Here is a 105743-nt window from a genome sequence, read left to right on the forward strand (position 1 = left end):
AAACTTTAAAAATAAAAATCAGATATAGCCGAATCTCTCTTAAATCTTAATCTGTTTCCCACTATTTAAAATTGCACTTCATGACCGAGAAAACACCTGCTTTCCTTTAGCTTCGCAAAAGAAAAGCAGGTAGGAAAGCAACTGCAGCAACCGGTTTCGCATATATACTTTTCGCTGCACGTTTATTTCCAAATTGATTCACTAAATTATAACCCTATGAATAAATTATAAAAAAATTAAACATTTCCAATATATTTTCAAAATTATGCATTTTGAATACAAATTTTGATATGTTTTTTCAAAAAAACAAACACAATTAAACGAACAAATCATTTTGCATAAACTCCAACATTTAGAGAATCCGCAGTGCGGTTTCTTAAATAATGATTTTGTTTTAACTGAAACTCAGGAGAAGAAATTATGAAGACCCTAAATAAGCAGGAAATGGAACAAGTTGCTGGTGGTATGTTGATTCCTAATGATAACTGGCGCTGGCGACTCCCTTGGTGGATACGGTATGTACCATTGGTTTAACACGTAGTATTTAGTCTTAAATCACGTCAGGAGCTATCATGAGAGAAATCAATAAGCAAGAATGCGAGCATGTGTCTGGCGGCCTAGCAATAAGACCCACTGGACCCATGGCTCCCGCCATTTGGATAATAAGGCTGATCTACGGTAAATAAAGCTCTTATTCGTTGGCGCTCATGTTTTGCCTGTCAGATTCTGGTAACCCATCTTGAGACAGGCAAAACATGACAGATTATTAAATTTAAATATTAAATTTAAAAAGGAAATTTTTATGAAATTATTAACAGATAAAGAAATGAACCGTATTGTAGGTGGGCTCGCTCCGATTGCTTGGCCTAAAGATCATCCAATTCACCAAAAGTTTGAAAATGGAAGGGAATTTTTCCAAGCATGGCTTAAATTTCAACAGACTAACCCCTACTGGCAGCCTTTTTACTAAAATAAGGAAATGATGGAATGAAGTTGCAGGTAAAACTATAACCTCTCTACTGGGTTGTAGACTAAACCAAGCAAATAGAAATGATCCCCCTAACTTAAGGAGAAGTTTATGAAACTATTGCCTGAAAAAGAAATGGATTGCGTTACTGGCGGAATTGCTTTTATACCGGAGTTACCCTTTCCGCGGCTTCCCATCCCAGGATTTCCCATTCCAGGATTCCCACGAAAGAGGACACACAAAATTGCTTGAACAAAGCAATAATTGCTACTTGGTTGTGGCCTAAACTGTAAGCAAACCAAAATGGTTTCCCTAATTTAAGGAGAATTTAATGAAACTATTGATTGAAAAAGAAATGAATTGTGTTACTGGTGGATCCACTTTTTCCATACCGTTGCCCCCTCCTATCGAAGATGTGTTGAAACAGGCGTTTCCTGCACATCATTATAGACGTGGAATACACATAATCGATCCAATAATCGAACCTCGAACACCTCCGGTATGCAAATAATCGAACCGATTAAACCTAAAACAGCTTCCATCTAATCACTTGATTAGAAACGATCTGGAACTTAATATTTTGCTTTGTAACATTCAAACTAAAGATAACAACATGCTTTAGAGTGAAAATTTTTGTTCCAGAATAACTCAAGCTATGCAAAGTATTTAAACATAGTTAATAATGCCTGTTTGAAAATTTTTTCAGACAGGCATTATTGATTAAGTTCATCTTGAAATTAAGCGGTTTCTTTATTAATCTTCCTTCCCGATATAAGCCCTTATCCTATCTGCACGCTCTACTTTGTATTACAATCATTGCCGCCTACAAACCCAATCAAAAATAATCTTCCCGCCGCCTGCTTCTACCGAACACCGCTTCTCTAGCTTCTCTGATACACAAGCGGTTGTAGGTAGCGCGCTGCTGATGGTCATCATCAAATATTTTCATGTTCATATCAATCGGCTGAGGCACATATTCGGCAAAATTATTCTTCAAGTTCTCCCAGTGCTCGCGTTGGATATGCACAATGGCAAACATATCGGCTGCGATGCTCACACCCACGCTCAATTGGCTTTTTGATGCCTGCAAGCAAAATCCGGTATCGGCAAAGAAGCAGCAATCAAATTTATCGTTGTAGCGGAACACTTCGATTCTTACCGCATCCGGTTCGGCAAACAAACTGGCAAACAAGCGTTCAAACAAAGATGGCTGCATCACACCATCACTAAGCATGCCGTAAAGATTCGCCAGCCAGCGTGTGTAACCATCCGGAGAAAAAGCGAAGGTGCTCAATATCCGGCTCAAACGCTGCTGCGGCCTCCGCTCAATCAAGGTAACAAATTCGGTGCTAACTTCAGGCAACTGTGCCAACACGGCCTGATGCAAGCTGTGTACAAACAAGATGTTGTGGTTATAAGGATTACGGAAAATACCGAGCAGCTTCAGCGGCAAGATGCGCCATAAAGCTTTCGGCACTTTTTGCCTGCCGCTGCTCACCAACCGCAAAGCATTGCAGGCCTCTTCGTAGCCGCTTTCATGGCGGCTGAACCAGCTTTCCAGATTGTATTGGCTGCCTCCGCTGCCGCCCACGAACGACAATGTATATAAATTGTTTACTTCCAAATTGTTTTCGATATTCACGCTTTCCGCTTTGGCTTTGTAAGGCCTTTGAAACATGGCAAGCGGCAACCTGTAAACATTTTGGTTCTGCGGGTTCACGCTGTGGTTAAACGCATGCTGCCGCTGCTCGGTTTGCGCAATGAAATGATGCCCTTTGGTAACATTGGCCGTGAGCAAGGCATAAGGCTTTTCTTCGCACTCGGGCGGTTCGCAATCACTCAGAATAAACGCTCGTTTCATCATTTCAAACAGCCTGCTGTTAACTTATTTAAGTGTTGATGATAACCATGTTGTTGAAAACAATACAAGAAATAAATAACACAATGCCTGTCTGAAAACTACTTTTCAGACAGGCATTAATACTTTCACTCAATCATCATTCCGTTTTCGGGCTGATTGTTTTATCCAAGCCTTGTGTCAGCCCATTGATGTCACCATCGTTTAAACCTAGCTCTTTCAACAGGTTGTCAACCAAAGGAGCTTGGCTGCGATAGCGCAAAGCACTGTTAACCATTTCGTCGGCCAGATTGCCTTGCGGTGTCGCGCCTTCTATACCTTCTAACGCACTTGTGCTACCGAAACCACCCAAGCCGTTGACTTGAAGAATCTTGATATCGTCTTCACGCTCCTGCTCCAATTTGGCATATTCTTCTTCACGCAGGATTTGCAGACGTGTGCGCTCCGCTTCCAGATTTTTGGTTTTAATCGCCAAATCCGTGTCCTGCTCAATATCGTTGCGCTTTTTGCGGCGCACTTCAATGGTTTCGGTCAGTTTGGTCAGTTTGGTCAAACCTTCGGCGTCGAACGCGTTTTGCGGATTGAAAAATTCAAACGCCGTTTGATCAAGCCGATCAGCGACACGGTTTCCAGCTCCAAGCCGTTTTTAAACAAATCTTCCGACACCACTTGCTACACTTTCTGCACAAAATCGCCGCGTTTTTCGTGCAGCTCTTCCATGGCCACTTGGGAAGCCACCGCGCGCAGCGCATCCACAAATTTACCTTCCACCAAATCTTTAAGCTGCTCGGGCGACATGGTTTTCATGCCCAAAGTCTGCGCCGCTGTGGCTACGCTGTCGGAAGTGGGCTTCACACGCACATAAAACTCCGCCGCCACATCCACGCACATCCGGTCGCGCGTAATCAAAGCCTGCTACGCTGCGCAGCGCACTTCCAGCCGCAAAGTATTCATATTCACCGGAATCACTTCATGGGACACCGGCAACACCAGCGCGCCGCCGTTCCATAATCACCTTTTCCTCGCCGAAACCTGTGCGCACAAACGACACCTTCTTGCTCGCACGCTGATACAACCGCGCCAGAATCAGGCCGAGCACAAACAAAGCAACCAGCACGATACCGGCAATGCTCGCAATTGAAATCCAACCCATAAACTTTCTTTTCTTCTGTTAATGATGACCACACAACAAAATAATTTTCAGACAGGCATATGGATGTTTTACACCTCAACTGACCAACAGTAACAACACGCAAAAACCGTCTACGCAATCCACGAGAGCAAAGTATAAAACCGGATTTGCCCGGCATCCCAATCGCTTGCCCGCCACCTGATTAAAAAACTGCCAACCAACCTTCAATCTTTTCCGCGCCGGCCCATGAGAGCAGCCATTTGAAATACAGACTGACAAAACGTAAAAAGCGATTACTAAAAAATAAGCCATCATATAACCGACCATTTACTGCTTTTCAGACAGGCATGATTGCTGAAACAGCTAATCCACCAAGCTGCCGCTCGGATTGGCAATCGCTTTAAACGTATTCCTCTCCAGCGACACCAGCAACACAGCCTCGCCTTGTTGCAACCGCTGCCGTCGTCCGGCTCGGCCATCGCATAATGCTGCTGGCCGAAGCCGTCTTTCACACGCACTTCCGCCTGGCTGCCACGTTGCGCCTCGCCCAACACCACCACGCCGACGCGGCCGGCCAGGCTTTTTTGTTCGACAGCCGTAGTTTCGTCTTTCGGCATGATTTTATAAAGCCGCCCGCCCACCACCCGTACAACCGGCAGGCTGGCGAACCACGCTGCCGCAGCAACAAAAAAACCGTTGAGATAGAAGCCGGCAAAGTTTTCAGACAGGCCTGCAAGATATAGCCGAGCAAACCGAACACGGCCAGAAACACCACCATCAACAACGGAATCTTGCACACATAAAGCCAGCTTAAAAACCGCATCAGTGCGCCCGCATCCGCGCCGTCCAACCCGATTTCGACATGTGCCGGCTCCGTTAAACTATCGGGCAGCAGGCCGTCGAGCCAATCGCTGATACCGCCGAGCACCAGCGATAAAGTTTCACCACACCCAGCAACACCATCAACATAATGGCAACACCGAAAATCCGGGTTTGCGGCGCATTGATTAAATCCCACATAGTCATTCCTTTGTGCTCTTTAACACACTACCCGTTTGTACAAAATCTTTAATTTTAAAATATCTTTGACAATGCTCTTAAATTTGATTCCAATAAATCCCAAAATGCCCATGCAAAAAATAAGTATGCAACTAAGAAAGGCCTGTTCCTGAAAATATTTTTTAACTTTATCTGACTGCTACATTTTTCTTGTAACAAATTCAAAACTTCTTGCTGTTGTTCAGTCATACAATTTTTCCGAATATCTGTTTCCAACATATCAATGGCCTTTTTGATATGTATTTTCCAACCATCAATAATAAGTTCGTTCCCATATTTTTCCTTTAAGTCATTTAGCATGATAACTCTGTAAAAATAAGCTATCAGCAAGAGAGAAATTAAACCTTGTATAGGATGGCTACTCCCTAAAGACCATGCTGCAATGGTTGCCAACAAAAACCATGGGGCATGATGATTTAAAACCTTGTGATAAAAAGCTATCTGACCGCTCAATCTTTCAATTTTATTAAAATAAAACATTTTGTATTTTTCCCTCAATTAATCAATCAATAAGCATATATAAAACTTATTTCTTCTTTACTTTCAACACAGCCAGCCGCTCTTTGATCCGGTTGCTGCGGCTTAAATCTTCCAGCTCTTTCAGCTTGGCCAGTTGCGCAGCTTCGGTGCTGTTGTAAACCGCATTTTGGCAGCCCATAACCGGGTCAAACGTGTTGCCGCTTTTTCCGGCATCACGCGCAATGCGGTTCAAATCACCGCCTACTGCATCCGCAGAACCTGCCGAACGCTGCTGCGCAGCCCTCCATTCCTACAATTGCTGCTGCATCTCGCGCTTTTTCGCCTGCAAGGCCGCAATAAAGCTTTCCAGCTCCTTTTCTTGTGCAGCGCAATCGGCAATCGTGTTTTCCAAAACCGGCAAACGCGCTTCGATATCCATTTGCTCAGCAATGCCCGCCTCGGCCAAATCATCGCGGCCGCTGTTAACTGCAGCCTGCAAACTTTCGCTCAAAGCTTCGTGGCGGTTGCTTTCATCCACCATTTTCTTAGCGACCAAATGCTTTTGCGACAGTACCTTGCCCAATTCCGCACGCACTTCATCAATCGCCCGTTTGATTTTGCACATGCTTTCATTCATTATCGCTTCGGTGCACCCAATTTTCCACAGCATCCACTAAAGCATGAGAACCACCACCAACCAAACGCCCCGCTCTACATGCCAATGTTTCGCTCATATATTCCTGTTTGTCTGTATTTACACATCTACACATTGCCACATCACCGGCCTGCTGCACAATCTGCGTCAGCTTCAGCGTGTTCTCCAACTCGCCCAACACATTATCGTCATACGCCGCGCCTTTTCCGGTAACCACCAGCTGGAAAATACTGTCCGTCAGGCGGACAATGCGCCACATCACTTCACGTTCATATTTTTCAGCATCGCCAAATCGGCACCCTCGGGCAAATCGGCGGCCAATGTCACGCTCAAATCCGGCAGCTGTTCAAACACCCGCGCCAAAATGTGGGGGTGTACACCGTATTCTTTTTCCGCATGCAGCATATTGTGTTTGGCAGATTGGAAAAACTGCTCCATTGCATTCAGCGCCGAGCCATAGTCATGCATCTGCGTATGCGCTAAACGCGCCTGCTTCAATAATTCGCGGATTTTCTCAGAAGGTGTATTCGCATCTTCCATATTTAAATTTGCCATAAAATCAGCGTCTTCCTGAGAAATTCTCACGCTAACCGGTATTCTGTTGCCTGCATTCATTTCAAATAATTTCTTTGTATTCATTTGAATACAAATATAAAAAATCCGAATTCAAATAGCAAAAAAATATACACTGATTGCACAAAAATTCTGTAAACAAAGAAATGCCTGTCTGAAAACCTTTCAGACAGGCATTGAAAACATCGCTTTTCAGCCATCTTTGATCATTAAGTTCCCTAACCTATTTTGCAAATAATCAAATCACTAACACAAACAAATATCGGCTTCTTGCTTGCCATTTTTCTGATTTTTTTTTACGATAAGTCTAATTTTTTATGGCATAACTTTACAAAACGCTAAAAGTAAGTCGATTTGTTTGCAACCATAAAGATAACTGTTGCCAGAAATTATTTCATAAGCAACTGATTTACCACATATTTCATTGAGGTATTTATCGTGTCTGATTCAAATCCGAAAAAACACCAGAGGGAAACTTTCTCCTCCCGCAAGGCGTTTATGTTTGCCGCCATCGGCTCTGCTGTGGGCTTGGGCAATATTTGGCGCTTTCCTTATATCACTTATGACAACGGCGGGGGCGCCTTTATCATTCCTTACTTGGTCGCCCTGCTTACCGCCGGTATCCCTTTGCTTTTCTTAGATTATGCCATTGGGCATAAATACCGCGGTTCCGCGCCGCTGGCCTACCGCCGCATGAACAAGCATTTTGAAACATTCGGCTGGTGGCAAGTGCTGATTAATGTGATTATCTCGATTTATTACGCCGTAATCATCGGCTGGGCCGCCAGCTATACTTATTTTGCATTTTTTAGCGGCTGGGGTGCTGATCCGTCGGCTTTCTTCTTTAAAGACTATTTGCAAATGGCCGACGGTGCCTCTTTGGGCCTCGATTTTGTCGACAACATCGTCGGACCCTTAATCGGTGTTTGGGTGGTTACTTTGCTGATTCTGGCTTTAGGCGTTCAAAAAGGCGTAGGCAAATCTTCTCAATTTTTCATGCCCTTACTGACCGTGATGTTCCTGATTCTCGTGATCAGCGCACTATTTTTACCCGGCGCAGCCAAAGGCTTGGACGCTTTGTTTACTCCTAACTGGGAAAAACTTACCGAGCCTACCGTGTGGCTTGCGGCTTACGGCCAAATCTTCTTTTCGCTTTCCATCTGCTTCGGCATCATGATTACCTATGCCTCTTATCTGAAAAAGGATACGGATTTAACCGGCACGGGTATGGTTGTGGGTTTTGCTAACAGCAGCTTTGAATTGCTGGCCGGTATCGGCGTGTTTGCCGCGTTGGGCTTTATGGCTACCGCAGCAGGCAAAGAAGTGAGCGAAGTCGCCACTTCCGGCATCGGCTTGGCGTTTATTGCTTTCCCCGCAATTATCGACAAAGCACCGTTCGGTGCTGTTATCGGCGTGTTGTTTTTCGGCTCTTTGGTGTTTGCCGGTTTAACTTCCCTGATTTCCATTTTGGAGGTGATTATTGCAGCCATCCAAGATAAATTGCATATGCACCGTATCACGTCCACCATTATTGTGTGCCTGCCGCTGATGGTAATTTCCACCCTGCTGTTCGGCACCACCACAGGCTTGCCGGTTTTAGACGTGATGGATAAATTTGTAAACAGTTTCGGCATTGTGGCAGTAGGCTTTATTTCTATCCTCTGCATCACGCTGACCAAAAACTTTCACCAGCTCAGCAGCCACATCAACGCCACTTCATCATTGCAACTCGGCTTTTTCTGGCGTTTGTTTGCCGGCATCATCACACCGGTTATCTTGGGCTTTATGCTGTTTACCGAGGCAAAAAAAATCCTGTCTGAAGGCTATGAAGGCTACCCGGCATGGTTTGTCGGCAGCTTGGGCTGGGGCATGGCCATCGGTCTTTTGGTTATCGCGTTTATCCTTTCCCAACTCAGTTGGCCGCATGAAGACAAACCCCACCAAACAGGAGACAAATCATGAGCACCGCTGCAATCGTTATGATGGTTATTTCAATTTTGGTTATTTGGGGCGGATTGATTGTATCTGTTCTGCGTTTGCCTAAAGAGTAACGCATCAAACCTTAAAGAATGCCTGTCTGAAAAGTAGTTTTCAGACAGGCATATGAATAGCAAACTCCGTGAAATCTTATACTTAACAAAAACCTCAGCCCGCTCGGTTTACCCCTCCGCCAGCATCTCCCTCACCGCACTTCTGCGCGTCTCTTCCTGCAAACACGCAGCTTTAAAAGCTTCCGTTTTGCCCAAAAACACAAAACGCTCCCGCGCCCGGGTAATCGCCGTGTAAAGCAAAGCCCGGTTCAATCCGGCGCCGGCCGTTTTCGCCAAGTCATACCCCATAGGCGGCAACAGCCACACTTCTTTATATTCCGAACCCTGGCTTTTATGCACGGTCATCGCAAACGCCGTTTCGCATTCCGGCAAGCGGCTCAAGGCGATCTTGCGAAATTCATCTCCATCCGGGAAATAGGCTGCCAGCGCACCGGTATCAGATGCATCATCACGCAGCACCAAGCCGATGTCGCCATTAAACAAGTCGAGCGTATAATCATTGCGGCTTACCATCAGCATCTGCCCTGCAAACCAATACTCTTCTTGCTTGATAATGCCGATTTTTTTCAGATAGGCCTGATAGGCTTGATTGAAATGCTCCGCATTATTGCGCCATGCGGCCAAAACCATACAGTCCGCCTGATGCCCGAAAGCCGCTTTCACATCATTTTGCGCCACGGCCTGCCAGTAGTTTTGCTGCAAGCGGTATAAAGTTTCAAGCTGCCCGTCAATATTCATATCGTGAATACGGATTTCGTTTGGAAACCGCTCAAACTGAGCCAGCGCATCTTCCACATTTCCTTGCACAACCGCACGCGCTAAGCAGCCGATGCCGCTGTACTCGCCGAACCGGTGGCTGATGGTTAAACGCGCGATATTTGCAGCCAAAGGATCAGGCCTGTCTGAAACGGCAAACGGCTGCTCCGGCAACAAATCAGTAAGCTCCTGCGCGGTGGTTTCTGTTAGCACCGTTTGCCTGGCAAGTGCAGCCAAAACTGCGCCCGCACCCACGGAAGGCAATTGGTTTTCATCACCCAATATAATCACCCTGCATCCGTCAGGCACGGCGGATAAAAGCTGCAACAACAGCGCCGTATCCAGCATCGACGCCTCGTCCACCACAATCATATCCAACGGAAGCGGATTATCGGCATGATAAGCCGGCTGCATATAAGGCGGCTTGAACTTAAGCAAACGGTGCACCGTTTGCCCTTCCAAGTGTTCCAGATGCGCCTTAATCGCCGCTCCGGCATTAAACTGTCCCAACGCGCGGTGCAATGCTTTAGCCATATGCGCCGCAGCCTTGCCCGTCGGCGCCACCAAAGCAATGCGCGGCAATTTGCCCGCGTTCACACACAGCAAAGCCAGCAATTTGGCCACCGTAGTGGTCTTGCCCGTACCCGGCCCGCCGCTGATGACCATAAAATTTTGCAGCAAAGCCAACGCCGCCGCCGCTTTCTGATCCCGACTGCCGGGCTCGGAAAACCAGTCTGCCAAATGGTGCGATGCGTTCAACCAATCCACCGGCTCCGGTTTCACTGCGGCAATACGCAGAATCTGCCGTGCCAAATCCTGCTCAAGCTGCCACATTTTGCCTAAAAAAAGCTTGTTTCCCCTTAAAATCAGCGGGCTGCCGGCATCTCCGCCTACGACGGGCCGGGCCTGTTTCAACGCGGCGATATCATGCTTATCCAGCCAAATAAATGAATGGCCTTCCGCCAAAGCTGCAAAAAGCTTATCGACAAAAGGCGACACCACACCACCCACTTCGGGCGCAACCCGCTCCAGCAAGCTCACGGCCGCTTCGGCAGCAAAACCATCAAGCACCAAAGAATCCATAACCGACACCCACCATCAACACTTCACAGGAACAAATCCCGTATTTTATAACCAAATATCCCGGGCACGCCATTTTCAGACAGGCATCAAGCCTATGTTTTTACATTTTGATTTTTTGTAAATCCTCCATTACAATAAATCGTTTCCCGCCTTAATCCAAAACCACTAAGGCTCTCTTTTTTCCACTCATCAAGGAATGATAACCCATCATGAAAAAATCATTATTGACCGCACTGATTGCCTTCGCGCTGGCCGCCTGCGGCGGACAAAAAGCCGAACAACCAACCAACGGCCAAGCGGCTTCTGCCACATCTGCCGGCAGCAACCTGCCGCAAACTGACACCTTAAACATCTACAACTGGTCAAACTACGTTGACGAAAGCACCGTAGACGACTTCAAAAAACAAAACAACCTGAAGCTCACCTACGACCTTTACGAAAACAATGAAACCTTGGAAACCAAAGTGTTAACCGGCAAATCCGGCTATGATTTAGTGGTGCCGGGCATCGCATTTTTGCCGCGCCAAATCAAAGCGGGTGCCTATCAAAAAGTCAATAAAGATTTAATCCCCAACTATAAAAACATCGACCCCGAGCTTCTGAAAATGCTCGAAACCGCCGACCCGGGCAATGAATACGCCGTGCCCTATTTCTCGGGCGTCAACACACTGGCCATTACCGCAAAAGGCAAAGAAATCTTGGGCGGCCAGCTGCCTGAAAACGGCTGGGATTTATTGTTCAAACCCGAATACACCAACAAGCTGAAACAATGCGGCATTGCCTTGTGGGACACTCCGAGCGAAATGTTCCCCATCGTATTGAACTACTTAGGCAAAGATCCTGCCGGCTCCAACCCTGCCGATATTGACGAAGCCGCCAAAGTTTTGGAAAAAATCCGCCCCGATGTGAAACGTTTCAGCCCCTCTTATATCGACGAGCTGGCGCGCGGCGACTTCTGTATCGCAGCGGGTAACGGCGGCGATTTGAACATGGCGAAGAAACGCGCCGAAGAAGTGGGCAGCACAGTCGGCATCGAAGTGCTCAACCCTAAAGGCATGGGCTTCTGGATTGAATCGTGGCTGATTCCGGCCGATGCCAAAAACATCGTCAACGCCCACAAATATATCGACTGGACGCTGAACCCGGATGTAGCAGCCAAAAACGCTTTGGAAGTAACTTTCGCACCGGCCAGCCTGCCTGCACGTGAAAAACTGCCGAAAGAGCTGGTGGAAACCCGCTCCATCTTCCCGAATGCCGAAGATATGAAAAACGGTTTTGTTATGCCGCAAATGAGCGACAAAGCGAAAAAACAAACCGTTGCTTTGTGGCAGAAGCTCAAAGCGGGCAAATAATCCGCAGCGCTTATCCCGTGCATACAATGCCTGTCTGAAAACTTTTCAGACAGGCATTGCTTTTATTTGCAGCCATAGAATGCTAATATCGTGCAGTTAAAACGCGGCTGTTGCCGCGCAAAATATAGCCGTGAACTTGTACCGCCTGCGCCTCACAGCCCTTGTATAAAAATTTCATTTTCACAGCTATACGCAAAACCTAAATGAATAAAACAACCAAGGAGAATCTTTTCATGAGCAACACCCTGCCCCGCCCCGAAGTTGACGAAAACGGCTTACTGGAATATTCAGTGGTTTATACCGACCGCGCGTTGAACCACATGTCGCAAAAATTCCGCTCCGCGCTCAACCACATATCCGCCACACTCAAAAAAGTTTACCGCGCCCAACACGTTGCCGTGATCCCCGGCAGCGGCACCTCCGGCATGGAAGCCGTAGCCCGCCAGCTTGCGCGCGGTGAAAAATGCCTGATTGTGCGCAACGGCTTTTTCAGCTTCCGCTGGACTCAGATTCTCGAAAAAGGCGGCTTCGCAGCCGATACCAAAGTGCTTACCGCGCGCCAAGAAGATGCCGCCCAAGCCCCGTTTGCCCCTGCACCGATTGACGAAGTGTGCGCAGAAATTGCCACCTACAAGCCCGCAATTGTGTTTGCACCCCATGTTGAAACCGCATCCGGCATCATGCTGCCCGACAATTACATCCGAAAGCTGGCAGAAGCCACCCACGCAGCCGGCGGCCTGCTGGTTATCGACTGCATCGCATCCGGCTGTATCTGGCTGAATATGGAAGCACTCGGCATCGACATCCTGATTTCCGCCCCGCAAAAAGGCTGGAGCGGCTCGCCCGGCTGCGGCTTGGTTATGCTCAACCAAAAAGCTTACGATAAAGTGCAAACCACCGAATCCGACAGTTTCGCATTAGATTTGAAAAAATGGCTGCAAATTATGGAAGCTTTTGAAAACGGCGGCCATGCTTACCACGCCACCCCGCCCACCGACGCGCTGTTCCAACTCTATGAAGTGATGCAGGAAGCCGAAAGCGCCGGCTTTGAAAACCTGCGCGAAAAACAGCTTGAGCTGGGAAAAAAAATCCGTACTCTACTGATAGAAAAAGGCTATCCGAGCGTTGCCGCACCGGGCTTCGAAGCACCCGGCGTGGTAGTGAGCTACACCACCGATCCCGATATCCAAAGCGGCAAAGCCTTTATCGGCCACGGCCTGCAAATCGCATCCGGCGTGCCGCTGCAATGCGGCGAACGCAGCGATTTCCAAACCTTCCGCCTCGGCCTGTTCGGCTTGGACAAGCTGCAAAATGTCGAACGTACAGTTCAAACTTTCGCCGAAGCCTTAAACAAACTTTAAATTTTTCATACACAAGGCCGCCCGAAACTCTGCTTTCGGGCGGCCTTTCAGTCTGATAAAATATGTGCTTGATATATTTTCAGACAGGCATCGCTTCAGATTAAGCTTCGAATGCCTGTCTGAAACCATTAAGGCACACCATCATGAGCAAACCACAAAACGATAAACCTTTCGAGCGTCCCATCCTCACCCCGCCGGGCGGCCACAAAAAAGTGCTGCTGCATTCTTGCTGCGCGCCCTGCTCCGGCGAAGTGATGGAAGCCATGCTCGCTTCTGGTATTGATTTCACTATTTATTTTTACAACCCGAATATCCACCCGAAAAAAGAATACGAAATCCGCAAAAACGAAAACATCGCCTTTGCCGAAAAACACGGCATCCCCTTTATTGACGCGGATTATGACGTAGACAATTGGTTCGAACGCGCCAAAGGCATGGAAATGGATCCGGAACGCGGCCGCCGCTGCACCATGTGTTTCGACATGCGTTTCGAGCGCACCGCACTTTATGCTCACGAACACGGCTTTCCGGTAATTACCAGCTCCCTCGGCATTTCACGCTGGAAAAACATGAACCAAATCAACGACTGCGGCGTACGCGCAGCAGAAAAATACCCCAATCTGGTTTACTGGGAATACAACTGGCGCAAAGGTGGCGGCAGCGCGCGCATGATTGAAATCAGCAAACGCGAACATTTCTACCAGCAAGAATATTGCGGCTGCGCTTATTCACTTCGTGACACAAACCATCACCGTAAATCCCAAGGTCGCGCTCCGATTAAAATCGGTGTGAAATATTACGGTGACGAAGAAACCGGCGAATAAATACAGCTTTCAACCACCCCTTTACAATGCCTGTCTGAAAACTTTTCAGACAGGCATCACATTTAGAAAACTGACATTGTATACACAAGGCGTATCCCGTAATAAATCAACTTATATAAACCATGCTTATGCCACGCCCGCGCTTAAGCCAAAGATGACGATACTGCTCAATTGGTTCAACTATCTATATCACCCTATATCACCTCAAAGCATTCTGCCAATTCCGCCGTTGGCCGCCCGCTTTCATGCTGTTTTCAAAATCCTCTAGCATATCCAGCTCAAATCGGCTGAAACCCGCCCGCTCTCTTGCTTCTAAATTTACATAACCGCGAAAAATAAACATATCGTAACGCGCCAGCAAATTACGGAACAGCGCCATAGGTTCCAAACCCCGCTGCTCGCAAAGCCACACATACCAATGGTTGCCGATCTGTACATGCCCCACTTCATCGCGGTAAATAATATCCAGCACCTCGCAAGTTTCATCATCTCCCCGCTGCGCCACCTTAGCACGGATACCCGGCGTTACATCCAAACCCCGCGCCTCCAAAACCCTCGGCACCAAAGCCATACGCAACAACGGGTCAAAAGCCGTTTTATAAGCCATGTCCCACAAGTGGTTGTGCGCTTTGAAATCTCCGTAATCAAAGCCGTGTGCACGCAGCCGATCGCGCATCAGCACAAAATGATAGGCCTCCTCTTTCGCCACACGCAGCCAGTCGGCGGTGTATTGCGATGGCAAGCTGCGGAAGCGGTAAGCCGCATCCAGCGCAAGGTTGATGGCATTAAATTCAATATGGCATACCGCATGCAGCATGGCAGCATAACCTTCCGGCGTATTCATTTTGCGTTGAGTCACTTCAGACGGCGGCACCAGCTCCGGCTTTGCCGGATGCCCTGCCACACGAAAATCACGCGGCGGCTCGTCAGCCGAAGCGGTTAAACTGCCTACCGCCCAAGCATCGAATGCTTCGTTGGTCAGTTTACATTTTTCGTCGGCATCATTCGCTGAAAGCGCGGAATAAAGAAGAGAATAAATGCTGTTCATTGCCGTATTATAGCGGATTTGCTTATTCTATCCGGCGCTAAAGAGATTATTTGAAACACTGTTGTATTTAGCATAGGTAAAAGGGTTTTAAATTCAAGTTAAAGCAATTTTTATTGCCGCTTGAATTTTCAAGGGTTTTAATTTAAAACGTGTCTTTACAATTAAACAATGCCTGGCTGAAAAGCAGCCAAGCCCTTGTAAATTCTGCTGAATCGCTTAATATGCTTTGCCAAGCAAACAATAAAATTTATCCGAACAGAGAAAGGATACCCCCAATGAAAAAACTCTTTACCGCTGCCACTATTTTTAGCTTAAGTATCGGCGCAGCCCATGCGGGCGCAATTGATGCCTTGAAGCAGTTTAACAATGATTCCGACGGTATCAGCGGCAACTTCACTCAAACCGTGAAAAGCAAAAAGAAAACCCAATCCGCCAGCGGCTCTTTCCAAATCCGCCGCCCGGGTTTATTTCGTTGGGAATACACCAAGCCTTACAAGCAAACCATCGTAGGTGACGGCAAAACCATTTGGCTATATGATATTGATTTAAAACAAGTTACCAAATCCAACCAAAACCAAACCATTGGCGACAGCCCGGCAGCTATCTTATCCAACAAAACCGCGCTTGAGAGCAGCTATGCCTTGAAAGAAGACGGCTCATCCGACGGCATTGATTATGTGCTCGCCACGCCTAAAAAGAATAATGCCGGCTATCAATATATCCGAATTGGTTTTAAAGGCTCCGCTTTGAGCAATATGCAGCTTAAAGACAGCTTCGGCAACCAAACCACTATTCAATTCAGCAACTTAAATAACAAACCCTCTTTTTCAGGCAACACTTTCACCTTCACGCCGCCTAAAGGCGTAGATGTATTAAGCAACTGATTCAGTAAGCAGAATGCCTGTCTGAAAACATTTCAGACAGGCATTTTGGTTTATAATCGCGCTTTTGTTTAATTTGCCGAAGCACGCTTTCCTTTATGAAAACCGTAGAAAAAAATGTACTCGTTCTGCACTCGGCCGAGCAGATGTTCGAGCTGGTCGACCGCGTTGAAGATTATCCGGATTTCCTGCCTTGGTACGGCAAAACCGAAATCATCTCACGCGAAGGCAACGAATTAAAAGCCCGCCTGTTCATGGATTACAAAGGCGTTAAGCAGTCTTTCGCCACCCACAACCACAACATCCCCGGACGCGAAATCCATATGAATTTACTGGAAGGCCCGTTCAAAACGCTAAACGGCACATGGAAATTCATCCCGTTGGGCGATGATGCCTGCAAAATCGAATTTAAGCTGCAATATGATTTTTCAAACCCATTGCTCGCCACCCTTATCAGCCCGGTTTTCCATCATCTGAGCGGGAAACTGGTAGATTCTTTTATCGAAGAAGCTAATCGCCGCCATGGATAAAATCACCGTTGAAATCGTTTACGGCACCGCGCAACAACAGCATCTTCAACGCATGCAGGTTGATTCCGGCACAACTGCACGCCAAGCTGTGCTGCAAAGCGAAATAGCAGAAATCTTTCCCCAAGCTGATTTAACCAATGCGCCCTTGGGCATTTTCGGCAAGGAAGTGAAAGATAATACGGTTTTGCGTGATAAAGACCGTGTAGAAATTTACCGGCCATTGCAGATTGATCCGAAAGAAGCGCGTCGTTTACGCGTTTCCGGCAATCAGGCCGCAAAAAATAGTGGCAAATAAAACCATTAATACAGGATAAAAGATGACCATCAAAATGATTGTCGGCCTGGGCAATCCGGGCAAAGAATACGAACATACCCGTCATAATGCGGGTTTTTGGCTATTAGACGAGTTGGCTTGGGCATGGAAAGTCCAGTTTAAAGAAGAAAAAAAATTCTTCGGTGATGTGGCTCGTGTCAGCCTGCCTGAAAGTGGTGAAGTGTGGCTGCTGAAACCCAATACATTTATGAATCTCTCCGGTAAAGCCGTAGGCGCGCTTGCGCAGTTTTATAAAATCAAACCAGATGAAATTTTAGTCGTACACGACGAATTGGATATCGCCTGCGGCCGCATCCGTTTCAAGCTTGGCGGCGGCAATGGCGGACACAACGGCTTAAAAGACATTCAAGCCAAACTCAGTACAGCCGATTTTTATCGCTTGCGTCTAGGCATCGGCCATCCGGGAGACCGGAATCTTGTTACCGGCTACGTGCTAAACAAACCAAGCAGCGAAGACAAACAATTGATTGATGAAGCGGTTCATAAATCCATCAAAGGGCTGCCTTTGATTATGTCTGGCAATTTGGAAGAAGCCGTACGCTTTCTGCATAGCGGTTAAGCTCGATCGATAGTGTTTCGACTAATTAAAAACACCATGCCTGTCTGAAAAAATTTTCAGACAGGCATGGTGTTTTAAGCAAAACCTTTATTAATCGTCAAACAAACCGTTTAGAGAAGAAGCTTTTTTGTAATAAGGCAATCGGATATGAATGCGAAACACCGTATCGGTTTTCTCGGTTCTCGCCGTAGCATCGTTGTCATACATCAATGCCAACCGTTCTTTCAAATTTTTCAAAGCCATCGAATTGCCCTTGTGCGGCTTAATGTTCAATTCACTTTCTTGCGGCACATAAGGATTTTCAATGGTAATGTAGATCCAACGGTTTTTTAATTCTGTAATCACGGTGATGCAACCGGGACGGTGGGTTGACTCGATACCGTGGAATACCGCATTCTCCAGCAGCGGTTGTAGCAACAAGTGTGGCGTTTCGGCATCGTTCGGCGCATTATGGTGCCACATCACCTGTACCCGTGTAGGCCCCATGCGAATTTGCTCAATCGCCATATATTCTTGTGCCCATTCAATTTCCTGCCCAAGTGTACTGCTCTGACTACCATCACGTAATTGTGCACGGAATAGATTAGCCAAATTCTCCAACAGCGTTTCCGCATCATAAGGGCGCAGACGAATTAAACTGATAGCGGCGTTCAAACTGTTAAATAAAAAATGGGGGCGGATACGTGCAGTTAACGCAGTCAATCTTGCTTCTGCCAATGCCGGTTGCAACGACTGTCTTCTATTGGCTTCGTAGAACATCAATGCAAATACAGTCATATTAAACTGCCAAAAATGCACCCAAAAATTATCGTGAACTTGCAATAGCACATAATTTATCAAAACAAAAATCAGCAGATTAGTAAGATAAGATATAACGACTTCCTGCTCTCTCGGCAACTTGCTGATATAGTCATACATCAGATAGCCTTTAATCAGAATAGCCAGCAATGTCGGTGCCACCCAGTTAGTCAAATCCAAAATCTGATCAAAATAAGGCCTGTCTGAAATGGTAATCAGCGGCAAAAACAAAACGGACACGGCAATAGTCAGGATAATCCGAACCTGCGAGGCCAGATTCCGCATATTGGGCACCGCGAATTTTAACAGAAAGTGACGTATAATATTGGGCATGAGTTTGGCAGTCTGCTTCGTGACGTTTCTTTAATAATTCATCATTATGGAAGTAAAAATGAATAATAGCAAAACTTGGTCAGGTCGTTTTAACGAACCTGTGTCAGAATTGGTAAAAAAATACACCGGTTCAATTGATTTTGATAAAAGGCTCGCCAAATGGGACATCCAAGGCTCCTTAGCCCATGCCGAAATGCTTCGACAGGCAGGCGTTTTGAGCGATGAAGATGTAACCAACATACAACAAGGCATGACTGAAATCCTTAATGAGATAAAAGCCGGTACGATGCCATGGTCGCTTGACCTTGAAGATGTCCATATGAATATTGAGCGACGCCTGACCGATAAAATCGGTGATGCCGGAAAACGCCTACACACCGGACGAAGCCGTAACGACCAAGTTGCAACCGATATCCGCCTTTGGCTTCGCGATGAAATCAGCGAAATCCGTTTACTCATTCAAGCTTTACAATCTGCTTTGTTAGATTTGGCCGAAGCGCATGCCAATACCGTGATGCCGGGGTTTACCCACTTGCAAGTAGCACAGCCGGTAAGTTTCGGTCATCATATGCTGGCTTACGTTGAAATGCTTGGACGTGATGACGAACGTATGGCCGATTGCCGTAAACGGGTCAATCGCATGCCATTAGGTTCTGCTGCCCTAGCAGGGACTACCTACCCTATCAAACGTGAAATTACTGCACAACTCTTAGGCTTTGAACAAATTTGCCAAAATTCACTTGATGCCGTATCTGACCGCGATTTTGCTATTGAATTCACAGCAGCAGCCTCTTTGCTGATGGTTCATTTGAGCCGTTTGAGTGAAGAATTGATTTTATGGATCAGCCCGCGTTTCGGTTTTATTGATATTGCCGACCGTTTCTGTACCGGTTCCTCCATTATGCCGCAGAAGAAGAATCCGGATGTACCTGAGTTGGTAAGAGGGAAATCCGGACGCGTAATCGGCCATCTTACTGCTCTGATTATGCTGATGAAATCGCAACCGCTTGCTTACAATAAAGACAATCAGGAAGACAAAGAACCTTTATTCGACACAGTAGATACTTTGGTTGACACCTTACGAATTTATGCAGATATGGTGCGCGGCATTACAGTTAAACCCGAAAATATGCGTGCCGCAGTGATGCAGGGATTTGCTACTGCCACAGATCTGGCAGATTATCTGGTTAAAAAAGGCATGCCATTCCGCGACAGCCATGAAGTGGTCGCACAAGCAGTGCGTTATGCGGATGAAAAGAATGTTGATTTAAGCGAATTGCCGCTAAACGTGCTACAAAGCTTTTCTGCTCTGATAGCGGAAGATGTGTATGAAGTGCTCACACCTGAAGGTAGCCTGAATACCCGCAACCATTTGGGGGGCACAGCGCCGGAGCAGGTTCTCTTTCAAGTTGCCCGTTGGAGAAAATTACTGGCAAATTAATGCCTGTCTGAAAACATCATAGAAAAACTGCAAGCTTTTAATAAAGCTTGTAGTTTTTTTCAGACAGGCACTCAGCAACTTAACGACGTAACAGCTGATCGGTTGCTCTCTGTGCTCTGACCTTAATATCTTCAGTCATATAAGCTTTCATCTGCGCATAGACCAAAGCAATTACTGCGATATCATCAGTAAAACCCAACGGGCCTAATAAATCAGGAATACTATCGATCGGACTAAAAAAATAGATTAATGCCCCGGCAATAATCAGCTTAGCACGCTTAGGCACGGCTGGTGATTTGTATAGAAAGTATAATGCATAAAGCTGCTTGACCGCAGGCCCGCCAAGTCGGGCGGCAAATCGCGCCAGTTTTCTTAAAAAGCCAGGCTCATCAAGCTGGCGCCGACGAAATGAAGGAATAAAATCTTCCGGCTTTTTAGTATGGTTCATTTACTATCCTCTGTATGGTGTTGAACTTAAAATAATGCCCCTAATAAGTAGCGTTTCAAGCATTGTATTTCAAGTTTAAAATATTAAATTTATTAAAAATTCACAAAGCCTTACATAATTATTTAGGGACTTAGGAGGCAAAATTCAACGTCATATTGTATACTGATTTTTTACTATACTTATCCAACAGAATGCCTGTCTGAAAACTTTTCAGACAGGCATTTTTTAATTTCTAAAAATTATCGGAAAATTACAGCAAGTGAGCCACACCGGCTTTTTCTTCTTCCAATTCTTTAAGGGTAATGTCAATGCGTTCTTGGCTGAAGCTGTCAATGTCGAGACCTTGAACAATTTTGTATTCGCCATTTTCACAAGTTACCGGGAAGCCAAACATAGTGCCTTCAGGAATACCATAAGAACCATCAGAAGGAATACCCATAGTAACCCATTTTCCGTTTGTGCCCAAAACCCAATCACGGATGTGGTCGATAGCGGCGTTCGCAGCAGAAGCTGCGGAAGATAATCCTCGTGCCTCAATGATTGCAGCTCCGCGTTTGCCCACGGTAGGCAAGAACACTTCTGCATTCCAAACTTGATCGTTAATCATATCTTTTACGCTCTCACCATTGATAGTGGCAAAACGATAATCTGCATACATGGTTGGAGAGTGATTACCCCATACACACAGTTTCTCAATATCTTTAACTGATTTGCCGGTTTTCTCAGCAATTTGGCTAGCTGCACGGTTATGATCCAAACGCAACATTGCAGTAAAATTTTTCGCAGGCAGCTCCGGAGCTGATTTCATAGCAATATAAGCGTTGGTATTCGCAGGATTACCCACTACCAAAACTTTTACATCACGGCTGGCAACTTTATTCAATGCAGCGCCTTGAACAGTGAAAATCTCGGCATTGGCCTGCAACAAATCAGCACGTTCCATACCTTTGCTTCTCGGACGCGCACCCACCAAAATAGCGATATCCGCATCTTTAAACGCCACTTCCGGATCGTCAGAAGCCACCATACCTTCCAGCAGCGGGAATGCACAATCTTGCAGCTCCATCATTACACCCTTAACCGCATTTTGTGCTTGCGGCAAATCCAACAGCTGCAAAATTACTGGTTGGTCTTTACCCAACATCTCACCACTGGCAATGCGGAACAACAGGCTGTAACCAATCTGACCAGCAGCACCGGTAATGGCAACACGAACGGCTTTTTTCATTTAAAACTCTCCTGAGTAAATACTGTTTATTTTGAAAGGCACAAAGCTCAGAACCATAAGCTCTGTCATATGTTAATGGTAATTATGTCAATAGATAAAGAAATTTAAGCAGCAATCACAATCCGCCGCAGCTAAAAATAGTTGAGCCGGCATCCAATTTCCATTTCATTTTGACGATAACGAATAGTCATAGGCTGAAAACACACAGCCTATCCGACGGTGTGTATCATACCAATAAATGTAGGCACTTGTAATTTAATTTTTAACAAAATTATTCAAACACCTTCAATCACACCATTTTGCAACCGACTGAAAAAAATAATATTTATGCCGAATAAACACATCCACCAAATCTATCTGCCCAATTGCTTAAATTTTGCTAAAAATATTGTAAATTATTATGCTCATTAAGCTTTTTTTTAATTCAGCAAGATAACAACATTAAGTTTTTAATGCTGTTGGTAAATTTCATAAAATTATTTACCAAAAAAGACTACACAATCTCACTTAAACAGAGTAAATTACGCCTCAACGTAGTTTATTGTAATTTTCCGGTTGCTGTGAAACTGCGTGGTTTTGAGTGTGTTGAGTATTAATTAGATAGAGAGTTAATTTTAAGAGGAATTGAGATGCAGACGAAAAAACGACCTGTGTTTCTGGATTTACAGCAAATCAAGCTGCCAATTCCAGGGATTGTTTCGATTTTGCACCGGATCAGCGGCGTTATTCTGTTTATTATGTTGCCGATTCTACTGGCATTATTAAGCGGTTCATTAAGCAGCGGAGAAACCTTTGAAACTTATAAGGCATTTGCCGATAATTTCTTTGTTAAGCTTATTCTAATCGGCGTATTATGGGCTTTGATGCATCATTTGATCGCAGGCGTTCGCTTCTTATTATTGGATGCCCATAAAGGCTTAGAGCTGCAAACTGCCCGCAAAACGGCTCGAATCGCACTCTATTCAGGCATTGCGTCTGCTTTGGTATTGGGAGTTGCATTATGGTAAACCGTAAACTAGCCGGAGCTCATTACGGCCTGCGCGATTGGGCAATGCAGCGTATTACCGCTGTAGTGATGTTGGTTTATACCGTCATCTTTTTCTTTTTTCTGTTAAGTATGTTTGGTGCTGATGACTACACCGAATGGCAACAGTTTTTTGGCAAAACTTGGGTTAAAGTCTTTACCCAAACCACTTTTATTGCAGTGTTTTTACATGCATGGGTAGGTATCCGCGACCTTTGGATGGACTATATCAAACCGTTTGGTCTGCGCCTGTTCCTGCAATCTACAACCATCGTTTGGTTGGTAGGCTGCGCCGTTTATTCAATTAAAGTGATTTGGGGTTAATAATGACTTTTCCTGTACGCAAATTTGATGCCGTTATCGTAGGCGGCGGTGGTGCTGGTTTACGCGCGGCACTTCAATTATCAAAAGCCGGTTTAAATACTGCGGTTTTATCAAAAGTATTCCCTACTCGTTCACATACTGTTGCTGCACAAGGCGGTATTTCTGCTTCATTAGGCAATGTACAAGAAGATCGTTGGGATTGGCACATGTACGACACAGTTAAAGGCTCTGACTGGTTAGGAGACCAAGATGCCATTGAATTTATGTGTCGCCGTGCTCCTGAAGCCGTAATTGAATTAGAACATATGGGCATGCCTTTTGACCGTGTAGAAAGCGGCAAAATTTACCAACGCCCTTTCGGAGGTCATACTGCCGAACACGGGAAACGTGCCGTTGAACGCGCTTGTGCCGTAGCTGACCGAACAGGTCATGCCATGTTGCATACACTCTATCAGCAAAATGTACGTGCCAATACCCAATTCTTTGTTGAGTGGACTGCTCTCGATCTGATTCGCGATGAAAACGGGGATGTTGTGGGTGTAACTGTAATGGAAATGGAAACCGGTGACGTATATATTTTCCATGCAAAAGCCGTATTATTCGCTACCGGTGGCGCGGGGCGTATTTACGCTTCATCAACCAATGCTTTCATGAATACAGGTGACGGCCTAGGTATCTGTGCACGTGCCGGTATTCCACTTGAAGATATGGAATTCTGGCAATTCCACCCCACAGGTGTAGCCGGGGCCGGCGTATTGATTACAGAAGGCGTTCGCGGCGAAGGTGGCATCCTTCTGAACTGTGACGGCGAACGCTTTATGGAACGCTATGCGCCAACTGTAAAAGACTTGGCTTCACGTGACGTCGTATCTCGTGCTATGGCTATGGAGATTTACGAGGGTCGCGGTTGCGGTAAAAACAAAGACCACGTTCTTCTAAAAATTGATCACATTGGTGCTGAAAAAATTATGGAAAAATTGCCGGGAATCCGCGAAATTTCCATTCAATTTGCAGGCATCGATCCAATTAAAGATCCAATTCCCGTTGTTCCTACCACGCACTACATGATGGGCGGTATTCCTACCAACTATTTAGGTGAAGTAGTTGTTCCAGAAAACGGCAATCCTGAAGTTGTTGTGAAAGGCTTGTACGCAGCTGGCGAATGTGCTTGTGCCTCCGTGCACGGCGCTAACCGTTTAGGAACCAACTCCTTGTTGGACTTGGTAGTATTTGGCAAGTCTGCCGGTGACAGCATGATTGAATTCATTAGTAATCAATCAGATTGGAAACCCCTACCAGAAAATGCAGGCGAGTTTACCAAACAACGTTTGTATCGCTTGAATAATCAATCTGGCGGCGAAAACGTTGATGAGTTACGCCGTGAACTCCAACGCACTGTGCAGTTGCACGCGGGCGTTTTCCGTACCGATGCAATTCTGAAAGAAGGCGTAGACAAAGTTTTGGCTCTGTATGAACGCAGTAAGAACACAGAAATCAAAGATAAAAGCCAAGTTTGGAATACAGCCCGAATCGAAGCTTTAGAGCTGGACAACCTGATGGAAGTAGCCAAGGCTACATTGCTCTCAGCAGAGGCCCGCAAAGAATCTCGAGGGGCTCACGCATCTGATGACCACCCTGAACGCGATGACGAAAACTGGATGAAGCATACCCTGTTTTATTCAGCGGACAACAGCCTCCATTACAAACCGGTTCACACCAAACCACTTACCGTAGATTATATCGAGCCGGCTAAACGCGTTTACTAAGGAACACACAACATGGAAAAAGTACGTTTCAAAGTGTACCGCTATAATCCTGATGTGGATGCTAAGCCGTACATGAAAGATTATGAGATTGAAATTGAACCAACCGACGTTAAGCTGTTAGATGCAATGGTTAAAATCAAAGCTCAAGATGACAGTTTTTCTTTCCGTCGCTCATGCCGTGAAGGTATTTGCGGCTCAGACGGCATGAACATTAACGGTAAAAATGGTTTGGCTTGTTTAACAGATATCCGTAGCCTGCCACAACCTATCGTACTCCGCCCACTACCGGGTTTACCTGTGATTCGTGATTTGATTGTGGATATGACCCAATTCTTCAAACAATATCACTCTATCAAACCATATGTAGTGAATGATACGCCTGCACCTGAGCGTGAACGTTTACAATCTCAGGAAGAGCGTAAAGAATTAGATGGTCTATATGAATGTATCCTCTGCGCTTGCTGCTCAACGGCCTGCCCTTCTTTTTGGTGGAACCCTGACAAATTTGTCGGTCCTTCAGGTTTGTTAAACGCTTATCGTTTTATCGCAGATAGCCGTGACACTATTACCAACGAGCGTTTGGATAATTTAAATGACCCATATCGATTGTTTCGTTGCCACACAATTATGAATTGTGTAGACGTTTGTCCGAAGCATCTCAACCCTACACGTGCTATCGGTAAGATTAAAGAAATAATGTTGAAACGAGCCATCTAAATATGGTAACTTTTGACGAATCTGCGAAACGGCGCATCCGTTTCCTCACACGCCGTGGACTGCTTGAGCTAGATATCTTGCTTGGGCGGTTCATGGAAACAGAATTCCAGCACTTAAGTGATGAAGAACTTGTGATATTTGTGGAAATCTTAGATTTGCCAGATCAAGAATTCTTAGCTTTGGTTAATCAAAAAGAGCAAACAGATCGCGATGATTTCAAACTGATTCTGGAAAAAATCAGAAATGCTTGATTTGGCATATATAAATAAATTGTATATTTATATACATCCAAGCGGCTTTCTGAGGTTTCAACAAAACCCGAAGATAAGAATAAAGGAGTTAAGAGATGTCTAAAACCGTTAAAGTACAAATTGAAGGCAAAGAAACCTTAGAGTTACCTGTATTGCAAGGTACTTTAGGACATGATGTAGTAGACATCAGAACCTTCACAAAAGGCTCAAATATGTTTACTTTTGACCCCGGCTTTGTATCTACTGCAAGCTGTGAATCAAAGATCACCTTCATCGACGGAGAAAAAGGTCAACTCTATTACCGTGGCTATCCCATTGAGCAACTCGCTGAACATAGCGATTACCTTGAAACCTGCTATCTACTGATTTACGGCGAACTTCCAACTGCAGAACAAAAAGAGAAGTTCGTTAACACAGTAACGAAACATACCATGTTGCATGAACAGCTAACTTGGTTCTTCCGTGGTTTCCGTCGTGATGCACACCCGATGGCCATGATGGTTGGTGTAGTAGGCGCATTATCTGCCTTCTACCAAGACAGCTTGGAAATTTCTGATCCAGAACACCGTAAAATTGCAATCTATCGATTAATTTCCAAGATTCCAACGATCGCTGCAATGTGCTACCGTTATTCCAATGGTTTACCTTTTAACTATCCTCGCAATGACTTGTCTTATACTGCTAATTTCATGTATATGACATTCGCTACTCCTTGTGAGCCTTACGAGCCAAATCCTGTTTTGGTAAAAGCTTTGGATCGCATCTTCATTCTGCACGCAGATCATGAGCAAAACGCCTCTACTTCAACTGTGCGTTTGGCTGGTTCGTCCGGCGCCAACCCATTTGCATGTATCGCCGCCGGCATCGCAAGCTTGTGGGGTCCTGCTCACGGTGGTGCCAATGAAGCCGTGCTGAAAATGCTGGATGAAATCGGTGACGTATCTAATGTGGCTGCTTTCATGGAAGGTGTGAAAGAGCGTAAATACCGCTTAATGGGTTTTGGTCACCGTGTATATCGCAATATGGATCCACGAGCCAGCATTATGCGCGAAACTTGTTATGAAGTTTTGAAAGAGCTTGGCTTAGAGAACGATCCGAAGTTCAAGTTGGCTATGGAATTAGAGAAAATCGCTCTGAACGATCCATTCTTCATTGAACGTAAACTCTATCCGAACGTAGACTTCTACTCCGGTATCGTACTGTCTGCTTTAGGTATCCCAGTATCCATGTTTACTGTAATCTTCGCTTTGGCTCGTACCGTAGGCTGGATTTCACACTGGCATGAAATGATTAGCGACCCGAACCAAAAAATCGGCCGTCCACGCCAACTGTACACAGGCTCAGCCCGTCGTGACTTCGTTCCAGTAGACAAACGTTAATTTTTTACCGATAAGTTTTCAGACAGGCACTCTCAAATCATCAATGCCTGTCTGAAAACTAACTTATATTTAACATCAAAATACACTCAAACTTTAGCAGCGTATCGCATTCACACATTTACCACTCCCCTAACGGATAAACCAATTTTTAGATTTATTCTAATTTTTTCACTTTCAATGCAAAGACATAGCTATGATGGATGAACAACAAAGTTTTTCATATCTGTTTGGTTCCAATGCTCCCTATATTGAAGAGCTTTATGAGAACTATCTGAACGACCCAGATTCGGTTAACGATCATTGGAAGCAATACTTCTCTCAACTAGCAGCCCAGCCTGGTGCAGTTGAACGTGATATTGCTCATCGACCAATTCAGGAGTCTTTCGCTAATTTGGCAAAACAAAAAACCACTGCAGCCATTGTTGGCGGCTTGGATGAAACCCTGCTAAAAAAACAAGTTGGTGTATTACGTTTGATGTCTGCATACCGTATTCAAGGTGTCGGTGCTGCTCAGCTGGATCCACTCAATCGTATGCCACCTCGCAATCTTGATGCACTCGACCCGAAATTTCACGGTTTAAGCGATGCCGATATGGCTGTACGCTTTAGCGTCGGAGAAGGTGATTTCTCTGGCGACGATAAAATGACTTTGTCTGATATCGTCAGCAAACTCAAACAAACCTATTGCGGGCATATCGGTGTGGAATATATGTATATTGCCAACACAGAAGAACGCCGCTGGATCCGTAATTATTTTGAAGGAACATTATCTACTCCTTCTTTTAATACCGAACAAAAACGCTATATTCTAAAACAAGTTACTGCTGCTGAAACTTTGGAGCGCTACCTACATACTAAATATGTCGGTCAAAAACGCTTTTCTGTTGAAGGTGGTGAAAGCTCAATCGCCGGTTTAAATTATTTAATTCAAAATGCAGGTAGAGACGGTGTAGAAGAGGTCATCATCGGCATGGCACACCGTGGCCGTTTAAATGTATTGGTTAATACATTAGGTAAAAAACCAAGCGACCTATTTGCGGAATTCGAAGGCAAAGCTGCAATTACATTGCCAAGTGGTGACGTGAAATACCACATGGGTTTTAGCTCCGACATTGCCACACCCAACGGCCCTATGCATGTTTCACTCGCATTTAACCCTTCCCACTTGGAAATTGTAAATCCGGTAGTAGAAGGCTCAACGCGCGCAAAACAACGTCGCCGCGGCGAAAACGGCCAAGAACAAGTTCTTCCTGTTTTGATTCACGGTGACTCTGCATTTATCGGTCTAGGCGTTAACCAAGCAACATTTAACCTTTCTAAAACCCGCGGTTATACCACAGGTGGTACTATCCATTTGGTTATCAACAACCAGATCGGCTTTACCACATCAGACACACGAGATGTGCGCTCTACCGTTTATTGTACGGACATCGCAAAAATGGTGGAAGCACCAGTATTCCATGTAAACGGAGATGATCCCGAAGCAGTGTGTTTCGTTGTACAGGCTGCTTTAGACTACCGAAAACAATTCAAAAAAGATGTGGTTATCGATTTAGTATGTTATCGCAAACTTGGTCATAATGAAGGCGACGATCCGACATTAACCCAACCGATGATGTATAAAAAAGTTAGCCAGCATCCAGGCACTCGTGCTTTATACGCAGATAAGCTGATCAACGAAGGCGTTGTAACTAAAGAAGAAGCAGAAAGCTATATTCAAACATACCGCGACGCATTAGATAAAGGCGAGCATGTAGAGCAAACTCGTTTGACCGACTACGAAAGCAAACACCGTATTGATTGGTCTAAATACCAAAGCAAAGATTGGCGTGAAAAAGTTGAAAGTGGTTTACCTGCAGCCGATATTAAACGCTTAACAGATAAATTTACTGAAATACCTGACAATTTTGCTTTGCACAACACCATTAAACGAGTTATCGATACCCGTAAAGCCATGGCTTCCGGCGAGCAACCAATCGATTGGGGTATGGCTGAAACTTTAGCTTACGCAAGTTTGGTTACTAATGGTATCGGTGTCCGTATTTCAGGAGAAGACTCCGGTCGAGGTACATTCTCTCACCGCCATGCAGTATTCCACGATCAAAATCGTGAAAAGTCAGATGGCGGCACATACATTCCTCTGCGCAATATGAGTGAGGGCCAAGCAAGTTTCTCCGTTATTGATTCCATTCTTAACGAAGAAGCAGTAATGGCCTACGAGTACGGCTACGCATGTTCTGCACCTAATAAACTTGTTATTTGGGAAGCTCAGTTCGGTGACTTTGCCAATGGCGCGCAAGTGGTTATTGATCAGTTTATTTCTTCAGGCGAAACCAAGTGGGGACGTTTGTGCGGCTTAACGACTATTCTGCCACACGGCTATGACGGACAAGGCCCCGAGCACTCATCTGCGCGTTTAGAGCGCTGGTTACAACTATGCTCAGAAGAAAACATGCAAATTGTTATGCTTTCAGAAGCCTCTCAAATGTTCCATGTTTTGAGACGCCAATCTTTAAGATCTCTTCGCAGACCGCTTGTAATCTTTATGTCTAAACGCTTACTGCGCTTTAAAGATTCAATGAGCCCGCTTGAAAACTTTACTGAAAGCTCTGAATTCCGCCCTCTTATCGGCGATGTGGTTCAACGTAAAGACAATAACAGCGTGCAGCGCATCATTCTGTGCGCAGGTCAGGTGTATTATGACTTGGCCGCCGCTCGAGAAGAGCGTAAATTGCTTGATAATATCGCCATCGTTCGTGTTGAGCAGCTTTATCCATTCCCATATGAAGAAATTCAAGCTGAACTAGCTAAATATCCAAATGCAAAAGAAGTTATGTGGGCACAGGAAGAACCCCGCAATCAAGGGGCCTTCCACCAAATTCGCCACCGCATTGAACGCGTATTAAATGGTTCACAAAAACTATCTTATGCAGGTCGACCAACCAGTGCCTCACCGGCTGTTGGCTATATGAGCAAGCACGTTGCCCAACTTAAACAGTTGGTTGATGATGCAATGAACCTGAATTAATCTTACAAATGCCTGTCTGAAAAACATCATTTTCAGACAGGCCTACCCAAACCGGAGAATAAAATGATTGTTGAAGTAAATGTTCCTGTATTTGCCGAAAGCATTACTGAAGGTACCTTATTATCTTGGCACAAAAAAGTTGGAGAGCCTGTTGCTCGTGATGAAGTATTGGTAGATATCGAAACGGATAAAGTTGTATTAGAAGTACCTGCCCCTCAAGCAGGCGTACTGGTAGAAATTATCGTACAAGACGGTGAAACCGTTGAAACTCAACAACTCTTAGCTAAAATTGATACCGAAGCTGCTGCTTCTACTCAAGAAGCACCCGCACAAGAAGCTCCACCAGCAGCAGCGCAAACAAGTGCGGCACCAGCTTCATCTTCACAATCTGGTGTTGCCATGCCAGCTGCAGCCAAGTTGGCGGCAGAAAAAGGGGTGGACATCAGCAACGTACAAGGTTCGGGTCGTGACGGTCGAGTTTTGAAAGAAGATGTACAAAACGCAGCACCTTCTACACCTAAAGCCACCCCTGCGACTGCACCTCTACCTGTCGGCGAACGTCCTGAACAACGTGTTCCGATGAGCCGACTACGTGCCCGAGTTGCCGAACGTCTACTGGCATCACAACAAGAAAATGCAATCTTAACCACCTTCAATGAAGTGAACATGAAGCCGGTGATGGATTTGCGCAATAAATACAAAGAAAAATTTGAAAAAGAACATGGAGTCAAACTTGGCTTTATGTCATTCTTTGTTAAAGCAGCTGTTGCAGCTTTGAAGAAATTCCCAGTTGTAAATGCATCCGTTGACGGTAAAGATATCGTTTATCATGGTTACTTCGATATCGGTATCGCTATCGGCAGCCCACGTGGTTTGGTTGTACCTATCCTGCGAGATGCGGATCAAATGAGCATCGCCGATATTGAAAGAGCTATTGTTGATTACGCCGTAAAAGCCAAAGACGGTAAAATTGCTATTGAAGATTTAACCGGTGGCACGTTCAGCATCACCAATGGTGGTACTTTCGGTTCCATGATGTCTACCCCTATCATCAACCCGCCACAATCTGCTATTTTGGGTATGCACGCAACCAAAGAGCGAGCAGTAGTGGAAAACGGCCAGGTCGTTGTACGTCCGATGATGTACTTAGCTTTATCTTACGACCACCGAATCATCGATGGTAGAGAAGCTGTGTTGACGCTTGTTACCATCAAAGATTTATTGGAAGATCCTGCTCGCCTGCTGCTTGATTTATAAGAGCAATTTCAGACAGGCATATTTGAAATATGCCTGTCTGAAATTCCACGTAAGGGAGTGCAAGCATGAAATATTTAACTTTATTATTCACCGGCCTAACCTTAGTTGCCTGCGCAACACCAAACCCCGCATATACGCTCACGGCTTAAACAGCCAAAGGTAAAATATTAGGAAAAAAAGTCGAACTTTCCTCGAATAAGGCGGGTATTCCGATGATGCGTGATACATTATGCAAAACCTATCCCAACGCCATCATTCATGTCCGGGATAAAAATGGTAATGAAGCTCGGAATATAGCCCTTATGTTTGCCGTTAAATTTCATGCTGCAAAATATCAAAAACCAATATTTAAAATATCTTAAGGATAAACTATGTCTCAATATGATGTTGTTGTAATCGGCGCTGGCCCTGGTGGTTATATTGCTGCTATCCGAGCCGCACAACTTGGCTTCAAAACTGCCTGTATTGATGCTGGTGTCAATAAAGCCGGCGATGCACCCGCACTTGGTGGAACTTGTTTAAATGTCGGATGCATTCCTTCTAAAGCACTTTTACAATCAAGCGAACATTTTCATGCTGCGCAACATGATTTTGCCGAACACGGTATCAATATAGGCAGCGTTAAGTTTGATGCAGCTAAGATGATTGAACGCAAGGATGCCATCGTTACCAAACTTACCGGTGGCATCTCATTCCTCTTCAAAAAAAATAAAGTCGAGAGCATTCATGGCAAAGGATCATTTAAGGGTAAAAACGGTGATCTGTATCAAATTGAAGTGGACAATAAAGGCGAAAAAAGCTTGGTTGAAGCTAAAAATGTTATCGTTGCTACCGGCTCTGTGCCACGCCCACTGCCTCAAATTGCTATCGATAACATCAATGTATTGGATAATGAAGGCGCCCTCAATTTAACAAAAATACCCAAAAAGCTTGGTATCATCGGTGCCGGCGTGATTGGCTTGGAAATGGGTTCTGTTTGGAAACGAGTGGGGTCGGATGTAACTATTTTAGAAGTACTCCCCACATTCTTGGCCGCAGCAGACCAACAGATTGCTAAAGAGGCATTCAAATACTTCACCAAAGAGCAAGACTTAGATATTCAACTGGGCGTAAAAATCGGTGAAATCGAAAGTAAAAAGCAAGGTGTAACCATCAATTATGAAACTGCCGATAGTCAGGCCAAAAAAGAAACCTTTGATAAACTTATCGTTTCTATTGGTCGCATTCCTAATACAGACGGTTTGAATGTCGAAGCCGTAGGTTTGGAAAAGGACGAACGTGGTTTTGTGAAGGTAGATGATGAATGCCGCACCAATTTACCGAATGTTTGGGCAATCGGAGATGTCGTACGCGGTCCTATGCTGGCGCATAAAGCAAGCGAAGAAGGCGTTGCTGTCGCAGAAAGAATTGCTGGTCAAAAGCCTCATTTAGATGCTAATACCATTCCTTTCGTTATCTACACCGACCCCGAAATTGCATGGGTAGGAAAAACTGAAGAACAGCTTAAAGCTGAAGGTATCGAATATAAAAAAGGAACTTCAGGCTTTGGAGCGAATGGTCGAGCTTTGGGGCTAGGCAAAGCAAAAGGCACAGTAAAAATTCTCTCTGACGCAAAAACTGACCGTATTTTAGGTGTACATATGGTTGGGCCAATGGTTAGCGAATTAATAACCGAAGGTGTTATAGGTTTAGAATTCAAAGCATCCAGTGAAGATATTGCCCGTATTATTCACGCACACCCAACTTTATCTGAAGTATTGCATGAAGCAGCGCTAGCTGTAGATAAACGCGCTTTACATGGATAATTTACATTCTTTCATTATAAAAGACCGTTCAATGAACGGTCTTTTTTGTCAGCTAGGAAAGGTAGACTTAATGGGCTGTTGAAATAATAAAAATCGCTGAAAGTCTTATCTTATAGACTTACAACGATTTTTTCCAATGAATGAAAAAGAACATTTAACCTGATTATCAAGTGTAGTTTTTATCTTTGTCATTCAATCAAACATACTATAATGCCATCAAATTTTACAAGCACCGCCCGCACAACCATCATCTTGTAAATCCACTTGCGTATCATCCGCACCATCGCGCGTATTATGATAATACAATGTTTTCAAACCATATTTATATGCTGTCAACAAATCTTTAAGCATTTGCTTCATAGGCACGCGACCGCCTTCAAAACGCTGTGGGTCATAGCTGGTATTAGCAGAAATAGCTTGATCAACAAACTTCTGCATAATCCCCACTAATTTTATGTACCCATCATTATTTTTCATCTGCCATAACAGTTCATAATCATTCTTTAAACGCTGAAATTCAGGTACAACCTGTTTCAATATTCCGTCTTTAGAAGCTTTGATTGAAACCAGTCCGCGCGGGGGCTCAATACCATTGGTTGCATTCGCTATTTGGCTGGAGGTTTCTGACGGCATCAAAGCAGTTAATGTAGAATTACGTAAACCATATTTTAAAATTTCAGAACGCAAGCCCCCCCAATCTAAATGGAGCGGCTCATTACAAATACTGTCTAAATCTTTTTTGTAAGTATCAATTGGCAACTTTCCTTGAGAATAAGTGGTCTCTTTAAACAAAGGACACGCACCATATTCTTTAGCCAACGCAACTGAAGCTTTCAATAAATAATATTGGATGGCTTCAAAAGTTCTGTGTGTTAAATCAATGGCAGAATCATCGCTGTATCTCACACCGTTTTTAGCCAAATAATAAGCATAGTTAATTACACCAATACCCAAGGTTCGGCGGTTCATTGTGGCATTATAAGCAGCTTTCACAGGGTAATCCTGATAATCAAGCAAAGCATCTAATGCGCGAACTGCCAAATCAGCCAAGCTTTCCAGCTCATCCAAACTTTCCAATGCGCCAAGATTAAATGCAGATAACGTGCACAGGGCAATTTCACCATTTTCATCATTGATGTCATTCAATGGTTTGGTTGGTAATGCTATTTCTAAACACAAATTTGATTGGCGAACCGGAGCTACTTTGGGGTCAAATGGGCTATGCGTATTGCAATGATCCACATTCTGAATGTAAATACGTCCGGTACTTGCTCGCTCTTGCATCAATAAGGAGAATAAGTCCGTCGCTGGAATAACACGTTTACGGATATTTTCATCTTGCTCATACTTAGTATAAAGCCGCTCAAATTCATCCTGATCTTCAAAGAATGCATCATACAAGCCAGGAACTTCGTGAGGAGAAAATAAAGCAATATTTGCTCCCTTAATCAAACGTGTATAGAGCAAACGGTTGATCTGCACACCATAATCGAGATGCCGCACACGGTTATCTTCTACGCCCCGATTGTTTTTCAAGACTAAGAGACTTTCCACTTCAAGATGCCAAAGCGGATAAAACAATGTTGCTGCACCACCGCGCACACCTCCTTGAGAACACGATTTCACGGCCGCCTGAAACATTTTAAAGAAAGGAATACAGCCCGTATGCTGAGCCTCTCCTCCGCGAATCGCACTACCTAATCCACGGATACGACCGGCATTAATGCCGATCCCTGCACGTTGGGAAACATATTTAACAATTGAGCTGGTAGTAGCATTAATACTGTCTAAACTGTCGTCACACTCGATTAACACGCATGAACTAAATTGGCGTGTTGGCGTACGCACGCCGCTCATTATTGGTGTGGGCAATGAAATTTTAAATTGACTGGTAGCATCGTAAAAACGCTTAACATAATTTAAGCGGCTTTCTTTAGGATATCTGGCAAATAAACACATGGAGACCAACACGTACAAAAACTGAGGTGTTTCATAAATTTCGCGTGTTACCCGGTTTTGTACCAGATATTTGCCTTCAAGCTGCTTCACAGCAGCATATGAAAAAGTCATATCCCGCTCATGATCTATATAATCATTCAGCTCGTTAAATTCTGCTTCGGTATAGTCTTCTAGAAGGTGTTTGTCATATTTACCTTCTGCCACCAGTTTAGAAACATGAGTGAATAAGTGTGGGGGCTCATATTGGCCGTAAGCAATTTTGCGTAAATGGAAAATGGCCAAACGCGCAGCTAAATATTGATAGTCGGGAGATTCTTCCGAAATTAAATCCGCTGCCGCCTTGATGATGGTTTCATGAATATCGTCTGTACGTATTCCATTATAGAACTGGATGTGCGATTTCAATTCAACCTGAGAAACAGAAACGTTATCCAAACCTTCCGCCGCCCAAGTAATAACACGGTGGATTTTGTCTAAATTCAGTTCTTCTAAACGACCATCTCGCTTTGTCACTTTCAGGTTGCTTGTTGCATTCATCAGTTCATCCTAAGTCACTTCAAATATTAATTTAATAGGTCTCTAGTGGGTACACTATTTTTCAACAATATATAATATTTTTCTGGCTTTAGACAGTCTTGACAAAACCTTGTAATCCTAGTTAGACATTCCCTTGCACAATACCAATACATCAATACTTTGATAGTTCTTGCCATACACGAATATTTGCTCAGCAAAACAATAACTGTTAATTTTTGAAAATCAAAAATTATGTCGCGTCATGCACTATAAAAAGTAAAAACCTTGTCGATAGACAAGGTTTTTTATTGACATCAATCTTTATTCTGCTGCTGGCGTTTCTGCCGGGGCAGCAGCTTGTTGCTGTGCCGCTTGTTTATTCTCGTGTTGTAGGCTTACTGCGCGCGCAGGAACAATTGTTGAGATCGCATGTTTGTAAACCATTTGAGTTACAGAAGTGTTACGCAATAACACAACATATTGGTCGAACGATTCAACTTGGCCTTGTAATTTAATGCCGTTCACCAAATAAATAGATACAGGAACATGTTCCTTACGAAGTGCATTCAAGAAAGGATCTTGTAGCATTTGTCCTTTAGCTGTCATATTTAATACTCCATTTTTATGATTTTTGATTGTAATAATTTGTACTACGTTGGAATTGTAGCCTTGAATGCTCATTTTTACCAATCTTTTTCGGTAAGAATGTGCAAAACATTTATTCGGCATTTGAATTAACCATAATCAGTCTGCCGGATAAATCTCTTTTCAGACAGGCATTAAATGCCTGTCTGAAAATCTTAGTTTGCGCTTTGTTTTTTCTTGATGCTTACTTGACGCTTTTTCTTTAGACGGTTTTTTTCTACTTTTTTACCTTCTCGTTTTTCAATCCTATTGCTTAATTGTACTCGTCGCAACGGTTTGTTCTTCGGCTTCTCATCCGCATTTTCATAAGGGTTATCTGACACATTGTATTGAATACGCAGAGGTGTGCCTTGCAGATTAAAAGCTTTTCTAAAAGTCTGTGTCAAATATCGGGTATAGGCCTCAGGTATATGTTGCAAGGCATTGCCGTGTATAACGATAACAGGCGGGTTCATACCGCCTTGATGGGCATAACGCATCTTTGGTCGAACCAATCCGGCACGTGGCGGGGCTTGACGCTCAATCGCACTTTGTAAAACACGGGTAATTTTCGGTGTTGGCATTTTTATCATGGCAGCATCATAAGCCGCCTGAATACTTGCAAACAAACCGTCGATACCTTTTTCTTTTAATGCTGAAATATAGTGAAATTTGGCAAAGTCTAAAAAATACAGTTTGCGTGCAATATCGCGTTTGATTTGAGCCTTTCTATCTTCATCAATATCATCCCATTTATTGACCGCTACGACCAAGGCCCGCCCCGCTTCTAGTGCAAAACCTGCAATGGTGGCATCTTGATCTGCAATATCTTGCTGTGCATCTAATACCAACACGGCTACATTAGATGCTTCCACTGCTTGCATAGCTTTAATCACCGAAAATTTTTCAACGGCTTCTTCAACTTTTCCGCGCCTGCGTACACCTGCGGTATCGATAATGGTAAAAGGTTTGCCTTCACGCTCAAAATCAATATGAATACTGTCTCGCGTGGTGCCCGCCATATCAAAAGCAATTACCCGCTCTTCGCCCAAAATGGCATTAACCAAAGTAGATTTTCCAACATTGGGTCTACCTATTACAGCAAATACAGGATGTTTGGCAATTTCTTCAGTTTCTTCAGCATGTGGAAATTTTTCCAGCACGTCTTCAATCAAACCGTATACACCGTCGCCATGCGCGCCGGATACCACATAAGGATCGCCCAAAGCCAGTTCGTAAAACTCCGCTGCCAATACACTCCTGTTTGCTCCTTCACCTTTATTGACTGCCAGAAACACCGGACGAGGACTTTGCCGCAAACGGTCGGCAATAATTTTATCTTGTGGTGTTAAACCTGTTCGACCGTCTACCAGAAAAACAACAGCATCTGCTTCGTCAATCGCTTGCAATGTATGCTTGGCCATTTCGTGCAGAATACCACTATCCACCACAGGTTCAAATCCTCCGGTATCAACAACCAGATAGGGTTTGCTGCCGACTTTCCCATGGCCGTAATGACGATCACGGGTAAGACCGGGCATATCTGCGACCAAAGCGTCTTTAGTACGGGTCAGCCGATTAAATAAAGTGGATTTTCCGACATTGGGTCGGCCGACAAGTGCGATTGTGGGTTTCATCAAGATATTCTCTAACAGCCGGTTTTAATACCCTTATTCAGTATGATCGGCTGCTTTATTAAAATCAGTAAGGTTACCTTCTATAGCAAATAAACTTATTTTTGATACAAGGCAGCAAGCCGCAGATAGTACAAGTAGTACGGCAAGGCGCAGCAACGGCGTAGCAGAAATAAAGTTTATTTGCGATATAACGACAAATTAACATGAACTTTCGTTTTTCAGACAGGCATTAAATGATCAAGGGCTTACAGATTAGTGTAAGCCTTTGAATGTTTATTTCAATTGATCAAGCTTGAACTGGAGCAATTCACGTGCTGCCGCTTCCTTCGGCAGTTTGTTCAGTGCATCTTCATAAGCGGCAACGGCTTCTTTGCCCTTACCTTGCGCAACCAGCACATCGCCTTTTAGCTCCAACAATACCGGCTGGAAAGCTTCGTCAACAGGAGTATTCAAAGTAGCCAATGCTTCATCAAATTTTTGCTGTTGCAACTGAACGGTTGCTAAGCGTTGGGCGGCAAGCGCCTGTACCAAAGAAGCTTTTTGATTCTTCAAAACCCAATTCAAATGCTTGGTTGCTGCATCATAATTACCTTTGTCGAACTCAGCAGCCGCAGCCATAAAGGTTGCTTGGGCAGCGGCGATGGTTTTCGGGTAGTTTTGCTGCAGATTCAGCAAATCAACATGCAGTATCTTTGGATCTTTACTCGTTTGCGCCTTAGATGCCATCTGCGACAAAATTTCTGCCGCCTCTTCATTTTTCCCGGCTTGATAATTTTTGTAGAGTACGAGACCTAAATAAGCCAAGCTACACGCTACCAATAAGGCAAAAATCCAACGCCCCCAACCTTTCCAGAAATGTTTGAAATTCTCTAATTCTTGTTGTTCTTCAAGATGTGCTGCCATTTATGTATTCTTCCATTCTTGTAAAGTTGTCAATAATTGTTCGGCATTTATTGTTTGTTGGCCGAAATTACCCTGCATATCTTTCAGAGTAACCGAGCCGCTTTCCATTTCGCTTTGCGCCACAATCAATACAAAACGTGCGCCGCTCGCATCGGCTTTTTTTATTTGCGCCTTCAAACTTTGGTTGCCCGAATGCTGCAACACACAAAATCCGTTTTCACGTAATAAATGCGAATATTGCATTGATTTCAATGCAGTGCCCTCACCTTGATGCATGCTGTAAACATCAGGTGCCGATTCACTTTTCAGACAACCGTATTCATTAACCAATAGCAATAACCGCTCAATACCCATAGCGAAACCGATGGAAGGAGTGTGTTTTCCGCCAAGCTCTTCGATCAAACCATCATAGCGGCCGCCACCACAAACAGTGGCCTGAGCGCCAAGTTTATCGGTTGTCCACTCAAAGACTGTTTGGTTGTAATAATCCAAACCGCGAACCAAGCGGGAATTCTCTACATATCGGATACCCAAACCGTCGAGCATGCTTTTCAGCTCGTTGTAATGTGCCAGTGAAGCTTCGCCCAAATAGTCGGTAAGTCGTGGCGCGGCATTGCAAATTTCTTGCAAATCGGGATTTTTACTGTCTAAAACACGCAAAGGATTAGTATGCAAACGCCGCTTGCTGTCTTCATCCAACCTGTTTTCATATTGGCTTAAATAATCAACCAATGCGCTGCGGTGAGCTGCCCGCTCTTCCCTATTGCCCAGATTATTTAATTCCAATGTCAAATACTGGCTGATACCTAATTCTTTCCACAAGTCGGCGCACATGGCTATCATCTCGGCGTCAACATCAGGCCCTTCGAAACCTAGCGCTTCAACCCCTACTTGGTGAAACTGACGGTAACGGCCTTTCTGCGGGCGTTCGCGACGGAACATCGGCCCCATATACCAAAGCTTCTGAGGACTGTTGTAAAGCAAATTGTGCTCAACCACCGCACGTAAACAAGAGGCTGTGCCTTCAGGGCGTAAACTCAAGCTGATGGAATCGTTGGAATCGGAAAAGGTGTACATTTCTTTGCCAACCACATCGGTTTCTTCACCGATAGAACGCACAAATAAACCGGTTTGTTCCAAAATCGGCGTACGGATTTGCTTGTAACCGAAACGCTTCGTCCAACGGACAATCACCTCTTCGAACGCCTGCCAGAATGCCGAAGTCAGCTTGAAATCTTTTTGCTCCACCGGCAATAAATCGTTCATACCTTTTACGGCTTGAATTTTGTTACCCATTTTATTTCTTTTTTGATAAAACTTGTTTTTAAATGCCTGTCTGAATGTTTTCAGACAGGCATCACTCTATCTGCGAACCCTTCAATAGGTTTACCGGGCTGCCCGAATCGGAATAATGCGGTTTACAGAACGTTTTTTACCGTTTTCGCCATAATTGGTTTCCACATATTCTTTCACAATCTCGAGGAACTCAACGGCCATATTGTCCCCTTTCAAGGTCACTTTCCGCTCGCCGTCGACATACACCGGTGCAACCGGGGTTTCACCCGTGCCCGGCAAGCTGATACCGATGTCGGCCAGCTTGCTCTCGCCCGGACCGTTAACCACACAGCCCATAACTGCTACATTGAGGTTTTCAACTCCGGGATATTGAAAACGCCAAACAGCCATTTGCTCCCGCAGATAGCGTTGGATATCTTGCGCCAACTCTTGAAACACGGTACTGGTTGTCCTGCCGCAGCCCGGACAGGCGGTAACCATAGGCGTAAACGAACGCAAACCCATGGTTTGCAGAATCTCCTGAGCCACCACAACTTCCTGCGTTCTCGAGCTGCCCGGCTCGGGCGTTAAAGAGATGCGGATGGTATCGCCTATTCCTTCTTGCAAAAGTACGGCAAGCGCTGCCGTTGAAGCTACGATACCTTTGCTGCCCATTCCTGCTTCGGTTAAACCCAAGTGTAGGGGATATTGGCAACGGCTGCCTAAATCCCGATAAACCTGAATCAAATCCTGCACGGCACTCACTTTGCAGGAAAGAATGATTTTGTTTTCAGACAGGCCTAAATCTACTGCTTTTTGAGCGGATTCCAAAGCAGAAACAATTAAGGCTTCTTTCATTACCTCGTCGGGCGTTTTCGGCAAACCGGCTGCGATGTTTTCATCCATCATCCGCTTGGCCAAGCTTTGATCAAGCGAGCCCCAGTTAACACCGATGCGCACAGCTTTATCGTATTCTGCGGCCGTGCGGATCATATAAGCAAATTTTTCGTCTCCTTTGGCACCTTTACCTACATTACCGGGATTAATCCGGTATTTAGACAAAGCTTTCGCGCAATCCGGAAATTCAGCCAGCAAACGTTCGCCGTTAAAGTGAAAATCGCCGATTAACGGAGTGTTACAGCCCATATCGTCCAAACGTTGACGAATTTCTGCTACTTTTGATGCTGCTTCCGGGCTATTGACCGTGATACGCACCATTTCAGAGCCGGCATCAGAAAGCTCTTTAACCTGCAACGCAGTGGCTTCTGCATCCGCCGTATCGGTGTTGGTCATAGACTGTACGACCACCGGCGCATCGGAACCGACTGTTATATGATCAATTTGAACTTGATGTGTTTTTCGACGTTTTATTGTGTATTGGTTCATGTTTATTGACCTACTTTAAATACTGCCGTTGTGCGGCCGACCAGATAGGGTGCCCAGTTAATTTCCTGCCCACCGAAATTAACAATGCTGCCGTGTACCACACCGATGCGCACATCATACGGAGCATTACCCTTGAAGCGATGCTCGCTGGCTGCCGGCACAATCTGATTAACCAGTTCGGCGCCTGTTTTATCTTTTACAACCAATTTGGTTCGATAACGAACTTTGATGTATAACTCATCCGCAGCTACCACCAATGTTTCTTGCTCATCACTTGGTGCCGACGCTGCTGAAGCTGCCGACACCGCCGGGGCTGATGCGGCAGATGCAGCCGATGCTGCTACATTACCTTCTTCCATCGGTACAACTGTGACATTTTTCTGCTTCAGCTCCGTGGCCTGCTGCATAACCTGCTCAGTAGAAGATTGCGCCTGCATATCATCTGCCGCTTTCTGAGTGGCAGATTTACTCTGCCAAATAAACACACCGCCTACCGCAACCGCCGCAGCACATACTGCGACAATCCAGCCGGGAAAGCTTTTTTTCTCTTCCAGATAGGCATAGCGCTCTTTATCACTCTTTTTATAACCGCTGAAAATATTTTTTTCAGAAACCGGAGCCACTTTATCCAAAAGTCCGGTTAACACGGCTTCATCCGCTTGAACCAAACGACCGTATGCACGTAGAAAACCCCGTACAAACACCATATCCGGCAGCTGACGGTAATCGCCCATTTCCAAAGCGGCAACCTTATCCACCGGCAATTTCAAACGCTCCGCCACTTCGGCCAAGGTCATACCTTTTTGCTCCCTCAGAGCAATCAACATTTTGCCCAGTTCTTGAGCATCCGGATTAATGTTCATTTATGATTCTCTCACTTTATTTCGCCACCGGTAACCGACTGCAACTCTTCCGAATAAGGATACAAAGCACGTAGCTGCGCTTCATATTCATAAGCAGCCTGACCGTTACCTAATGCTTTGGCCAATTTCCATCCGAGCAACAAATCATCAGCAGAAAGCATTTCAACCCTGCTTTGATATTGCCGGAAATACATATCGGCTTCGTTTAATTCGCCAGCCAGTAATTTGGTGCGCGCCAACTCTTTAACAGCCGGAACAAAATTGGGAGCCGCCGCAATGGAGCGCTCCAAATAAGCTTGCGCTAAAGAATATTGACCCATTTTCGCACTACATACCCCTTTATTCAGATAGGCGATAAAAGGGCTTGGATAAGTTGGGTCTGCCAAAGCCTTATCAAAGTAAGGTAGGGCAGCATTCGGATTATTTTTTACACTGCACAAAAACCAGCCGTAGTTGTTATTGATTTCAGCGCTGTCCGGTTTAATCGCCAATCCCTGCAAAAAACTTTCTTCAGCGCGCTCGGGCACTTTCAAAAATTGATAAATCTGGGCGCGAATCAGCCAAGCCATCTCATTTTTACTGTTGGCTTTCAATGCTTCTTCGATACTGGCCGTTGCCAAACGGTAATCTTTGGCACGCATGTATTCCACTGCCAGCTGAGTCTGAATTTGTGACACTTCTACTGCCCGCTCTTTAGCAGTTGGTTTTTTAAACCCTTTGCTTGAACATGCACCCAACATCACAGCCAATAAAACAGGAGCCCATAATTGCTTCATCACACTTACCTTAATTATCTAAATTTATTGTTGCACCAGCAATTGCTGCCACTTCTGCTGGCGGCGTGTTTTATCTTGAACCTGCCCTGCCAGTTGGCCGCATGCAGCGTCAATATCGTCACCTCTGGTTTTACGCACCGTCACCACAAAACCGGCTTCTTGGAGAATCTCTTTAAACACACGGATAGCATCGTTACTCGAACGATCATATCCCGAATTCGGAAACGGATTAAACGGAATCAGATTAAACTTACATGGCACATCTTTTACCAATTCAATCAATTCTTTGGCATGCTGCGGTTTATCATTGATGCCATCAAGCATAACATATTCAAATGTTACAAAATCACGCGGCGCTTTAACCAGATAACGCTGACAAGCCGCCATCAATTCCTTCAACGGATATTTTTTATTCAATGGCACAATCTCATCACGCACCGCATCATTTGAAGCATGTAAAGACACAGCCAACGCAACCGGCATTGCTTCTTTCAAACGATCCATTTGCGGCACCATGCCGGAAGTAGAAACGGTAACACGACGGCGGGATAGGCCATAACCATGGTCATCCAGCATAATGCTCAAAGCCGTAACCACATTATCAAAGTTGGCCAAAGGCTCGCCCATACCCATCATCACCACATTGGAAATAACGCGCTCATTTTTCGGGGTTACGCCCATTGCCTTATTCGCCCACCAAAGCTGGCCGATAATTTCTGCCGCACTCAGATTGCGGTTAAAGCCCTGCCGGCCGGTTGAGCAGAATGTGCATTCCAACGCACAGCCTACCTGAGAGGAGATACATAAAGTGCCGCGTTCGGCTTCAGGTATAAATACAGTTTCCACACCATTTCCGGTACCTACATCCAGTAACCATTTTCGGGTACCGTCTCTCGATTCTTGTGCGGCCATCAATGCAGGCACGCCGACTTCTGCCTTGTCCTGCAATTTTGCACGCAAAGATTTTGCCAAATCGGTCATTTCATCAAAATCAGACGCACCCGCTTGGTGCATCCAACGCATAACCTGTTTGGCACGGAACGGTTTTTCACCCATTTCAGCAAAATGTTGGGTTAAACCGCTTAAATCATAATTTAATAAATTGGCTTTCATATATTTCAAAAACCTTTAGGCTGCCCGAACCATTCAGGCAGCCTTTGGCATTTCAATGCGCTGATTCAGCGTGAGCAAATTTCGCTTTGGCTGAAGAAGTAAGCAATTTCGATTGCTGCGTTTTCAAGGCTGTCTGAACCGTGTACGGCGTTCTCGCCGACAGAAGCAGCGAAATCTGCGCGGATGGTGCCGGCAGCAGCTTCGGCAGGATTGGTGGCGCCCATGATTTCACGGTTTTTGGCTACGGCATTTTCGCCTTCTAAAACTTGCAGCATTACAGGACCACTGATCATGAACTCTACCAACTCTTGGAAGAAAGGACGCTCTTTATGAATGGCGTAAAAATCTTCCGCTTCTTTTTTGCTCAATTGCTTCATTTTGGCAGCAACGATGCGCAAACCGTTTTCTTCGAAACGGTTGTAAATTGCGCCGATATTGTTTTTACCTACTGCATCGGGTTTAACGATAGAGAAAGTACGTTGGATACTCATGTAATGCTCCTTAATATTGAATGACTTGGTAAAAAAGCAAAGTTCTATATTGTACAAGATTGCAGATGCATTCTGTAATATTTTTTGTAAATTTATTTATCTGATTTAATAAGCTATTTAAGAGTTAAATGCGGTAACGCCAAATATTCTTCCGACTGCATTTCCACCATACGGCTTACCGTGCGCACAAATTCGTTGGCAAAATCACCTTCTATATAAATTTCTTCGGCAGGTACTTCACTGGTGGCGCATACTTTTACGCGATAATCATAAAACACGTCTATCAACCAAGTTAAGCGGCGTGCTTCCGAGCGTTCTGCAGGCGTGAGTTTTTCCAAGCCCGAGATGAACACCATCTGGTAATGCTCGGCCAAATAAAGATAATCGGCTTGCGAGCGCGGGCCGAAACATAAGGTTCTGAAATCAAACCAAATCACCCGTTCGGTACGCCCCTTGCATTCCAGCTCCCGGCCGTGAATGGTAATTTTTTTATCGAGCTGTTTTTGCGAAGCAGTAACTTGGGCAAACAACGCACCCAGTTTCTGCTCGTTTTCGTCATTGGCGGGCACATAAAACACCTCGGCCGGGCTTAATGTGCGCAAACGGTAGTCCTCACCACCATCCACATTCAAAATTGTCAGCTTATCTTCCAGCAAAGCAATGGTAGGCAGAAAACTGCTGCGGTTTTGCCCTTGCGGATAAAGCTCCGCAGGCGCATAGTTGGAAGTGGCAACCAGCACCACGCCTTCGTTGAACAGGTTTTCCAGCAAACGGCCGAGAATCATGGCATCGGCAATGTCGCTCACATGGAATTCGTCAAAACACAATACCCGCGTTTCCCGGGCGATTTCCGAAGCAACTGCTTTTAAAGGATTGGCTTCGCTTTTCAAGCCGCGCAGGCGCTGGTGGATTTCCGCCATAAAGGCATGAAAGTGCACGCGGCGCTTACGGCGATAAGGCAGGCAGCCGTAAAACACATCCATCAAAAAGCTTTTGCCTCGTCCTACGCCGCCATAAAAATAAAGCCCTTTCGGCAATTGCGGCGAGCGCAGGCTGCGCCCGAGAAAACGGTTGCGCTTGCGTTTGAACATCATCAATTCCGTCCATAAACGGTCGAGGTGCTCGATGGCTTTTTTCTGTGCATCATCACGGATAAAGCCCGGTTTGGTCGATGCCGCCTGATACCAGGTAAGCGGGCTGTGGTTTGCGTAATCCGGCGCAATAAAACGTTCGTTTTGCTGTGTCATAGAGGTAGTCAATTTCCTTATAATGTCGGCATTATAGTGGATTTAATCTGAAGTTAGAAAGCTGCTGAAACCGTGAAAGCGGCAGCCCGCCTGAATTGGCGGATTTTGGCGCAGGATATTCCAACAATGCCTGTCTGAAAGCGTAAAAACTTCTTTTCAGACAGGCATTGTGTTAACAAGCGGCATTATCAAGCCAATTTCGCTTTCAGCAATTCCTGTACCTGCTGCGGATTGGCTTTGCCTTTGCTGGCTTTCATTACTTGACCCACCAGCGCATTAAAGGCTTTTTCCTTGCCGGCTTTGAATTCTTCCACCGATTTAGCGTTGCCCGCCAATACTTCATCAATGATTTTTTCAATCGCACCGGTATCGGTCATCTGTTTCAAACCGTCGCGCTCGATAATGGCTTCGGCATCCAAATCGCTGTCCCACATCGCTTCAAACACCTGTTTGGCTAGTTTGTTGCTTAATGTGCCGTCGGCGATTTTTGCTACCAATCCGGCTAGGCGGTCGGCCTGAATCGGGCTTTCAGACAGGCTTAAGCCTTCTTTGTTCAAGGTAGCGGCCAACTCGCCGTTCATCCAGTTTGCCACCAGTTTGCCTTGCCCGCTGGCTTGTGCGGCTGTTTCAAAGAAAGCGGCTTGAGCGTGGCTGGCGGTTAACAAACGGGCATCGTAGTCGCTCACGCCGAAATCACGGATAAAGCGTTGCGCCATTTCAGACGGCAGCTCCGGCATTTCGCTGCGGGCGCGTTCCATTTGTTCGTCGGAAATGATCACCGGCAGCAAGTCAGGGTCGGGGAAATAGCGGTAATCGTGCGCATCTTCTTTCAGGCGCATCACGCGGGTTTCGCCTTTATCGGGGTCGAACAGCATCGTTGCCTGCTGCACTTTGCCGCCGTCTTCCAAAATCTCAATCTGGCTTTCCACTTCATAGTTAATCGCTTGCTCTAAGAAGCGGAAAGAGTTTAAGTTTTTGATTTCACGTCGCGTACCGAACTCCTGCTGGCCTTTCGGGCGCACCGATACGTTGGCATCGATACGGAACGAGCCTTCCGCCATATTGCCGTCACAAATATCCAGCCACGTTACCAAGCCGTGCAAAGCTTTGGCATAAGCCACGGCCTCGGCAGCGGAACGCATTTCCGGCTCGGAAACCACCTCCAGCAGAGGCGTACCTGCGCGGTTGAGGTCGATGCCCGTTGCACCGCTCAAGCCTTCATGCACCGATTTGCCCGCATCTTCTTCCATGTGCGCACGGGTAACGTTGATGGTTTTGACTTCATCGCCCACCACAATCTCCAATTTGCCGTGTTCCACAATCGGCAAATCCAACTGACTGATTTGATAGCCTTTGGGCAAATCGGGGTAGAAGTAGTTTTTACGGTCGAACACGTTTTTGCGGTTGATTTTCGCATCCAAAGCTAAACCGAGTTTGATGGCTTTTTCCACCACTTCACGGTTCATTACCGGCAACACGCCCGGCAAAGCACACTCCACCACACTGGCATGCGCATTCGGCTCGGCACCGAAAGCGGTAGAAGCACCGCTGAAAATTTTGGATTTGGTATTTAATTGGACGTGGATTTCCAGTCCGATTACGGTTTCCCAGGTCATAGGAGGTCTTTCTCTAAAATAGTAATGATAAATAGTGAATCTGAAATGAAACCATTTCTTTAAATTGATACTTATTGTATGTGGAAATGGCTTTCTAAACAATCAAAATATCCAACATGAAAACAGATGATTTAAAACTATTTGGCACTCATGTCAAAACCCTTCGGTTAAGTAAAAACTTAAGTCAAGAAGAGTTGGCTGAACGTGCAGGTATGCATAGAACATATATCGGTATGATTGAGCGTGGGGAACGAAATCCTGCATTGCTCAATCTCATCCGCTTAGCTAAAGCTCTACATATTCCCTTATCCCAACTTGTTAATTTTCTAGACAAGGAAAATCATGAAACTTATTGATGCTTATCCATTTTTACAAGAAAATCAAGGTCGTCCGCTGATTGACTTAAAAACAGAGTATCAAAATCGCTTTCCCGAATACTTACCTTTTGATATGAAGATCAACAAAGGTGGTGTAGGCCAATTTCTAGAAAAACTTATTGGATTGAAAAACACTTCTTCCCTTACCGATTTTACAGACGGTGAACTGAAAACCAATAAATCGGATATTTCAGGCAAGCCTTTGGAAACAATGTTTATTTCTCAAATATCCAGTTCATTTGATGAGTTAATCAATGATGAGCTAACTTTTAAAAACAGCTGGGTTTACCAAAAAATCCGCAATATGTTATATGTACCCATCTGCAAAGTTAATGATAATCCTGATAATTGGTTTATCCACTCTGCGTATCATATTTGCTTGGATCATAATCCTATGGTTTACCAACAACTTGAAAAAGATTTTCTTGTTATTCGCAAACTGCTAAATCAAGATATACGGAAATTAAGTGATGGGTTTATCCATACATCAAATGGAGAATTCATTCAAATCCGATCAAAAGATTCCAAACGTTCAGATGGCACTTATAATCCGATTTTTTCAACCACTCACAATCGCTACGTTTCCAATAAAAATCATGCCTTTTATTTTAAAAAGGAATTTATGAGAGCTATTCAGACTGGCACTTGGGTAGTTCATAAAATCATTTAATCATATTAACGGTAGATTATTTTGCCGTTAATTTCTTCTTTGCCAATTCAAAAAATCCCGTTTCTAACTCACACCCGCAAAATTTCCGCTCGTTTTTTAATGTGACTATCCCGGTTGTGCCGCTTCCCATAAACGGGTCAAAAATCAAATCGCCCACATTTGAAGCTGCCTGAATGCACCTCTCAACCAAAGCCAACGGTTTTTGTGTCGGATGCTTGCCCAATGCTTTTTCTGCTTTACTTGGTGGTGCAATTTGCCAGACACATTTCATTTGTTTATCGTTGTTTTGTGCTTTCATTACATCATAATGAAAAGTATGTTTGGCCTTTTTGCTTTTCTTCGCCCATAGCAGTGTTTCAGTTGAATGTGTGAAAAAACGGCAGGATAAATTTGGTGGTGGATTGGGTTTTTCCCATGTAATGTTGTTCAAAATATGGTAGCCGATGATTTGCATCAGATAGCCTATCAAATAAATATTATGATAAGTACCGCATACCCATATTGTGCCGTTTGGTTTCAATAGTGCGTAAGATAGGCGTAACCACTCTTCATAAAATTCTAAATCGGCAGACAATCCTTGAGATTTATCCCATCGGCCTTTATTTACCGAAACCATTTGCCCGTTTTGGCAGGTAAAACCATCATTGGACAAAAAATAAGGCGGGTCTGCAAAAATCATATCGAAGCAGCCGTTTGGATATTTATCCAAAATACGGCGCATAACAGTTAAAGCATTTTCGTTATAAATCACGAGGCCGTCTGAAATATATTTTTTGAGACCGGTATGGTAAGCCACTGCTTCTTCTTTTAGCCGGTTAAATTCACTCGCCATATATCGCCAACAATTCGCCTACTTTTTGTCTACTACTGCCTTTAGCTGCAATATTTCTTTGTACATCAATGGTTTCTAGCCGTGCTTCTTTGTAAATTTCCCGTGTAAAAGCTGTATCATGATTGGAAATTAACACGCCTTGAGATTGTATCGAAATTTGCTTTGCCGTTTCGGCTAAGCGGGTTTGGTCATTTAAATCAAATCCGCCTTTAGCATAAGCGGTAAATGAAGCTGTTTCACTCAAGGGCACATAAGGCGGATCGCAATACACGATATCGTCTCCATTTGCCAAACTTAAGGCCGTCTGAAAATCAGCACACATCAATTCAATACGATTGGCTTTTTCGATAAATGCCAACATTTCCATTTCAGGGAAATAAGGTGTTTTGTATCGACCGAAAGGTACATTGAAAGCACCTTTGTTGTTATATCTGCACAAACCATTAAACGCGTGCCGATTTAAATAAATAAATAAAGCGGAACGTTCGCTTAATTCCTGAGAAGCATTAAATCTTCCCCGTAATTCGTAAAAGCGGCTTTCCTGATTATTTTCTACGGTAAAAAACGAACGCGCATAATCAATAAACTGTTGTTTTTCTTCTTTGAGTATGCGGAACAAACCAATTAAATCAGGATTGGTGTCGTTTAACAAATAGGCTTCAAAATCCAAAGCCATAGACACGGCAGCAGAACCCGCAAACGGCTCGATAAGACGTTTGCGGGGTTGTTTGGGCAGATTAAATTCAATAAAAGATGCAAGTTTGAATTTCCCACCAGCCCATTTTAAAAAAGGTTTAGAAGAAGCCATTAGAATTAAGCGGCAATAAGCAATTTGTAGTTTTGGGCTAATTCCAAAGCTTCTTCAAAATTTTCACATTCAAATGTTTCAATATACGCTTGGTCTTTGTCAGAAATTTGAGCATTGAAGATATCGACTACATATTCTTCAGTTTCCTCATCAAAAGAGATAAAGAAATCTACGGTTCTATCAAAGTTTAAGCCTTCTTGGTAAATGCTCATGGTTAAATACCTTGTTAAATCGAATGAATCATATCAAAGGCGGACTGAGGTTTTTCAGACGGCCTCATTATTTTCAGGTAGCCCTTTTTAAACACCAGCAGGCATCTTAATATGCCAATCGCTTTCCAACTGCATCTGATGCGCCACGCCCAGCAATTTCGCTTCGGCAAAGTAATTGCCAATCAATTGCACGCCAATCGGCAGGCCCTCTGAAGAGAAGCCTGCGGGCAGGGTCATGGCGGGGAGGCCGGCGAGGTTGACGGCGATGGTGTAGATGTCGCTCAGATACATTTGCACGGGGTCGTTGATGTCGCTACCCAGTTTAGGTGCGGCGGTCGGTGCGGTTGGTGCAAGGATGATGTCGCATTGCTGTAAGGCCGTCTGAAAATCGTTGGCGACCAGGCGGCGCAGTTTTTGGGCTTTCAGGTAGTAGGCGTCGTAATAGCCGTGGCTGAGTACATAGGTGCCGATCATGATGCGGCGTTTGACTTCGCTGCCGAAGCCTTCGGCTCGGGTGTTGCTGTACAGCTCTTCCAAGTTGCCGAACTGCTCGGCGCGGTGGCCGTAGCGCACGCCGTCGTAGCGCGATAGGTTGGTGCTGGCTTCGGCGGAGGCAAGCACGTAGTAAGCGGGGATGGAAAGCTCGGTTTGCGGCAGGCTCACTTCTACCATTTCCGCGCCTTGTGCTTTTAATAGGTCAATGGCCGTCTGAACGGTTTTTTGTACGTCTGCGCTCATGCCTTCGCCGAAATATTCTTTGGGCAGGCCGACTTTCAAGCCTTTGAGGGGTTGGTTCAGATCGCGGGTGTAGTCTTCTTTGGCGCGTTCCAAGCTGGTGGAATCGCGTTCGTCAAAGCTTGCCATGGCGTTGAGCAGAATGGCGCAATCTTCGGCGGTTTGCGCCATCGGGCCGGCTTGGTCGAAGCTGGAGGCGTAAGCCACCATGCCGAAACGGGAAACGACGCCGTAAGTGGGTTTCAGGCCGGTGATGCCGCAATGTGAGGCGGGTTGGCGTATGGAGCCGCCAGTGTCGGAGCCTAAAGCTGCCGGTGCCAAACGGGCCGCTACCACGGCTGCGGAACCGCCGGAAGAGCCGCCGGGCACGTTTTCTAAATTCCACGGGTTTTGGGTGGCGCCGTAGAACGAAGTTTCGTTGGTCGAACCCATGGCAAATTCGTCCATATTGGTACGGCCGAGGGTTACCATGCCTTCGTTAAGCAGGTTTTGCACCACTGTGGCGGTGTAGGGGGAAATGAAGTTGTCGAGCATTTTGCTGGAGCAGGCACTTTTCCAGCCTTTTTGGCAGAAGATGTCTTTGTAAGCAATCGGTACGCCGGTGAGAATGCCTGCGTTGCCGGCGGCGATGCGCTCGTCTGCGGCTTTGGCTTCGGCGAGGGTGAGGTCTTGGTCTAAAGTGATGTAGCCGTTGATGGCGGGGTTTCGGGCATCAATGGCATTCAGGTATTCTTGCGCCAGCTCGGTGGCGGAGATTTTTTTGCTGTGCAGCAGTTCGCTGGCTTGTTTTAAGGTGTATTGGGTCATGGGTATCTGCTTGTCTTGTGTCAGATGTATTTAAAACCTTTTCAGACAGGCATATTCCATAGAGTTTGCGAATGCCTGTCTGAAAAGCATTTATCTTACTTTACTCTTCAATCACTTGCGGCACGATATACAAGCGGTTGCGCACTTCCGGGGCAACGGCCTGATACTCTGCTGCGTGATCGGTTTCGGTAACCGTATCTTCGCGCAGTCGCAAAGCCACTTCGTGAGGATGAGCCATTGGTTCTACGCCTTCAGTGTCAACAGTTTGCATTTTTTCAACCATGGCGAAGATATCGTTTAATTCTTGCAGATTTTGCGCTTTTTCTTCTTCTGAGAGGCTTAGGCGTGAAAGTTTGGCTATTTTTTCCACATCAGCTAATGTCAAGGCCATTTAAAGTAAATCCTTAAAAATAATAATTAGCAAAATTACCTTCAGTGAGGTATTATTCAGCATAATACGTTTTAACCACGGCACCCTAACTGAATCGGGCACGTGAATTGCGGATTATAAACGAAAACCAGTCGTCCGGCATGGTGTTTTTCAGACAGGCATCACATGTTAAAACCTGTCAAAACGCCATGCCTTATCATGTTTTTAATATATAACCTCAAGATAGACAAAAGGCTTTTCATGTTTGGCTTTTTCAACCGTTTTTTGTCCCACGACCTGGCTATCGATCTGGGTACGGCCAATACGCTTATCTATGCCAAAGACAAAGGCGTGATACTCAACGAACCCTCTATTATCTCGGTTCAGGAAAATGAGCATCACCAAGAATCCACCATTGCCATCGGCACCGAAGCGAAGAAAATGCTGGGCCGCACACCTGCGTCCATCCGCGTTGTTCGCCCGATGAAAGACGGCGTAATTGCCGACTTTGAACTTACCGGAAAAATGCTCAAACATTTCATCCGTAAAGCCACGGAAGGCCGCCCTTCCCGCGTTGTCATCTGTGTGCCTTACGGGGCTACCCAAGTGGAACGCAAAACCATTGCTGAATCTGCCAAAGCTGCAGGCGCGTCGGATGTGTTTTTGATTGAAGAGCCTATGGCTGCCGCTCTAGGCGCAGGCCTGCCTGTAAACGAAGCCGCCGGCTGCATGATTGTCGATATCGGCGGCGGCACAACCGAAATCGGCATTTTGGCTATGAACGAAGTGGTTTATGCCAACTCGATCCGCACCGCAGGCAACGCTTTTGATGAAGCCATCACTCTATATGCGCGGCGCGAATTCGGCGTCATCATCGGAGACGTTACTGCGGAAAACATCAAACAAACCATCGGAACCGCCTATCCTGTTGAAAATGTGGAAAGTATGATTATTACCGGACGCAGCATTTCCAGAGGTACGCCCCGCACATTTTCTATCAATTCGAATGAAGTGTTTGAAGCGCTCAAAGACCCGCTAAACAGAATCATTCAAGCCATTATCACCTCTCTTGAGCTGACTCCCCCCGAGCTTGCCTCAGACATCATCAGCCGCGGGCTGGTATTGGCCGGAGGCGGCGCGCTCTTGAGCAATATGGATCGTTTATTGTCAGAAGCTACCGGCTTGCCGGTAATAATTGCAGAAAATCCTTTATGTTGCGTAGCACGTGGAACAGGCTACGCATTGGATTTAATCGGAACCCAACATCCGATTTTGTCACAAATCCCTTAATAAAAAATTTTGTTATACATCATGGCAAAACCGTCTTTCAGCTTCGACCGCCCCAAGCGCGTGCCCGTTGGCAAGTTTTTCACACTCTGCCTGACCAGCATCGCGCTTTTGATGCTGGATCAAAAGTTTGAAGCGGTACAGCATGTTCGCAGCATTGCAGCTTCTTTCACTTTCCCCTTGCAATGGATTGCAGCCAAGCCTGTTGAGCTATATGAACACATCAGCCTGTTGGCTCGCTCACAAGCCGAATTAAAAAGCCAAAACCAAACTTTGCAAACAGAAAATATCAAATTGCAGATAGCTTCACATAGAAACGAAGCATTGGAAAAAGAATTAGGCGAATTGAAAAGCGTTTTGAATTTAAAGCAGATTAACTTTACTGATTCAGTGGCCGCCGAAGTGGTATCAAACGGCAGCAATCCTTTCTCCGACCTGTTGGTCATCGACAAAGGCAGCGAAAGCGGTATCCGTGCAGGAGATGCCGTGATTGACCGCAATGGCTTAGTAGGCCAAATCACACAAGCGCGCCGCTACAGCGCCGATTTGCGCCTGATCTCTGCTAATGAATTGCTTGTGCCCGTAGCCGTGGCGCGCACAGGTGTGCGCAGCCTGACTTTTGGTGACGGCAACCGCATTTCCCTCCGCTATTTTCCCACTGATGCCGATCTAAAAGCCGGCGACATATTGCTCACTTCCGGCATCGACAGTGTTTATCCTGGCGGTATTCCCGTGGCTCGGGTAAAAGAAGCTTCGAAAGCTTCAGGAACACCTTACTACCAAACAAAACTTGAAGCATCTTCCGGTTTGCAATCCAGCAAATATCTTTTGGTTTTATCTCAAAAACCGGCAGCTTCCACCGCAACTGACCAACCATGAGTAATCTCAGTCTTTCCCAAACCCGCCTGCCGATTGTACCTGTTGTTTTAACATTAGCAGGGGCATTATTGCTGGATTTTATACCGCTTCCTGCCGATATTTTTTTCTGGCTGCCCAAATTCAGCGCCTTAGTGTTGATTTTTCTTGCGCTTTACCGCCCGCAAACATTCGGCCTGTTTACCGCTTTTTTAATCGGGCTCGCTGTTGATGCCGGCACAGCCACGCCGCTGGGGCAATATGCTCTAGCCTACGTTACGGGCATTTTTTTGCTTCAACTTCCAGGCTTTATGAGCAGACTTAATACACCCGCGCGGCAGCTTATCGGCGTACTGGTTGTCTTGTTGCTTATCCACGTATTGTTACTGTTTATCCATGCAGTCAATCAACGGCAATTGGTTCACTTAGAAAGTATGCTCGCAGCATTAAGCGGCATGTTGCTTTGGCCTTTAATTGATAAGATTTTGAAATATTTCTTTAACCGCTTCACAAAATGAAAGAAACAGCTACCCAACAGGCAACTGAAACACGCATGCCCAATAAAGACTTCAACCGCCGCTTGGGGGTTGCTTTTTGCGTTATTGTTCTTTCATTTTGCATACTGGCAGCCAATTTCTTTTATCTTCAAATATTTAAGCACGAAGAATATTCGGTTCAAGCAGCTTCCAACCGTATTTCCCTGATTCCCACCCCGCCTGTACGTGGTGAAATCGTGGATGCCAACGGTGTGGTTCTGGCACGCAATTATCCCGTGTTTTCTCTGGAACTCAGTCCCAAAACCATTGGCAACAAACACATTGATGCCACTATCGAAGCGTTGAAATCCTATGTTGATATTACTGAAGCCGATTTAACCCGCTTCAAGAAATTCCGCTCCGAATTCCGTTCGTATGAAAAAGTGCCGCTCAAGCTTAGATTATCTATAGATGAAGCTTCGCGCCTGGCTCCACACCTTTCACAGTTTCAAGGAGTGGAAATCAATACCCGTACATTCCGCGAATATCCTTACGGCGCGCTCACAGCCCATTTCTTGGGCTACATCGGCCGCATCAGCGACCGAGACCAGGAAAAGCTCAATGAAAACAACCGCCGCGCACTTTATCGAGGCAGCACGCACATCGGCAAAACAGGCTTGGAAAATTATTATGAAAACCAGCTTCACGGTGCGCCCGGTTACCAACGTGTAGAAAAAGATGCCCACGGCAATATCGTGCGCGTTTTAAACAATGAGGAACCTAAAAACGGCCTCACCCTCAAACTGGCCATGGATATCCGCTTGCAGCAAGAAGTTGACCGCATTTTTTCAGACAGGCGTGGTGCAGCCATTGCCATCGACCCGCAAACCGGCGGCGTGTTGGCTTTCGTATCCAAACCTTCTTTCGACCCCAACCTGTTTATCGACGGCATTGATTCAACCACATGGAAAGAGTTGAATGAAGACTGGCGACGCCCGCTGCTAAACCGGGTTACACAAGGCCTCTATCCCCCGGGTTCGACCTTCAAACCCTTCATGGGCATGGCTTTGCTTGAGAGCGGAAAAATCACGCAAACAACCGTCATCCCCGCGCCCGGAGCGTGGAGTATTCCGGGCAGCCGCCACGTGTTCCGCGATTCCGTGCGCAGAGGGCATGGCTCTGCCAATTTAAGCAAGGCCATCCAAGTTTCATCCGACACTTTTTTCTACCGACTGGGTTATGAAGCGGGCATTGAAAAATTGGGCAAATACTTGGCAGAATTCGGTTTCGGCCAGCAAACCGGCATCGATATTCCTAATGAATACCGCGGCATTCTGCCCTCCCCTGAATGGAAGGAAAAACGCTTCGCCAAACTGCCTGCCACTGAACGGAAATGGAGACCCGGAGAAATGGTGTCGGTCAGCATCGGCCAAGGTTATAACGCCTATACGCCATTGCAGCTGGCGCATGCCACAGCTTCATTAGCCAATAACGGTAAAGTGTTCCGCCCTCATCTGGTCAAAGAAATTCTGGATTATGCCAACAAAGAAAAATTTGTGATTGAGCCGCAGGCGAGCAGACAGATTCCGTTTAAGCAGGAAAACTTTGAATATGTGAAACAGGCCATGCAAAAGGTAACACGTCCTGGCGGCACCGCTTGGCGCATCGGCGGCGCACCTTATCCGCTCGCCGGGAAAACAGGTACTGCACAAGTTGTGCAAATCAAACAAGGAGCACGCTACAATGCCGCCACTTTGCGCGAACAACACCGCGACCATGCATGGTTTATTGCATTTGCGCCGATAGAAAACCCTAAAATCGCCGTTGCCTTGATTTTGGAAAACGGCGGCTGGGGCGCGCACGCCGCGCCTTTAGTACGCCGTTTGATGGATTATTATCTTTTGAATCTTAATGGCTTGGGCAATCAAACGGCTATCGAAACAGCTGCAGCCAATCAGCCTCCGGCATCTGCACCGGCTCTCAACGGCCAAGCAAAAACAACACCGCTGACACCACTGCCCGGTTTTCAGACAGGCATTTTTCCCGAAGACAATCCGGGATCAACATTACCATGAATAAAGCAAAATCAACCCCGGAATTGCAGAATAAGCTGCAAAAAGCATTACACTTCATTTGGCAGCCGCTAGATGCCTGGCTGCTGTATGCCATGCTCGCCATTTATATTATGAGCATGTTTCTACTTTATTCTGCCGACGGTCAGACCTTCGGCCAGCTTGAAAACAAAACAGTGCATACCGTTATCGGTTTTATCCTGCTTTGGATCATAGCCTGGCAACAGCCTAAAACCTTGTCGAAGTTTGCTTTACCGATTTATATCACCGGGGTGCTGATGCTGGTGGGTGTGGAACTCTTCGGCATTACCGTAAACGGCTCCACCCGTTGGCTTGATTTGGGTTTTACCCGCATACAGCCTTCCGAAATCATGAAAATCGGCCTCCCTATGACCATTGCATGGTTTTTGCAGCATTATGAAGATAGATTGCGCTGGTTTCATTATTTAGCCGCCCTTCTGATCACAGCCATACCTGTTACACTGATTCTCAAACAACCGGATTTAGGTACCGCCGTTTTAATTATGGCCTCGGGCGTATTCGTAATTTTCTTCGCCGGCCTGCCCTGGAAAATCATCTTACTGGCGCTTGCCGGTTTTGCCGCATCACTCCCATTAATTTGGAATTACGGCTTACATGACTACCAGCGTACCCGGATTCTAACGCTGCTTGACCCAACCAAAGACCCGCTCGGTGCCGGCTACCATATATTGCAATCCATGATTGCCATCGGTTCCGGCGGCATATGGGGAAAAGGCTGGCTAAACGGTTCACAAACCCATCTCGACTACATCCCCGAAGCCACCACCGATTTTATTTTAGCGGCTTACGGCGAAGAATTCGGTTTGGTCGGTAATTTGCTACTGCTGTTGGTTTATCTGCTGATACTTGGCCGCGGGCTTTATATTGCCGCACAAGCAGATTCACTTTACAGCCGCACATTGGCAGCAGCGCTGACGATGACATTTTTTTGCTACGCCTTTGTCAATATGGGCATGGTTAGCGGCATTCTGCCCGTAGTTGGAGTACCGCTGCCTTTGGTGAGTTACGGCGGCACCGCCACTCTTTCTGTCATGATCATTCTGGCGATTCTGATGGGTATTTCTAAAGAATGCAAAGATCAGGCTCGAAGCCAAACTGAAAACAATAAGGAACAATTTAGGAATCATTAAAAATGGGCATGGAAATCGGCAAACTCATACTCGCCTTTATGGTTTTGATTAACCCGTTCAGCGCACTGGCGATTTTTCTCGACCTCACCCGCAATAACAGTACACGAGAGCGGAAAAAAGTGGCGCAAATTGCCTCACTGAGCGTGTTTATCGTGATTGCAGTATTCGCTTTTTCAGGCAACTGGATTCTGCGTCTTTTCGGCATCAGCACAGGTGCTTTCCAAGTGGGTGGCGGGCTTTTGGTCTTTTTAATCGCCATTTCCATGATGAGCGCCGGCAGTAACCCGGCCAAACCGGAAATCGGTGTAGAAGAAAGCAATGAAATTACCGTCAAACCCAAGCACCCCACCCAAAGCGCCGCCTCGGTTGCCGTGGTGCCGCTGGCAATCCCCATGATGATTGGCCCCGGCGGCATCTCTACCGTAGTGATTTACGCCTCGGCAGCAAAAAGCCTGCACGACACTTTGTTTATCGTTGCGGCCGGCGCGATTATCAGTATTATCTGTTTCATTACCCTGCTGGCCGCCAGCAAAATCAGTAACGTGTTAGGAGAAACCGGTTTAACCATTCTCAACCGTATCATGGGCATGCTGCTGGCCGCGGTGTCTGTGGAAATTGTGGTGGCGGGTTTGAAAGGCTTGTTTCCCCAGCTTGCCGGATAAGCTTTAGGGAAATCCCGGAAACCGTCACAATAATGCCTGTCTGAAAAAGTTTCAGACAGGCATCTATCTAAATTAATCCTACCGCAAGCAAACTTATTTCTTCCAATAAGCCGGTGTAAACAAAATAAACACGGTAAAAATTTCCAAACGCCCGAGCAGCATCACAATGCAGCACAGCCACTTCTGCACCACGGTTAAATCCGCATAATTGTGCGCGGGGCCCACGCTGCCCAAACCCGGGCCGGCATTGGTGATGCAGGCAATGGTTGCGGTAAACGCAGTGATAAAGTCTAATCCGGCAACCATTTGCGCAAATGTGAAGAAAATCACCGTCATGAAATAAACAAAAATAAACGCCATCACGGCCAGCGCCGTTCGCTCGGAAATCAGGCGTTTGTTCACTTTTACTGTGCGCACTGCATTCGGGTGCAGCAGCAGCAGCATTTCGCGCAGGCTGAATTTCGCCAGAGCAACCACGCGCGCCATCTTTACACCGCCGCCCATAGAGCCGGTGTTGGCCAGAATATTGGAGAGGAAAAACATCCAAAGTGATACGATTAGCGGCCATTTGGCAAAATCATAATTGGCATAACCATTGGCCAGACCGATAGAAACAAAGTTAAAGCTAACGAAGCGAAGTGCTTCTTCAAAGCTCGCATAGTAATTTTTGTACCACAAATACAGGCTCGATGCGATGATGCTTACGGCCATCAACACCAGCATGACCCGGCTTTCTTGGTTACTCCAATAACTTTTAAGCGAACGCTCTCGCACCACGGCAAAATGGCAGGCAAAATTAATGCCGCCCAAAATGGTTACTACGATCAACACGCTTTCAATGACCACCGAATTAAAATAAGCAATGCTGCTATCGTGTGTAGAAAAACCGCCCAAAGACGTGGCAGATAAAGCGTGGCACAGCGCGTCAAACCAGCTCATGCCCGCCCAACGCAATGCAAAAAAAGCGGAAACGGTAATCACGGAATACGAAATCCACAATTTTTTCGCCACTTGCGAAATGCGCGGTGCCATTTTACTGTCTTTGTCTATGCCCGGAATCTCGGCTTTAAAAAGCTGTGTTCCCCCCAAACCCAACATGGGCAATACGGCCACAGCCAACACGATAATCCCCATCCCGCCCAACCAATTGAGCATATGGCGCCAGAAATTCAAAGTGGGAGCCAGCGTATCCAAGCTAGAGATAACGGTTGCGCCGGTGGTGGTGAGGCCGGACATGGCTTCGAAAAAAGCTTCGTTATAGCTCATGCCTGGCAGGTAAAGATAAAAAGGGACGGCGGAAATGGCTGCAAATCCGAGCCAAAGCATCACCACCAATGTAAAGCCGTCACGCGGGCGCAATTCACGCTGGAAATTCAACGTTGCCATCCAAGCAAGCGCCGAACCGATAAGCGTAACAAATGCGGTTTTGGCGAAAGCGGAGAAAGTGCCGTCCACATAAAAATAGGAAAACAGCGTGGGTATCATCAAAATCAGCGAGTAAAACACGCCGAGTTTCGACAACACATGGATAATGGGTAAAATTTTGCGGTTTTGCATGGTGGTTGGTGTGTTCAGACAGGCATGGTTTAAATGCCTGTCTGAAAGAATAAATTAGGATGTAATGCCTGTCTGAAAATGCGGATACATCAGCCGAAGAAGCCTACTTTCACCTGAATCAGCTTTTCCAGCTCGCGCAACACGCGGCGGCGGGATACGAAGAAAATAATGTGGTCGCCGTCGGCCATTACCGCGTCTTCTTTGTGCCCCATGGTTACTTCGTCACCGCGAACCAAAGCGGCAAAGTGGCAGCCGTTGGGCCATTTCACCTCGGAAACACGCCTGCCGACCAGCGCCGAAGTTTCCGGCGTGCCGTGTACCACCACTTCAATCGCCTCGGCCGAACCGCGCCGTAAAGGATACACCGCCACCACGTCGCCGCGGCGGATATGGGCCAAGATATGGCCGATAGTAATCAGATTCGGCGACACCACGGTATCGATTTGGTTACCTTCGAGCAAATCCACATAGCGCGAGCGGTTGATGATGGTCAGCACCCTTCTCGCGCCCAAGTCTTTGGCCAAAAGGCTCGACATAATATTGTTTTCATCATCATTGGTTAACGCACAAAACACATCAATTTCGTCGATATATTCGTGTGCCAGCAGGTTTTCATCCGTGGCCGAACCCGACAGCACCAAAGCGTTATCCAGATTTTCAGCCAGCCATTCGGCGCGCTTTGCCCTGTTTTCAATGATTTTGATGTCGTAAATATTTTCCACTTGCTTAGCCAGCCGATAACCGATATTGCCGCCGCCGGCAATCATCACCCTTTTCGTGGGCTGAGCCAAAGGCCGTAATTCGCGCAAAATGGTTTTCACATAACGGCTGTCTGCCACAAAACACACTTCATCGCCTTCAATAATGATGGTCTTGGCCGAGGGTACGATTAAGCGGTTGTTGCGGTAAATCGCACAAATTTGGCAATCCACGCCTTCCGGCAGATGGCTGTTGATTTCGGAAATTTCCTTATTTACCAGCAAGCCGCCGTTATGCGCTTCCACCACCAGCATTTTTGCCCGTTCGTCGGCAAACGTGAGCACTTGCAAGGCATTGTTATAACTGAGCAAAGCAACCAACCGATCGGTTACCAGCTCTTCGGGGTGGATAGAATCGGTTACGCCGAAAATCTGCAGGCTGTTTTCCAGATCGTCTTTATCCAAAGCGTATTCCATATAATCACTTTGGCGTACACGGGCGATCCGGTCGGGGATATTGAACACATCCGCGGCGATTTTACAGGCCAGAAGATTGGTTTCATCACTGCGCGTTACCGCCAGCAGTAAATCCGCATCCGCCGCACCCGCCATTTCCAGCACCACCGGCGAAGCGCCGTTGCCCACAATGGTTTGCACATCCAGCTTGCTGCCTATCTTTTTCAGGGCCTGTTCGTCCACATCAATGATGGTTACATCATTATCCTGAGCCAAATTGGTGGCGATGGTTGAGCCGACTTGTCCGCTGCCAAGAATCAAAATTTTCACGTTTAATTATTTTGTTTACTCGAATAGCGTTATTGTAAACCAAAACGGAAAAGCAATAGCAAAGAAACGAATGCCCCTATATGAAATATTAATCCGTTTCAGACAGGCATCTGCTTATCAAATACCTGAAATATGATGTAATATAATGCTCTGCCGAACATGCTTTGCGCGCATCATGCAATGCCTGTCTGAAACATTAAATCGCAATAACAAATAACCACCGCAAAGGAACACAATCAATGACCGTTATCAAACAAGAAGATTTCATTCAAAGCATTGCCGATGCTTTCCAATTTATCAGCTATTACCATCCCGTTGATTACATTCAAGCTTTATACAAAGCCTGGCAAAAAGAGGAAAACCCTGCCGCTAAAGACGCGATGACGCAGATTTTGGTCAACAGCCGTATGTGTGCCGAAGGCCACCGCCCGATTTGTCAAGATACCGGTATTGCCACCGTGTTTTTAAAAGTGGGCATGAACGTGCAGTGGGACGCGCAAATGAGCGTGGCCGATATGGTAAACGAAGGCGTGCGCCGCGCTTATACCCATCCCGACAACACCTTGCGCGCTTCCGTTTTGGCCGATCCTGCCGGCAAACGCCAAAACACCAAAGACAACACGCCGGCGGTGATCCACATGGAAATCGTAGCGGGCGACAAAGTGGAAGTAACCTGCGCGGCCAAAGGCGGCGGTTCGGAAAACAAATCCAAGCTCGCCATGCTCAACCCTTCCGATTCCATCGTTGATTGGGTGCTGAAAACCATCCCCACTATGGGCGCGGGCTGGTGTCCGCCCGGCATCTTGGGTATCGGCATCGGCGGTACGCCTGAAAAAGCAATGTTGCTGGCCAAAGAATCTCTAATGAGCCACGCCGATATTCACGAATTACAGGAAAAAGCCGCTTCCGGTGCAGAACTGTCCACCACCGAAGCCTTGCGTTTGGAATTGTTTGAGAAAGTGAACGCGCTGGGCATCGGTGCGCAGGGTTTGGGCGGGCTAACCACCGTATTAGACGTAAAAATCCTGGATTATCCGACACACGCCGCGTCCAAACCCGTGGCCATGATTCCGAACTGCGCCGCCACCCGCCACGTTGAATTTGAGTTGGACGGATCAGGTCCGGTACACCTCGAACCGCCTTCATTGGAAGATTGGCCCGACATTACCTACAATCCTGAAAACGGCAAACGTGTCAATGTAGATACGCTCACCAAAGAGGAAGTGGCCACATGGAAAATGGGCGACGTGCTGCTCTTAAACGGCAAAATCTACACCGGCCGCGATGCCGCCCACAAACGTATGGTCGATATGCTCAATAAAGGCGAAAAACTACCGGTAGACTTCACCAACAAGTTGATTTACTACGTCGGCCCGGTTGACCCCGTACGCGACGAAGTGGTCGGCCCTGCCGGCCCCACCACCGCCACACGCATGGATAAATTCACCCGCCAAATGCTGGAACAAACCGGCTTGCTCGGCATGATCGGCAAATCCGAACGTGGTGCCGCCGCCTGCGAAGCCATTGCCGACAATAAAGCGGTTTATCTGATGGCGGTAGGCGGTTCGGCCTACTTGGTGGCCAAAGCCATCAAAAAAGCCAAAGTCGTGGCCTTTGAAGACTTGGGCATGGAAGCGATTTACGAATTTGAAGTGAAAGACATGCCCGTTACCGTGGCGGTGGACAGCAGCGGCCAATCCGTACATGCCATTGCCCCGAAAAAATGGCAGGCGAAAATCGGCATTATTCCGGTTGAATCTTAAAGCGGCATTTGTTTAAATAAGGCTGTCTGAATCATTTCTGACAGCCTTCATTTTATCAATACAAAGGAGAAAACCATGCCCATCACCAAAGGATTTAAAACGCTGGTGGAAGAAGCCATGAGCCAGATTACCACCCACAGCGTTGACGAAGCGCGCCGCCGTGCGGAAGCAGGCAAGGCCACCTTAATCGATATCCGCGACATCCGCGAGTTGGAGCAAGGTGGCCGCGTACCCGGCGCTTTCCATGCCCCGCGCGGCATGCTCGAATTCTGGGTTGACCCCGACTCACCCTACCACAAACCAATCTTTGCCAACGAAAATACCGAGTTCATCCTGTTTTGCGGTGCAGGCTGGCGCAGCGCGCTGGCAACCAAAACCCTGCAAGACATGGGCATGACCAATGTCGCCCATATCGAAGGCGGCTTCGGTGCTTGGAAAGAAAGCGGCGCACCGATCGAAAAAAACCATTAAAGATTTGCGGCCTACTTAAATATAATGCCTGTCTGAAAGGTTTTCAAACAGGCATTACAAACTTGCTCTTACCAAAGGAAACTCTATGACCACTCCCGCACGGCGTTTGGCCCAACTGCGTAACGCTATGAAACAAAATGGTTTTAATGCATGGATTATCCCCACCGCCGATCCGCACCTTTCCGAATACCTGCCTGAACACTGGCAAACCCGCGCCTGGGTTTCCGGCTTCACCGGCTCGGCCGGCACGTTAGCCGTTACCGCTGATGATGCCGCACTGTGGGCCGACAGCCGCTATTGGGAACAGGCCGAAACGCAGCTTGCCGGTAGCGGGATTCATCTTGAGAAGCTCGGGTTAAACGGCAACCACATCGATTGGCTGGCCGAAAAGCTGCCCGCCGACGCCACCCTCGGCATCGCAGCCGACATGCTCTCGCTGGCGGAAAAGCGCCGTCTTCAAGCGGCTTTTGCCAAAAAAAACATCACATTGCGCGACGGGCAAGACATTATCAACAGTTTCTATTCAGACAGGCCTGCCCTACCCCGTGAAAAAATCTACATCCATCAAGCCCGCTACACGGCAGAAACCGCCCGAGAAAAGCTGGCACGCGTACGGGCGTTTATGCAGGAAAAAGGCGCCAGCCATCATCTGATTTCCGCTTTAGACGACATCGCCTGGCTGACCAACCTGCGCGGCAACGACGTTTCCTACAACCCCGTGTTTCTCGCCCACCTGCTGATTGACGCGCAGCAGGCCGTATTGTTTGTTGACGACACCAAACTCGGCCAACCCGAACGCGCCCACCTTGCAGCCGCAGGCATCCGCACCGCCGATTATCATCATCTGCCGCAAGCCATAGCCCAACTTTCAGGCAGCCTTCTGCTCAGTCCGGCCAAAGTAGCCGTGAGCAGCTTGGCATGCCTGTCTGAAAATGTGGAGCTGATTGAACACACCAACCCGAGCACTTTATTCAAATCCGTTAAATCCGACAGCGAGATCGAACACATCCGCCGAGCCATGATAGAAGACGGCGCGGCCTTGTGCGGCTTTTTTGCCGAGTTCGAGCGCAAGCTGGCAAACGGCGAACCGGTGAATGAGCTGGACATCAGCGATATGCTGACCGCCCACCGCAGCCGACGACCCGGCTATATTTCACCCAGCTTCGGCACCATTGCCGGCTTCAACGCCAACGGCGCCCTGCCGCATTACAGCGCCACGCCCGAAGCGTACAGCCAAATCTGCGGCAACGGCCTTTTGCTGATTGATTCGGGCGCACAATATGAAGGCGGCACCACCGATATTACCCGCGTCGTTCCCGTCGGCACGCCGAGCAGCCAGCAAAAACGCGACTACACGCAAGTGCTCAAAGCCCATATCGCCCTTGCCCGCGCCGTGTTCCCCGAAAACCTGCCCGCGCCCCTACTTGATGCAGTATGCCGCATGCCTTTATGGCAGGCACAATGCGAGTTCGGTCACGGCACCGGTCACGGCGTCGGCTATTTTCTCAATGTACACGAAGGCCCGCAGATGATTTCCTACCGCGCCATGCCGCAGCCTGAAACCGCCATGAAATCAGGCATGATCACATCCAACGAACCGGGGCTGTACCGGCCGGGCAAATGGGGCATCCGCATCGAAAACTTAATCGTCAACCGCCCCGTTGCCCAACCGCAGGAAACCGAATTCGGCACCTTCCTTTGCTTTGAAACCGTAACCCTGTGCCCGATAGACACCCGCTTAATCGACACCGGCCTACTCACAAGCGAAGAAACCGCTTGGTTAAATAACTACCACGCCACCGTGTTTGAGAAACTTGAGCCGTTAACAGAAGGCGAAGCAAAAGCGTGGTTGATTGAACGCACGCGAACTATTTAACATCAATGCCTGTCTGAATATCGTTTCAGACAGGCATTGATGATTTTAAAACCTAATCACGATAATAAGAATAAAGCCACAAACCATACAGGCGACACAAAGCAAGCCATACTTGCCGATATTCCTAATTCAACCCTAATTTTCCATCCCTATAATCATCGCAAACTGTGTTTATTTTTATCAATTCAATCAAATGGAATTTAAATCCGAATGTTGGAAAGCCTAAATACCTTCAACCGACAAGTTTTCTTGTTATTCAATGCCCCTCCTGATGCAAACCCGATCAACATCCAACTGGCCATATGGCTTGCAGAACATCTGGTGGTCGTGTTTTTTATCACACTGGCAATTTATCTTACGTGGAAACACCGCCGTAATAAACGTGTTTATTTAAGCGTATTTGCCAGCATTCTGCTCGGCATCAGCATCAGCTATTTAATCCGCAAAGGCTTTTACCATCCGCGCCTGTTCGAGCTAGGCTTAGGCACCAATTTCTTAGAACACGGCACCTCTTCGTCGTTTCCAAGCAAACACCTTACCGCCATGTTTTCAGGCGTATTACCCCTCTGCTTCATGCCGGCAACCCGCTTATTCGGCATATTTTGGCTGCCTTCCGCGCTTTCTATTACTTGGGCACGCATATACCTCGGCGTACATTGGCCTTTAGACATAGCGGGCGCATTTGCCGTTTCACTAATTGCAGCAAGCATCGCCTACTCTATAGTATTTATAGAAAACGCCTGTCTGAAAATACCGTTCAGACAGGCATAAAGCTGAAAACCTGATTCTTAGGCAAAGTATGGTAATTTAAACAATCGGCACTATATTTAATTCAATACATTTCGCCCAATCTCATAAAAGGAAACACGATGAATTTCAATAATCTGCTTAATCAAGTTTTAGGTTCCGTACAAAAAAATGCCGGTCAGGCGGGCAATATCCTTTCAGGTAACAAAGGAGCATTGGCCAAAATCGGAGGCAGCGCCGCCGCACTCGGCTTGGTTTCATCATTGCTCAAAAAGAAAAACACCAAAACCCTCGTGCAAGCCGGTTCGATGGCTGCACTGGGCGCTTTGGCCTATCATGCCTACCAAAGCTGGCAAAACAATAAAAACTCGCAAAGCGCTGCCGCACCGGCCTTAGAACAAACCGAATTCGCGCCAACCGGCATCGCAGCCGAAAATGCAAGCCGCGTGATTTTGCGTACTATGATTGCCGCCGCAGCTGCCGACGGCCTAATTGACGATGCAGAGCGCCAACTGATTCACAGTGAAGTAGGCGATGATGCCGAAACCCAACAATGGATTGCCAGCGAAGTTACCCGCCCCGCCAGCGCCGCCGACATTGCACGCGACATCGGTGCCAATCCCGCTTTAGCTGCCGAAGCTTATCTGGCCGCCCGTATGATATGCGGCGATTTGGCCCGCAAAGAAATTGTATTTCTTTCCCAACTTTCACAAGCGTTGAACCTCGATGAAGGCTTGGTTGAACACTTGGAAAAACAGGCAGGTTTCTAAAATGCGCGTTCTTTTGGTTGAAGACGATACCATGATCGGAGAGGCGGTGTCGGGCAGCCTGAAAGATGCGCGATATACCGTAGACTGGGCAAAAAACGGCCTGCTCGCATTAAGTTCGCTCAATGCTCAAAAATATGATTTGGTGTTGCTGGACTTAGGCTTGCCCCAAAAAGACGGCTTGGAAGTATTGGCGGAATTGCGCGCCGCCGACAACCAATTGCCGGTGATTATCCTGACCGCGCGCGACGATATCGACAGCCGTCTGCGCGGCCTTGACGGCGGCGCAGACGACTACGTTATCAAACCTTTCGACATGAGCGAACTGCTTGCCCGTATGCGCGCGGTGTTGCGGCGGCAAAGCGGCTCGGCCAACACCGAACTGGACAACGGCATTTGGTCGCTCAACCCCGCCACTTATCAGGCGCGCCATGTCAAAACCGGCGAAACGGTCACCCTGAGCAATCGAGAGTTCGCCATTTTCTATGCATTGATGCAACATCCGGGCATGATATTGTCGCGCGCCAGCCTGGAAGATAAAATCTATGGCTGGGGCGAAGAAGTGGAAAGCAACGCCATCGACTATCTGATTCACGCGCTGCGCAAAAAACTGGGTGCCGAAAGCATTAAAAATGTGCGCGGCGTCGGCTGGCTGGTGCCCAAGTCTCCCGCTTAAACCGCTTCAGCCAATGCCTGTCTGAAACCAATCATCCGAAAGGAAAACCGATGAAAAAAGCGCTGCCTCTATTAGTTGCAACATTATTGCCTGCATGCTCAACATCCATCCCGCCAACCGGATTGACAGGTGTTTGGCAGGTTCAAGAAGTGGGGCAGATCAGCCCTGAAAACCTAACCACGATTGAATTCGAATCCAACGAACACAGGTTTTACACACGCGGCGGCTGCAACAATATGTTCGGCAAATACCGTGAGCATAAAGGCACACTCAAAATGTTCGATACCATAACTACCTTAAAAGCCTGCAAAAGTTCACTGATGAACTTAGACGACAGGCTGTCTGCCGCCTTCGAAAACACCGCATCCTATCAAATCAGCGGTCAACACTTGGAAATCCGCAATGCCCAAGGGCAAATTCTGATTAAAGCCATCAAAGCCGCCGATAAATAACCCCAGCTCGATATATAAAAACAATGAAACAATTCGCGTCTCTGCAACTGCGCCTGATTCTCTGGCTCACCACGACCGTGGTACTGGCTGCCGTTGCAGCAGGCATTACCGCATTTGTTGCCGTTTATTACGAAGCAGGCGATCTGCAGGATGAATTACTGGAGCAAACGGCCGCCTTTGCCGCCATATCAGATTACCCTGTCAATAATCATATCGACGACGATGTAAGAATAGTCATTCAAAATCTAGACCAACCCCGCATGGGTGATATTCCCTTACCACCAGGTTTAAATGATGGTTTTCACAATATCGAATACCGCAAAGAACAATACCGCGTTTACATACATAAACACAAAAACGGCCAACGGCTAGCCTTATTACAAGAAGACGACTTGCGCAAAGACACGGCATTAACCAGTGCCAGCTTGGTTATCTGGCCGATTCTGCTGCTGATCCCGATAATGGCCTTACTAACCTTTATTGCCGTGCGCAGCAGCCTGAAACCGGTTAAAAGCCTGTCTGAAAGCCTTGCCCGGCGTAGCGACAACGATCTTTCCCCTCTTTCCGAACAGAATATTCCGATTGAGATTACGGGTTTTATCCAAGCCATTAACCGGCTGTTTGATCGAATTAAAGAAAGCATCCAGCGCCAACAAAGGTTTATTGCCGATGCTGCGCATGAATTACGCTCACCCATGACTGCCCTGTCACTACAGGCCGAACGTTTGTCCCAACGCGATTTACCGCCCGACACCGCAGATCAGCTCAAAACACTGCGCGAAGGCATACGCCGTAACCGCCATCTATTAGAGCAGCTACTGGCCATGGCAAGAGCGCAGCAAGACGATCATAAAGCACTCAACAAAACGCTTTCAGCCCGTAAAATCTGCGAACGCATTGTGCAAGATCTCTACCCGCTTGCCGAAGCGCGCAATATTGATTTCGGCATTGACGGCGATGAAGACGTAATGCTTGCCTGCAACGAAACCGAGCTTTACACCCTGTTGAAAACTTTCGCCGACAACGCTATCAACTACACACCGCCCGGAGGACGCGCCGATTTGCGCATACGAACGGAAAATCAAGAATGCGTGTTCGAAGTGGAAGACAGCGGCCCCGGTATTTCCCCTGCCGAACGCAATCGGGTATTCGACCCCTTTTACCGAATTCTCGGCAGCGACACAGAAGGCTCAGGCTTGGGTTTATCCATTGCCAAAACATTGGTCGAGCGTCAGGGCGGCAGCATCAGCCTTCATCATTCCACCATCAACCCCAGCGGCCTACTAGTAAAAATCCGCCTTCCTATCACGCACAGTTAGTTAACTTACTGAAACAGTGTAGCGGCATATCCAATAAGCTGAAACAAACTATGCCTGTCTGAAAAGCTATTTTTCAGACAGGCATTTAAATTTATTTTTGATACAAGGCAGCCAAGCTGCAGACAGTATGAGTGGTGCAGAACTGATTTTGTTGCTGCTTGAGCAGCTTGTAAACTCATACTCTTTGAGCTAAAGCGCAGCAACGCCGTAACAGAAATAAAGTTTATTGGCGATAACGGCGCTGTTACTAAAATCAAGTGATTTAATTATATAATTGGTTTAACTAAAGAAGCCTGTCTGAAAGAATTTTTCAGACAGGCTTCTTTACACATCAACCGTTTCCTACAAACCACCCGCGCCCAACGCATTGGCGATATCGCGAACCGAAGTTACATACATGCGGCTGTGGTTATATTGCCAAACCGCATAAAAATTATTCAGGCCGATATAATAGTCAAACACACCCGGACTGGTTTCCAAGCGGTAAAGCACCGCTTTTTCCGAATCAGCCACCGGCTCCAGCGGCGTTACCCCCATTTTCTTCAACTCGCCCACCGTATATTTCAGTGATGTCTTCTCATCAATCACCGCCTGCAATTTCGGATTAATCTCCAACGAAACCGGCACCACCATTCTGCCGCCGCTCTTCCAACCGTGCACCCTCATATAATTGGCAACCGATGCCGCCACATCTTCCACGTTATACCAAATGTCCCTGCGGCCGTCTTTATCATAATCCACAGCCCACTTGCGAAAGCTCGAGGGCATAAACTGCGGCATCCCCATCGCGCCGGCAAAGCTGCCCGTAAAACTCAACGGATCGCGCTGCTCCTCTTTGGCCATCACCAAAAACTCGGCCAGCTCTTTCTGAAAAAATTCACCACGGCGCGGATAATCGAAAGCCAACGTAGCCAAAGCATCCGCCACACGGATATTACCCTTATTAGCGCCATAATTGGTTTCAATACCCACAATCGCCACTATCAACTCGGCAGGCACACCATATTCACGCGCGATTTTATCGATCACACCACGATTCGCCGCATAAAACTGCAGTCCGCCGCTGATTTTCGCCGTGCCCGAATTACCTTGTTTAAACTCATACCACGGGCGCGATGTACCCGGCCGGTTCATAATATTAATGATATTGCCGCGATACACAACAGCGTTAAAAAAGCTCTGCAACTCGTCCCTGCTCAAACGCTGTTTGCCCGCTTCATATTCAATAAATTTTTGCACATTCTCATTCGCATTAAACCCTACCTCCGCCGGGCTGGGCGCAGCTTTGTTAAAAAACGGTCTGTCTTTTGCCACAGGCTTAACCGGCTTGCCCGCTCCACTGCTTTTCGGCGCCGCAGGCGGTTTTTTCTCACCATTACACGCTGCTAAAGCCAATGCCGCCAAGGCCAATATTGCGATTTTTTTCATACATTTTCCCTAACACATATCGGCTATTTGCAAAAATAGCAAAAGCGAATTTTACCAAATTATCACAATTACCAAAAGAAAAGCTTAAATATATAGTCAATCAACTTAATTTTTATCACGGTTCATCACACTTGAGGCAAGACCGAGTATAACGAACGTACTATTTTTTAAGTTTATTTGCTATAGTGAAGCAACTATAGTCAATCAACTTAATTTTTACTACGTCGTTGCTGCGCCGTAGCTCAAAGAGAACGATTTTGTAAGCTGCTGAAGCAGCAACAAAATCAGTCTCGTACTACTTGTACTGTCTGCGGCTTGCTCTTGTATTAAAAATAAGTTGATTGACTATAAAAAAAGCAGTCACAGTAAAAAATGCCTGTCTGAAAAATTTCAGACAGGCATTTGACCGTTAAGCTTATTTAATCTTTCGGCTGTTGCTCACGCGGTTCGCGGGCCGGGGCTTCCGCTAAGGCCTTAATAGATAGGCGTACGCGGCCGCGGTCATCCACTTCCAGCGCTTTCACATTCACGGTTTGGCCTACTTTCAGATAGTCGGCCACATTGTTCACGCGCTCGTGTGCGATTTGACTCACATGCACCAAACCGTCTTTGCCCGGAAGCACGGATACGATAGCACCTACGTTGTTTTCCAAGATTTTCAACACGGTACCTTCGTACACTTTGCCCACTTCCACTTCTGCGGTAATCTCTTCGATACGGCGTTTGGCGGCTTCGCCCGCTTCTCCTGCGACTGCAGCGATGGTTACGGTACCGTCGTCATCGATATTGATTTCGGTACCGGTTTCAGCAGTGATGGCGCGAATGGTTTCGCCGCCTTTGCCGATAACATCGCGGATTTTATCAGGGTTGATTTTCATGGTGAATAGGCGCGGCGCGTGTTGCGACAGCTCTTGCGGGCCATCAACGGCTTCTTTCATTTGCGCCAAAATGTGCATACGCGCTTCTTTGGCCTGCTCCAAGGCAATCTGCATAATTTCTTTGGTAATGCCTTGAATCTTAATGTCCATTTGCAGCGCGGTTACGCCTTCGGTAGTACCCGCCACTTTGAAGTCCATATCGCCCAAGTGGTCTTCGTCGCCCAAAATGTCGGTCAACACGGCGAATTTATTTCCTTCCAAAATCAAACCCATGGCGATACCGGCAACGTGAGCTTTTAGCGGCACACCGGCAGACAGCAGGCTCAAACAGCCGCCGCACACGGAAGCCATTGAAGAAGAGCCGTTAGACTCGGTAATTTCGGAAACCACTCGCATGGTGTAACTAAATTCTTCCGGCGAAGGCAGCACGGCAACCAGCGCGCGTTTAGCCAAACGGCCATGGCCGATTTCACGGCGTTTCGGCGCGCCCATGCGGCCTACTTCGCCGGTAGAGTATGGCGGGAAGTTGTAGTGTAGCATGAAGCGGTCGGTATATTCGCCGTTTAAGGCGTCAATGATTTGCTCGTCGCGCGAAGTGCCCAACGTCGCCACTGCCAAAGCTTGGGTTTCGCCGCGGGTAAACAGTGCGGAGCCGTGGGTGCGCGGCAATACGCCTGTCTGAATATTAATCGGACGCACGGTGCGGGTGTCTCGGCCGTCGATACGCGGTTGGCCGTCAAGAATCTGACCGCGAACTACGTCGGCTTCCAATTGTTTGAAAATACCTTTGATTTGGTTGGCGATGAGCGTGTCGGTTTCTTCGGTAATCAAAGATTCTTTCACTGCGTTCCAAGCCTCATCCAGCTTTGCAGTACGCGCCTGCTTTTGACGGATTTTGAATGCTTCACCAATGGTGCCGCCGGCGATCTCGCGGATTTTAGCAACCAATTCGGTGTCGGCTTCCGGCGCTTTCCAATCCCATACTTCAGGGTTCACTTCATCGGCAAATTCGTTAATGGCATCAATCACAACCTGCATTTGCTCATGCCCGTAAACCACCGCACCCAGCATCACATCTTCAGGCAGCACTTGCGCTTCTGATTCCACCATCAAAACAGCTTTGGCAGTACCGGCTACCACCAAATCCATTTGTGATGTTTCCAGCTCAGTTTTGGTCGGGTTCAACAAATATTGGCCGTCGGCATAACCTACGCGTGCGGCACCAATCGGGCCGGCAAACGGCACACCGCTCAACACCAGCGCGGCAGATGCACCGATCATAGCCGGAATATCGGAATCGATTTCAGGATCGATAGACACCACCATCGCTACGATTTGGATATCGTGGTAAAAACCTTCGGGGAACAGCGGACGAATCGGGCGGTCGATCAGGCGGCTGGTGAGAATTTCTTTCTCACTTTGCTTGCCTTCGCGTTTGAAAAAGCCGCCGGGAATTTTACCGGCCGCGTAAGTACGCTCGAGATAATCAACAGTCAGCGGGAAAAAATCCTGGCCTTCTTTTACATCTTTATTAGTGGTTACCGCCACCAGCACAACAGTGTCACCCATAGACACTTTTACCGCGGCGGCAGCTTGGCGGGCTACTTCACCGGTTTCCAAAGTAACGGTCTGATTGCCGTATTGGAACGATTTAACATGTTTATTAAACATTTGGTTTCCTTTTTATTATTAAGGCCGCCGCTGCTAAAACACTAACCATATATACTGATTTCCAAAACACATGGTTAGGGTTTCAGACAGGCATGCGACAAAAGTTGAACACATTTTCAGACAGGCATTCAAACCAAATGCCTGTCTGAAAAATATAGCTGTGAAACACATATTTCATATAAGTCAGCAAACCGCAGCCAATACTAGATAATACGGGGCTGATTTTGTTGCTGCTTTAGCCGCTCACAAAATCCCTCTCTTTGTGCTGAGGCAGACTCATGCAGTATGAAAATCAAGTCATAGCTAACAGAAGCGGATTATGCCACAAAAACGCTTGCTTGGGGCGGCGGCGGAAAAATGCGTTTCCACCCTCTTTCCGCCACTTCAAAGTCTAATGGCAACCGCCGCTTTTACCGCCGCAACGGTCACAACCGCCGCAAACACCTGCTTTATCTGATTTCGATTTAAACACATATTTCCGCATCAGATAAGCTGCGCATACAATCACGATTAAACCGACAATAATATATTGTTCCATTACAGTATCCTCGAACTGATTTGATACACGATAAAAGCAAACACATAAGCCAAGGCAAAAAGATAAGCCGTAATCATCCAAGTTTGTTTCGCCGATTTGGTTTCACGCTTAATCACGGCCAAAGTGGCTGCACACATCGGCGCATAAACATACCAAGCTAAGAAGGCGAAAGCTGTCGGCAGGCCCCAACTTTCATTCACAATCGGAATCAAGGCATTTTGCACGGCATCTTCTGATGTATTTGCACCCACGGCATAAACCGTACCCAAAGCAGCGACCACAACTTCACGCGCTGCGATACCCGGAATCATGGCAATACACATCTGCCAAGTGAAGCCCAAAGGTGCGAATATCGGCTGAATCCAACTGCCTAAAGTACCGGCAAAACTGTAATCGATCGCTGCTCCGGTTACACCTTCCGGAGGAGCCGGAAAGCTTACCAAAAACCACAGCACCACACTCACTGCAAAAATAATCGTGCCGGCACGTTTCAGGAACGCCCACACCCGCTCCCACAAGCTGACAATAATGTGTTTGAAATTCGGCATACGGAACGTAGGCAATTCCATTAACAAAGGAAACTGCTGCATACCGCCTTTTCGGCGCGCAAACCATTTCATCACAAATGCCGTCAACCCGGCCGACACAATACCTGTCACATACAGCCAGAACAATGTCAAGCCCTGTAGGTTAAACACACCCCACACAGTCTTCTCCGGTATCAAAGCTGCAATAATCAGTGCATATACCGGCAAACGTGCAGAACAAGTGAACATAGGTGCAATCGCAATAGTAACCAAACGCTCACGCGGATCATGAATGGTTCTCGCAGACATTACGGCAGGTACCGCACAGGCAAAGCTGGAAAGCAGCGGAATAAATGCCCTGCCCGACAAACCGGTTTTTGCCAGCATGTTATCCAACAAAAACGCTGCTCGCGGCAAATAGCCCGAATCTTCCAAAAGCAGAATGAAAGCAAACAAAATCGTAATCTGCGGCAAAAACACCAATACGCTGCCCACACCGGCAATCACACCGTTAACCAGCAAATCCTGCAAAATCCCTTCGGGCACAACCATTGCCACCCACTCACCCAAAGAACCGAAAAATCCTTCAATCGCATCCATAATCGGCTCAGACCAAGAATAGACAGCCTGAAACACCAACAAGAGGATAATCATCAGCAAAATCATGCCCCACACAGGATGCAGCACTAAACTGTCCACACGCCTATGCCATGCAGGCAGTTCCATCTGTGTTTCCACCACCTGCCCAAGGATACGCTCTACTTCGTCGTATAGTTCATTACTGTCTAAAGCTTCCAGTGTTTTGAGTGCGGCATCACTGTCGAGCTGCTTTCCGTAATGAGGCAGATTGCGTACTGCCTCGCGCACACCGCGTATTCCTTCCTTGCTAACCGCCACTGTTTCCAGCACCGGCACACCCAGCAATTCACTAAGCTTCGCCGCATTGATTTTCAAGCCGCGTGAACGTGCCACATCACTAAGATTCAGCGACACAGCCATCGGCAACCCTAAAGTTTTCAATTCAAGAATCATGCGTAAAGTCATGCGCAGATTGGTGGCATCTGCAACCGCAATAATCCCGCTCATTTGCTGGCCAAGCCTGCCCAGCACCATATCACGCGCGACTGCTTCATCCAAACTGGTTGTACGCAGGCTGTAAGTACCGGGTAAATCAATAATATGGATGGATTTATCATCCACAAACACACCCTCACGCCTGTCAACCGTTACACCCGGGTAATTGGCCACTTTGGCATTTGAACCTGTCAAACCATTAAACAAAACGGTCTTGCCGCAATTAGGCGCGCCGACCAGTGCAAAATAACTTAAATCCATTTGTGTATTCCTCTTATTTCAACATCCTTGAATATTTGCCGAAAGTGGGCAATATCTAAGAATGCCTGTCTGAAAATATTATTAGTTATATAGCTCGACAGAGAATTTTATTGGCTTCCGCCTGACGCAACGAAAACTGCGATTGATTACCCAAACGCACAGCATAAGGCCCTTTACCCAATATACCGACTGCTATTACTTCAAGCGGCATTCCATGAGAAAACCCCAAATCAGCCAAACGGCGGCTGACCAGCGGATCCAGCTCTCCAAAAATCTCACTGGGCGCAATAGAATCAATTTGCACCCGGCTGCCTTTAGTGAGGCTCGATAAAGGCACGACAGACATAAAATATCCTCTCTATGTAAATAAAAAATCATAGTAAAACTGCGAAGCTTGATTATTGCCCAAGCAATATCATCTTAATTTGTATAATTAATCAATCGCTTGAAAACTTTATAATAGATTGAGTTTAAGTATACTCTTTATGTAATTAAATATAATTAAGAATAATTATTAATTGAGAAAACTCAATATTCATTTTCAGACAGGCATAGGTTTTCCCAACTCCACCCAATAACAGAGTATAATCAAGGGTTATTTTTATCTGCTTCTGAATAAAGCCATGCAAGAACATTACAACCCCTCCCAAATCGAACCCGCTTCCCAAAGCAAATGGGAAAACGCACGCATTTTCAGCGTGTCCGAAGACGCATCCAAACCCAAATACTACTGCCTCTCCATGTTCCCCTACCCCAGCGGCAAGCTGCATATGGGGCATGTGCGAAACTACACCATCGGCGACGTATTGAGCCGCTACAAACTGCTCAACGGCTTCAACGTGCTGCAACCGATGGGCTGGGACGCTTTCGGCATGCCCGCCGAAAACGCCGCCATCGACCGCCAAGTCGCACCCGCCAAATGGACTTACGAAAACATCGCCTACATGCGCAACCAGCTCAAGAGCTTGGGTTTTGCGTTTGATTGGGAACGCGAACTCGCCACCTGCTCGCCCGAGTATTACCGCTGGGAGCAGCTTTTGTTTACCAAACTGTTTGAAAAAGGCGTGATTTACCGCAAAAACGGCACGGTAAACTGGGATCCGGTCGACCAAACCGTTTTAGCCAACGAGCAAGTGATCGACGGGCGCGGCTGGCGTTCGGGCGCTTTGATCGAAAAACGCGAAATTCCGATGTATTACTTCAAAATCACCGATTACGCCGAACAGCTTTTAAGCGATCTGGACGGCCTGAACTGGCCGGAGCAAGTGAAAACCATGCAGCGCAACTGGATCGGCAAATCGCGCGGCGTGCAAGTGCGCTTTGCATTGGACAGCGGCAGCAAACAAGGTTTGGAAGGCGATTACGCCGAATACTTGCAGGTGTACACCACCCGCCCCGACACCTTGTTGGGCGCGACTTACGTCGCCGTGGCCGCCGAGCATCCGCTGGCTACCGCCGCCGCAGCCGACAAGCCCGAACTGCAAGCGTTTATCGCCGAATGCAAATCCGGCAGCGTGGCCGAAGCCGATATGGCGACGATGGAGAAAAAAGGCGTGCCGACCGGCCGCTATGTGATTAATCCGCTCAATGGCGACAAACTGGAAGTGTGGATTGCCAACTATGTATTGTGGGGCTACGGCGACGGTGCGGTAATGGCCGTGCCCGGTCACGACGAGCGCGATTTCGAGTTCGCCAACAAATACAAACTGCCGATTAAACAAGTGGTCGAATCCACTTTGGAACAGCCTGCCTACAATCCGAACGAATGGCAGGATTGGTACGGCGACAAAGAAAACACCCGCCTGATCAACAGCGGCGAATTCGACGGCATGGATTTTCAGACGGCCTTTGATGCCACTTCCGCCAAACTGCAATCCCTAAACGCCGGTGCGCCGAAAACCCAATACCGCCTGCGCGACTGGGGCATCTCGCGCCAACGCTACTGGGGCTGCCCGATTCCGATTATCCATTGCGAAAGCTGCGGCGACGTGCCCGTACCGGCCGACCAGCTGCCCGTGGTGCTGCCCGAAGACGTTGTGCCCGACGGCAGCGGTTCGCCCTTGGCCAAAATGCCCGAATTCTACGAAACCACCTGCCCGCACTGCGGCGGCCCGGCCAAACGCGAAACCGATACCATGGATACCTTTATGGAATCGAGCTGGTATCAGTTCCGTTACATGTCGCCCCAGTTTTCAGACAGCATGGTTGCGCCCGAAGCCGCCCAATACTGGCAACAGGCCGACCAATACATCGGCGGCATCGAACACGCCATTCTGCACCTCTTATACGCCCGCTTCTTCACCAAACTGATGAACGAAGAAGGCATCGTGCCGGTGAAAGAACCCTTTGCCAGCCTGCTCACTCAAGGCATGGTGCTGCAAGCCACTTACTACCGCGAAACTGAAAGCGGTAAAAAACAATGGTTCAACCCCGCCGAAGTGGAAGTGCAAACCGACGACAAAGGCCGCCCCGTCGCAGCCGTCTTAAAAGCCGACGGCCGGCCTGTAGTAATCGGCGGCGTGGAAAAAATGTCGAAATCGAAAAACAACGGCGTTGACCCGCAAGATTTGATTGATGCTTATGGCGCCGACACTGCCCGCCTGTTTATGATGTTCGCCTCACCGCCCGAACAATCGCTCGAATGGAGCGATTCCGGTGTAGAAGGCGCACACCGCTTCCTGCGCCGCCTGTGGCGCACCGTGTTTGAATACATCAACCGAGGCGGCGCGGTCAAAGCCTTTTCAGACAGGCATGACAACTTAGATAAAGAGTTGAAAGACCTGCGCCACAAACTGCACGCCACCATCGCCAAAGTCAGCGACGACTACGGCCGCCGCCTGCAATTCAACACCGCCATCGCCGCCGTGATGGAATTGCTCAACCAATACGACAAAACAGACACGTCAAGCGAACAAGGCCGTGCCGTGGCGCAAGAAGTATTGGAAGCCGTTGTCCGCCTGCTGTGGCCGATTGTGCCGCACATCTGCGAAGCCTTGTGGAGCGAATTGTGCAGCGACACCCCGCTGTGGCAAGCCGCTTGGCCGCAAGCCGATGCCGCCGCCTTGGTGAAATCCGAAATCGAAATCATGGTTCAAGTTAATGGCAAATTGCGCGACAAAGTAACCGTGCCCGCCGATGCTTCTAAAGAAGCAATAGAAGCCGCCGCTTTAGCCAGCCTGGGCGCCCAAAAATTTACCGAAGGCAAAACGCCGAAAAAAGTGATTGTAGTTCCCGGACGCTTGGTGAATATTGTTGCTTGAGCAAGAAACCATCTAAAATCAATTTTGCTTACATAGCCATTTCAAATTGACATAATCATATCTTTACAACGAAAAGCCTGTCTGAAACGTTTTCAGACAGGCTTTTTATAATCTTTTGCTTCAAAAACTTTCCTTTCTCATCAAAATCAATCTTCCCATTCATCAAAAAAGCTACACTTTGAATCATAAAAACAACACTAAATTAAAAAATATTCGGTTATTTTTTAAGATATTCGGATATTTAAAAAGTGACACAAACTGTCACATCAAGCAAAAAGCAAACTCGATCAATTGCAACAAAAAATATAATCATATGATTTATATAAAATTATTTATCTCTATTTTTACCAAATAACAGTAACGTGACGTTAATTGTCACCTAGTGTCAATCTATGCCACGCCAAATGTACCGCTTATCTCATTTTCGCATCATCTTGTAAAAATTCTTTGACTTTTTTTCAATTGCAAAATTTAAAATTTATAGGCACAATACACCTACCAAAACAAGAAACAAAAAAGTTCGTCAAGCGAACAAGAGTTTTAATAACTTTAATATTATTTACATAATATACTTAAATTGCATATATTTTACGGGGTTTTAATCATGTCTATTCGCAATATTTTATCCACTGCCTTAGTGGCTGCCGCATTATTCGGAGCACAAAGCGCTTCTGCCGGTGAAATTCAATTTTTCAAAAAAGATTCTGAAGTAACCGCAGCTAAAGCACAAATCAATGGAAGATTGGCGGTACGCATGACCATCCATACCGATGGTTCTCTAAAAGATATACGCGTTACCCGCAGCAGCGGTAATCAGGCTATCGATAACCAAGCTGTTGCTTGGATGCAAACACAAACCATGCGGCCTGTTTCCATCAACGGCGAACACCAAACATTCAGCGTAGTTAAAGAAATTCAATTTTCAAATACCGGCATGCGGCTCGGTATGAAATAAAGTTTTTCGGGGGCAACCCCAACCTTTGGAACCAGGTATAAAGTTCTTTTGTTGTTATCATTGTGTATTCTCTCTGTTTAGGCGCTTTCCTCGTTTGAAAGCGCTTCTTTTTTTGCCTAATAATGGCGTATTCAGGCTAGATTCGAGTATCTCACAATGTTATTGGGACTCAAGATGCTCAGTTCAGGGTAAGTCCGAGTACGACGACGGTGCTGTTACTATGTAAGTGGTTTAATTAATAAAATCCCAGTTAAGTTGGCACAATAAATGCCTGTCTGAAACTATTTTTCAGACAGGCATTTATTACAGCTTCTAAACCTATGTAAGCTCACAGCTCTGTTGATGCAAGCAGCTTCAATCCGCCGAAACTTTGTAGCTCCAGCACAATATTTCCACCCACAGCAATCCTGATTCTATTATTTTTTTCCGCCAAACAATCAAACCATTCCGAAACAGCATCCATCAAACCACTGCACGCCGGCCGCCACGCTGCCGTACCCTGCTCCGCGTGGCGAATGATGATTTGTGGTTCATCATCCGTGCTGCTCTCACTGCTTAAATACACACAACAGCAGCCTTCCCGCTCACCGTTTCCTTCCTCAGCTTCGTGGCTCCAGCCCGCTAAAGCCGAACCGCCGTTTTGCCGCACATGGTTTGCCGCCAGCAGTAAAGGCTTACCCCATGATTCCGGTTCGATGCCGACAGACTGGAATATGGTTACTCCGTTCAAGCCCAAAGCGGCGGCGGTATGGAATGCCGGGGCATTGTGGAGGTTGGCAAGAAAATCAAAAGGTTTTGCAATCTGCTGTTGAAACACATTACCCATCATTTCATTAAAAACCGAAGGCGAGCTGAATGTTCCGCCCCAATACACCGCCGTATCTTTTGGGAGCTGCTGTTGGCTTAATTGCAAGCTGCCGGCTAAAGTTAACAGCGTTAGGCGGCTGAAGCGGCGAGCGTCTAAATGATATTGTGTTTTCAAATGGCGTTTCAGACAGGCATTGTCTTTGCCGGAACCGTTAAAAACTGCAGCAGTCCGAATATAAACTTGATGCGTCATTTCAGCCACTCCCATACAAACGCCATATTGCTACTGCCGAAGCCGAAAAAGTTTGCCATATAAAAGCCCGCACCGAGCGGGCAACTCCCCTGTAAAGCCACCCCGCCTTCCAAGCTGCCTTGTAATAAAGCCTGATAAAGCAATACCGTTTCCAACGCCGCGCTGGCACCTTGAGTATGCCCGATTAAAGGTTTAAATGCTGCCAGCGGCACTTGCCGCCCAAATACGCTTTGCAAAGCATCGGCTTCTGCTTCATCAGTAGCACCGGTGCCAACAGCATGGGCTTTAACCATGCACACATCATCCGCAGCCACACCTGCCTGCTGCAAAGCATGCCGCATAACTTTGCTTAAGCTTTCACTATCGGTTTCAACAGGGCTGGCAGCGCCGGTATTTGCTGAGGCGGAAACCAAGCGAAATTGTTTTTCGCAATCCGGCTTCTCTTTTAATAAAGCCAAACACGCGATGCCCTCACCCAACACAAAGCCATCTCCGCCAAACGGGACACATTGCTCTGCCAGCAAACCGAGACTGTGGAAATGCATTAACGTAAGCAGGTTGAAAGTTTCAAAACCCACAACCAACGCACGTTCTATCAGCCCACTTTCCAACATGGCATGAGCCTGCATCAGCGCGTGGCCGGAAGAAGTGCAGGCTGTAGCAAAGCAATAAACCTGATGATTTCCGTAACTTTGCTTAAGATGGTCGGAAAATTGATGCAGGCTGTATTTCCCGAATGGTTGCTGCTGCGCCAGATAATGAATTTCGTAATAAGGAAGCAGGTAAGAAGTGGAGCCGATAAACACCGGCGTATCGGATAATGCTTCTCCTCCCCAGCCCGCGTCTTCGGCAGCCTCCAGCAAATATTGTTCCAGCAGACTGAATAAAGCGGTTTCATCCAACCGCTCATTATCAAATGCACGAAAATAAGCCGCTTGTTGCGGCTGGTTTAGAAAGTCAAAAGCGATTTTTGCAGGTGGTTGTGAATCAGCCAATGCTATGCGAGCACCGCTGCCCGATCCTTGCGCACATTGCATGCTTATCCCGGCAAGATAGCTCATGCGCCATGCTCCTTACGCACAAAAGCTGCCAAGCTGCGCACATCCGCCATATGCTTGCGCACCATTCTGTCTCCTTGCAAACGCACTCGGAAATATTGCTGCAAAGCCACCGCTATTTGCAGAGCGTCAAGCGAATCCAAGCCGATCGGGCTTTCATCGCCGAACAAAACCGCATCATCGGTAAAATCGGCCATGACAATTTCATCTTCTTTGTCGGCTTCCGCAAGAATCAGTTTTTTTAATTCGGCTTCAAGCAGGCCGGGTTCGAGGGTAAAGGTGTAAGACATGAATGGTTCTTTTCAAATCTGTTTGTGCTTGGTAAAAGCTTTTTCAGACAGGCATCGGCTGCAATATCTGCTTAATCGCCCATGCTTGCCAGCAGCTCTGCCTGATGCTCGGCAATCAATGCGCCGGTGAGTTCGTCCAAATCACCGTCCATAATAAAATCCAGCTTGTGCAGCGTTAGGTTGATGCGGTGGTCGGACACACGGCCTTGCGGATAATTGTAGGTGCGGATGCGTTCGCTGCGATCGCCGCTGCCGATCAGGGTTTTGCGTTCGGCAGCCTCTTTGGCCTGCGCTTCGCGCTTTTGCATATCGTTCAGACGCGCCGCCAAAACTTTCATCGCCTGCGCTTTGTTGGCATGTTGCGAACGCCCGTCTTGACACTCTACAACCATACCGGTAGGCAGATGCGTGATGCGCACAGCCGAATCGGTTTTATTGATGTGCTGGCCGCCTGCGCCAGAGGCGCGGAAAGTGTCGATACGCAAATCGGCCGGATTCAGCTCGATTTCTTCCAATTCATCCGCTTCGGGCATCACGGCCACAGTGCAGGCCGATGTGTGGATACGGCCTTGGCTTTCGGTTGCCGGAACGCGCTGCACGCGGTGACCGCCGCTCTCGAATTTGAGCTTGCTGTATGCGCCCAATCCGATGATGCGGGCAATCACTTCTTTATAGCCGCCCAAATCGCTTTCATTGGCAGACACGATTTCTACCTGCCAGTTGTTGCGTTCGGCATAGCGGGTATACATACGCAGCAAATCGCCGGCAAACAAAGCAGCTTCATCGCCGCCTGTGCCGGCGCGCACTTCGATAAAGATGTTTTTATCATCATCCGCATCTTTGGGTAGCAGCAGCTTTTGCAGCGCCAAATCCAATGTTTCGATTTTGGTTTTAGCCGCTTCGATTTCCTCCGCGGCAAAGTCTTTCATATCAGGGTCAGACAGCATTTCTTCGGCATCCGCCAAATCGTTTTGCGCTTGACGATATTGCCGAAACACCTCCACTATCGGTGTGAGTTCGGCATGTTCTTTATTGAGTTTGCGGTAGTTATCCATGTCGGCAGTAGATTCGGGCGCACCCAAAAGCTGGGTAACTTCTTCCAAACGGTCTGCCAATTGTTGCAGTTTTTCTAAAATCGAAGGTTTCATTTATGTGTATTTGCTCCGCTGCCTTGGCGGTGATTTAATTGTGTACGAAAAAAGACGATTCCGCAGAATCATCTTAGATTGTTTTCAGACAGGCATTAAAGCTTATGAAACTTGAAACCTTGGCAAGGCTATCGAATGCGGATGCAGTTCAAAGCGCAACCGCGCACAACACAAAAATGCGCTGCAAATAGCAGTTTTGTACAAATTTCTGCCTGTCTGAAACCGTTTATTGGATCGCTGAAATTATAACACATATCAAACGCTTAATTAGTGCTCCCGTTACAAAACAAAGCTGCACGCCTCATTCGGCGTGCAGCTTTGTTTCATTGTTGATTTAACGCACGGCAACCAATGCTGCTTGATAATCCGGCTCTTCAGCGATTTCTGCCACCAGCTGGCTGTGCAGCACACGGTTGTTTTCATCCAATACCACAACGGCTCTTGATGCCAAGCCGGCCACTGCTCCGGAGGTAATCTCAACACCGTATTTTTGAGCGAAATCGCTGCGGAAAGAAGACAGCATCGTTACATTCTCAATGCCTTCCGCACCACAGAAACGCGACTGTGCAAACGGCAGATCAGCTGAAATACATAATACAACGGTATTCGGCAAACCTGCTGCCGCTTCGTTGAACTTGCGCACCGATTGGGCACACACGCCTGTATCCACGCTGGGAAAAATATTCAGAATTTTCCGTTTACCGGAAAAATCCGCCAGTTTCTTGTCGGATAAATCCGCAGCAGCGAGCACGAAGTCAGGAGCGGCATCGCCCACTTGAGGCAGAAAGCCTGCCACTTCCACCGGGGTACCTCGAAAAGTTACTTGCGCCATAGTGTTCTTCCTTTTTAAATGATTGACGATTATGCTTTGCACACAGGCAATGCGGCGGGATAAACCGATACTTTCGTTTGCGTTAAGGCAAATAAAGTTTCCAGCTGCGCCTGCGCCTGCGCTTGTGCATGCTTCAGAATATCGGCGCGGCAGGCGCTTTCGAGAATCTGCGTTCTGGCTTTGCTCTGCACTTCTTGGAACACGGATTTGTCTATCGGCGTAATGCCCAGCGAGCCGGTTTTGATGTCATACACATCCAGATTATCCACGTTCACGCTCAAAATTTCCACCGGCGGCAAGCTGATAATGGCTTTGCCGTCGATTACCTGCACGTTTTCAGGTTTCAATTTGTCTAAATCCACCCCTGCCAACACACGGCCTTTGGCCATAAACAGGCCGGTTTGCGCATCCTGCCAAAGCAGATACCAATTGCCCTGTTTCTCGGTTTTGATGATGGTGTCGATATAAAACGCCGTGCTTTCCAAACGGTTTAGCTTTTGAATTTGAACAATGATACTCTCACGACTAATCGGGTTGTGCACGTTTTTCGGCGCTTCGGGCTTTTGCTGCATATACAGATACATGACAAAAGCACCGGCGCAAACCAAAGCGGGAATCAGCAAAAAATAAAAAAGTTTTTTCATAGGTTTTCTAATGAATCAATGGCTTAATCGGGCTTTCAAAAAAGTGATGCCTGTCTGAAAACAAGGCACCTATTGTACACCTTATTTTCAGACAGGCATATTGCATATGGTAAAGCCCGACAATGCGCTTACATTCTGCCCAACTCACGCTGCAAGGCCTGGATATTCTGCTGACGGTCAAGCACATGGCTTTGCAGACTGCTGATTTGCTGTTGGTTGATTGTGCCGTTTTTCACGGCGCGCGCGCGTATCAAATCCGCCTGCGCCTGCGCCAAAGCTTTTCGCTCATTATGAAGCTCCTGCTCCAAAATCGAACGTCTGCCGCTGTTACCGCCGGGTTTGGGTGAAGTAGAAACGACTGCCGGCGTGTTCATCGCTTGCGGCGCTTTATAAGCAGCCTGCTGGATATTTGGCTGACGCACCGGTAGCTGCGCTTTGGCTACGGTGCGTTTGACCTGCTGAGCGGACAGCTGATTCGCCACCGGTGCGGTCGGTGCACTGTAAACCAGTTTCGGCGCAGCCGAGGTGTAATTGCCGATTGCCGGCAAATCCGCCTTGCCGCGGCTGCGGCATTCCGGGCTCGGTTTATCGGTGTAAACACCGTTGCATTCGTAAATCGGGCCCGCCTGAACCTGAGCCGTCCAAGCAACTGTTAAGCCCAACATCAAAGCTGAATGTTTAAAAAACGTTTTCATTTTTCCCATACTTATCCATGTGATTGTTCGCTGAATGCGGCCTCGATTTCTTGATTAATCTGCTCCAATTCTTCCTGCCACATCAACCAATTTTCTTCCAATTCGGATAATTTTACTTTGACCGCCGCCAAGTCGGTAAGTGTTTGTTGGAGTTTTACTTTATTTTCCTCTAAATAGGCATCTTCATGTGCCAAAAATGCTTCAAATTCTGCCTGTTGTATGCCTAATCCGGCCATCTCTTTTTCGGCTTTATCGATTTTTTGCTGTATCGGTTTGCTGCGTTTGGCTTTTTCCTGCCTGATTTGTGCTTCAAGACGCTTGGTATCCTTACGGCTCTGGGTTTGCGCTGATGCGGCTGGTGCAGCAGCGGCATTATCCTGCGCCAAACGCCACTGGCGGTAGTCTTCCAAATCGCCGTCGAAGCTTTTCAGACAGCCTTTGTCAATCAGCAAAAAACTATCTGTGGTGGCTTCGAGCAGGCTGCGGTCGTGCGACACGACGATCAATGCTCCCTGAAAGCTCTGCAATGCCACGGTAAGCGCGTGGCGCATATCCAAATCGAGATGGTTGGTCGGTTCGTCGAGCAGCAGCAGATTGGGCTTTTGCCACACAATCATCGCCAACGCCAGCCGCGCTTTTTCGCCGCCTGAAAAAGGTTCTATTTTCTGCAAAGCCATATCGCCGACAAAGTTGAAGCCGCCGAGAAAATTGCGGATTTCCTGCTCGCGCACATCAGGCGAAAGTTGCTGGATGTGCCAAACGGGGCTTTGGTCGTCGCGCAAGGTGTCAAGCTGATGCTGGGCGAAATAGCCGATGTTGAGCTTTTCGGATTTCACTATCTGGCCGGACAATAAAGCCAATTCTCCGGCCAAGGCTTTGATAAAGGTGGATTTTCCGCTGCCGTTCACACCCAGCAATCCGTAGCGTGCGCCGCTTTCCAGCGATAAAGTGATGTCGTGCAGCACTACCGTATCGCCGTAGCCCAAATCGGCTCTATCCATTTTTAACAAAGGGTTGGGCAAGTGTGCGGGCGTTTCGAATTCAAAGGAAAATTCGCTGTCGAGATGCGCGGGGGCGATGCGCTCCAGTTTGGCCAACGCTTTCATGCGGCTTTGCGCTTGCGTGGCTTTGGTGGCTTTGGCTTTGAAGCGGTCGATAAACGATTGCAAATGCTTGATCTGCGCTTGCTGTTTCACATACGCGGCCTGCTGTTGCGCCAAACGTTGGGCGCGTTCGGTTTGGTAAAAATCGTAGTTGCCGCCGTATTGGGTAAGTTTCTGATTCGATAATTCAACGGTTTGCGTGGTAGTGGCATTCAGAAAATCGCGGTCGTGCGAAATGATGATTTGGGTGCACGGCAGACTTGCGAGATGATTTTCCAACCACAGCACGGTTTCGAGATCCAAGTGGTTGGTCGGTTCGTCGAGCAGCAGCAAATCGGCACGGCACATCAGGGCTTGGGCCAGATTCAAACGCATACGCCAGCCGCCGGAAAAGGCTTTCACGGGCTTGCCGTGTTCTTCCTGAGCGAAACCCAATCCGCTTAACAATTTTGCCGCACGAGCGGGCGCGGTGTAGGCATCGATTTCTTCGAGCTTGGCGTGCCATTCGGCGATTTTGATGCCGTCGTTTTGTGCTTCGGCTTGTTGGAGGCCTGTCTGAAAATCTTGCAGCTCTTTATCGCCCTGCAAAACGTAGTCCAAAGCCGAAGTATCCAACGCGGGCGTTTCCTGCGCCACCGCCGCCATTTTCCAATGCTTGGGAATCAGCACGTCGCCCGCATCCTGTGTGATTTCGCCTTTAATCAAGGCAAACAGGCTCGATTTGCCGGTGCCGTTTTTGCCGATTAAGCCGACGCGTTGGTTGGGGTTGATGGTGAGATTAGCCTGGTTGAGCAGCACTTTTAAGCCGCGCTGAAGGGTAAGTTTTTTGAGTTCGATCATGAATGTTAATTTGCAGGGCGGAAGGCCGTTATTTTACCTTATTTAAAGCATGATGCCTGTCTGAAAATAGGTTCAGACAGGCATCATGTTTATTCGCCGATTACCAAAACAGTATTGCTGCCGCCGAATGCAAATGATGAGCTGGCGCCGATTCTGCGCTCATGCGGCCAACGGCTTTCGGCATGAGTCAAACCGATTCTCGGCAAGGCTTGGTCTGCGATACCGTCCCACCGCTGAGGCGGCAGGCGGCCTTCGGGATTATGGTTTCTGTGGATCATGCCCCATAAAAACGCGGCTTCGATTGCGCCCGCCGCGCCTAAAGTGTGCCCGGTATCGGGTTTGGTTGAAGTGCAGGGTGTGTCGAGGCCGAACACTTCTGCCACGGCGATGCTTTCCATGCTGTCGTTGTGTTGCGTGCCGGTGCCGTGCAGATTAATCCAGCCGACTTCTTCCGCGCTCACGTTTGCATGTTTCAAAGCAGCTTTAAAAGCTTGAATCGCGCCCAATCCGTCCGGCCGGGGCGACGACATATGATAAGCGTCGCTGCTCGCGCCATAGCCGAGCAAGGGCAGGCTTTCGCAAAAACCGGCTTCGCGCGTCATCACGAAAGCTGCGGCGGCTTCGCCGATATTGATACCGTTCCGGTTGACGGAAAACGGGTTGGCCAAACCATTGGACAACACTTCCAGCGAGGCAAAGCCATTGATGGTTAACGGGGAAAGCGTATCCACGCCGCCACAGATCACGGCATCGCACAAACCGGCGCGCAACAAGCGGGCGGCGCTGATTAAAGCGCGCGAGCCGGAAGTGCAGGCAGTGGATACTACATAATTCAGGTTGCTTAATCCATAAGCCTCGGCCACAAATTCGGCAGGCTCGCCCATGAGCTGCTGTGCCTGCTTGAAAGTGAGCGTTTTCCAGTCGGCGCCTTTGGCCGCTTGTTCAAACATAGCGATATTTTCGTCCACACCACTGGTGGATGTGCCCATCACCACCGCTATCCTAGCCGGGCCGAAACGCGCTTTGGCCGCTTCTATCTGCGGCTCGATTTGCGCCAATGCATGCCATAAAAGCTGGTTTGTACGGCTGCGCAAAGTTTCAGACAGGCATTCATTAAAGGCGCGTAGCTCGGTATTTACCGCGCCGAAAGCAAAGCTTTTGCCTTTAACCCATTCTTGCGAAAAGGTCAGCGGCGAAGTTTCGGAAGGGTTGAGCAAAGCATCAATATGCGCTTGCAGGCCGTCGCCCAATGCGCTGGTTAATGCGGGGGCAGACAAATAAACCGGTGTGGTATTCATAAATTATTCCTGAATCGGAAACAGCGACCATTGCGTTTGGCCGGGAAAGTCAATCAGCCAGCCCCGGTCTGTGGTTACGGTGCACCACAATGTTTTGGCGCGCTGTTTGTAACATTCGCCGCCGGTAGTGGCTTGACGCTGCAATTGCGGGTAAACCGCTGCGTCATTATCGGAAAACAGCGGCAACATGGCGCCAAACAGGCGGCGGGAAGCGGCATTCGGCATCACAAAGCCGTCATTATGCCAGCCTTTCTTACTTAAAACCTGCCGCGCAACCGGCGCGCCCAGCGGATTGGTTTGCACAAAACGCACTTCTTCGCCGCTTTGCTCGACCGCCAGCAGGCTGGTTTGGATAATGTTACCGGCAGCATCCCGCTGCTCTACTTGAAACCAGGCGCTGTTATTCTGCATCTGCGGTATGCGTGCCGGCTTGGGCAAGCCCGAGGTGCAGGCGGCAAGCAGCAGGGCGGCGCATAAAAGAACACTGTATTTTTTCATTTCCATCGCTTTCAGACAGGCATCAAACCAGCGGCACATTGCCCACCACGGCGGCCAACGCATCCAGCCGCTTGGCATGTTTTTCAACAAACGGGTTTTTCGTATCCCATGCGTAACCCGCCAAAATAGAAGCAATCATGCGGTTGATTTCGGGGCTGCGGTCGGCGGCATAAATCGCATTTTGGAAGCGCGTATCGTACCAGCCGTTGACATAGGTGCGGAAAGTGTCCACGCCCGGCATCAGCGTATCGGCGTATTCGCTCTGCCAATCCACCGCTTCGCCGTTGAACTGTTTGGCAAGCAGGTCTGCGGCCAGTTTGGCCGAATGCATGGCGATGGTAACACCGGAAGAAAACACCGGATCCAGAAACTCCGAAGCATTGCCGAGCAAGGCAAAGCGCTTGCCGTATAAAGTTTTCACATTGGCCGAATAACCTTGGATGCTGCGGAACGGAAATTCGTTTTCCCATTGCGCATCGGCCAGAATTTCCGCCAACATCGGGCATTCGAGGGCGAATTTTTTCAGCACGGTTTCCGAATCGCCGGCAAGCTTGTCGGTCGAGCCGACCACGCCGATGGAACAATGGTTGTCGGCAAACGGAATCGTCCACAGCCATACGTCGCGGTGCTGCGGGTGGGTGGTAATCAGAATTTTGTCGCGGTCGAATTTGGGGCTGGAAATGTTGTCTTGGATGTGGGTAAAGTGCGCGATGCGCGGCGGCAGGTCGGAAGGGGTTTCCAAACCCAGCAAACGCGGTAGCACACGGCCGTAGCCGCTGGCATCCAACACAAATTTCGCGCTCAGTTCATAAGCCTCGCCCGTGTCGGTTTCCACTTTCAGACAGGCATCGTCTTCCCGCTCTTCAAACGCGGTTACACCGTGCCCGAAGCGCACTTCAACGCCCTGCTTGGCTGCCTCGTCTATCAAAATCTTGTCAAACAAAGCGCGGCGCACTTGGAATGTGGTGCCCGGCCCGGGGGAAAATTTATCGGTGAAGTCAAAATAAGTATAGCGGCTGCCCCAAGTGAAGGCGGCACCGTTTTTAAACTGAAACGAAGGCTCCGCTTCCACCGCTTCCAAAAACCCTGCTTCTTCAATCATTTCCATGCAGTGCGGTAGCAAGCTCTCGCCAATCACAAAGCGCGGGAAATGCTGCTTTTCCAACACGCATACTTTGAAACCTTTTTTATTCAGCAACGCAGAAGCGATGGAGCCCGAAGGGCCGGCTCCGATAATAGCAACGTCGAATTGATGGGTCATTTTTTTGCTTTCTTCAATTTGAATATTTATTCCATATTGGCTGTGTGCAACAGCCATTATCTTATTCTGCTCAACATAATGTTGTAATCAACCTGTGTCGCCACGAAATTTAATATTTCAGACAGGCATTTTGTTATAGCAAACAAACTTTAAAAACCAACACCCTGCGGTCTATCCGAACATTAACGGGTACGGCAGCTTCCTCTGCCCAATGCCCTTTACCCCTCTTCCTTCAACAACCAAGCCGATAGCCACAGATTCAACAGCACGCCCACCGCCACCGTAATGCCGAAAGCAGCCACGGCCGGGGTGCTGCTCGTACCGAGCAGGATAAAGGAAATACCGGTGGTCAAGGCTGCCAACAGCATACCGCCGAGGCGCGCGGGCGCGGTGTGTTTGGCGGTAACGGCATACACCGTGTAGTCCACACCGATGGCCGACACCAGCAGCAGGCCGAACATAGCAAACAGGCTCACCGGCACACCCGCCCAACCCAACACGGCCACAGTACCCACCGCAGCAGCCAAAGGTACGGCCAGAATTTTGACGCCGCGCCGCATGCCGAACATATACCACAACAAAACCAGTGCCAGCGCATAAGACGCCAACTTCAGCCAAGCGGTATGGTTGCGGGTTTCCTGAAACAATTGGTTCAAATGCGCGCGCTTGTCCGCCCAATGCACACCCGCCAAGCCTTGAATGCCTGTCTGAACGGCAGCGGCATCGGTCAAACCGTTTAAGCGGATCACCGAAGCAAACCTGCCCGGCGCTGCTTCACCCAAATACAGAGGGCGCCAAGCTTCGGCCATTTCCAGTTTCAAGCCTTCCGACAAAGTCAGCGCCGGTGCGCCGGCGGCTTCATTTAGAGCATCACGCATGGTGTTGCGCGGCACGCCGATTTCGCGCATAGCCTGCCAGGCATCAGGCAATCTCGCCAACTCACGCAGGCGGTTTTGCAGCTTTTTCTGTTCGGAAACAGACAGCAACCATTGGTCGAGCGACTGAATTCCCACCAGCTTTTGCTGCGCAATCAAAGGCCGCAGCAAGCGGTGTATTTCCGCGTTTTTGCGCAGCAGCGCATCTTCGTTTTCCGCTTCCACCACCAGATATTGCCCGCCGAAATCAGCACCTGAAAGCTTGCCGATTTGCTGCGCTTCGGCCAACAACTCGGGCGGCATATTGACCCATTGGCGTATATCGTCGCGCCAGTCGCTGCGCCACAAGCCCACAGCCAGAAAGATACCGCCCACAATCCACCAGCCGCGGCGATGCAGGCGCAGTTTCACCTTGCCGGACACCACATACAAACGCGCCATCCAGCCCGCAAACGGTACGTTTTTAGCCTGATAACGCGCAAACACGGCCGGCAGCCACAACACAGTCGCTCCAAAAGCGCCCAGCAAAGCAAAACCGGAAAACACCGCCGTTTGGCGCAGCACGGGCAGCGGCGTAAACCATAAAAACGCATAGCCCAAAACCGTAATCAGCAAGCTGATGGCAAAAGTCGGCATCACATGGCGCATTGCGGGTTTGGCCTCCCACGAAAGGCTGTCTGAAAGCGCGGCATATTTGCCTTCGTAGCGGCGGAACACCGAAGGCGCAAGCCAATGCAGCGGGAAATCCACCAACACACCGACCAAGCTGGTGCCGATCACAATCGTCAGAATATGCACTTGGCCAAACACCAGCAACGCGGCAGCCAAGCCCGTAAGCATCCCGGCTGCCAGCGGCAAAGCCAGCCAGAATACCCGCGCAGAACGGAACACCCACAAGAGTAGTGCAAACGTAAGCAGCAGGCCGGTTGCGCTCATCATGCGGCTTTCCCGCTGCGCCTGTGCTTTTGCCGCTGCTGCGAACACCGCGCCGCCCGCGCTCAGCGTTTCCGCACCGTTTGCCGCCGCCAGCTCGCGGCTTTTTTGCAAAAGTGGCAGCAGCTCATCGCTGCCGTTGGCGATATTGTTGACATCGGGCAGCTTGCCGCGCAGCCACACCCAAGTTTTGCCGCTTTCGTCTTCGGTGAACAACATGCCGTTATCGGCATTCCACTGCAAGCGGCTTTGCGGGCGGGCGCGCTCGGATACAAAGCGGCCGACACCCAACCAATCCTGATCCAGCGGCAAAGGCGACGGCGCGGCAAACGGGTTTACCGCCGCTTCCGCGCGCTCCTGGAAATACTTCACCGGCTGCTCAAACAGCAATTGCCGCTGCTCAAACGGCATCACAGCCACACCCAAGCGCCGAATATCCTCGCGCACACGTTCCAAATCGGGTGAAATGCTGCTGTCCACTTCGGCAAACACACCGCTCTGCCGCCACAGCCCGGCGATCTCCATGCCTGTCTGAAAAGCTTTTTCCGCATCGCTGCTGCCCGCCAGCAAAACCACTTGCGCATTTACCTGCTTTTCGTTTTCCGCATCGGCAAGCTGAAGCAAAATATCCGGCTGCCGCTCTTGCGGCAACAGCGCGGTCAAATCGGTTTGCAGCCAGTTTTTGGCGGCAAACTGATAAATCAGAAAAGCGGAAACCAGCAGGATGAAGGCCGTGTAAAGCCTTTGAGGCGTAATGTTCAGACAGCCTCGTTTAAGATGTTTGAATATAGAGATGCGCATCATAATCCGTCCGGATAGGAGTTTCTGAAATGTTTATAGTCTGATTTACCTTAAAAAAACCGAGCACTTGTTATCTACCTGCCGCCTCTGAACATTTCTTCCAATACATATCATGCGATAATTTAATCATGCAACGATCCGGCTTTATTAAATTCAATTTCCAAATTAATAAAAGCATCTATCATCGCGCGCCAAACGGCCTCCGCAACCTCGGGGGACAATCCTTCGGAAATGGCTTGCACACGGCGCGCTTCAATAACTTGCGCAACACGTTCCGGCGCAGCAACGGCCCGAGCATCGTTATGCGGTTTTAAACGCCCTGCCTGCTCCACCAATTTTTGCCGTCGAGCCAACAATTGAATAATTTCTCCATCCAAATCGTCAATTACTCGACGGACTTCATTCAAGGTTTCCGGCATAGTCATAATAGTTTCCTTATCATATTTTCCAATCATTTTATTCAGCGCAAACTCCGCCACAAAGCTTCTTCCTGATTGGCGATGCCGCGCAAAAAGTCGGCAATCTCGCGGCAGCCTTGCTCGGTCGGCTTTTTACACTGGCGCACGCACATGCTGGCAAACTGGCGCCAGTTGTCGCCGATGTCGGTCATTTGCTGCGAAGCGGCCCGCAGAGCCGGGTTGCCGCAGATTTCGGCAGCCTGTTCAAGAAAATAAGCGTAAAGGTAGCGGAAGCCGGCGCCGCCGGTGCCGATTTCTTCCTGCATGCGCACGATATGGCCGAGGTAAAGTTTCTGATATTTGGCGCTTTTGCCGCTTTTGGGCAGGCTTTCTATTTTTTTCGCCAACGTGCGTATGCCTTTTACGCCTACGAAAAACACGGGCGCCAGCATTTGCTTGGCATTTTTGCGGATGGCTGCCTGAATTTTTTCAGACAGGCATTCGTTAATCTGCTTATCCGAAGCCCGGGTGTCGATGTAATACATCAAGCCTTTGGCAGCCAGCGCGCCTTTGGCGAAGCGGGCACGCTGCAAGTCTTCCGCAGCGCAACGCTGCATACTCTCGAACACCGGATCGCTTACCAAATAGTCGCCGCCTTCTTTGCCGTACACCAAGAGATTGTGCGCGTTGAAATGAAAGCGCATTTCCGGCGGGAAATAAGGCAGCCAGAACACGGAAGTCTGCAAGCCGACCAGTTTGCCTTGCGCCACGGCAGCGTCCAATGCCGCCTGCCCGGCTTCGGGCGATGAGAATTTTTGCAGCTTGAGCTTGATGCCCAACACTTTGCATATGTTGCGGATAATGCCTCTTGGCGCAATCCGGTAAGAAATCAACGGCATGCCGGAAAGCTTCACTATCGGCATATAGATAAAGGTCAGCCCGTGCGCCAGCCCGAACACCATGGCTTCGTTCAAATCGCAGCCGTGGTGTTTAAGTAAGGTGGACATCACGCCGCTTTCGCAATGGGCGGTGTGCTGGTGTGAAAATTCAGTCATGATTGTGTTTACCGCTCGGGTGGTTTTTCAGACAGGCATTGTTTTCAAAAGGACGGCGCAAATCATCTATGCCTGTCTGAAACGCTTGTGCATATTTTTCCAGCGTTTTTAGCGGCAATTTAGCAAATACCTCGGGGCGGAAATGGCGGCGCACCTGCCAGCGCCACAAGCCTGTTACCTGCGCCAAACTGGCTTCGTCGTGACGGTAGCGGTACATATAATAATAAAGCGGCGAGCGTTCGCCATTCAGCACCGCCCGCCGCGCCTGCTCGGTTTGTTCGTCCAAATCGGCCACCGCCTGCTCGGTGGCATAAGCTTCATCCTGCCAGCCTGTGCTGGTGGCGGCTTCGTAATGCCCGTTGCGCGTGCCGTAAATCACTTTACGGTGGCCGTGGTAGGTTTTGCTGTCGTCTTGCGGAATGTCGTCTATCTTCATCATGCCTCCTATGTCTTCACTGCCTCCAGCAGCATAAAGCAGGAAGAAAAGCGCCCGCTTTCCGGCACGAAACACAATACTTTCTGCCCGTGCGACACATCAAACGTGCGCATGAATTCTTCAAGGATAATATAAATCGAAGCCGAACCCGTGTTGCCTTTACGGGGCAGGTTGGTAAACCATTTTTCCAAAGCGATAGGAAAACCCGCCTTCTCCAGCCCGGCAGCCACTTTGTCGCGGAAAAAGCACGAAGAATAATGTGGCAGAAACCAATCAATCTCATCGGCGGCCAGCCCGTATTTTTCCATAATGCGCACAATCGGCTTTTCTACTGTGTAATGGACGATATTGTCGTTTAAGAGTTTCACATCCTGCTTCACCGCCATCACGCTGTGCGCTTCGCGGTAAGCCGCATCAAATGTTTTGAAGCCTCTGAATTCGCTCTCAACCAGTTCTGCACCGGCATACATGCAAACAGGCATTTCATGTGCATAGGAAACCAGCTCGATAAAGCGGATTTTAAAGCTCAAGCCTTGCGGGTTGGGGCGGTTGCTCAAATAGGCCGCGCCTGCACCGTCGGAAAGCATCCAGCGCAGAAAGTCTTTCTCAAAACCGATTTCCGGCCTGGCCTGCTCCAGCGCTTTTTGCGCCACTTCGCTTTTAAACACGTCACCGCGCATAATGGCTGAAGCCGCTTCCGAAGCAGCCACCACCGCATGCTGGTGCTCGCCTGTACGCACGCTGTTGTAAGCATATTTCATCGCCGCCATTCCTGCCGCACACACGCCTGCCGTGGTTACCACTTCATAAGCAGGCGCGCCTTCGAGCAAACCGTGCAGCATCACGCCCTGCCCCGGCATAATCTGATCGGGATAAGAGGTTCCGCAGGTCAAGCAGCCTATTTCGTGTTTGTCCACGCCTTGCTCAAACAGGCGCTTCACCGCCTCGGCAGCAAGCTCCGTGCCGCTGTGGGTCGCCCGGCCGGTTACCGGGTCTATCGCATAATAGCGGCTCTCAATGCCGTTGGAGCGCAAAATCATTTTGCGTACACGCGAAGGCACATCGCCCGCCATGCCCAACACGGCCTCCATTTCATCATTAGAAACGGGGGCATTGGGCAGAAAAGCCGATACCCGGTTGAGATAGACATCCAGTAATTGTTGGTTTTCCATTTAATTCGGTTGATTCACTATTAATTTTGGCCGCAAACGGTTTTCAGACAGGCATTATTCCCCTGAAGGCCCGCTGAAATAAGCCCGCTGTCTGGCCAGCTTTTCCTGCATCAGCGGCGCCAACAGCCGCTTCAACACCGCACTGAGCGGCACCACCGTTAAAATCATGCCAATCAGAAACACGACATAAAACGCCAGCACGGCATAGCGCGCCCGCTTCGACACGCGCCCCACCGCCATCACAAGCTTGCCCCAAATAAAAAAGCTGCGCTTGCCCACTTTTTCGCTCATCATCAGCTTTTCGTCCACTTTCACCGCTCCCATACCGCGGAACAAGCCGCCGTCTAAAGCTTCATCGTTTTGCAAGGCCTCTGCCAAACGACGTCCGAAACGCGCTGCGTCCTGCAATTCGTCTTGGCAGATACCTGCCGACGGCAGCCATGGGAAAAGCTGCTTTTTGCCGCTCAGCATCCACGCAGGCGTAGTGATAAAACTGGCCGCGCTGCTGCATGCGTCGATTTTCACAATATTACCCACTAGTTTCGCACCTGCATCTGCCAACAGCTTTTTAACGGTTTCCTGCGCCATCAGCCACATATTGCGGCAACCGATTAAGGTAACAACCGGCGTATCGCGCAAAACCGCTTTTGCAGCGGGATGTTGTAAAAAAGCGGTAATCGGCTGCGCCGGCGACAAAAACCACACGGTATAAGCCAACACCACCGCATCATAACGGCTGCGTGAAAATTCAGGCGCAGCAATCGGCTGAGGCTTCAAATGAACGGTTTCGGGAAATGTATTGAAAAAACGCCAAAACGGCCATGGAAAAGGATACGGCTTATCGGGCTGAATTGCCAGCATATCCACCGCTACACCGGCTTGCTGCAGGGGCTTGGTAAAATTTACCGCCAATTCGCGCAGCTGGCCGGTTTGCGAGTAATACACCACTAAAACATTTTTCACAATTCCCCCGAAACAGATAAATTAATTTGGCAAATTTTAACAAAGCAGCATCTTTTATAGCAATGTAAAAAAACACCTCCCCCCTCTTAGGGCTAGAGTAAAGAAGCTTGTTTTCACAGTCCTTACAAAAACCCGTTTCCTCGCAGAAACGGGTTTTCAGACAGGCATCATATCTTTTGCTACTAATGATCACAAAGCCTGCTTGGCAAACGCATCCAGCTCCTTGCCTGTCTGAATTTGGTTAAACTGCATCACCGTGCGGTCGCCCTGTTTTTCATTTAATTCAATGCGGCGCACAACAGTGTCGCCGCTGATGTCGATATGGTTGAAAACCTGCTTCATCAAAGATGTTTTAGGGTTTAAACGCAGCGTCCATTTTTGCTGCGTACCGGAGAGTTGCAGATTGAATTGCTTTTCCAAGCCTTGCGTGTTACCTCCCAGCAAATCAAGAAACAGGCGGATTTGTTGCGCCTGACCGCTCATTTTGCTCGGGTTAGCGGTGGTCCATTGCTGGCCGTTCCACTGCATGATGCCGTCTGAACGCACGCGCAGGCGGTTATCGAACGGCTTTTGCATATGCCACAGCAGGCCGTTTTTCGGCACCAGCACAAACTGGCCGCTGGTTACCATCGGTTTGTTGAGCGATTTGAGATAACGCTGCTGGGTAAACGCGCCCTGCACATTATTCGGCTTTTGCAGGGTTTGGGAAAGCTCGGCAGTGGAAAACGCCCAAAGCAGCGGGCTAAACAGGGTAAACGCAGAAGCAAGTATCAGCTTTTTCATCACTTTCCTTATCACATCAAATTTCACGGTAAACATCTTCAAACGGTAGGCGGAAGCGTTCGCCCCAGATGCCTTTACCTTCTTTGCGGATGCCGCAGGCCACAATCATATTGACTTCCGTACCACGCGGCAAGTTGAGAATGCGCTTGACCATACGGCTATCCAAGCCTTCCAGCGGGCAGGTATCGTAGCCTTGTTCGGCCATTGCCAGCATAAAGGTTTGCGCTGCCAAGCCGCAGCTTTTATGAACCACCACGCGCATATCCGCTTCGGAAACTTCCATCACAATCGGGCGGAACAGGCCTATGCCGTAAACAATCATTTTGCGCAACGCGCCGAGCAGACCGAAAAAGCGTGCATAGACAAACGGCATCAGCTTGCCATAATAACCTTCCCATCTTTTCAAACGGCCCGGCACTTTTTCGGGCGGACTGTTGCGTCTCAAATTGCCCCGTTCGAAATCCAACATGGTCTGCGCGCGTTCGCGGTATAAATCCTGTCGGGTTACGAACGCCACCATTTGCGTTGCCGTTGTTGCCGCACTTTGGCTCAAACAAGCAACGCCAAGCTTTTTGAGCGTTGTGGGGTCGGTTATGTGGTAAAACTCGTAAAGCTGCATATTGGAGCTGCTCGGCGCAAGCTGCGCCAACTTCAGGCAAGCGCGCACTTTTTCGCTGTCGAGTTTTTTATCCGCATCATAATGCCGCACGGAACGACGGTGGTTCAACATATCGGCAAGCATCATCATAATTCCCGTGCATAACAAACACGCCTTATTAGGCAGCCTGAAAACTATGATGTTCCCGAACGGCTTTCAACCAGCTATCCGGCGTTTGAAACTGCATTTCACCGCTTTCAAGCGACACAGCTACTTGAGTGGTGCTGGCTTTGGTTAATTTCTTACCGTTTTCTGCATCCACAATCGTATAATCAATGCGCAGGCAGCTTTCGATTTCTACCACGGCCAAATCCACCCGCACTTTCTGGCCGAACACAGCAGGCTTCACATATTTCAGATTGAGCTGCACCACCGGCCAGCTAAAACCTTGCCGCTTCATCTCATTGTAATCATAGGAAATTTCATTTAAAAATGCGCACCGCGCCACTTCCAAATATTTCACATAATGCCCGTGCCACACAATGTGCATGGCATCGACATCGAAAAACGGCACTTCCATTTCCGTGCTGTGGCGGCAGTAAACATGTTTAGCCATGCGTTTCGTCTTTCCAAAAATCGTAAAAATTAAACCATTGCAAAGGATTTTGCGCGCATTCCCGCGCCAGCGCATCGGCAAACTGCTGCGCCGCAGCGGCAACTTCCTCATTGCGTTTGCCGCGTTTCCAATCCGCCGTATCTAAAAAGCGGCGCAGTTTCAAATGATAACGGCCGTTTTGCTTGATGCAGAATAAGGTGTTTACGCGCGTTTTCAACAAAGCCGCCAGCAGCCACGCACCTTGCGGCATATCGGCTTGCGCGCCCAAAAAATCCACCGCTACGGTTTTTTCACCGCGCACCGGCACACGGTCTGCCGCAATCGCCAGCCATTCGCCCGCATCAATCCGTTTATTCAGTTCCATCATCAGCGAAGCATCCAAATCCGTTACCTGAATCAGCTGGATTTTATCCGCTCCCGCCTTATTCAAAGCCTCGTTAAATACCTGTGCATGGCGGCTGTGTACCAACACATTAAGCCGGAAGCCTTTGTGATGCGACACCAGCGCGCGGCACACTTCCACATTACCGAAATGCGAACACACGAAAATTTGCCCGCGCTGGTTGCGGTTGCCGATTTCGGCATACACGTCGTCGGGATCTTCCAACACCAAATCTTCATAACGGATTTTGCGCTGCCACACGGCAAAGCGGTCGCACACCGCCTCGCCAAACGCCACGAACTGCTTGAATACCGGCCAAGTTTCAGGCAACGCGGTTTGCGGAAAAACCGCCTGCAAACGCGCCTGATAGCGGGCAATATTGCGCCGCTGTTTGGGCGCGGTCAAATAAAAATACAGCACCACAAACCAGATGCACGGCTTCATCAGAAACGCAGGCAGATATTTCACCATCAAGGTGGTAATGCCCAAAAACAGGCGGTTGCCGCGTTCGCTTTGAGCGGCCCAATGTTCGGAATTTCGGGTGTCGGTCATGTTTTTCAGACAGGCATTTCAATCAATTAATGAACCAATCGGTTCGTTATACTTAAGCCAAGCTTGGATATAAGAATATTTGTTGCTGAACAAATGGTTAAATTCTCAGCACACTTTCAGACAGGCATACTATCGGCAACAACAGATTATCATTTTTTCCATTGCCCGCTCAAACGCTTATACACCATCTCGCAAAACAGCCTTGCGTGCATTTTGCTGATCAGCACATTATCGTCAAACGCGCGGAAATGCGACACGCCGCCGGCTTCGTATTTCACCGGCGTTTTAATCCACACCGGTTTCACGCCGCGCCAATACAGGCGGATAAGAATTTCCGTGTCGAAATCCATGCGGTCGCCCACCCGTTCTTCACGCACCACGGCCAGCGCGGGCGCGAGCGGATAAAGGCGGAAGCCGCACATACCGTCTTTTATATCGGTGGAAAACGTGTGCACCATATTCCAAAAATCGGTGATTTTACGCCCGTAAAGCCGCGATTTAGGCGCATCGCTGCCGTATTGCGGCCAGCCGCACACCACGGCTTCGGGGTTTGCCTGCGCCGCTTCCAACATCTTGGCCGTGTCGTCCAAACAATGCTGCGCATCGGCATCCACCTGCAAAACATGGGTATAGCCCTGCTCTTCGGCGTATTTCAACCCGGCTTTCACCGCCGCGCCTTTACCGCCGTTGACCAAGCGGTACACAACATCAATGCCGTCCTGCGCCGCCAAAGCGTCCAATATCGGTTTGCAGTCCGCCCGCGAACCGTCGTCCACAATCAGCACATCCAAACCAAACCCGCGCATAGCTTGGGCAACTTGGGTGATGGTGGTCGGGTGGTTGTAGTGGGGGATTAGGGCTAGGGTTTTCATAAACAGGTAAGATGGCACTATATACATTAGTTAATTAATTAATTAAGACAGGTATTTTTCAGACAGGCATAATCCGCAATATCAATGCCCTGCCTGTCTGAAACCGGCATGATTTAAATAAGGTTGCATTCAAAACCACTCAATCCGCATTTTAGTTTGTTGTTTTAAAAAGTAAAATAAATATCTCAGGTTAAGCACCTACAACCTTAAATTTGTCGGATTCAAGAATCCGACCTACACCTGCTGTTGTTGGAATTTACACAGCGGGCGGATATGCAATCCGCCCCTACAAAATAACCCGTAGTCGGCAAAGCATTTTTTCAGACGGCCTCAAACGCCCCAAACACAATCCGCCCCGAAGCGCACACCGCTTCATGATTTTCCAGCTTAAACGTCAGCTTATTTTTATCCGCATCGTATTTCAGCTCTGCAAACACTTCATGATGCGGGCACAGGAATTGCTGGTATTTCAGATTTTCCACGCTCACAACGCTTTGCCGCCCCCAGTCGAACCGTTCGGCTAAATCGCGCACCCATTGCAGTTCAATCACGCCGGGCACCAGCGGGAAATTGGCGAAGTGTCCGCCGAAATACACCAAGTCCAGCGGCACGCGGCCTTGAAAGCGGTGAGTTTCTGCATTTTCAGACAGGCATGGCTGCCATTGCGGGGCGGTTTGTGCTTCGGTAAAGGCCGTCTGAAAATCGGCGGCGGTGATTTTGGATTGGGCATTGCGCGGCAAGGCGTCGGTGAAACGCCAGTAGCGCGGCAAAGCCACTGTGTCTTGCGTTGCGGCAAGATGTTTTTTCAATGCCGCCGCCACCGCCGCCCGCCCCTGTTCCTGCAAGGCTTGGATGCCGTCTGAATTCAACGCCGCCCACACGGCGGGGCGTTTATGCTGCGGGTGCTGGGCGCAATAGGCATCGGCTATCCATTCATGCGCCAACAGGTCGTGTTCGATTTGGTTTAGTGACACGCGTTTGTCCTCAAATTTGATAATCCGGTCTTTCCGGCCAAGCAGTAAAAAGCCTTCGGGCTGCATTTCCACCATATCGGCGGTTTGGAAGCGGCCGTTTGTCCACGGCGATTGCGCCCACAACGCGCCGTCTTCGTCTTGCCCGATTTCCACTGCGGCAAAGGGCTGCCACTCGCGGCGCTGTCGGCGCGACGCAATCACGCCGGTTTCGGTGCTGCCGTAAATTTCAAAAGGCCGAACGGCATGTTTTTCAAGCAAATCGGCGGTCGCTTCCGGCAACGCACCGCCCGCCGACACAATCCCCGCCACTTTGCCGCCCACAGCCTGCCAGTTGCGCGCTTCGCCCAAACGGTTCAACACCGCCGGGCTGGCAATCCACACCGATTGCGCGTGCGCCACCGTAGCAGCCAGCAAGGTTTCGGGATACACATTTTGCAGGCGGTCTATCGTCCAGCCCATTGTAAGCGCGAGCGCGAAGCGGAAGGTAAAACCATACATATGCTGCGGACTGACGCTGCCGACTACGGTTAACCCGTCCTGCCGAAACGGCACAACTTCCGCCAAAACCAAAGCCTCCGCCTCCATCTGCCCCGCCGTTTTTACCACCACCTGTGCGCCGCCGGTCGAGCCGGATGTTTTCAGACAGGCCTCGGCATCCGCAGGAATCAGCAGATTATCCGGCATCGCCATTTCAGACGGCATCCCGCTCAAGACCGCGGGAATGTTGCAAACCTTATCGGCATTAAGGCCGTCTGAAAACGCTTTTTCATGCGGCGCATCCGTCAGCCACACATCCGCCGTGTTGCCCCAATCCACATTATCCTGCGCCAAATTCGGCAGCAACAACACCCTCACCCCCGCATGCCACGCCGCCAACACCGCACAGGCAAAATATGCGGCATCTTCAAACCACAAAGCGGCGGTTTGCACGTTTTGCGTTTTCAGACGGCCTGAGAGGTCGATAACGGCGCGGTTGAAATCGGCGCGTGTCCAATCGGGGCTGGTGGCAATCAAATTATTGGAAAATGTTTTTTGAAGCAATATGTTAGTGAGTGTATTCATTATTTAAATCACTGTTTTTTATTCATGATCGGGCGGCAGATTCGATGGCTCAAACTATATTAAATCAGTTATCAAGCGGTTTCGATTTCAAAGGCTTTGCCAAACGGTAAACCCTACCTTTGCCCGTTCCCACCGCTTCCAGCAACCCGGCTTCGGTCAACTCCGCCAGATATTTTCTAACAGTCGCCGCTGATTTTCCGGTCAATTGCTGCGCCCGACTGTTGGAAATTTCTGTATTTTCTTCAAGGTAGCGGCGTATCGGCAGATAGGCTTGGCGGGCTTTTTCGCTGACTTTGGCATCTGCAACATCGCTTGTTGCATCGAATGTGTAAGCTTTCAAGGTTTGCAGAACCATATCAAGTATAAATTCAACAAATACGGTTGAATCATTGGCTTTATCAGCCTCGGCCAAAACGCGGTAATAGCCCTGCTGATTGCTGTACACCATCGTTTCTACGGGAATCCATGCAAATAAGGGATTCCAGCGGCTCAACATCACACTTTGCCACAATCTGCCTATGCGGCCGTTACCGTCTTCAAACGGATGAATCATTTCGATTTCATAATGCACTACGGCACTTTTTACCAACATCGGCGTATCGTCGGTTTCCGCCCATGCAAATAGTTTTTCCATCAAATCGGGTACAAACTGCGGTCGTGCGCCCATGTGCAGCAATGTACCGTCGGCGGCAAAAATACCGACATCTTTATGCCGAAAACCACCTGCTTGGCGGACAATGCCTTCGGTAAGCAAGCCGTGCGCCTTAAGAAAATCGCCGATGCTGTACGGGTTAAAATTCAGGATTTCTTCATACGCATCGTAGGCATTTTTCACTTCTTGAATTTCTTTCGGATTACCCAACACCCGCTTGCCGTTGATGATGTCTGTTACTTGTTCTATGGTTAACGAGTTGTTTTCAATGGCTAAAGACGATTGAATCGAGCGGATGCGGTTTTCTTTACGCAAATGCAGATTGCGTTCGTATTGAAATTGCAGGCGGCCTATGATGTGTGAAATTTCTACAATCAGGTTAAGAATATGATTGGTAATACTGAAAGGCGGCTTCATGGCGGTGTTTCCTGATATTCAGGCGGCACAAATTGAAATATTGAATTATACCGCTTATTTTATCGCTCATTATATCGCTTATTTTATCGCTTATCTCTTGCCTATCCGCCCTTATCTCAAGAGGCCGTCTGAAAAGCTAACCTGCTTCGGAAATAGTCAAAATATCGGTTTCATACATCCGTCCCGCCATTCAATTTGCAGACGGCCTCAAACCTTCAACACCACTTTCCGATAAACCCACTCCCCCACAAACAGCACGCCCATCAAGATATACGAAAAAATGCCCGTATAAAGCGCCCACCAATCATGCCTGTCTGAAAATGCCAGCAGCGCGGAGGTGGCGGCGTTGAAGATAAAAAAGCCGCACCAGATTTGGGTTACCCGGCGGGTATAGCGCACGCCTTCGGGCGGGAGGTCGGGGTTTTGCAGGCGGGCGAGGCGTTCGATCAGGGTTTGTTTGGCAAACAGGCTGGCGCCGAACACGGCGAGCATCAACAAGTTTACGGCCACGGGATACCAATACATGGAATCAGACCGTCTGAAAACAATCACTAAGGCAAAAAAGGCGGCAAGCAGCAAGGAAACGGCTTGCTGGGAGCGGGTTTTCTGCATTGCTGCGCGTATCAGCCACAAGGCGCACATGGCGGCGGCAAGCCAGAAAAACGCACCGTGTTCGCGGCCGTAATACCACAGTAAGGGATAGGCGATACTGACTATGGCGAGCAAAACTTGGCCGATGATTTTCATAT

The 105743-nt window shown here is 47.9% G+C and carries 95 protein-coding genes and 4 pseudogenes; 39 read left to right on the top strand and 60 right to left on the bottom strand.

Annotation, left to right across the window (positions count from 1 at the left end; translation table 11 throughout):
* Positions 1-802: 802 nt before the first annotated feature.
* Positions 803-970, top strand: a complete 168-nt coding sequence (locus HMPREF9370_RS12055) for a bacteriocin (protein WP_156792989.1) — start codon at positions 803-805, stop codon at positions 968-970.
* A gap of 832 nt (positions 971-1802) precedes the next feature.
* On the opposite strand, the gene HMPREF9370_RS08100 is transcribed toward HMPREF9370_RS12055, so the two are convergent.
* From HMPREF9370_RS08100 to HMPREF9370_RS08125, 6 genes and pseudogenes are all read right to left on the bottom strand, one after another.
* Positions 1803-2831: a hypothetical protein gene (locus HMPREF9370_RS08100; protein WP_009116954.1), complete on the bottom strand. Its 1029-nt coding sequence runs from the start codon at positions 2829-2831 to the stop codon at positions 1803-1805.
* Positions 2832-2964: 133 nt separating this feature from the next.
* Positions 2965-3978, bottom strand: a pseudogene (locus tag HMPREF9370_RS08105) (SPFH domain-containing protein).
* 342 nt (positions 3979-4320) lie between these two features.
* A pseudogene (locus tag HMPREF9370_RS12570) lies at positions 4321-4977 on the bottom strand (OB-fold-containig protein).
* 54 nt (positions 4978-5031) lie between these two features.
* Positions 5032-5496: a hypothetical protein gene (locus HMPREF9370_RS08115; protein WP_009116960.1), complete on the bottom strand. Its 465-nt coding sequence runs from the start codon at positions 5494-5496 to the stop codon at positions 5032-5034.
* Between the two features lie 46 nt (positions 5497-5542).
* Positions 5543-6209, bottom strand: a pseudogene (locus HMPREF9370_RS08120) (PspA/IM30 family protein).
* Positions 6210-6248: 39 nt separating this feature from the next.
* Positions 6249-6745, bottom strand: a pseudogene (locus HMPREF9370_RS08125) (hypothetical protein); the annotation flags it as partial.
* 396 nt (positions 6746-7141) lie between these two features.
* Between HMPREF9370_RS08125 and HMPREF9370_RS08130 the strand changes: the two are divergent.
* Entirely contained in the window at positions 7142-8665 is a 1524-nt protein-coding gene (locus HMPREF9370_RS08130) for a sodium-dependent transporter (RefSeq protein WP_040667074.1), read from the top strand.
* Positions 8662-8754, top strand: a complete 93-nt coding sequence (locus tag HMPREF9370_RS11830) for a methionine/alanine import family NSS transporter small subunit (RefSeq protein ID WP_040667075.1) — start codon at positions 8662-8664, stop codon at positions 8752-8754. Before HMPREF9370_RS08130 ends, HMPREF9370_RS11830 begins: the two co-directional genes overlap by 4 nt.
* Before the next feature lie 108 nt (positions 8755-8862).
* Here the strand turns inward: HMPREF9370_RS11830 and recD are convergent, their stop codons facing one another.
* The gene (recD, locus tag HMPREF9370_RS08140) at positions 8863-10593 is read right to left on the bottom strand and encodes an exodeoxyribonuclease V subunit alpha (protein WP_009116966.1); all 1731 of its coding nucleotides are present in this window, start codon (positions 10591-10593) and stop codon (positions 8863-8865) included.
* 209 nt (positions 10594-10802) lie between these two features.
* Between recD and HMPREF9370_RS08145 the strand changes: the two genes are divergently transcribed.
* From HMPREF9370_RS08145 to HMPREF9370_RS08155, 3 genes are all read left to right on the top strand, one after another.
* Positions 10803-11945, top strand: coding sequence for an extracellular solute-binding protein (locus tag HMPREF9370_RS08145; RefSeq protein ID WP_009116967.1), 1143 nt, complete (start codon positions 10803-10805; stop codon positions 11943-11945).
* A 233-nt stretch (positions 11946-12178) separates the two neighbouring features.
* On the top strand, positions 12179-13306 hold the full coding sequence (locus tag HMPREF9370_RS08150; protein WP_040667076.1) for an aminotransferase class V-fold PLP-dependent enzyme: 1128 nt from the start codon (positions 12179-12181) through the stop codon (positions 13304-13306).
* A gap of 143 nt (positions 13307-13449) precedes the next feature.
* Positions 13450-14130 carry an epoxyqueuosine reductase QueH gene (locus HMPREF9370_RS08155; protein WP_009116970.1) on the top strand — a complete coding sequence of 227 codons (681 nt, stop codon included), beginning with the start codon at positions 13450-13452 and terminating at the stop codon, positions 14128-14130.
* 199 nt (positions 14131-14329) lie between these two features.
* Here HMPREF9370_RS08155 and HMPREF9370_RS08160 read toward each other — a convergent pair whose 3' ends face one another.
* Positions 14330-15178, bottom strand: a complete 849-nt coding sequence (locus HMPREF9370_RS08160) for a ferritin-like domain-containing protein (protein WP_009116971.1) — start codon at positions 15176-15178, stop codon at positions 14330-14332.
* Positions 15179-15453: 275 nt separating this feature from the next.
* On the opposite strand from HMPREF9370_RS08160, the gene lolA reads away from it, so the two are divergent.
* From lolA to pth, 4 genes are all read left to right on the top strand, one after another.
* Positions 15454-16062: an outer membrane lipoprotein periplasmic chaperone LolA gene (lolA, locus tag HMPREF9370_RS08165; protein WP_009116972.1), complete on the top strand. Its 609-nt coding sequence runs from the start codon at positions 15454-15456 to the stop codon at positions 16060-16062.
* A gap of 95 nt (positions 16063-16157) precedes the next feature.
* Complete coding sequence (locus HMPREF9370_RS08170) at positions 16158-16589, top strand: type II toxin-antitoxin system RatA family toxin (RefSeq protein ID WP_009116973.1); 432 nt, start codon at positions 16158-16160, stop codon at positions 16587-16589.
* Positions 16582-16884 carry an RnfH family protein gene (locus HMPREF9370_RS08175; RefSeq protein ID WP_009116974.1) on the top strand — a complete coding sequence of 101 codons (303 nt, stop codon included), beginning with the start codon at positions 16582-16584 and terminating at the stop codon, positions 16882-16884. The genes HMPREF9370_RS08170 and HMPREF9370_RS08175 overlap by 8 nt, the downstream gene beginning before the upstream one ends.
* Before the next feature lie 22 nt (positions 16885-16906).
* The gene (pth, locus tag HMPREF9370_RS08180) at positions 16907-17482 is read left to right on the top strand and encodes an aminoacyl-tRNA hydrolase (protein WP_009116975.1); all 576 of its coding nucleotides are present in this window, start codon (positions 16907-16909) and stop codon (positions 17480-17482) included.
* Positions 17483-17572: 90 nt separating this feature from the next.
* On the opposite strand, the gene HMPREF9370_RS08185 is transcribed toward pth, so the two are convergent.
* Positions 17573-18613, bottom strand: a complete 1041-nt coding sequence (locus tag HMPREF9370_RS08185) for a sensor histidine kinase (protein WP_009116976.1) — start codon at positions 18611-18613, stop codon at positions 17573-17575.
* A gap of 58 nt (positions 18614-18671) precedes the next feature.
* Here HMPREF9370_RS08185 and argH point away from each other — a divergent pair, with 58 nt between their 5' ends.
* Entirely contained in the window at positions 18672-20054 is a 1383-nt protein-coding gene (argH, locus tag HMPREF9370_RS08190) for an argininosuccinate lyase (RefSeq protein WP_040667078.1), read from the top strand.
* Between the two features lie 79 nt (positions 20055-20133).
* Here argH and HMPREF9370_RS08195 read toward each other — a convergent pair whose 3' ends face one another.
* Both HMPREF9370_RS08195 and HMPREF9370_RS08200 read right to left on the bottom strand, forming a co-directional pair.
* Positions 20134-20502 (bottom strand): YkvA family protein, encoded by a 369-nt coding sequence (locus HMPREF9370_RS08195; protein WP_009116978.1) that lies wholly within the window; start codon positions 20500-20502, stop codon positions 20134-20136.
* A gap of 250 nt (positions 20503-20752) precedes the next feature.
* A complete protein-coding gene (locus HMPREF9370_RS08200; protein WP_009116979.1) occupies positions 20753-21730 on the bottom strand; it encodes a malate dehydrogenase in 978 nt (325 codons plus the stop codon).
* A gap of 629 nt (positions 21731-22359) precedes the next feature.
* Here HMPREF9370_RS08200 and sdhC point away from each other — a divergent pair.
* The 10 genes from sdhC (at position 22360) to lpdA (ending at position 33281) form a co-directional block, all read left to right on the top strand.
* Positions 22360-22737: a succinate dehydrogenase, cytochrome b556 subunit gene (sdhC, locus tag HMPREF9370_RS08205; protein ID WP_009116982.1), complete on the top strand. Its 378-nt coding sequence runs from the start codon at positions 22360-22362 to the stop codon at positions 22735-22737.
* Positions 22731-23078: a succinate dehydrogenase, hydrophobic membrane anchor protein gene (sdhD, locus tag HMPREF9370_RS08210; protein WP_009116983.1), complete on the top strand. Its 348-nt coding sequence runs from the start codon at positions 22731-22733 to the stop codon at positions 23076-23078. The genes sdhC and sdhD overlap by 7 nt, the downstream gene beginning before the upstream one ends.
* Before the next feature lie 2 nt (positions 23079-23080).
* Positions 23081-24844, top strand: a complete 1764-nt coding sequence (gene sdhA / locus HMPREF9370_RS08215) for a succinate dehydrogenase flavoprotein subunit (protein WP_009116984.1) — start codon at positions 23081-23083, stop codon at positions 24842-24844.
* Between the two features lie 12 nt (positions 24845-24856).
* The gene (locus tag HMPREF9370_RS08220) at positions 24857-25561 is read left to right on the top strand and encodes a succinate dehydrogenase iron-sulfur subunit (protein ID WP_009116985.1); all 705 of its coding nucleotides are present in this window, start codon (positions 24857-24859) and stop codon (positions 25559-25561) included.
* 2 nt (positions 25562-25563) lie between these two features.
* Positions 25564-25812, top strand: coding sequence for an FAD assembly factor SdhE (locus HMPREF9370_RS08225; RefSeq protein ID WP_009116986.1), 249 nt, complete (start codon positions 25564-25566; stop codon positions 25810-25812).
* Positions 25813-25907: 95 nt separating this feature from the next.
* Entirely contained in the window at positions 25908-27191 is a 1284-nt protein-coding gene (gene gltA / locus HMPREF9370_RS08230; protein WP_009116987.1) for a citrate synthase, read from the top strand.
* Between the two features lie 193 nt (positions 27192-27384).
* A complete protein-coding gene (locus HMPREF9370_RS08235) occupies positions 27385-30219 on the top strand; it encodes a 2-oxoglutarate dehydrogenase E1 component (RefSeq protein WP_009116988.1) in 2835 nt (944 codons plus the stop codon).
* Positions 30220-30282: 63 nt separating this feature from the next.
* On the top strand, positions 30283-31476 hold the full coding sequence (gene odhB / locus HMPREF9370_RS08240) for a 2-oxoglutarate dehydrogenase complex dihydrolipoyllysine-residue succinyltransferase (RefSeq protein ID WP_009116989.1): 1194 nt from the start codon (positions 30283-30285) through the stop codon (positions 31474-31476).
* 212 nt (positions 31477-31688) lie between these two features.
* Positions 31689-31838, top strand: coding sequence for a hypothetical protein (locus HMPREF9370_RS12060; RefSeq protein ID WP_009116991.1), 150 nt, complete (start codon positions 31689-31691; stop codon positions 31836-31838).
* 9 nt (positions 31839-31847) lie between these two features.
* Positions 31848-33281, top strand: a complete 1434-nt coding sequence (lpdA, locus tag HMPREF9370_RS08245) for a dihydrolipoyl dehydrogenase (RefSeq protein ID WP_009116992.1) — start codon at positions 31848-31850, stop codon at positions 33279-33281.
* A gap of 216 nt (positions 33282-33497) precedes the next feature.
* Here lpdA and nrdA read toward each other — a convergent pair whose 3' ends face one another.
* The 12 genes from nrdA to gatB form a co-directional block, all read right to left on the bottom strand.
* The gene (gene nrdA, locus HMPREF9370_RS08250) at positions 33498-35777 is read right to left on the bottom strand and encodes a class 1a ribonucleoside-diphosphate reductase subunit alpha (RefSeq protein ID WP_009116993.1); all 2280 of its coding nucleotides are present in this window, start codon (positions 35775-35777) and stop codon (positions 33498-33500) included.
* A gap of 300 nt (positions 35778-36077) precedes the next feature.
* Positions 36078-36362 carry an RNA chaperone Hfq gene (gene hfq / locus HMPREF9370_RS08255; RefSeq protein WP_040667579.1) on the bottom strand — a complete coding sequence of 95 codons (285 nt, stop codon included), beginning with the start codon at positions 36360-36362 and terminating at the stop codon, positions 36078-36080.
* 194 nt (positions 36363-36556) lie between these two features.
* The gene (gene der, locus HMPREF9370_RS08260) at positions 36557-38017 is read right to left on the bottom strand and encodes a ribosome biogenesis GTPase Der (protein WP_009116995.1); all 1461 of its coding nucleotides are present in this window, start codon (positions 38015-38017) and stop codon (positions 36557-36559) included.
* 273 nt (positions 38018-38290) lie between these two features.
* On the bottom strand, positions 38291-38920 hold the full coding sequence (locus HMPREF9370_RS08265; RefSeq protein WP_009116996.1) for a YfgM family protein: 630 nt from the start codon (positions 38918-38920) through the stop codon (positions 38291-38293).
* On the bottom strand, positions 38921-40216 hold the full coding sequence (gene hisS / locus HMPREF9370_RS08270; protein ID WP_009116997.1) for a histidine--tRNA ligase: 1296 nt from the start codon (positions 40214-40216) through the stop codon (positions 38921-38923).
* 90 nt (positions 40217-40306) lie between these two features.
* On the bottom strand, positions 40307-41581 hold the full coding sequence (gene ispG / locus HMPREF9370_RS08275) for a flavodoxin-dependent (E)-4-hydroxy-3-methylbut-2-enyl-diphosphate synthase (RefSeq protein ID WP_009116998.1): 1275 nt from the start codon (positions 41579-41581) through the stop codon (positions 40307-40309).
* A 2-nt stretch (positions 41582-41583) separates the two neighbouring features.
* Positions 41584-42444 (bottom strand): helix-turn-helix domain-containing protein, encoded by an 861-nt coding sequence (locus tag HMPREF9370_RS08280; protein ID WP_009116999.1) that lies wholly within the window; start codon positions 42442-42444, stop codon positions 41584-41586.
* Positions 42445-42455: 11 nt separating this feature from the next.
* A complete protein-coding gene (gene pilW, locus HMPREF9370_RS08285; RefSeq protein ID WP_009117000.1) occupies positions 42456-43220 on the bottom strand; it encodes a type IV pilus biogenesis/stability protein PilW in 765 nt (254 codons plus the stop codon).
* Positions 43221-43244: 24 nt separating this feature from the next.
* Positions 43245-44333 carry a dual-specificity RNA methyltransferase RlmN gene (gene rlmN / locus HMPREF9370_RS08290; RefSeq protein WP_009117001.1) on the bottom strand — a complete coding sequence of 363 codons (1089 nt, stop codon included), beginning with the start codon at positions 44331-44333 and terminating at the stop codon, positions 43245-43247.
* Between the two features lie 65 nt (positions 44334-44398).
* Complete coding sequence (gene ndk / locus HMPREF9370_RS08295; protein WP_009117002.1) at positions 44399-44824, bottom strand: nucleoside-diphosphate kinase; 426 nt, start codon at positions 44822-44824, stop codon at positions 44399-44401.
* Positions 44825-44937: 113 nt separating this feature from the next.
* A complete protein-coding gene (gene zapE / locus HMPREF9370_RS08300; protein WP_009117003.1) occupies positions 44938-46071 on the bottom strand; it encodes a cell division protein ZapE in 1134 nt (377 codons plus the stop codon).
* A gap of 188 nt (positions 46072-46259) precedes the next feature.
* Positions 46260-47687: an Asp-tRNA(Asn)/Glu-tRNA(Gln) amidotransferase subunit GatB gene (gene gatB / locus HMPREF9370_RS08305; RefSeq protein ID WP_009117005.1), complete on the bottom strand. Its 1428-nt coding sequence runs from the start codon at positions 47685-47687 to the stop codon at positions 46260-46262.
* Positions 47688-47803: 116 nt separating this feature from the next.
* Here gatB and HMPREF9370_RS08310 point away from each other — a divergent pair, with 116 nt between their 5' ends.
* Positions 47804-48043 carry a helix-turn-helix domain-containing protein gene (locus HMPREF9370_RS08310; protein ID WP_009117006.1) on the top strand — a complete coding sequence of 80 codons (240 nt, stop codon included), beginning with the start codon at positions 47804-47806 and terminating at the stop codon, positions 48041-48043.
* Positions 48030-48734: a MutH/Sau3AI family endonuclease gene (locus HMPREF9370_RS08315; RefSeq protein ID WP_009117007.1), complete on the top strand. Its 705-nt coding sequence runs from the start codon at positions 48030-48032 to the stop codon at positions 48732-48734. The genes HMPREF9370_RS08310 and HMPREF9370_RS08315 overlap by 14 nt, the downstream gene beginning before the upstream one ends.
* A 16-nt stretch (positions 48735-48750) precedes the next feature.
* Here the strand turns inward: HMPREF9370_RS08315 and HMPREF9370_RS08320 are convergent, their stop codons facing one another.
* From HMPREF9370_RS08320 to gatC, 5 genes are all read right to left on the bottom strand, one after another.
* On the bottom strand, positions 48751-49566 hold the full coding sequence (locus tag HMPREF9370_RS08320; protein WP_009117008.1) for a DNA-methyltransferase: 816 nt from the start codon (positions 49564-49566) through the stop codon (positions 48751-48753).
* Positions 49556-50374: a DNA adenine methylase gene (locus tag HMPREF9370_RS08325; RefSeq protein WP_009117009.1), complete on the bottom strand. Its 819-nt coding sequence runs from the start codon at positions 50372-50374 to the stop codon at positions 49556-49558. The genes HMPREF9370_RS08320 and HMPREF9370_RS08325 overlap by 11 nt, the downstream gene beginning before the upstream one ends.
* A gap of 5 nt (positions 50375-50379) precedes the next feature.
* Positions 50380-50586, bottom strand: a complete 207-nt coding sequence (locus tag HMPREF9370_RS08330; protein WP_009117010.1) for a hypothetical protein — start codon at positions 50584-50586, stop codon at positions 50380-50382.
* 87 nt (positions 50587-50673) lie between these two features.
* On the bottom strand, positions 50674-52128 hold the full coding sequence (gene gatA / locus HMPREF9370_RS08335; RefSeq protein WP_009117011.1) for an Asp-tRNA(Asn)/Glu-tRNA(Gln) amidotransferase subunit GatA: 1455 nt from the start codon (positions 52126-52128) through the stop codon (positions 50674-50676).
* Between the two features lie 100 nt (positions 52129-52228).
* The gene (gene gatC / locus HMPREF9370_RS08340; protein ID WP_009117012.1) at positions 52229-52519 is read right to left on the bottom strand and encodes an Asp-tRNA(Asn)/Glu-tRNA(Gln) amidotransferase subunit GatC; all 291 of its coding nucleotides are present in this window, start codon (positions 52517-52519) and stop codon (positions 52229-52231) included.
* Between the two features lie 240 nt (positions 52520-52759).
* Here gatC and HMPREF9370_RS08345 point away from each other — a divergent pair, with 240 nt between their 5' ends.
* From HMPREF9370_RS08345 to HMPREF9370_RS08370, 6 genes are read left to right on the top strand one after another with little or no spacing between them, the layout of a single operon-like run.
* Positions 52760-53788 (top strand): rod shape-determining protein, encoded by a 1029-nt coding sequence (locus HMPREF9370_RS08345; RefSeq protein ID WP_040667079.1) that lies wholly within the window; start codon positions 52760-52762, stop codon positions 53786-53788.
* 21 nt (positions 53789-53809) lie between these two features.
* The gene (mreC, locus tag HMPREF9370_RS08350; protein WP_009117014.1) at positions 53810-54664 is read left to right on the top strand and encodes a rod shape-determining protein MreC; all 855 of its coding nucleotides are present in this window, start codon (positions 53810-53812) and stop codon (positions 54662-54664) included.
* On the top strand, positions 54661-55158 hold the full coding sequence (gene mreD / locus HMPREF9370_RS08355) for a rod shape-determining protein MreD (RefSeq protein WP_009117015.1): 498 nt from the start codon (positions 54661-54663) through the stop codon (positions 55156-55158). Before mreC ends, mreD begins: the two co-directional genes overlap by 4 nt.
* Complete coding sequence (gene mrdA / locus HMPREF9370_RS08360; protein ID WP_009117016.1) at positions 55155-57191, top strand: penicillin-binding protein 2; 2037 nt, start codon at positions 55155-55157, stop codon at positions 57189-57191. Before mreD ends, mrdA begins: the two co-directional genes overlap by 4 nt.
* Positions 57188-58360 carry a rod shape-determining protein RodA gene (gene rodA, locus HMPREF9370_RS08365; protein ID WP_009117017.1) on the top strand — a complete coding sequence of 391 codons (1173 nt, stop codon included), beginning with the start codon at positions 57188-57190 and terminating at the stop codon, positions 58358-58360. Before mrdA ends, rodA begins: the two co-directional genes overlap by 4 nt.
* A 2-nt stretch (positions 58361-58362) precedes the next feature.
* Entirely contained in the window at positions 58363-59022 is a 660-nt protein-coding gene (locus tag HMPREF9370_RS08370) for a MarC family protein (RefSeq protein WP_009117018.1), read from the top strand.
* A 93-nt stretch (positions 59023-59115) separates the two neighbouring features.
* Here the strand turns inward: HMPREF9370_RS08370 and HMPREF9370_RS08375 are convergent, their stop codons facing one another.
* On the bottom strand, positions 59116-60579 hold the full coding sequence (locus tag HMPREF9370_RS08375; protein ID WP_009117019.1) for a TrkH family potassium uptake protein: 1464 nt from the start codon (positions 60577-60579) through the stop codon (positions 59116-59118).
* A gap of 89 nt (positions 60580-60668) precedes the next feature.
* The gene (trkA, locus tag HMPREF9370_RS08380) at positions 60669-62063 is read right to left on the bottom strand and encodes a Trk system potassium transporter TrkA (protein ID WP_009117020.1); all 1395 of its coding nucleotides are present in this window, start codon (positions 62061-62063) and stop codon (positions 60669-60671) included.
* 239 nt (positions 62064-62302) lie between these two features.
* Between trkA and HMPREF9370_RS08385 the strand changes: the two genes are divergently transcribed.
* The 8 genes from HMPREF9370_RS08385 to HMPREF9370_RS08420 all read left to right on the top strand — a co-directional run bounded on the left by HMPREF9370_RS08385 (position 62303) and on the right by HMPREF9370_RS08420 (position 70134).
* The gene (locus tag HMPREF9370_RS08385) at positions 62303-63826 is read left to right on the top strand and encodes a fumarate hydratase (protein WP_009117021.1); all 1524 of its coding nucleotides are present in this window, start codon (positions 62303-62305) and stop codon (positions 63824-63826) included.
* 75 nt (positions 63827-63901) lie between these two features.
* Entirely contained in the window at positions 63902-64297 is a 396-nt protein-coding gene (locus HMPREF9370_RS08390) for a rhodanese-like domain-containing protein (protein ID WP_009117022.1), read from the top strand.
* 85 nt (positions 64298-64382) lie between these two features.
* The gene (locus tag HMPREF9370_RS08395) at positions 64383-66173 is read left to right on the top strand and encodes an aminopeptidase P family protein (protein WP_009117023.1); all 1791 of its coding nucleotides are present in this window, start codon (positions 64383-64385) and stop codon (positions 66171-66173) included.
* A gap of 210 nt (positions 66174-66383) precedes the next feature.
* Positions 66384-66944, top strand: coding sequence for an undecaprenyl-diphosphatase (locus tag HMPREF9370_RS08400; protein ID WP_009117025.1), 561 nt, complete (start codon positions 66384-66386; stop codon positions 66942-66944).
* A gap of 98 nt (positions 66945-67042) precedes the next feature.
* Positions 67043-67690: a tellurite resistance TerB family protein gene (locus HMPREF9370_RS08405; RefSeq protein ID WP_009117026.1), complete on the top strand. Its 648-nt coding sequence runs from the start codon at positions 67043-67045 to the stop codon at positions 67688-67690.
* Position 67691: 1 nt separating this feature from the next.
* Entirely contained in the window at positions 67692-68363 is a 672-nt protein-coding gene (locus tag HMPREF9370_RS08410) for a response regulator transcription factor (protein WP_009117027.1), read from the top strand.
* A 50-nt stretch (positions 68364-68413) separates the two neighbouring features.
* Positions 68414-68815: an META domain-containing protein gene (locus tag HMPREF9370_RS08415; RefSeq protein WP_009117028.1), complete on the top strand. Its 402-nt coding sequence runs from the start codon at positions 68414-68416 to the stop codon at positions 68813-68815.
* Between the two features lie 23 nt (positions 68816-68838).
* A complete protein-coding gene (locus tag HMPREF9370_RS08420) occupies positions 68839-70134 on the top strand; it encodes an ATP-binding protein (RefSeq protein ID WP_009117029.1) in 1296 nt (431 codons plus the stop codon).
* Between the two features lie 342 nt (positions 70135-70476).
* On the opposite strand, the gene mltB is transcribed toward HMPREF9370_RS08420, so the two are convergent.
* The 5 genes from mltB to HMPREF9370_RS08440 form a co-directional block, all read right to left on the bottom strand.
* Positions 70477-71562: a lytic murein transglycosylase B gene (gene mltB, locus HMPREF9370_RS08425; RefSeq protein ID WP_009117030.1), complete on the bottom strand. Its 1086-nt coding sequence runs from the start codon at positions 71560-71562 to the stop codon at positions 70477-70479.
* Positions 71563-71981: 419 nt separating this feature from the next.
* A complete protein-coding gene (pnp, locus tag HMPREF9370_RS08430; protein ID WP_009117031.1) occupies positions 71982-74111 on the bottom strand; it encodes a polyribonucleotide nucleotidyltransferase in 2130 nt (709 codons plus the stop codon).
* A gap of 391 nt (positions 74112-74502) precedes the next feature.
* Entirely contained in the window at positions 74503-74649 is a 147-nt protein-coding gene (locus HMPREF9370_RS12575; RefSeq protein WP_009117032.1) for a FeoB-associated Cys-rich membrane protein, read from the bottom strand.
* Positions 74649-76511, bottom strand: coding sequence for a ferrous iron transporter B (gene feoB / locus HMPREF9370_RS08435; RefSeq protein ID WP_009117033.1), 1863 nt, complete (start codon positions 76509-76511; stop codon positions 74649-74651). Before feoB ends, HMPREF9370_RS12575 begins: the two co-directional genes overlap by 1 nt.
* An 85-nt stretch (positions 76512-76596) precedes the next feature.
* Positions 76597-76857 (bottom strand): FeoA family protein, encoded by a 261-nt coding sequence (locus HMPREF9370_RS08440; protein ID WP_009117034.1) that lies wholly within the window; start codon positions 76855-76857, stop codon positions 76597-76599.
* 277 nt (positions 76858-77134) lie between these two features.
* On the opposite strand from HMPREF9370_RS08440, the gene leuS reads away from it, so the two are divergent.
* Both leuS and HMPREF9370_RS08450 read left to right on the top strand, forming a co-directional pair.
* Positions 77135-79771: a leucine--tRNA ligase gene (gene leuS / locus HMPREF9370_RS08445; protein WP_009117036.1), complete on the top strand. Its 2637-nt coding sequence runs from the start codon at positions 77135-77137 to the stop codon at positions 79769-79771.
* 604 nt (positions 79772-80375) lie between these two features.
* Positions 80376-80726, top strand: a complete 351-nt coding sequence (locus HMPREF9370_RS08450) for an energy transducer TonB (RefSeq protein WP_009117039.1) — start codon at positions 80376-80378, stop codon at positions 80724-80726.
* 328 nt (positions 80727-81054) lie between these two features.
* On the opposite strand, the gene HMPREF9370_RS08455 is transcribed toward HMPREF9370_RS08450, so the two are convergent.
* The 25 genes from HMPREF9370_RS08455 to HMPREF9370_RS08580 all read right to left on the bottom strand — a co-directional run bounded on the left by HMPREF9370_RS08455 (position 81055) and on the right by HMPREF9370_RS08580 (position 105741).
* Complete coding sequence (locus tag HMPREF9370_RS08455) at positions 81055-81786, bottom strand: hypothetical protein (protein WP_156792990.1); 732 nt, start codon at positions 81784-81786, stop codon at positions 81055-81057.
* Positions 81783-82847 carry a beta-ketoacyl synthase N-terminal-like domain-containing protein gene (locus HMPREF9370_RS08460; RefSeq protein ID WP_009117041.1) on the bottom strand — a complete coding sequence of 355 codons (1065 nt, stop codon included), beginning with the start codon at positions 82845-82847 and terminating at the stop codon, positions 81783-81785. Before HMPREF9370_RS08460 ends, HMPREF9370_RS08455 begins: the two co-directional genes overlap by 4 nt.
* Positions 82844-83134, bottom strand: a complete 291-nt coding sequence (locus tag HMPREF9370_RS08465) for a phosphopantetheine-binding protein (RefSeq protein WP_009117042.1) — start codon at positions 83132-83134, stop codon at positions 82844-82846. Before HMPREF9370_RS08465 ends, HMPREF9370_RS08460 begins: the two co-directional genes overlap by 4 nt.
* A gap of 71 nt (positions 83135-83205) precedes the next feature.
* Positions 83206-84282 carry a peptide chain release factor 1 gene (gene prfA / locus HMPREF9370_RS08470; RefSeq protein WP_009117043.1) on the bottom strand — a complete coding sequence of 359 codons (1077 nt, stop codon included), beginning with the start codon at positions 84280-84282 and terminating at the stop codon, positions 83206-83208.
* Positions 84283-84616: 334 nt separating this feature from the next.
* Complete coding sequence (tpx, locus tag HMPREF9370_RS08475) at positions 84617-85114, bottom strand: thiol peroxidase (protein WP_040667083.1); 498 nt, start codon at positions 85112-85114, stop codon at positions 84617-84619.
* Between the two features lie 29 nt (positions 85115-85143).
* The gene (locus HMPREF9370_RS08480) at positions 85144-85758 is read right to left on the bottom strand and encodes a DUF4230 domain-containing protein (RefSeq protein WP_009117045.1); all 615 of its coding nucleotides are present in this window, start codon (positions 85756-85758) and stop codon (positions 85144-85146) included.
* A gap of 128 nt (positions 85759-85886) precedes the next feature.
* Positions 85887-86462, bottom strand: a complete 576-nt coding sequence (locus HMPREF9370_RS08485; protein ID WP_009117046.1) for a hypothetical protein — start codon at positions 86460-86462, stop codon at positions 85887-85889.
* 2 nt (positions 86463-86464) lie between these two features.
* Complete coding sequence (locus tag HMPREF9370_RS08490) at positions 86465-88396, bottom strand: ATP-binding cassette domain-containing protein (RefSeq protein ID WP_009117047.1); 1932 nt, start codon at positions 88394-88396, stop codon at positions 86465-86467.
* 89 nt (positions 88397-88485) lie between these two features.
* Complete coding sequence (locus HMPREF9370_RS08495; protein ID WP_009117048.1) at positions 88486-89694, bottom strand: beta-ketoacyl-ACP synthase; 1209 nt, start codon at positions 89692-89694, stop codon at positions 88486-88488.
* Between the two features lie 3 nt (positions 89695-89697).
* The gene (locus HMPREF9370_RS08500) at positions 89698-90255 is read right to left on the bottom strand and encodes a hypothetical protein (RefSeq protein WP_244963444.1); all 558 of its coding nucleotides are present in this window, start codon (positions 90253-90255) and stop codon (positions 89698-89700) included.
* Positions 90215-91453 (bottom strand): NAD(P)/FAD-dependent oxidoreductase, encoded by a 1239-nt coding sequence (locus HMPREF9370_RS08505; RefSeq protein ID WP_040667593.1) that lies wholly within the window; start codon positions 91451-91453, stop codon positions 90215-90217. Before HMPREF9370_RS08505 ends, HMPREF9370_RS08500 begins: the two co-directional genes overlap by 41 nt.
* A 218-nt stretch (positions 91454-91671) precedes the next feature.
* A complete protein-coding gene (locus tag HMPREF9370_RS08510) occupies positions 91672-94065 on the bottom strand; it encodes an MMPL family transporter (RefSeq protein WP_009117051.1) in 2394 nt (797 codons plus the stop codon).
* Between the two features lie 119 nt (positions 94066-94184).
* Positions 94185-94487: a chorismate mutase gene (locus tag HMPREF9370_RS08515; RefSeq protein WP_040667085.1), complete on the bottom strand. Its 303-nt coding sequence runs from the start codon at positions 94485-94487 to the stop codon at positions 94185-94187.
* 35 nt (positions 94488-94522) lie between these two features.
* Positions 94523-95515 carry a BtrH-related acyltransferase DarH gene (gene darH, locus HMPREF9370_RS08520; RefSeq protein WP_009117053.1) on the bottom strand — a complete coding sequence of 331 codons (993 nt, stop codon included), beginning with the start codon at positions 95513-95515 and terminating at the stop codon, positions 94523-94525.
* Positions 95508-95951: a DarG family dialkylresorcinol biosynthesis protein gene (locus tag HMPREF9370_RS08525; RefSeq protein ID WP_050795388.1), complete on the bottom strand. Its 444-nt coding sequence runs from the start codon at positions 95949-95951 to the stop codon at positions 95508-95510. The genes darH and HMPREF9370_RS08525 overlap by 8 nt, the downstream gene beginning before the upstream one ends.
* Positions 95952-95959: 8 nt before the next feature.
* Positions 95960-97123: a beta-ketoacyl-ACP synthase III gene (locus tag HMPREF9370_RS08530; protein WP_009117055.1), complete on the bottom strand. Its 1164-nt coding sequence runs from the start codon at positions 97121-97123 to the stop codon at positions 95960-95962.
* 54 nt (positions 97124-97177) lie between these two features.
* Complete coding sequence (locus HMPREF9370_RS08535) at positions 97178-98086, bottom strand: hypothetical protein (RefSeq protein ID WP_009117056.1); 909 nt, start codon at positions 98084-98086, stop codon at positions 97178-97180.
* 189 nt (positions 98087-98275) lie between these two features.
* Positions 98276-98869, bottom strand: a complete 594-nt coding sequence (locus HMPREF9370_RS08540; protein WP_040667598.1) for a LolA family protein — start codon at positions 98867-98869, stop codon at positions 98276-98278.
* Between the two features lie 16 nt (positions 98870-98885).
* A complete protein-coding gene (locus tag HMPREF9370_RS08545) occupies positions 98886-99617 on the bottom strand; it encodes a nitroreductase family protein (protein ID WP_009117058.1) in 732 nt (243 codons plus the stop codon).
* Between the two features lie 28 nt (positions 99618-99645).
* Entirely contained in the window at positions 99646-100083 is a 438-nt protein-coding gene (locus tag HMPREF9370_RS08550; RefSeq protein WP_009117059.1) for an acyl-CoA thioesterase, read from the bottom strand.
* Positions 100076-101017, bottom strand: coding sequence for a lysophospholipid acyltransferase family protein (locus HMPREF9370_RS08555; protein ID WP_009117060.1), 942 nt, complete (start codon positions 101015-101017; stop codon positions 100076-100078). Before HMPREF9370_RS08555 ends, HMPREF9370_RS08550 begins: the two co-directional genes overlap by 8 nt.
* Before the next feature lie 149 nt (positions 101018-101166).
* Positions 101167-101889: a glycosyltransferase family 2 protein gene (locus HMPREF9370_RS08560; RefSeq protein ID WP_040667086.1), complete on the bottom strand. Its 723-nt coding sequence runs from the start codon at positions 101887-101889 to the stop codon at positions 101167-101169.
* A gap of 320 nt (positions 101890-102209) precedes the next feature.
* Positions 102210-103925 carry an ApeI family dehydratase gene (locus HMPREF9370_RS08565; RefSeq protein WP_009117062.1) on the bottom strand — a complete coding sequence of 572 codons (1716 nt, stop codon included), beginning with the start codon at positions 103923-103925 and terminating at the stop codon, positions 102210-102212.
* Positions 103926-103989: 64 nt separating this feature from the next.
* The gene (locus tag HMPREF9370_RS08570) at positions 103990-104994 is read right to left on the bottom strand and encodes a Fic family protein (RefSeq protein WP_009117063.1); all 1005 of its coding nucleotides are present in this window, start codon (positions 104992-104994) and stop codon (positions 103990-103992) included.
* A 207-nt stretch (positions 104995-105201) separates the two neighbouring features.
* Positions 105202-105741, bottom strand: a complete 540-nt coding sequence (locus tag HMPREF9370_RS08580) for a COG4648 family protein (RefSeq protein WP_009117065.1) — start codon at positions 105739-105741, stop codon at positions 105202-105204.
* Between the last annotated feature and the right edge of the window lie 2 nt (positions 105742-105743).

The organism is Neisseria wadsworthii 9715 (assembly GCF_000227765.1).
Lineage (GTDB): Bacteria > Pseudomonadota > Gammaproteobacteria > Burkholderiales > Neisseriaceae > Neisseria > Neisseria wadsworthii.

Coding starts and splice junctions, on each gene's coding strand:
- HMPREF9370_RS08160 (WP_009116971.1), bottom strand. CDS start 15,178: ATGAACAGCATTTATTCTCTTCTTTATTCCGCGCTTTCAGCGAATGAT.
- ndk (WP_009117002.1), bottom strand. CDS start 44,824: ATGAGTATCCAACGTACTTTCTCTATCGTTAAACCCGATGCAGTAGGT.
- HMPREF9370_RS08115 (WP_009116960.1), bottom strand. CDS start 5,496: ATGTTTTATTTTAATAAAATTGAAAGATTGAGCGGTCAGATAGCTTTT.
- HMPREF9370_RS08560 (WP_040667086.1), bottom strand. CDS start 101,889: ATGAAAACCCTAGCCCTAATCCCCCACTACAACCACCCGACCACCATC.
- HMPREF9370_RS08510 (WP_009117051.1), bottom strand. CDS start 94,065: ATGATGCGCATCTCTATATTCAAACATCTTAAACGAGGCTGTCTGAAC.
- odhB (WP_009116989.1), top strand. CDS start 30,283: ATGATTGTTGAAGTAAATGTTCCTGTATTTGCCGAAAGCATTACTGAA.
- HMPREF9370_RS08400 (WP_009117025.1), top strand. CDS start 66,384: ATGTTGGAAAGCCTAAATACCTTCAACCGACAAGTTTTCTTGTTATTC.
- HMPREF9370_RS08485 (WP_009117046.1), bottom strand. CDS start 86,462: ATGGGAAAAATGAAAACGTTTTTTAAACATTCAGCTTTGATGTTGGGC.
- HMPREF9370_RS08225 (WP_009116986.1), top strand. CDS start 25,564: ATGGTAACTTTTGACGAATCTGCGAAACGGCGCATCCGTTTCCTCACA.
- HMPREF9370_RS08175 (WP_009116974.1), top strand. CDS start 16,582: ATGGATAAAATCACCGTTGAAATCGTTTACGGCACCGCGCAACAACAG.
- HMPREF9370_RS08465 (WP_009117042.1), bottom strand. CDS start 83,134: ATGTCTTACACCTTTACCCTCGAACCCGGCCTGCTTGAAGCCGAATTA.
- HMPREF9370_RS08565 (WP_009117062.1), bottom strand. CDS start 103,925: ATGAATACACTCACTAACATATTGCTTCAAAAAACATTTTCCAATAAT.
- mrdA (WP_009117016.1), top strand. CDS start 55,155: ATGAAAGAAACAGCTACCCAACAGGCAACTGAAACACGCATGCCCAAT.
- HMPREF9370_RS08390 (WP_009117022.1), top strand. CDS start 63,902: ATGCCCATCACCAAAGGATTTAAAACGCTGGTGGAAGAAGCCATGAGC.
- darH (WP_009117053.1), bottom strand. CDS start 95,515: ATGACTGAATTTTCACACCAGCACACCGCCCATTGCGAAAGCGGCGTG.
- HMPREF9370_RS12575 (WP_009117032.1), bottom strand. CDS start 74,649: ATGGAACAATATATTATTGTCGGTTTAATCGTGATTGTATGCGCAGCT.
- recD (WP_009116966.1), bottom strand. CDS start 10,593: ATGGATTCTTTGGTGCTTGATGGTTTTGCTGCCGAAGCGGCCGTGAGC.
- lolA (WP_009116972.1), top strand. CDS start 15,454: ATGAAAAAACTCTTTACCGCTGCCACTATTTTTAGCTTAAGTATCGGC.
- HMPREF9370_RS08235 (WP_009116988.1), top strand. CDS start 27,385: ATGATGGATGAACAACAAAGTTTTTCATATCTGTTTGGTTCCAATGCT.
- der (WP_009116995.1), bottom strand. CDS start 38,017: ATGAAACCCACAATCGCACTTGTCGGCCGACCCAATGTCGGAAAATCC.
- pnp (WP_009117031.1), bottom strand. CDS start 74,111: ATGTTTAATAAACATGTTAAATCGTTCCAATACGGCAATCAGACCGTT.
- pth (WP_009116975.1), top strand. CDS start 16,907: ATGACCATCAAAATGATTGTCGGCCTGGGCAATCCGGGCAAAGAATAC.
- hisS (WP_009116997.1), bottom strand. CDS start 40,216: ATGGGTAACAAAATTCAAGCCGTAAAAGGTATGAACGATTTATTGCCG.
- HMPREF9370_RS08460 (WP_009117041.1), bottom strand. CDS start 82,847: ATGAGCTATCTTGCCGGGATAAGCATGCAATGTGCGCAAGGATCGGGC.
- pilW (WP_009117000.1), bottom strand. CDS start 43,220: ATGAAGCAATTATGGGCTCCTGTTTTATTGGCTGTGATGTTGGGTGCA.
- rlmN (WP_009117001.1), bottom strand. CDS start 44,333: ATGAAAGCCAATTTATTAAATTATGATTTAAGCGGTTTAACCCAACAT.
- gatC (WP_009117012.1), bottom strand. CDS start 52,519: ATGGCCTTGACATTAGCTGATGTGGAAAAAATAGCCAAACTTTCACGC.
- sdhA (WP_009116984.1), top strand. CDS start 23,081: ATGACTTTTCCTGTACGCAAATTTGATGCCGTTATCGTAGGCGGCGGT.
- HMPREF9370_RS08480 (WP_009117045.1), bottom strand. CDS start 85,758: ATGAAAAAACTTTTTTATTTTTTGCTGATTCCCGCTTTGGTTTGCGCC.
- HMPREF9370_RS08100 (WP_009116954.1), bottom strand. CDS start 2,831: ATGATGAAACGAGCGTTTATTCTGAGTGATTGCGAACCGCCCGAGTGC.
- nrdA (WP_009116993.1), bottom strand. CDS start 35,777: ATGAATGCAACAAGCAACCTGAAAGTGACAAAGCGAGATGGTCGTTTA.
- HMPREF9370_RS08420 (WP_009117029.1), top strand. CDS start 68,839: ATGAAACAATTCGCGTCTCTGCAACTGCGCCTGATTCTCTGGCTCACC.
- HMPREF9370_RS08310 (WP_009117006.1), top strand. CDS start 47,804: ATGAAAACAGATGATTTAAAACTATTTGGCACTCATGTCAAAACCCTT.
- HMPREF9370_RS08495 (WP_009117048.1), bottom strand. CDS start 89,694: ATGAATACCACACCGGTTTATTTGTCTGCCCCCGCATTAACCAGCGCA.
- feoB (WP_009117033.1), bottom strand. CDS start 76,511: ATGGATTTAAGTTATTTTGCACTGGTCGGCGCGCCTAATTGCGGCAAG.
- HMPREF9370_RS08440 (WP_009117034.1), bottom strand. CDS start 76,857: ATGTCTGTCGTGCCTTTATCGAGCCTCACTAAAGGCAGCCGGGTGCAA.
- HMPREF9370_RS08370 (WP_009117018.1), top strand. CDS start 58,363: ATGGGCATGGAAATCGGCAAACTCATACTCGCCTTTATGGTTTTGATT.
- prfA (WP_009117043.1), bottom strand. CDS start 84,282: ATGAAACCTTCGATTTTAGAAAAACTGCAACAATTGGCAGACCGTTTG.
- HMPREF9370_RS08550 (WP_009117059.1), bottom strand. CDS start 100,083: ATGGCTAAACATGTTTACTGCCGCCACAGCACGGAAATGGAAGTGCCG.
- HMPREF9370_RS08195 (WP_009116978.1), bottom strand. CDS start 20,502: ATGAACCATACTAAAAAGCCGGAAGATTTTATTCCTTCATTTCGTCGG.
- HMPREF9370_RS08455 (WP_156792990.1), bottom strand. CDS start 81,786: ATGACGCATCAAGTTTATATTCGGACTGCTGCAGTTTTTAACGGTTCC.
- HMPREF9370_RS08410 (WP_009117027.1), top strand. CDS start 67,692: ATGCGCGTTCTTTTGGTTGAAGACGATACCATGATCGGAGAGGCGGTG.
- HMPREF9370_RS08185 (WP_009116976.1), bottom strand. CDS start 18,613: ATGCCCAATATTATACGTCACTTTCTGTTAAAATTCGCGGTGCCCAAT.
- HMPREF9370_RS08315 (WP_009117007.1), top strand. CDS start 48,030: ATGAAACTTATTGATGCTTATCCATTTTTACAAGAAAATCAAGGTCGT.
- leuS (WP_009117036.1), top strand. CDS start 77,135: ATGCAAGAACATTACAACCCCTCCCAAATCGAACCCGCTTCCCAAAGC.
- HMPREF9370_RS08545 (WP_009117058.1), bottom strand. CDS start 99,617: ATGATGATGCTTGCCGATATGTTGAACCACCGTCGTTCCGTGCGGCAT.
- zapE (WP_009117003.1), bottom strand. CDS start 46,071: ATGACACAGCAAAACGAACGTTTTATTGCGCCGGATTACGCAAACCAC.
- sdhD (WP_009116983.1), top strand. CDS start 22,731: ATGGTAAACCGTAAACTAGCCGGAGCTCATTACGGCCTGCGCGATTGG.
- HMPREF9370_RS08570 (WP_009117063.1), bottom strand. CDS start 104,994: ATGAAGCCGCCTTTCAGTATTACCAATCATATTCTTAACCTGATTGTA.
- HMPREF9370_RS08385 (WP_009117021.1), top strand. CDS start 62,303: ATGACCGTTATCAAACAAGAAGATTTCATTCAAAGCATTGCCGATGCT.
- HMPREF9370_RS08540 (WP_040667598.1), bottom strand. CDS start 98,869: ATGAAAAAGCTGATACTTGCTTCTGCGTTTACCCTGTTTAGCCCGCTG.
- sdhC (WP_009116982.1), top strand. CDS start 22,360: ATGCAGACGAAAAAACGACCTGTGTTTCTGGATTTACAGCAAATCAAG.
- HMPREF9370_RS08155 (WP_009116970.1), top strand. CDS start 13,450: ATGAGCAAACCACAAAACGATAAACCTTTCGAGCGTCCCATCCTCACC.
- HMPREF9370_RS11830 (WP_040667075.1), top strand. CDS start 8,662: ATGAGCACCGCTGCAATCGTTATGATGGTTATTTCAATTTTGGTTATT.
- HMPREF9370_RS08220 (WP_009116985.1), top strand. CDS start 24,857: ATGGAAAAAGTACGTTTCAAAGTGTACCGCTATAATCCTGATGTGGAT.
- HMPREF9370_RS08515 (WP_040667085.1), bottom strand. CDS start 94,487: ATGACTATGCCGGAAACCTTGAATGAAGTCCGTCGAGTAATTGACGAT.
- gltA (WP_009116987.1), top strand. CDS start 25,908: ATGTCTAAAACCGTTAAAGTACAAATTGAAGGCAAAGAAACCTTAGAG.
- HMPREF9370_RS08415 (WP_009117028.1), top strand. CDS start 68,414: ATGAAAAAAGCGCTGCCTCTATTAGTTGCAACATTATTGCCTGCATGC.
- hfq (WP_040667579.1), bottom strand. CDS start 36,362: ATGACAGCTAAAGGACAAATGCTACAAGATCCTTTCTTGAATGCACTT.
- argH (WP_040667078.1), top strand. CDS start 18,672: ATGAATAATAGCAAAACTTGGTCAGGTCGTTTTAACGAACCTGTGTCA.
- HMPREF9370_RS12055 (WP_156792989.1), top strand. CDS start 803: ATGAAATTATTAACAGATAAAGAAATGAACCGTATTGTAGGTGGGCTC.
- HMPREF9370_RS08345 (WP_040667079.1), top strand. CDS start 52,760: ATGTTTGGCTTTTTCAACCGTTTTTTGTCCCACGACCTGGCTATCGAT.
- ispG (WP_009116998.1), bottom strand. CDS start 41,581: ATGAACCAATACACAATAAAACGTCGAAAAACACATCAAGTTCAAATT.
- HMPREF9370_RS08580 (WP_009117065.1), bottom strand. CDS start 105,741: ATGAAAATCATCGGCCAAGTTTTGCTCGCCATAGTCAGTATCGCCTAT.
- HMPREF9370_RS08200 (WP_009116979.1), bottom strand. CDS start 21,730: ATGAAAAAAGCCGTTCGTGTTGCCATTACCGGTGCTGCTGGTCAGATT.
- mreC (WP_009117014.1), top strand. CDS start 53,810: ATGGCAAAACCGTCTTTCAGCTTCGACCGCCCCAAGCGCGTGCCCGTT.
- HMPREF9370_RS08325 (WP_009117009.1), bottom strand. CDS start 50,374: ATGGCTTCTTCTAAACCTTTTTTAAAATGGGCTGGTGGGAAATTCAAA.
- mreD (WP_009117015.1), top strand. CDS start 54,661: ATGAGTAATCTCAGTCTTTCCCAAACCCGCCTGCCGATTGTACCTGTT.
- HMPREF9370_RS08145 (WP_009116967.1), top strand. CDS start 10,803: ATGAAAAAATCATTATTGACCGCACTGATTGCCTTCGCGCTGGCCGCC.
- HMPREF9370_RS08150 (WP_040667076.1), top strand. CDS start 12,179: ATGAGCAACACCCTGCCCCGCCCCGAAGTTGACGAAAACGGCTTACTG.
- HMPREF9370_RS08525 (WP_050795388.1), bottom strand. CDS start 95,951: ATGAAGATAGACGACATTCCGCAAGACGACAGCAAAACCTACCACGGC.
- HMPREF9370_RS08530 (WP_009117055.1), bottom strand. CDS start 97,123: ATGGAAAACCAACAATTACTGGATGTCTATCTCAACCGGGTATCGGCT.
- HMPREF9370_RS08265 (WP_009116996.1), bottom strand. CDS start 38,920: ATGGCAGCACATCTTGAAGAACAACAAGAATTAGAGAATTTCAAACAT.
- HMPREF9370_RS08500 (WP_244963444.1), bottom strand. CDS start 90,255: ATGCGTTGGCCGCCGTGGTGGGCAATGTGCCGCTGGTTTGATGCCTGT.
- HMPREF9370_RS08490 (WP_009117047.1), bottom strand. CDS start 88,396: ATGATCGAACTCAAAAAACTTACCCTTCAGCGCGGCTTAAAAGTGCTG.
- HMPREF9370_RS08405 (WP_009117026.1), top strand. CDS start 67,043: ATGAATTTCAATAATCTGCTTAATCAAGTTTTAGGTTCCGTACAAAAA.
- tpx (WP_040667083.1), bottom strand. CDS start 85,114: ATGGCGCAAGTAACTTTTCGAGGTACCCCGGTGGAAGTGGCAGGCTTT.
- HMPREF9370_RS08395 (WP_009117023.1), top strand. CDS start 64,383: ATGACCACTCCCGCACGGCGTTTGGCCCAACTGCGTAACGCTATGAAA.
- HMPREF9370_RS08505 (WP_040667593.1), bottom strand. CDS start 91,453: ATGACCCATCAATTCGACGTTGCTATTATCGGAGCCGGCCCTTCGGGC.
- HMPREF9370_RS08320 (WP_009117008.1), bottom strand. CDS start 49,566: ATGGCGAGTGAATTTAACCGGCTAAAAGAAGAAGCAGTGGCTTACCAT.
- HMPREF9370_RS08375 (WP_009117019.1), bottom strand. CDS start 60,579: ATGCAAAACCGCAAAATTTTACCCATTATCCATGTGTTGTCGAAACTC.
- lpdA (WP_009116992.1), top strand. CDS start 31,848: ATGTCTCAATATGATGTTGTTGTAATCGGCGCTGGCCCTGGTGGTTAT.
- HMPREF9370_RS12060 (WP_009116991.1), top strand. CDS start 31,689: ATGATGCGTGATACATTATGCAAAACCTATCCCAACGCCATCATTCAT.
- HMPREF9370_RS08280 (WP_009116999.1), bottom strand. CDS start 42,444: ATGAACATTAATCCGGATGCTCAAGAACTGGGCAAAATGTTGATTGCT.
- HMPREF9370_RS08450 (WP_009117039.1), top strand. CDS start 80,376: ATGTCTATTCGCAATATTTTATCCACTGCCTTAGTGGCTGCCGCATTA.
- rodA (WP_009117017.1), top strand. CDS start 57,188: ATGAATAAAGCAAAATCAACCCCGGAATTGCAGAATAAGCTGCAAAAA.
- HMPREF9370_RS08170 (WP_009116973.1), top strand. CDS start 16,158: ATGAAAACCGTAGAAAAAAATGTACTCGTTCTGCACTCGGCCGAGCAG.
- HMPREF9370_RS08330 (WP_009117010.1), bottom strand. CDS start 50,586: ATGAGCATTTACCAAGAAGGCTTAAACTTTGATAGAACCGTAGATTTC.
- HMPREF9370_RS08555 (WP_009117060.1), bottom strand. CDS start 101,017: ATGACCGACACCCGAAATTCCGAACATTGGGCCGCTCAAAGCGAACGC.
- gatB (WP_009117005.1), bottom strand. CDS start 47,687: ATGACCTGGGAAACCGTAATCGGACTGGAAATCCACGTCCAATTAAAT.
- gatA (WP_009117011.1), bottom strand. CDS start 52,128: ATGACCCAATACACCTTAAAACAAGCCAGCGAACTGCTGCACAGCAAA.
- mltB (WP_009117030.1), bottom strand. CDS start 71,562: ATGAAAAAAATCGCAATATTGGCCTTGGCGGCATTGGCTTTAGCAGCG.